This window comes from Rhodococcus sp. GQ147 (assembly GCF_059759155.1).
Genome location: NZ_JCAXDU010000016.1, coordinates 1 through 115343, shown reverse-complemented (window position 1 = coordinate 115343; position 115343 = coordinate 1). Strand labels below are relative to the sequence as shown.

Annotated in this window: 95 protein-coding genes, 8 tRNA genes and 4 pseudogenes (1 of these 107 running past the window's edge); 55 read left to right on the top strand and 52 right to left on the bottom strand. The window is 68.2% G+C overall.

Annotated features, from left to right (window positions below; translation table 11 throughout):
• From AC6CID_RS18420 to AC6CID_RS18405, 4 genes are all read right to left on the bottom strand, one after another.
• Positions 1 to 85: the beginning of a transcriptional regulator gene (locus AC6CID_RS18420; RefSeq protein ID WP_220665838.1), read on the bottom strand. Its footprint begins 332 nt before the window's first position; the window shows 85 of its 417 coding nt (coding positions 1-85); the start codon lies at positions 83 to 85; the stop codon falls past the left edge of the window.
• A gap of 69 nt (positions 86 to 154) precedes the next feature.
• A tRNA-Leu gene (locus AC6CID_RS18415) sits at positions 155 to 239 on the bottom strand.
• A gap of 28 nt (positions 240 to 267) precedes the next feature.
• Positions 268 to 759: an HNH endonuclease signature motif containing protein gene (locus tag AC6CID_RS18410; protein WP_064257052.1), complete on the bottom strand. Its 492-nt coding sequence runs from the start codon at positions 757 to 759 to the stop codon at positions 268 to 270.
• Positions 756 to 1127, bottom strand: coding sequence for an HNH endonuclease signature motif containing protein (locus AC6CID_RS18405; RefSeq protein ID WP_498354288.1), 372 nt, complete (start codon positions 1125 to 1127; stop codon positions 756 to 758). Before AC6CID_RS18405 ends, AC6CID_RS18410 begins: the two co-directional genes overlap by 4 nt.
• 573 nt (positions 1128 to 1700) lie before the next feature.
• On the opposite strand from AC6CID_RS18405, the gene AC6CID_RS18400 reads away from it, so the two are divergent.
• Complete coding sequence (locus AC6CID_RS18400; RefSeq protein WP_498354287.1) at positions 1701 to 11012, top strand: fatty acid synthase subunit beta domain-containing protein; 9312 nt, start codon at positions 1701 to 1703, stop codon at positions 11010 to 11012.
• Positions 11013 to 11026: 14 nt separating this feature from the next.
• Complete coding sequence (gene acpS / locus AC6CID_RS18395; RefSeq protein ID WP_006554757.1) at positions 11027 to 11434, top strand: holo-ACP synthase AcpS; 408 nt, start codon at positions 11027 to 11029, stop codon at positions 11432 to 11434.
• Between the two features lie 10 nt (positions 11435 to 11444).
• Here acpS and AC6CID_RS18390 read toward each other — a convergent pair whose 3' ends face one another.
• The 3 genes from AC6CID_RS18390 to AC6CID_RS18380 all read right to left on the bottom strand — a co-directional run bounded on the left by AC6CID_RS18390 (position 11445) and on the right by AC6CID_RS18380 (position 14054).
• Positions 11445 to 12245 (bottom strand): TetR family transcriptional regulator, encoded by an 801-nt coding sequence (locus tag AC6CID_RS18390; protein WP_006554758.1) that lies wholly within the window; start codon positions 12243 to 12245, stop codon positions 11445 to 11447.
• 79 nt (positions 12246 to 12324) lie between these two features.
• A complete protein-coding gene (locus tag AC6CID_RS18385) occupies positions 12325 to 13110 on the bottom strand; it encodes an ABC transporter permease (RefSeq protein ID WP_019288998.1) in 786 nt (261 codons plus the stop codon).
• Positions 13107 to 14054, bottom strand: a complete 948-nt coding sequence (locus AC6CID_RS18380; RefSeq protein ID WP_217579925.1) for an ATP-binding cassette domain-containing protein — start codon at positions 14052 to 14054, stop codon at positions 13107 to 13109. Before AC6CID_RS18380 ends, AC6CID_RS18385 begins: the two co-directional genes overlap by 4 nt.
• An 88-nt stretch (positions 14055 to 14142) precedes the next feature.
• Here AC6CID_RS18380 and AC6CID_RS18375 point away from each other — a divergent pair, with 88 nt between their 5' ends.
• Both AC6CID_RS18375 and AC6CID_RS18370 read left to right on the top strand, forming a co-directional pair.
• Positions 14143 to 14904 carry a TetR/AcrR family transcriptional regulator gene (locus AC6CID_RS18375; protein ID WP_217579924.1) on the top strand — a complete coding sequence of 254 codons (762 nt, stop codon included), beginning with the start codon at positions 14143 to 14145 and terminating at the stop codon, positions 14902 to 14904.
• The gene (locus AC6CID_RS18370; protein ID WP_024100529.1) at positions 14901 to 16271 is read left to right on the top strand and encodes a dipeptidase; all 1371 of its coding nucleotides are present in this window, start codon (positions 14901 to 14903) and stop codon (positions 16269 to 16271) included. Before AC6CID_RS18375 ends, AC6CID_RS18370 begins: the two co-directional genes overlap by 4 nt.
• 24 nt (positions 16272 to 16295) lie before the next feature.
• On the opposite strand, the gene bcp is transcribed toward AC6CID_RS18370, so the two are convergent.
• Positions 16296 to 16769, bottom strand: a complete 474-nt coding sequence (gene bcp, locus AC6CID_RS18365) for a thioredoxin-dependent thiol peroxidase (protein ID WP_006554761.1) — start codon at positions 16767 to 16769, stop codon at positions 16296 to 16298.
• Positions 16770 to 16858: 89 nt separating this feature from the next.
• On the opposite strand from bcp, the gene AC6CID_RS18360 reads away from it, so the two are divergent.
• Entirely contained in the window at positions 16859 to 17083 is a 225-nt protein-coding gene (locus AC6CID_RS18360; protein ID WP_006554762.1) for a DUF3618 domain-containing protein, read from the top strand.
• A gap of 119 nt (positions 17084 to 17202) precedes the next feature.
• On the opposite strand, the gene AC6CID_RS18355 is transcribed toward AC6CID_RS18360, so the two are convergent.
• Together AC6CID_RS18355 and AC6CID_RS18350 are read right to left on the bottom strand one after the other, a co-directional pair.
• Positions 17203 to 17275 (bottom strand) — tRNA-Lys (locus AC6CID_RS18355).
• Positions 17276 to 17370: 95 nt separating this feature from the next.
• Positions 17371 to 17443 (bottom strand) — tRNA-Lys (locus tag AC6CID_RS18350).
• A gap of 257 nt (positions 17444 to 17700) precedes the next feature.
• Between AC6CID_RS18350 and AC6CID_RS18345 the strand changes: the two genes are divergently transcribed.
• The 3 genes from AC6CID_RS18345 to AC6CID_RS18335 all read left to right on the top strand — a co-directional run bounded on the left by AC6CID_RS18345 (position 17701) and on the right by AC6CID_RS18335 (position 20627).
• Positions 17701 to 18921 (top strand): L,D-transpeptidase, encoded by a 1221-nt coding sequence (locus tag AC6CID_RS18345; protein ID WP_211269804.1) that lies wholly within the window; start codon positions 17701 to 17703, stop codon positions 18919 to 18921.
• Between the two features lie 17 nt (positions 18922 to 18938).
• Entirely contained in the window at positions 18939 to 20081 is a 1143-nt protein-coding gene (locus AC6CID_RS18340; protein ID WP_217579922.1) for a lipase family protein, read from the top strand.
• 93 nt (positions 20082 to 20174) lie between these two features.
• Entirely contained in the window at positions 20175 to 20627 is a 453-nt protein-coding gene (locus tag AC6CID_RS18335) for an HIT family protein (protein WP_374107744.1), read from the top strand.
• A gap of 963 nt (positions 20628 to 21590) precedes the next feature.
• Here AC6CID_RS18335 and AC6CID_RS18330 read toward each other — a convergent pair.
• Positions 21591 to 24257, bottom strand: coding sequence for an excinuclease ABC subunit UvrA (locus tag AC6CID_RS18330; protein WP_498354286.1), 2667 nt, complete (start codon positions 24255 to 24257; stop codon positions 21591 to 21593).
• A 47-nt stretch (positions 24258 to 24304) separates the two neighbouring features.
• On the opposite strand from AC6CID_RS18330, the gene AC6CID_RS18325 reads away from it, so the two are divergent.
• Entirely contained in the window at positions 24305 to 24562 is a 258-nt protein-coding gene (locus AC6CID_RS18325) for a DUF488 family protein (RefSeq protein ID WP_231780829.1), read from the top strand.
• 40 nt (positions 24563 to 24602) lie between these two features.
• Here AC6CID_RS18325 and AC6CID_RS18320 read toward each other — a convergent pair.
• The 6 genes and pseudogenes from AC6CID_RS18320 to AC6CID_RS18295 all read right to left on the bottom strand — a co-directional run.
• Positions 24603 to 25379: pseudogene (locus AC6CID_RS18320) on the bottom strand (MFS transporter); the annotation flags it as partial.
• Positions 25380 to 25390: 11 nt separating this feature from the next.
• Complete coding sequence (locus tag AC6CID_RS18315; protein WP_498354296.1) at positions 25391 to 25822, bottom strand: MFS transporter; 432 nt, start codon at positions 25820 to 25822, stop codon at positions 25391 to 25393.
• A gap of 32 nt (positions 25823 to 25854) precedes the next feature.
• Positions 25855 to 27684, bottom strand: a complete 1830-nt coding sequence (nhaA, locus tag AC6CID_RS18310) for a Na+/H+ antiporter NhaA (protein WP_051121684.1) — start codon at positions 27682 to 27684, stop codon at positions 25855 to 25857.
• Between the two features lie 155 nt (positions 27685 to 27839).
• Positions 27840 to 27915, bottom strand: a tRNA-His gene (locus AC6CID_RS18305).
• Positions 27916 to 28001: 86 nt separating this feature from the next.
• Positions 28002 to 28601 carry an oligoribonuclease gene (orn, locus tag AC6CID_RS18300; protein ID WP_024100533.1) on the bottom strand — a complete coding sequence of 200 codons (600 nt, stop codon included), beginning with the start codon at positions 28599 to 28601 and terminating at the stop codon, positions 28002 to 28004.
• Positions 28602 to 28673: 72 nt separating this feature from the next.
• Positions 28674 to 30131 (bottom strand): trimethylamine monooxygenase, encoded by a 1458-nt coding sequence (locus AC6CID_RS18295; protein ID WP_498354285.1) that lies wholly within the window; start codon positions 30129 to 30131, stop codon positions 28674 to 28676.
• Between the two features lie 273 nt (positions 30132 to 30404).
• Between AC6CID_RS18295 and AC6CID_RS18290 the strand changes: the two genes are divergently transcribed.
• Positions 30405 to 31946, top strand: coding sequence for a helicase HerA-like domain-containing protein (locus tag AC6CID_RS18290; RefSeq protein WP_498354284.1), 1542 nt, complete (start codon positions 30405 to 30407; stop codon positions 31944 to 31946).
• Between the two features lie 27 nt (positions 31947 to 31973).
• On the opposite strand, the gene cmrA is transcribed toward AC6CID_RS18290, so the two are convergent.
• A complete protein-coding gene (gene cmrA, locus AC6CID_RS18285; RefSeq protein ID WP_006554373.1) occupies positions 31974 to 32780 on the bottom strand; it encodes a mycolate reductase in 807 nt (268 codons plus the stop codon).
• Between the two features lie 130 nt (positions 32781 to 32910).
• On the opposite strand from cmrA, the gene AC6CID_RS18280 reads away from it, so the two are divergent.
• On the top strand, positions 32911 to 34242 hold the full coding sequence (locus AC6CID_RS18280) for an MFS transporter (protein ID WP_498354283.1): 1332 nt from the start codon (positions 32911 to 32913) through the stop codon (positions 34240 to 34242).
• A 6-nt stretch (positions 34243 to 34248) separates the two neighbouring features.
• Here the strand turns inward: AC6CID_RS18280 and AC6CID_RS18275 are convergent, their stop codons facing one another.
• Positions 34249 to 35139 carry an SGNH/GDSL hydrolase family protein gene (locus tag AC6CID_RS18275; protein ID WP_006554375.1) on the bottom strand — a complete coding sequence of 297 codons (891 nt, stop codon included), beginning with the start codon at positions 35137 to 35139 and terminating at the stop codon, positions 34249 to 34251.
• A 112-nt stretch (positions 35140 to 35251) separates the two neighbouring features.
• A complete protein-coding gene (locus AC6CID_RS18270) occupies positions 35252 to 36073 on the bottom strand; it encodes an acyl-CoA thioesterase (protein WP_498354282.1) in 822 nt (273 codons plus the stop codon).
• Positions 36074 to 36208: 135 nt separating this feature from the next.
• Between AC6CID_RS18270 and AC6CID_RS18265 the strand changes: the two are divergent.
• Positions 36209 to 36289 (top strand): annotated as a pseudogene (locus AC6CID_RS18265) (hypothetical protein); the annotation flags it as partial.
• 134 nt (positions 36290 to 36423) lie between these two features.
• Complete coding sequence (locus AC6CID_RS18260) at positions 36424 to 36549, top strand: LmrA/YxaF family transcription factor (RefSeq protein ID WP_498354281.1); 126 nt, start codon at positions 36424 to 36426, stop codon at positions 36547 to 36549.
• Positions 36550 to 36588: 39 nt separating this feature from the next.
• On the opposite strand, the gene AC6CID_RS18255 is transcribed toward AC6CID_RS18260, so the two are convergent.
• A complete protein-coding gene (locus AC6CID_RS18255; protein ID WP_024100537.1) occupies positions 36589 to 37422 on the bottom strand; it encodes an alpha/beta fold hydrolase in 834 nt (277 codons plus the stop codon).
• Positions 37423 to 37500: 78 nt separating this feature from the next.
• Positions 37501 to 38154: a TetR family transcriptional regulator gene (locus tag AC6CID_RS18250; RefSeq protein ID WP_006554379.1), complete on the bottom strand. Its 654-nt coding sequence runs from the start codon at positions 38152 to 38154 to the stop codon at positions 37501 to 37503.
• Between the two features lie 154 nt (positions 38155 to 38308).
• On the opposite strand from AC6CID_RS18250, the gene AC6CID_RS18245 reads away from it, so the two are divergent.
• The 5 genes from AC6CID_RS18245 to AC6CID_RS18225 are packed head-to-tail and all read left to right on the top strand — an operon-like array spanning position 38309 to position 41425.
• Positions 38309 to 39427, top strand: coding sequence for a ferredoxin reductase (locus tag AC6CID_RS18245; protein ID WP_498354280.1), 1119 nt, complete (start codon positions 38309 to 38311; stop codon positions 39425 to 39427).
• A gap of 42 nt (positions 39428 to 39469) precedes the next feature.
• The gene (locus AC6CID_RS18240) at positions 39470 to 40726 is read left to right on the top strand and encodes a fatty acid desaturase family protein (RefSeq protein ID WP_482127727.1); all 1257 of its coding nucleotides are present in this window, start codon (positions 39470 to 39472) and stop codon (positions 40724 to 40726) included.
• A complete protein-coding gene (locus AC6CID_RS18235) occupies positions 40704 to 40946 on the top strand; it encodes a hypothetical protein (RefSeq protein WP_006554382.1) in 243 nt (80 codons plus the stop codon). The genes AC6CID_RS18240 and AC6CID_RS18235 overlap by 23 nt, the downstream gene beginning before the upstream one ends.
• A gap of 50 nt (positions 40947 to 40996) precedes the next feature.
• Complete coding sequence (locus AC6CID_RS18230; protein ID WP_482127728.1) at positions 40997 to 41209, top strand: hypothetical protein; 213 nt, start codon at positions 40997 to 40999, stop codon at positions 41207 to 41209.
• Between the two features lie 15 nt (positions 41210 to 41224).
• Entirely contained in the window at positions 41225 to 41425 is a 201-nt protein-coding gene (locus AC6CID_RS18225) for a hypothetical protein (protein ID WP_482127729.1), read from the top strand.
• Between the two features lie 22 nt (positions 41426 to 41447).
• On the opposite strand, the gene AC6CID_RS18220 is transcribed toward AC6CID_RS18225, so the two are convergent.
• From AC6CID_RS18220 to selD, 5 genes are all read right to left on the bottom strand, one after another.
• On the bottom strand, positions 41448 to 42752 hold the full coding sequence (locus tag AC6CID_RS18220) for an L-lactate MFS transporter (protein WP_006554384.1): 1305 nt from the start codon (positions 42750 to 42752) through the stop codon (positions 41448 to 41450).
• 33 nt (positions 42753 to 42785) lie between these two features.
• Positions 42786 to 43805 (bottom strand): NrfD/PsrC family molybdoenzyme membrane anchor subunit, encoded by a 1020-nt coding sequence (gene nrfD, locus AC6CID_RS18215; protein ID WP_498354279.1) that lies wholly within the window; start codon positions 43803 to 43805, stop codon positions 42786 to 42788.
• On the bottom strand, positions 43805 to 44716 hold the full coding sequence (locus AC6CID_RS18210; protein ID WP_024100544.1) for a 4Fe-4S dicluster domain-containing protein: 912 nt from the start codon (positions 44714 to 44716) through the stop codon (positions 43805 to 43807). Before AC6CID_RS18210 ends, nrfD begins: the two co-directional genes overlap by 1 nt.
• Positions 44713 to 48084: a formate dehydrogenase gene (gene fdh, locus AC6CID_RS18205; protein WP_498354278.1), complete on the bottom strand. Its 3372-nt coding sequence runs from the start codon at positions 48082 to 48084 to the stop codon at positions 44713 to 44715. Before fdh ends, AC6CID_RS18210 begins: the two co-directional genes overlap by 4 nt.
• 109 nt (positions 48085 to 48193) lie before the next feature.
• Positions 48194 to 49216 (bottom strand): selenide, water dikinase SelD, encoded by a 1023-nt coding sequence (gene selD, locus AC6CID_RS18200; protein WP_024100547.1) that lies wholly within the window; start codon positions 49214 to 49216, stop codon positions 48194 to 48196.
• Positions 49217 to 49274: 58 nt separating this feature from the next.
• Here selD and AC6CID_RS18195 point away from each other — a divergent pair.
• From AC6CID_RS18195 to selB, 3 genes are all read left to right on the top strand, one after another.
• Positions 49275 to 49369, top strand: a tRNA-Sec gene (locus AC6CID_RS18195).
• 32 nt (positions 49370 to 49401) lie between these two features.
• Positions 49402 to 50706: an L-seryl-tRNA(Sec) selenium transferase gene (gene selA, locus AC6CID_RS18190; RefSeq protein WP_064060701.1), complete on the top strand. Its 1305-nt coding sequence runs from the start codon at positions 49402 to 49404 to the stop codon at positions 50704 to 50706.
• Positions 50706 to 52448 carry a selenocysteine-specific translation elongation factor gene (selB, locus tag AC6CID_RS18185; RefSeq protein ID WP_498354277.1) on the top strand — a complete coding sequence of 581 codons (1743 nt, stop codon included), beginning with the start codon at positions 50706 to 50708 and terminating at the stop codon, positions 52446 to 52448. Before selA ends, selB begins: the two co-directional genes overlap by 1 nt.
• A gap of 131 nt (positions 52449 to 52579) precedes the next feature.
• On the opposite strand, the gene gdhA is transcribed toward selB, so the two are convergent.
• The 3 genes from gdhA to AC6CID_RS18170 form a co-directional block, all read right to left on the bottom strand.
• Positions 52580 to 53923: an NADP-specific glutamate dehydrogenase gene (gene gdhA, locus AC6CID_RS18180; RefSeq protein ID WP_019289021.1), complete on the bottom strand. Its 1344-nt coding sequence runs from the start codon at positions 53921 to 53923 to the stop codon at positions 52580 to 52582.
• Positions 53924 to 54124: 201 nt separating this feature from the next.
• Positions 54125 to 54198 (bottom strand) — tRNA-Arg (locus AC6CID_RS18175).
• 62 nt (positions 54199 to 54260) lie between these two features.
• Positions 54261 to 54917 (bottom strand): DedA family protein, encoded by a 657-nt coding sequence (locus AC6CID_RS18170; RefSeq protein ID WP_006551111.1) that lies wholly within the window; start codon positions 54915 to 54917, stop codon positions 54261 to 54263.
• A gap of 249 nt (positions 54918 to 55166) precedes the next feature.
• Here AC6CID_RS18170 and AC6CID_RS18165 point away from each other — a divergent pair, with 249 nt between their 5' ends.
• The 13 genes from AC6CID_RS18165 to AC6CID_RS18105 all read left to right on the top strand — a co-directional run bounded on the left by AC6CID_RS18165 (position 55167) and on the right by AC6CID_RS18105 (position 73571).
• Entirely contained in the window at positions 55167 to 56051 is an 885-nt protein-coding gene (locus AC6CID_RS18165; RefSeq protein WP_024100552.1) for an FAD binding domain-containing protein, read from the top strand.
• Positions 56052 to 56055: 4 nt separating this feature from the next.
• Positions 56056 to 56541, top strand: coding sequence for a (2Fe-2S)-binding protein (locus tag AC6CID_RS18160; protein WP_019289024.1), 486 nt, complete (start codon positions 56056 to 56058; stop codon positions 56539 to 56541).
• Positions 56541 to 58934 carry an aerobic carbon-monoxide dehydrogenase large subunit gene (locus AC6CID_RS18155; protein WP_064060703.1) on the top strand — a complete coding sequence of 798 codons (2394 nt, stop codon included), beginning with the start codon at positions 56541 to 56543 and terminating at the stop codon, positions 58932 to 58934. The genes AC6CID_RS18160 and AC6CID_RS18155 overlap by 1 nt, the downstream gene beginning before the upstream one ends.
• A 46-nt stretch (positions 58935 to 58980) precedes the next feature.
• On the top strand, positions 58981 to 59892 hold the full coding sequence (locus AC6CID_RS18150) for an XdhC family protein (RefSeq protein ID WP_037216509.1): 912 nt from the start codon (positions 58981 to 58983) through the stop codon (positions 59890 to 59892).
• A gap of 44 nt (positions 59893 to 59936) precedes the next feature.
• Positions 59937 to 60785, top strand: a complete 849-nt coding sequence (locus AC6CID_RS18145) for an AAA family ATPase (RefSeq protein ID WP_498354295.1) — start codon at positions 59937 to 59939, stop codon at positions 60783 to 60785.
• A complete protein-coding gene (locus tag AC6CID_RS18140; RefSeq protein WP_019289028.1) occupies positions 60785 to 62035 on the top strand; it encodes a vWA domain-containing protein in 1251 nt (416 codons plus the stop codon). Before AC6CID_RS18145 ends, AC6CID_RS18140 begins: the two co-directional genes overlap by 1 nt.
• Before the next feature lie 2 nt (positions 62036 to 62037).
• The gene (locus AC6CID_RS18135; RefSeq protein WP_498354276.1) at positions 62038 to 64071 is read left to right on the top strand and encodes a bifunctional copper resistance protein CopD/cytochrome c oxidase assembly protein; all 2034 of its coding nucleotides are present in this window, start codon (positions 62038 to 62040) and stop codon (positions 64069 to 64071) included.
• 90 nt (positions 64072 to 64161) lie between these two features.
• On the top strand, positions 64162 to 65292 hold the full coding sequence (locus tag AC6CID_RS18130) for a lipase family protein (RefSeq protein ID WP_498354275.1): 1131 nt from the start codon (positions 64162 to 64164) through the stop codon (positions 65290 to 65292).
• A 72-nt stretch (positions 65293 to 65364) separates the two neighbouring features.
• A complete protein-coding gene (ettA, locus tag AC6CID_RS18125) occupies positions 65365 to 67038 on the top strand; it encodes an energy-dependent translational throttle protein EttA (RefSeq protein WP_006551119.1) in 1674 nt (557 codons plus the stop codon).
• On the top strand, positions 67031 to 67453 hold the full coding sequence (locus AC6CID_RS18120) for an acyl-CoA thioesterase (RefSeq protein WP_019289031.1): 423 nt from the start codon (positions 67031 to 67033) through the stop codon (positions 67451 to 67453). The genes ettA and AC6CID_RS18120 overlap by 8 nt, the downstream gene beginning before the upstream one ends.
• Before the next feature lie 140 nt (positions 67454 to 67593).
• Complete coding sequence (locus AC6CID_RS18115; RefSeq protein WP_498354274.1) at positions 67594 to 72402, top strand: NAD-glutamate dehydrogenase; 4809 nt, start codon at positions 67594 to 67596, stop codon at positions 72400 to 72402.
• 3 nt (positions 72403 to 72405) lie between these two features.
• Entirely contained in the window at positions 72406 to 72840 is a 435-nt protein-coding gene (locus AC6CID_RS18110; protein ID WP_016691845.1) for an acyl-CoA thioesterase, read from the top strand.
• Between the two features lie 35 nt (positions 72841 to 72875).
• On the top strand, positions 72876 to 73571 hold the full coding sequence (locus AC6CID_RS18105) for a DUF8010 domain-containing protein (protein WP_498354294.1): 696 nt from the start codon (positions 72876 to 72878) through the stop codon (positions 73569 to 73571).
• Between the two features lie 7 nt (positions 73572 to 73578).
• On the opposite strand, the gene AC6CID_RS18100 is transcribed toward AC6CID_RS18105, so the two are convergent.
• Positions 73579 to 75264: a glycoside hydrolase family 13 protein gene (locus AC6CID_RS18100; RefSeq protein WP_498354273.1), complete on the bottom strand. Its 1686-nt coding sequence runs from the start codon at positions 75262 to 75264 to the stop codon at positions 73579 to 73581.
• Positions 75265 to 75348: 84 nt separating this feature from the next.
• On the opposite strand from AC6CID_RS18100, the gene AC6CID_RS18095 reads away from it, so the two are divergent.
• Positions 75349 to 75768, top strand: a complete 420-nt coding sequence (locus AC6CID_RS18095; protein ID WP_064060711.1) for a cupin domain-containing protein — start codon at positions 75349 to 75351, stop codon at positions 75766 to 75768.
• 16 nt (positions 75769 to 75784) lie between these two features.
• Here AC6CID_RS18095 and AC6CID_RS18090 read toward each other — a convergent pair whose 3' ends face one another.
• Positions 75785 to 76177 carry a globin gene (locus tag AC6CID_RS18090; protein ID WP_006551125.1) on the bottom strand — a complete coding sequence of 131 codons (393 nt, stop codon included), beginning with the start codon at positions 76175 to 76177 and terminating at the stop codon, positions 75785 to 75787.
• Positions 76178 to 76363: 186 nt separating this feature from the next.
• On the opposite strand from AC6CID_RS18090, the gene AC6CID_RS18085 reads away from it, so the two are divergent.
• The 3 genes from AC6CID_RS18085 to AC6CID_RS18075 are packed head-to-tail and all read left to right on the top strand — an operon-like array spanning position 76364 to position 77785.
• The gene (locus AC6CID_RS18085) at positions 76364 to 76993 is read left to right on the top strand and encodes an HNH endonuclease (RefSeq protein ID WP_024100561.1); all 630 of its coding nucleotides are present in this window, start codon (positions 76364 to 76366) and stop codon (positions 76991 to 76993) included.
• Positions 76994 to 77052: 59 nt separating this feature from the next.
• Positions 77053 to 77325: an aa3-type cytochrome oxidase subunit CtaJ gene (gene ctaJ, locus AC6CID_RS18080; protein WP_006551127.1), complete on the top strand. Its 273-nt coding sequence runs from the start codon at positions 77053 to 77055 to the stop codon at positions 77323 to 77325.
• A complete protein-coding gene (locus tag AC6CID_RS18075) occupies positions 77312 to 77785 on the top strand; it encodes a DUF5130 domain-containing protein (protein ID WP_006551128.1) in 474 nt (157 codons plus the stop codon). Before ctaJ ends, AC6CID_RS18075 begins: the two co-directional genes overlap by 14 nt.
• A gap of 123 nt (positions 77786 to 77908) precedes the next feature.
• Here the strand turns inward: AC6CID_RS18075 and pepN are convergent, their stop codons facing one another.
• Together pepN and AC6CID_RS18065 are read right to left on the bottom strand one after the other, a co-directional pair.
• Positions 77909 to 80491, bottom strand: a complete 2583-nt coding sequence (gene pepN / locus AC6CID_RS18070; RefSeq protein WP_498354272.1) for an aminopeptidase N — start codon at positions 80489 to 80491, stop codon at positions 77909 to 77911.
• A 63-nt stretch (positions 80492 to 80554) separates the two neighbouring features.
• Positions 80555 to 81796, bottom strand: coding sequence for an NAD(P)/FAD-dependent oxidoreductase (locus AC6CID_RS18065; RefSeq protein WP_024100563.1), 1242 nt, complete (start codon positions 81794 to 81796; stop codon positions 80555 to 80557).
• Positions 81797 to 81955: 159 nt separating this feature from the next.
• Here AC6CID_RS18065 and AC6CID_RS18060 point away from each other — a divergent pair, with 159 nt between their 5' ends.
• The 4 genes from AC6CID_RS18060 to AC6CID_RS18045 all read left to right on the top strand — a co-directional run bounded on the left by AC6CID_RS18060 (position 81956) and on the right by AC6CID_RS18045 (position 84816).
• Positions 81956 to 82588: a mycothiol-dependent nitroreductase Rv2466c family protein gene (locus AC6CID_RS18060; RefSeq protein ID WP_006551131.1), complete on the top strand. Its 633-nt coding sequence runs from the start codon at positions 81956 to 81958 to the stop codon at positions 82586 to 82588.
• 37 nt (positions 82589 to 82625) lie between these two features.
• A complete protein-coding gene (locus tag AC6CID_RS18055; RefSeq protein ID WP_024100565.1) occupies positions 82626 to 83213 on the top strand; it encodes a GNAT family N-acetyltransferase in 588 nt (195 codons plus the stop codon).
• Between the two features lie 322 nt (positions 83214 to 83535).
• Positions 83536 to 84015, top strand: a complete 480-nt coding sequence (locus AC6CID_RS18050) for a ribose-5-phosphate isomerase (protein WP_006551133.1) — start codon at positions 83536 to 83538, stop codon at positions 84013 to 84015.
• A gap of 3 nt (positions 84016 to 84018) precedes the next feature.
• Positions 84019 to 84816 (top strand): Fpg/Nei family DNA glycosylase, encoded by a 798-nt coding sequence (locus tag AC6CID_RS18045; RefSeq protein ID WP_465861674.1) that lies wholly within the window; start codon positions 84019 to 84021, stop codon positions 84814 to 84816.
• A 48-nt stretch (positions 84817 to 84864) separates the two neighbouring features.
• Here AC6CID_RS18045 and AC6CID_RS18040 read toward each other — a convergent pair whose 3' ends face one another.
• From AC6CID_RS18040 to AC6CID_RS18015, 6 genes and pseudogenes are all read right to left on the bottom strand, one after another.
• Positions 84865 to 85644 (bottom strand): DUF1542 domain-containing protein, encoded by a 780-nt coding sequence (locus AC6CID_RS18040; RefSeq protein ID WP_482127327.1) that lies wholly within the window; start codon positions 85642 to 85644, stop codon positions 84865 to 84867.
• A 56-nt stretch (positions 85645 to 85700) separates the two neighbouring features.
• Positions 85701 to 86807, bottom strand: a complete 1107-nt coding sequence (locus AC6CID_RS18035; protein WP_482127328.1) for a wax ester/triacylglycerol synthase domain-containing protein — start codon at positions 86805 to 86807, stop codon at positions 85701 to 85703.
• Between the two features lie 119 nt (positions 86808 to 86926).
• On the bottom strand, positions 86927 to 87502 hold the full coding sequence (locus tag AC6CID_RS18030; protein ID WP_064061832.1) for a hypothetical protein: 576 nt from the start codon (positions 87500 to 87502) through the stop codon (positions 86927 to 86929).
• A gap of 12 nt (positions 87503 to 87514) precedes the next feature.
• A pseudogene (locus AC6CID_RS18025) lies at positions 87515 to 88534 on the bottom strand (zinc-dependent alcohol dehydrogenase); the annotation flags it as partial.
• Positions 88519 to 89619, bottom strand: a complete 1101-nt coding sequence (locus tag AC6CID_RS18020) for a carboxylate-amine ligase (protein ID WP_064061833.1) — start codon at positions 89617 to 89619, stop codon at positions 88519 to 88521. The gene AC6CID_RS18020 and the pseudogene AC6CID_RS18025, both read right to left, overlap by 16 nt.
• Before the next feature lie 396 nt (positions 89620 to 90015).
• Positions 90016 to 90089, bottom strand: a tRNA-Gly gene (locus tag AC6CID_RS18015).
• 139 nt (positions 90090 to 90228) lie between these two features.
• On the opposite strand from AC6CID_RS18015, the gene AC6CID_RS18010 reads away from it, so the two are divergent.
• The 5 genes from AC6CID_RS18010 (at position 90229) to clpX (ending at position 94751) form a co-directional block, all read left to right on the top strand.
• Positions 90229 to 90305: transfer RNA gene (locus tag AC6CID_RS18010), tRNA-Pro, on the top strand.
• Between the two features lie 73 nt (positions 90306 to 90378).
• Positions 90379 to 91764, top strand: coding sequence for a trigger factor (gene tig / locus AC6CID_RS18005; protein WP_346772272.1), 1386 nt, complete (start codon positions 90379 to 90381; stop codon positions 91762 to 91764).
• Positions 91765 to 91907: 143 nt separating this feature from the next.
• Positions 91908 to 92534 carry an ATP-dependent Clp protease proteolytic subunit gene (locus AC6CID_RS18000; RefSeq protein ID WP_016691866.1) on the top strand — a complete coding sequence of 209 codons (627 nt, stop codon included), beginning with the start codon at positions 91908 to 91910 and terminating at the stop codon, positions 92532 to 92534.
• A gap of 46 nt (positions 92535 to 92580) precedes the next feature.
• A complete protein-coding gene (locus tag AC6CID_RS17995) occupies positions 92581 to 93243 on the top strand; it encodes an ATP-dependent Clp protease proteolytic subunit (RefSeq protein ID WP_016691867.1) in 663 nt (220 codons plus the stop codon).
• 230 nt (positions 93244 to 93473) lie between these two features.
• The gene (gene clpX, locus AC6CID_RS17990; RefSeq protein ID WP_006551142.1) at positions 93474 to 94751 is read left to right on the top strand and encodes an ATP-dependent Clp protease ATP-binding subunit ClpX; all 1278 of its coding nucleotides are present in this window, start codon (positions 93474 to 93476) and stop codon (positions 94749 to 94751) included.
• Between the two features lie 93 nt (positions 94752 to 94844).
• Here the strand turns inward: clpX and AC6CID_RS17985 are convergent, their stop codons facing one another.
• Together AC6CID_RS17985 and AC6CID_RS17980 are read right to left on the bottom strand one after the other, a co-directional pair.
• Positions 94845 to 95588 (bottom strand): SDR family NAD(P)-dependent oxidoreductase, encoded by a 744-nt coding sequence (locus AC6CID_RS17985; RefSeq protein ID WP_006551143.1) that lies wholly within the window; start codon positions 95586 to 95588, stop codon positions 94845 to 94847.
• A 33-nt stretch (positions 95589 to 95621) separates the two neighbouring features.
• Positions 95622 to 96542, bottom strand: coding sequence for a 3-oxoacyl-ACP reductase (locus AC6CID_RS17980; protein WP_498354271.1), 921 nt, complete (start codon positions 96540 to 96542; stop codon positions 95622 to 95624).
• Between the two features lie 202 nt (positions 96543 to 96744).
• On the opposite strand from AC6CID_RS17980, the gene AC6CID_RS17975 reads away from it, so the two are divergent.
• From AC6CID_RS17975 to AC6CID_RS17945, 7 genes and pseudogenes are all read left to right on the top strand, one after another.
• Positions 96745 to 97362, top strand: coding sequence for a TetR/AcrR family transcriptional regulator (locus AC6CID_RS17975; protein ID WP_498354270.1), 618 nt, complete (start codon positions 96745 to 96747; stop codon positions 97360 to 97362).
• Positions 97363 to 97480: 118 nt separating this feature from the next.
• Complete coding sequence (locus tag AC6CID_RS17970; protein ID WP_482127330.1) at positions 97481 to 98644, top strand: steroid 3-ketoacyl-CoA thiolase; 1164 nt, start codon at positions 97481 to 97483, stop codon at positions 98642 to 98644.
• A 34-nt stretch (positions 98645 to 98678) separates the two neighbouring features.
• Complete coding sequence (locus tag AC6CID_RS17965) at positions 98679 to 100868, top strand: acyl-CoA dehydrogenase family protein (protein WP_482127331.1); 2190 nt, start codon at positions 98679 to 98681, stop codon at positions 100866 to 100868.
• Between the two features lie 5 nt (positions 100869 to 100873).
• Positions 100874 to 101743: an enoyl-CoA hydratase ChsH3 gene (gene chsH3, locus AC6CID_RS17960; protein ID WP_498354269.1), complete on the top strand. Its 870-nt coding sequence runs from the start codon at positions 100874 to 100876 to the stop codon at positions 101741 to 101743.
• Positions 101740 to 102396, top strand: a complete 657-nt coding sequence (locus tag AC6CID_RS17955) for a PaaI family thioesterase (RefSeq protein ID WP_064061840.1) — start codon at positions 101740 to 101742, stop codon at positions 102394 to 102396. Before chsH3 ends, AC6CID_RS17955 begins: the two co-directional genes overlap by 4 nt.
• A gap of 41 nt (positions 102397 to 102437) precedes the next feature.
• Positions 102438 to 102855 (top strand): annotated as a pseudogene (locus AC6CID_RS17950) (SDR family oxidoreductase).
• 36 nt (positions 102856 to 102891) lie between these two features.
• Positions 102892 to 104073 (top strand): alpha/beta hydrolase family protein, encoded by a 1182-nt coding sequence (locus AC6CID_RS17945; protein WP_064061841.1) that lies wholly within the window; start codon positions 102892 to 102894, stop codon positions 104071 to 104073.
• A gap of 9 nt (positions 104074 to 104082) precedes the next feature.
• Here the strand turns inward: AC6CID_RS17945 and fdhD are convergent, their stop codons facing one another.
• Positions 104083 to 104913, bottom strand: coding sequence for a formate dehydrogenase accessory sulfurtransferase FdhD (gene fdhD / locus AC6CID_RS17940; protein WP_019289053.1), 831 nt, complete (start codon positions 104911 to 104913; stop codon positions 104083 to 104085).
• A gap of 300 nt (positions 104914 to 105213) precedes the next feature.
• On the opposite strand from fdhD, the gene AC6CID_RS17935 reads away from it, so the two are divergent.
• A complete protein-coding gene (locus tag AC6CID_RS17935; protein WP_064061842.1) occupies positions 105214 to 106551 on the top strand; it encodes an ammonium transporter in 1338 nt (445 codons plus the stop codon).
• A gap of 84 nt (positions 106552 to 106635) precedes the next feature.
• On the opposite strand, the gene AC6CID_RS17930 is transcribed toward AC6CID_RS17935, so the two are convergent.
• From AC6CID_RS17930 to AC6CID_RS17890, 9 genes are all read right to left on the bottom strand, one after another.
• Complete coding sequence (locus AC6CID_RS17930; protein WP_024100581.1) at positions 106636 to 107283, bottom strand: helix-turn-helix domain-containing protein; 648 nt, start codon at positions 107281 to 107283, stop codon at positions 106636 to 106638.
• 128 nt (positions 107284 to 107411) lie between these two features.
• Complete coding sequence (locus AC6CID_RS17925; RefSeq protein WP_006551155.1) at positions 107412 to 108602, bottom strand: NAD(P)/FAD-dependent oxidoreductase; 1191 nt, start codon at positions 108600 to 108602, stop codon at positions 107412 to 107414.
• 57 nt (positions 108603 to 108659) lie between these two features.
• On the bottom strand, positions 108660 to 109220 hold the full coding sequence (locus tag AC6CID_RS17920; protein ID WP_064061843.1) for a HutD family protein: 561 nt from the start codon (positions 109218 to 109220) through the stop codon (positions 108660 to 108662).
• On the bottom strand, positions 109221 to 110450 hold the full coding sequence (locus AC6CID_RS17915) for an allantoate amidohydrolase (protein WP_498354268.1): 1230 nt from the start codon (positions 110448 to 110450) through the stop codon (positions 109221 to 109223).
• A 46-nt stretch (positions 110451 to 110496) separates the two neighbouring features.
• Entirely contained in the window at positions 110497 to 111825 is a 1329-nt protein-coding gene (locus tag AC6CID_RS17910; RefSeq protein ID WP_006551158.1) for an FMN-binding glutamate synthase family protein, read from the bottom strand.
• 46 nt (positions 111826 to 111871) lie between these two features.
• Positions 111872 to 112570: a GltB/FmdC/FwdC-like GXGXG domain-containing protein gene (locus AC6CID_RS17905; protein ID WP_050993466.1), complete on the bottom strand. Its 699-nt coding sequence runs from the start codon at positions 112568 to 112570 to the stop codon at positions 111872 to 111874.
• 53 nt (positions 112571 to 112623) lie between these two features.
• Entirely contained in the window at positions 112624 to 113511 is an 888-nt protein-coding gene (locus AC6CID_RS17900) for a class II glutamine amidotransferase domain-containing protein (protein ID WP_064060924.1), read from the bottom strand.
• Between the two features lie 42 nt (positions 113512 to 113553).
• On the bottom strand, positions 113554 to 114930 hold the full coding sequence (gene glnT, locus AC6CID_RS17895) for a type III glutamate--ammonia ligase (RefSeq protein ID WP_498354267.1): 1377 nt from the start codon (positions 114928 to 114930) through the stop codon (positions 113554 to 113556).
• A gap of 202 nt (positions 114931 to 115132) precedes the next feature.
• Positions 115133 to 115343: acyl-CoA dehydrogenase family protein (locus AC6CID_RS17890; RefSeq protein WP_498354266.1), on the bottom strand; the 211-nt coding region annotated here is incomplete at its 5' end.

The window sequence follows — 115343 nt, the reverse complement described above, 5'->3', positions numbered from 1 at the left end:
AGTAACCGAGGCCGAGGCATCCGGTCGCGGCCACCAGGACCAGGATGATCAGGGCCAACCGGCGGGGAGGGCGATGCTCGGACACGCCCTCGACGGTACCCGAACGGTGCACCGACCTGCCAAGACCGGTCGGTGCACCGTGGGTGAGGTCACGTGGTGCGCGAGGGGGGACTCGAACCCCCACGTCCTAAGACACGGGTACCTAAAACCCGGGCGTCTGCCAATTCCGCCACTCGCGCCAGACCTCAGCAGGATACGGCATGGCCGTCACTCCGGCGCCATACGGAGTTGTACGTTTCGTCCGGCCCAGGTGGGCGTCTGACTGTGGCAGTTGGGGCACAGGAAGCGGAGGTTCTCCGGGCGGGAGTCGTTAGGGTTTCCGTCGATGTGGTCGACGTGCAAGGTGAGCGGTCTCCCGTTCCACTCGGGCTCGGTGCCGCATCGGCTGCACCGGTAGGGGCGTCCGTACTCGACGAGCGCCCGTCGGAGCTGATCCGGTTTCGTGCGTCTGGATCCGCGCGGTTTCTCGATGAGGAGGTCCTGCCACTCGTGACGGACGTACGGTCTGCGCTCGGTCGTCCTGGGCCGTCCGGTGAAGTGGGACGTGTCGATGCCGAGGGCGCGGATCCGGCGGCTCAGATGCGTGTGGTGCCCGCCATTGGGTTTGAGGCCGAAGTACCGCATGACCTCGGCGAAGTTGACGCAGTTCCGAACCGCTTCCTGCAGCATCTCTTCGGTGTACTTGACCGGTCGCGTCATAATGCCGCCTCTTCGGGTTCCGCTCCGATCCGGCCGGGAGTCCGCTCGGGGGGCTCGCCGAGAACGCGACGTGCGTTCCTGCCCGCCCAGGTCGGCGTCTGACTGTGGCAATTCGGGCACAGGAAGCGAAGGTTGTGCGGGCGGGAGTCGTTCGGATTGCCGTCGACGTGATCGATGTGGAGCGCGAGCGGAGATTCGAGCCACTCCGGTCCGATGCCGCACATCTCGCACTCGTGTGCACGACCGTGTTCGAGGAGTGCGCGCCTGAGCGCTCTGGTCTCCTTCCGGTTCGAGCCGGCCGGTGCGACCGTGAGCACGTCCGACCAGTGCAGCCGGTTCCGGGCCGGTCGTCCCTTCTGGTGGGCCATGCCCCGGAAATGTGATGTGTCGATTCCGTAGGCCTCGATCCGTCGTTTCACGACGACGTAACTACCTCCGCCTGCTCGAAGCCCCAAGTAGCGGAGAACACCTGCAGTACTGATCGACGCGGTCACTGCTTCCTCCAGCAGTTCCCTCGTGTACTCGATCCGCTTCCCCATCTCGCCCCCATCTCGAATGTCTGTTCGATCCGGCCGAAGGCTAACCGCGGGCGCCGACACGTTTTCGATCTTGCGATGCACGATCCGCGACGCCCGTCAATAGGTAACGATTTGATAACGAAAAACGTGAGGGATTCCTCGGGTTCGTGGACGTCCACGCATCGGCGCAGCCAGGAGTGATTCGGGTTACCGACCAGTTACTTTCGAGCGGTCTTGTGAGGGGGATCACTGGCAGGGGTGGTGCTGGACAAACTCCGCGAAACAAAACATGAGGAACCCCTCATGATTTTGTGCGAACCTGGGCGTGCCCGAACAGCAGACCACTAGTCCAGCAGCACACCGGCGCGCAGCGCTGACACACGAAGCCTCGACGCCGGGGTGTTCAGGAGAGGAACCACACGCGTGACGATCGACGAGACCACACCAGGCGACAACGGACGGAACTCGAAGGCATCACGACGCACCACCGATCGGTCCACGGCAGCCGCTCCGGCCCGTGCCCTGGTCGACAAGCTCCTCGCGGGTGAGCCCTACGCGCTCGCCTTCGGCGGCCAGGGTGCCCCCTGGCTCACCTCGCTCGAGGAGCTCAGCCGCGACAACGGACTCGAACCGGTCCTCACCGACCTGGTCAACCGCGCCACCGCGCACCTCGCCCCGGTCGCGGGCGACCTCGTCGTGGTCCGCCCGACGGGCTTCGACCCCGTCGCGTGGATCCTCGAGGCCGAACTCGCCGACGAGGACGACGCGCCCGCCGGCCCCTCCGAAGCAGCTCTCACCTCTGCCGCCGTGTCGCTGCCCGGCGTCTTCCTCACCCAGGTCGCCGCGCTGCGCGCGCTCGCGAACCAGGGCCTCGACGTCGACTCCGTCGCACCGAGCGCGGTTATCGGCCACTCGCAGGGCGTCCTCGCCGTCGAGTCCGTCGCCGCCGCCGGCCGCAAGGACGCCGAAATCCTCGCGATCGCCCAGCTCATCGGTGCCGCCGCGACCCTCGTCGGTCGCCGCCGCGGCCTGATCTCCGGCGCCGGCAAGTACCCGATGCTCGCCGTCGCCAACGTCGACCCCGAGCGCCTGCGCGCGATCGTCGCCGAGGTCTTCGAGGGCCAGGACCCCGAGCGCAGCGCCGTCGTCGCGATCCGCAACGCCCGTCGTCGCGTCGTGCTGTCGGGCCCGCCCGCCGCTCTCGAGCGCGTGCAGCAACGCTGCGAGCAGATCTCCGCCGCGGAGACCCGTGAGCGCGAGGCCAAGAAGCGCGGTGGCGCCGTGTTCTCCCCGACCTTCGAGCCCGTCGCGGCCGAGGTCGGCTTCCATCACCCCGCCTTCGCCGATGCCGTGGAGCAGGTCGCCGACTGGGCCGCCCGCTGCGAGCTCGACTCCGAGCTCGCGCGCAGCCTGGCGCAGGCCATCCTCGTCGCCCCGATCGACTGGGTCGAGCAGGTCGACTCCGCCGTCGCGTCCGGTGCCTCGTGGATCCTCGACCTCGGTCCGGGCGAGCTCCTCACCCGCATGACCAGCTCGGGCCTGCGCGGTCAGAGCGTCGGCATCATCGCCGCCGCGACCCGCGGCGGTCAGCGCAACCTCCTCACCCCGGGCGCCGAGCCCGAGGTTCCGCGTGCCTGGTCGGAGTTCGCTCCGAAGCCGGTCGCGTTGCCCGACGGCCGCATCGCCGTCGAGACGGCCTTCACCCGCCTGACGGGCCGCTCGCCCATCCTGCTCGCGGGCATGACCCCCACGACCGTCGATCCGAAGATCGTCGCCGCGGCCGCGAACGCCGGTCACTGGGCCGAGCTCGCCGGCGGCGGTCAGGTCACCGAGCAGATCTTCGCCGACCACGTCGCCGAGCTCACCGAGCTGCTCGAGCCGGGCCGCGCCGTCCAGTTCAACTCGATGTTCCTGGACCCCTACCTGTGGAAGCTGCACGTGGGCGGCAAGCGCCTCGTACCCAAGGCCCGCGCGGCCGGTGCGCCCTTCGACGGTGTCGTCGTCACCGCCGGTATCCCGGAGCTCGACGAGGCCGTGCAGATCATCTCCGACCTGCGTGAGGCCGGCATCGAGCACGTCGCCTTCAAGCCGGGCACGGTGGCGCAGATCCGTTCGGTGATCCGTATCGCCAACGAGGTCCCGGACTATCCGGTCATCGCCCACATCGAGGGCGGCCGCGCCGGTGGTCACCATTCGTGGGAGGACCTCGACGATCTGCTCCTCGACACCTACGCCGAGCTGCGCACGCGCCCGAACTTGGTGCTGTGCGTCGGCGGTGGCATCGGTACGCCGGAGAAGGCCGCCGAGTACCTGACCGGTCGCTGGTCGACCGTCTACGGTTTCCCGGCGATGCCGCTCGACGGCATCCTCGTCGGTACCGCCGCGATGGCGACCCTCGAGGCCACCACGGCTCCCGAGGTCAAGCAGCTGCTCGTCGACACCCCCGGCACTCCCGACTGGGTTGCCGCCGGCACCGCGACCGGCGGTATGGCCTCCGGTCGCAGCCAGCTCGGCGCCGACATCCACGAGATCGACAACGCCGCTTCGCGCACGGGCCGCCTCCTCGACGAGGTCGCCGGTGATGCCGACGCCGTGGCCGCGCGCCGAGCCGAGATCGTCGATGCGCTGAACGGAACGGCGAAGCCGTACTTCGGCGACCTCGACACCATGACCTACCTGCAGTGGCTCGAGCGCTACCTCGAGCTGGCGGTCGGCGCGGACAACGGTGCCGAGTTCGACTGCGGCACCGATCTGGCGGACGTCCTCGCCGAGGCGCACACCAGCCCGTGGCTGGACGTGTCGTGGCGTGAGCGTTTCCGCGACATGCTGCAGCGCGCCGAGGCCCGCCTGCATCCCGTCTGCCGGGGCCCGATCCCGACGTTGTTCGACGACGACGCGGTGCTCGAGCGCCCGTACGCCGCGATCAAGTCGCTGCTCGCGCAGTATCCCGACGCGGGTGACGTCGTGCTGCATCCCGCCGACGTGCCGTTCTTCGTGTCGCTGTGCCGCACCCCCGGCAAGCCCGTCAACTTCGTTCCGGTCGTCGACCAGGACGTGCGTCGCTGGTGGCGTTCGGATTCGCTGTGGCAGGCCCACGATCCGCGTTACTCCGCCGACCAGGTGTGCGTGATCCCCGGCACCGTCGCCGTTGCCGGCATCACCCGTGTCGACGAGCCGGTCGGTGAACTCCTCGACCGTTTCGAGAAGGCCACGGCCGACGAGCTCGTCGCCGAGGGCGCGGAGCCGGTGGAGCTCGCCGCGCGTCGTCACCGCGACATCGCGCCGGGTCTGCTCGACGCCGTGCTGTCCTCGCCGGACGTCTCGTGGGCGGGTCGCCAGACCCGCAACCCGATCCACCGTCTCGGTGATCTGGACGAGTGGACCGTCGAGTCGGAGACCGCTGCCTCGCACGCCCCGACGGGTGCGACCCTGACGATCCTCGACGACGAGCACGTCGGCCTGCGGGTTCCGCTGGTGCGCGACAAGGCCGTCGAGATCCGCCTGACCGTGCCCGCCTCGGTCGTCTCCGGTGGCGCGCCTGTCGTCACCGAGGCCGACGCCGATGCGTCGATGTCCGCTCTGCTCGGTGTCGCCGCCGGTCAGGAACTGCCCGAGGTCAGGAAGGGCGCTGCCCGTATCACTCTCGGCTGGCTGCCGGAGAAGATCGCCGACCACGCCGGTGTCACCGGTTCGGGTCTGCCCGCCACCCTGACGCCGAGCGGCAATGGTGTGCCCGATGTGCTCGTGGGTGCCTGCTGGCCGGCCGTCTTCGCCGCGCTGGGCGCCGCCCGCACCGAGACCGACCTGTCGGTCATCGAGGGCATGCTCGACCTGGTCCACCTGGACCACGCGATCGACGTCAAGAACGGTCTGCCGACCGATCCCGCCTTCCTGGGCGTCAAGGCCGAGGTCACCGGTGTCTCCGACACCGACCTGGGTCGCGTCGTCGAGGTCGACGTGGTCATCACCGCCGACAGCGGTGACGGCTCGGGCGACCGGGTGGTCGCCACCCTGGCCGAGCGGTTCGCGATCCGCGGCCGCACCGGCACCGCCGATCTCGCCGATCCGGTTCGCGCCGGTGGCGCTCTCACCGAGGCCGTCACCGACACGCCGCGTCGTCGCCGCCGCGACGCCGTGATCGTCGCGCCGACCGACATGAGCGCCTTCGCGAAGGTCTCCGGCGACCACAACCCGATCCACACCTCCGACAACGCCGCGCTGCTCGCCGGTCTCGGAAGCCCGATCGTCCACGGCATGTGGCTGTCGGCTGCGGCCCAGCAGGTCGTCACCGCGATCGAGCAGGACGCGAAGCTGCCGGTCCGTCGCCTGACGGCATGGACCACTCGCTTCCTGGGCATGGTCCGTCCGGGCGCGAAGATCGACGTGCGCGTCGACCGCATCGCCACCGACGGTGGTGCCGAGGTCGTCGAGGTCGGCTGCCGCGTCGACGGTGATCTGGTGATGGTCGCGACCGGCCGTATCGCCGCGCCGAAGACCGTCTACGCGTTCCCGGGCCAGGGCATCCAGCGTCCCGGCATGGGCCTCGACGCCCGTGCCCGCTCGAAGGCCGCCCGCGAGATCTGGGAGCGCGCCGACAAGCACACCCGCGAGGCGCTCGGCTTCTCGATCCTGGCCGTGGTCCGCGACAACCCGACGGTCCTCAAGGCCCGCGGTGTCACCCACAAGCACCCCGACGGCGTGCTGCACCTGACCCAGTTCACGCAGGTCGCGATGGCGACCCTCGGTGTCGCGCAGATCGCCGAGCTCGAGGAGGCCGGTGCGTTCGTCGACGACGCCTTCCTGGCCGGTCACTCGGTGGGCGAGTACAACGCGCTCGCCGCGGTCGCCGGTGTGCTGCCGCTCGAGGCCGTCCTCGAGGTGGTCTTCCAGCGTGGCTCCGCGATGCACGCACTCGTGCCGCGCGACGAGCACGGCCGCTCGAACTACCGCATGGCCGCGATCCGGCCGTCGCAGTTCGGTGTGGACGATGCGGACCTGCAGGCCTTCGTCGCCGGTGTCGCCGAGGAGACCGGGGAATTCCTGGAGATCGTCAACCTCAACCTGCGCGGATCGCAGTACGCGATCGCCGGTACGGTCGCCGGCCTCGAAGCCCTCGAGTCCGTGATCGAGCGCAAGGTCGCCGAGTTCGGTGGCAAGCGCGCGTTCATCCTCGTCCCGGGCATCGATGTGCCTTTCCACTCGACCGTGCTGCGCGGCGGTGTCGACGACTTCCGTGAACGTCTGCTCGCCCTGCTGCCGCAGGAGATCGACCCGAACATCCTCATCGGCCGGTACATCCCGAACCTCGTGCCCAAGCCGTTCAACCTGGGTCGCGAGTTCATCCAGGAGATCGCCGACCTGGTGCCGTCGCAGCCGCTCGCCGACGTCCTCGCGGATTTCGACAGCTGGTCGGCCAAGCCGGTCGAGCTCACCCGCGTGGTGCTCGCCGAGTTGCTGGCCTGGCAGTTCGCGTCGCCGGTGCGCTGGATCGAGACGCAGGACCTGCTGTTCGCCGACGAGACCGACGGTGGTCTCGGTGTCGAGCGGTTCGTCGAGGTAGGCCTCGGTGGCGCGCCCACCGTCGCGAACCTCGCGTCGCAGACGCTGAAGCTGCCCGGTCGTTTCGGTCAGCCCGTCGAGGTGCTCAACATCGAGCGCGAGGCGTCGATCGTGTACTCGACCGACACCGATCCCGCTCCGGTCGAGGACGACGAGCCGGTCGCACCGGCTGCCGAGTCCGCTCCCGCCGCTGCTGCGGCCCCGACACCCGCCGCGGCTCCCGCTGCGCCGGCCGGTGGCCCGACCCCGGACGACATCGCGTTCAAGGCCGCCGACGCCACCAAGGTGCTCATCGCCCTGTGGACGAAGCTGCGCCCGGATCAGATCGGCTCCGCCGACACGATCGAGGCGCTGTGCGACGGCGTGTCCTCGCGTCGCAACCAGCTGCTCGTCGACCTCGGTTCCGAGCTCTCGCTCGGCGCGATCGACGGTGCCGCCGACGCCGACATGGGTGCCCTCGCCGGCACGGTCGACCGTCTCGCCCGCACCTACCGCCCCTTCGGCCCGGTGCTGTCGGACTCGATCAACGATCACCTGCGCAAGGTGTTCGGTCCGTCGGGCAAGCGTCCCGCCTACGTCGCCGACCGCGTCGCCAAGGTGTGGGGTCTGGGCGAGGGCTGGGCGTCGCACGTCACCGCCGAAGCTGCTCTCGGCAGCCGCGACGGTTCGTCCGTCCGCGGCGGCGACCTGGGGGGCCTGACCGATGGTGCCCTCGCGGATGCCGCTTCGGTCGACAAGCTGATCGACGCCGCCGTGCAGTCGGTGGCCTCGCGTCGCGGAATCGCCGTGTCGATGCCGTCCGCCGGTGGCGGCGGGGGAGCGACGGTCGACGCCGCTGCCCTCGGCGAGTTCGCCGAGCAGATCACCGGCCGCGACGGGGTTCTCGCCAGTGCCGCACGTCTCGTGCTCGAGCAGCTCGGCCACACCGGGCAGGTCTCGGGCCTGGCCGACAAGGCCGACGACGAACTCGTCGACCTGGTCTCCGCGGAGCTCGGCTCCGACTGGCCGCGTCTGGTCGCTCCGGCCTTCGACGAGCGCAAGGCCGTCCTGATCGACGACCGCTGGGCCACCGCCCGTGAGGACCTGGCCCGCGTCTGGCTCGGGGAAGGGGCGAGCGGAGCGACGGGGGATTCGAACAGCTTCGACGTCGAACGCTTCATCGGTGCGGGTCGGACCGTGGCTGCGCACGCCGAGTTCTGGGGCCGCAAGGCCACCGAGGCCGGCCGTACGGAGCTCGCGCAGACCTACGCCGCGATCGCCGAGACCGCCGTCGTCACCGAGGGTGCCGAGTACGCGGACGAGGTCGCCGTGGTCACCGGCGCCAGCAAGGGCGGTATCGGCGCAGCCGTCGCCGCGAAGCTGCTCGCCGGCGGTGCGACGGTCGTCGTCACCACGTCCTCGCTGAACGACAGCCGCCTGGGCTTCTACAAGGAACTGTACGCACGCAACGCTCGTGCCGGCGCCGCGCTGTGGGTGGTTCCCGCGAACATGGCGTCCTACAGCGACGTCGACGCCCTGATCGAGTGGATCGGCACCGAGACCGTCGAGGTCGCCGGTGGTGCGAAGAAGCTCATCAAGGACGCGCTCACCCCGACGCTGCTCTTCCCGTTCGCCGCGCCGCGCGTGGCGGGCTCGCTCGCCGACGCCGGTGCGCGGGCCGAGATGGAGATGCGGGTGCTGCTGTGGTCGGTCGAGCGACTGATCGCCGGACTGTCGAAGATCGGGTACGACCGCGACGTCGACACCCACCTGCACGTCGTGCTGCCCGGTTCGCCGAACCGCGGCAAGTTCGGTGGCGACGGTGCCTACGGTGAGGCCAAGGCCGCACTCGACGCGGTCATCAACCGCTGGAGCGCCGAGCGCACCTGGGCCGAGCGCGTCACCCTCGCCCACGCCCTCATCGGCTGGGTGCGCGGCACGGGCCTGATGGGCGGCAACGACCCGCTGGTCGAGGCTGTCGAGGCTGCCGGTGTCCGCACCTGGTCGACGGACGAGATGGCCGACGAGCTGCTGAAGCTGGTCGGACCGGAGGCCACGCGTCTCGCTGCCGAGGCTCCGCTCGTCGCGGACCTGACCGGTGGACTGTCCGAGGTGGACGTCGACCTGCCGGCGCTCGCGAAGCAGGCGCAGGAGGCGGCCGACGCCGTCGAGGCCGACGAGGACGGCACCGCGACCATCGCGGCGCTGCCCGAGCCTCCGCGCGCCGAGGAGCTGCCGACCCCCGAGTGGGGCACGGTCACCGCCGACCTCGCCGACACGGTCGTCATCGTCGGTGCCGGCGAGCTCGGCCCCTACGGCTCCGCTCGCACCCGCTTCGAGATGGAGGTCGACGAGGAACTGTCGGCCGCCGGTGTGCTCGAGCTGGCGTGGGTCACGGGCCTGATCGGCTGGGAGAACGATCCCAAGCCGGGCTTCTACGACACCGAGACCGGTGAGCTGGTGCCCGAGGCGGAGATTGCCGACCGCTACCACGACGCGGTGGTCGAGCGTTGCGGCATCCGCCGCTACGGCGACGACGGTGCGATGATCGACAACACGGCTCCGCTGCTGACCTCGGTCTTCCTCGACAAGGACCTGTCCTTCGTCGTCGGTTCCGAGGCCGAGGCCCGCGCGTTTGTCGACTCCGATCCGGAGAACACGGTCGCGTCGGTCGACGCCGAGTCGGGCGACTGGACGGTCACCCGCAAGGCAGGCACCGAGATCCGCGTGCCGCGCAAGGCGAAGCTGACCCGCACGGTCGGTGGCCAGATCCCGACCGGCTTCGACGTCACCAAGTGGGGCATCCCCGCCGACATGGCGGACTCGGTGGACCGGGTGGGTCTGTGGAACATCGTCACCACGGTCGATGCCTTCCTCACCGGTGGCTTCACCCCGTCCGAGCTGCTGCGCTGGGTACACCCGTCGATGGTCGCCAACACGCAGGGCACCGGCATGGGTGGCATGTCCTCGATGCGGTCGCTGTACATCGACACGCTGCTCGGCGAGTCGCGGGCGAACGACATCCTGCAGGAGGCTCTGCCGAACGTCATCGCCGCGCACGTCGTCCAGTCGTACGTCGGTGGCTACGGCGCGATGGTGCACCCGGTCGCGGCGTGCGCCACGGCTGCGGTCTCCGTCGAGGAGGGCGTGGACAAGATCAAGCTCGGCAAGGCCGATCTGGTCGTCGCCGGTGGTTTCGACGATCTCGGTATCGAGGGCATCGTCGGCTTCGGTGACATGTCCGCGACCGCCAAGTCGGAGGACATGCAGGCCAAGGGCATCAGCGATCGTCGCTTCTCCCGCGCCAACGACCGTCGTCGCGGTGGATTCGTCGAGTCGGCCGGTGGCGGCACGATCCTGCTCGCCCGCGGCGATGTCGCGCTCGAGATGGGCCTGCCGGTGCTCGGTGTGGTCGCCTGGGCCGGATCGTTCGCCGACGGTGTGCACACCTCGATCCCGGCGCCCGGCATCGGTGCGCTCGGTGCGGGTCGCGGTGGACGCGAGTCGGGTCTCGCGAAGGAACTGCGCAAGCTCGGTCTCACGGCCGACGACATCGCGGTGATCTCCAAGCACGACACCTCGACCGCCGCGAACGACCCGAACGAGGCCGAGCTGCACGAGCGTCTGGCCGGTGCGCTGGGCCGCAGCGAGGGCAACCCGATGTTCGTGGTCTCGCAGAAGTCGCTGACCGGTCACGCCAAGGGTGGCGCCGCCGCCTTCCAGCTGATCGGCCTGTGCCAGGTCCTCGCGCAGGGTGTGGTTCCGCCGAACCGCAGCCTCGACTGTGTCGACGAGAAGATGGCGGAGTTCGAGCACCTGGTGTGGCCGCGCACGCCGATCCGGTTCGGCGAGCAGCTCCCGCTCAAGGCGGGTCTGCTCACGAGCCTCGGCTTCGGGCACGTGTCGGGTCTGATCGCGGTGGTCCATCCGCAGGCGTTCGTCGAGGCGATCCCGGCGGAGCGCCGGGAGGTCTACCTGGCGAAGGCGGCCGAGCGCACCGTCGCCGGCAAGCGTCGCCTGGTGGACGCGATGACCGGTGGAGCGTCGCTCTACCAGCGGCCCGCGGATCGTCGTCTCGGTGACGATCACGTGCTGGCTTCGGCCACGCGTCAGCTCGAGGCGGACATGCTGCTCTCGCCGGAGGCTCGCCTCGGTGAGGACGACGTGTACCGCTCCGGTCTGCCCGGCTGCAAGTAGGCACGGGTCTCGGGATGGGAGTTGCGGGTGTCGGGTTCGACCTCGTGTCGGTGCCGGAGTTCGCGGAACAGCTGGGTCGGACGGGAACGACGATGCTGGCGAACTTCACACCGGGTGAGCGTCGCGACGCGAACACCCGCAGCTCCGATCCCGCCCGGCACTTCGCCGCCCGGTGGGCGGCGAAGGAGGCGGTGATCAAGGCGTGGTCGGCGTCGCTGTTCGGCAGCCCACCGGTGCTACCGGAGACGATCCATCAGCAGATCGAAGTGGTCTCGGACGCGTGGGGTCGCCCGAGCATCCGGCTGCACCGGCAGGTCGCCGAGAAGCTGACCGGCGTCCGGATCCATGTGTCGTTGACCCACGACGGTGACATGGCCGGCGCGTTCGTCGTCCTCGACGAGGTCGACGGCCGGCGTACGTAGATGTGGGGACTCAGGCCGAGGGAGCGCTGGCTTCCTCGGCCTGATCCGTTTCGGTGTCCTGCCGGCCGGCCTGTCCGCGTGCGGATTCCTCGCGTTCCTCGCGGCGTTGGCGTCGCTTGGCCTGAGCGCGTGAGTCCTGTTCGGCGATCTGCAGGTAGGCGACCATGATGCGCTTGAGTTCGACGACGGCGTCGGCGTGGGTCTGGTCGTCCTGCACCGAGAAGTTGAGCATCGAGTACACGATGTGGACGAGCACCTCGGCCATGAGCTTCCGGCGCGGTCGCGGGGTGTCCGGGGTGAGCGGTGCCAGCATCCGCGCGACCTGCTCGGCGAACTCGCGTTCGTGGATGGCGCCGGTGGCCCGGGTGGACGGGGTGGACTGCATCGCGAGCCACACCTCGCGGCGGGACGGATCGGTGGTCCACAGTCCGGCGAGGTGGTCGACGAAGCTGTTGAGGAAGCGCAACCAGTCGACGGACGGGATCTTGCCGTTGAACTGGGCGAGTTCGCTCTGGACGCCGACGAGGTCCTGCCGGTTGAGCTCGCACACGATCACGTACTTGTTGGCGAAGAACTGGTAGAGCGTGCCGATGGGGACGTCGGCGCGGGACGCGACCTCCTCACAGGTGAACGACTCGAAGCCGACCTCGGTGAGCAGTTCACGCGAGGCGGCCAACAGGGCGTCGAACTTGCGGCGGCTCCGTTCCTGGGTGGGCCGCCGACGCGGCACGAGCTCCTGGGGCTCGGCCTGAACCTCGAGCGCCGGATCGATCCGGCGCGGGGCGCGGCGGCCGTTCGTTGCTGACTCCACGCGCCCAGGCTAGCCGGACGTCCGTGCTTTCCCGAATACTTGTTGTGAGTCAGAGTGTCACAAACCGGGCAGCCACAGGTCAGCGTGCGGTCCGCTGTCGGAACAGTGCTGTGGCGGCGACCAGGCCGATTGCGGTGAACGCCGCGCACCACCCGATCGCGACGATCGCGGACGACCCGATCCCGGTGCCGGTGAGCAGTCCCCGGACGGTCTCGATCACCGGGGTGACCGGCTGGTGTTCGGCGAAACCGCGCAGCCATCCGGGCATCGTCTCGGGCGGGACGAACGCGCTGCTCACGTAGGGGAGGAAGAGCAGGAGGAAGGTGAACCCGCTCGCGGCCTCGTCATTGCCCGCGAGCATCCCGAGCGCGGCCGAGACGGCGGAGATCGCCAGGACGAACAACGCGATGACACCGGTGGCGGCCACCCATTCGACGAGGTGGGCGTCGGGCCGGAATCCCATGAGTGCGGCCACCACGAACACCACGACGGTGCTGGCGAGATTGCGGACCAGACTCGCGACGACGTGCGCGGTGAGCACGGCGGAGCGGGCGATGGGCATGGACCTGAACCGGTCGACGATGCCGCGGTGCATGTCGGAGGCGACCGCGACGGCCGTCTGTGCCGCCCCGAAGGACGCCGACAACAGCACGATGCCGGGCACGACGTAGTTGAGATAGTCGGTGCCGGTGTCGATCGCGCCACCGAAGACGTAGACGAACAACACGAGCAGCAGGACCGGCAGTGCGAGACCCATCAGCAGCGCGTCGGGGCTGCGGAGCATCCGCCGCAGGTTCCTGCCGGTCACGGCGGCGTGGTCGCGCGCGGCGAAGCGGAGCGGGGTGGGGTGCGCGAGGAGTGTCATCGGACGACCTTTGTTTCGTCGGTGGAGCCGGTGAGGGTGAGGAAGACGTCGTCGAGGGTGGGGGAGTGCAGCCCGAACTTCTCGACGGGGACCGCCTCGGCGGCGAGGCGGTCGAGCAGGGCGGCGACGTGGGGCAGATCGCCCTTGGTGTGGACCTGCAGTGTCAGTGCTGCCCGGTCGATCTCGCCGTCGAGCACCGACGCGGCATGGGTGAGGTCGGCGTCGGTGGAGAAGCGCAGTTCGAGATAGCCGCCGCGCACAAGCGACTTGAGTTCGTCGGGTGTGCCCTCGGCGACGATCCGCCCGTCGTCGAGGACGGCGATGCGGTCGGCGAGTCGGTCGGCCTCCTCGAGGTATTGGGTGGTCAGGAAGATGGTGACGCCGTCGTCGGCGAGTTCGCGGATCGCCTCCCACATCACGAGGCGGCTGCGCGGGTCGAGCCCGGTCGTGGGTTCGTCGAGGAACAACACCTGCGGGGACGCGACGAGACTCATGGCGATGTCGAGGCGTCGCATCGTGCCGCCGGAGTACGTGCCGGCGCGCCGGTCGGCGACGTGCGCGAAGTCGAAACGTTCGATCAGGTCACGGACGCGACCGGGAATCGCGGCCGACGGCAGGTGCGCGAGGCGCGCTGCGAGACGGAGGTTCTCCGTGCCGGTGAGGACGTCGTCGATCGCGGCGTACTGGCCGGTGAGTGCGATGTTCTCGCGCACGGCGTGGGCGCGGCCGGGGAGGGGCAGGCCGGCCACGGTGACGGTGCCCGCGTCGGGGCGCAACAGGGTGGTCAGGATGCGGACGGTGGTGGACTTGCCGGCGCCGTTCGCGCCGAGCAGTGCGAAGACGGATCCGGTGTCGACCCGGAGGTCGACGCCGTCGAGAACGGTGGTCGGGCCGAACGACTTGCGTAGGTCCCGGACGTCGATGGCGGGAACGGAACGAGTCATGACATCTCACTAACTGTGTATGCAATATACCGATGTGTATAGCGTACGCAGTTTTAGGATGGCGGAAAGACCCGAAATCTGGAGGAGCATGAGCAGTCCCGAGCCCGACGATCCGCTGCCGCAGAGTGTGCAGCTGGCATGGGGATTGAGCGATACCGGCACCCGGGGCCCGCGACGGGGACTCACGCTCGAACAAGTCCTCGATGCGGCGATCGAGGTGGCGGGCGCCGAAGGGCTCGAAGCGCTCTCGATGAGCCGGGTGGCCAAGCAACTGGGTTTCACCACCATGTCGCTGTACCGCTACGTGAGCAACAAGGACCAGCTCGTCGAACTCGCGTGGGACCGCGCCATCGGGTCGCCCCCCGAGCTACCGGTCGGATGCGACTGGCGGGAACGGCTCGAGGCATGGGCGATGGCCGAGTACCGGAGTCTGCGCGCGCACAAGTGGCTGACGCAGTACCCGATCCGCACGGCGCCGTACTATCCCAACAACCTGCTCTGGCTCGACGCGGGACTCGGCGCGCTGTCCGCCACCCCACTCGACGAACCTGCGAAGGTGCAGGTGGTGATGATGATCTCGCTCTACGCCATCGGTCGCGCACGCTTCTCGTGGGAACTCGGAACCGATGTCGCGGACGACCCGTCCGACACCCCGGCGATGCTGCGGCGCATCCTCGATCCCGAGAAGTACCCCTCGGTGCTGGCGGCGGTCGAGGGCGGCGCGTTCGACCCCGACGGGAGCGACGCCGACGACGAGGCAGTATGGCACGAGCAGGACTTCCGTTTCGGTCTCGAACGATTGCTGGACGGAATCGACGTACTCATCCGACGTGCGGAGGACGGATCATGACAGCGACAGACACCGACGCGACGCAGCGCATCCGCGAGCGGATCCGGGAGGCGATGCCGGCTGCGCGCGACGATCTCGCGCGGCTCGTCGCGTTCCGTTCCGTCGCGGATCCGCGCCAGTTCCCGGTGGAGGAATGCGTCGGTGCAGCGAACTGGGTGCGGGATGCCTTCACCGAGGCGGGAATCGAGAGCGTCGAGACGATCGAAACCGCCGACGGCTCACTCGCCGTACTCGGACATACGCCCGCCCCCGACGGCGCCCCGACGGTTCTGCTCTACAGCCACTACGACGTTCAGCCGCCCGGCGACGAATCACTCTGGCGCAGCGAGCCCTTCACGCTCACCGAACGGGACGGCCGCTGGTACGGCCGCGGCGCCGCCGACTGCAAGGGCAACGTCGTTATGCACCTGCTCGCACTGCGGGCGCTGTGTGCGGACGGCCCACTGCCCGTCGGTGTCCGCATCGTCGTCGAGGGCTCGGAGGAGATGGGCGGCGCCGGCCTCGACCACCTCGTCGCCGAACGACCCGAGATGTTCGACGCCGATCTCATCGTCATCGGCGACAGCGGCAACGCCGAGGTGGGCCGGCCCACCCTCACCACGACGCTGCGGGGCATCGCGAACGTCGACGTCCACATCGAGACGCTGAAGGGCGAGATCCACTCCGGGATGTACGGGGGAGCGGCCCCCGACGCGCTGGCCGCGCTGATCCATCTGCTCGGCACCCTGCGCGACGAGCACGGCAACACCGTCGTCGACGGACTGGACTGCACCGCGACCTGGGACGGTGTGCCCTATCCCGAAGACCGTTTCCGCGCCGACGCGGGCGTGCTCGACGGTGTCTCGCTCCCCACCTCCGGAACCGTCGCCGACGCGGTGTGGGCGCGACCGGCACTGACCGTCCTCGGGATCGACGCTCCGCCGATGGTCGGATCGGCCGCCGCGGTCGTGCCACGCGCGTCCGCACGCCTGAACCTGCGCGTGCCGCCCGGCATCGACGCCCGCACCGCCCAGGACGCGCTCGTTGCCCATCTCGAGGCCCACGTGCCGTGGGGAGCGCATCTGCGCATCGACCGCGACGTCCTCGGCGAACCCTTCCGGGCGGCGACGGACGGTCCGGGTTACGCCGCACTGCGCGCGGCGCTCGAGGCCGCCTACGGCCGGGAGGTCGGGACCGCCGGGCAGGGCGGATCGATCCCGCTGTGCACCGCGCTGCACCGCGCCGTGCCGCGGGCCGAGATCGCCCTGATCGGCGTCGAGGAACCGCGCTGCGTCATCCACGCGCCGAACGAGAGCGTCGACCCCACCGAGATCGAGAATCTCGCCGTAGCCGAGGCGCTGCTGCTGACCTCGCTGGCGCCGCGGTAACGCTGCCGGCCGGGCACCCGGGCGTCAGACGGACAGGTCGCGGCGCAGCTTCGCCACGTGCCCGGTCGCGCGGACGTTGTACTGCGCGACCTCGATCTTCCCGTCCTCGTCGACGAGGAAGGTCGAGCGGATGACGCCGGTGACGGTCTTGCCGTACATCTTCTTCTCGCCGAAGGCACCCCATGCCTGGAGGGTGATCTTCTCGGGATCCGACAGCAGCGGGAAGGTCAGCTGTTCGGCGTCGCGGAACTTCGCGAGCTTGGCAGGCTTGTCGGGCGAGATGCCGATCACCTCGAGGCCCGCCTCGTTCAGCTCGGCGAGACTGTCGCGGAAGTCGCACGCCTGCTTCGTGCATCCCGGGGTGCTCGCGGCGGGGTAGAAGTACACGATGACCTTGCGTCCGCGATAATCCGACAGCGACACCTCGTTGCCGTCGGCATCGGGAAGGGTGAAATCGGGTGCGGGATCACCGGGGGCGAGTCTGCTGTTCTCGGTCATGGAGGCGACAGTAGTGGACCGTGCAGCCATTCCCGGCGCGCGTCCATTACCGTGGTCGCAGCACACTGCAGCGACCTTCTGGAGGACACGTGGCTAGGGACACCGAGGACATCGAGCGGGAGATCGAGAAGGCCCGCAATCAGCTCGCGAGCACACTCGACGAACTGAGCGTCCGCGCCAACCCGAAGAATCTGGTGGCAAGCACGAAGCAGACCATCCTCGCGAAGGTGAACCAGCCGCAGGTGAAGAAGTACGCGGCGATCGCGGCCGGCACGGTCGTCGGATTGCTGGTACTGCGCAGAATCCTGCGCTGATCCCCGGCTGCACACAGGAACACCCACGCCGACCCGGCGTGGGTGTTCCTCGTTCCGGGGCCGAACCGCCGCGAACGACGAAGGCCGGACACCGTTTCCGGTGTCCGGCCTTCGTGTTGTGCGCCATCAGGGACTCGAACCCCGAACCCGCTGATTAAGAGTCAGCTGCTCTGCCAATTGAGCTAATGGCGCTTGACGATGTGTCTCCCGGTCGTCGCCGGGCGACGCGGAGGACGGTGTCACCGCCAGAACGAAGGCCGGACACTGGGTGTCCGGCCTTCGTGTTGTGCGCCATCAGGGACTCGAACCCCGAACCCGCTGATTAAGAGTCAGCTGCTCTGCCAATTGAGCTAATGGCGCTTGACGATGTATTCCCGGGATGCCGTCCCAGCAACGAGAAGAACATTACACACCGTCGCGCGACGCGCCAAATCGGCTGGTCAGAATGTTTCTGTAAGGTTGTGGAGGTAACGGATCGGACGGTCGGAGCGATTGTCATTCGAACGTTACCGACGTACGGGGGAGTCGCGTCGGGTCGGCCGCAAGAGAAGCTGGCATCATCGTGTTCGGTGTTGTGACGTGCGTTTTCGGTGCCTTGGGGGAGGCGGGATCGGAGTATGGAAGTGACGGAGTCGAGTGCGGGGAACCCCCGGGGGCGTCGGGTACGGGGAATCCTCGGAGTGGTCGTCGTCGGCGTTGTTGCGTTCGTCACGGGATGCGCCGGCGGTTCGGGAACGGGCGCCGAAGAAGTGCCCATCGATTCCAATCCCGTGGCGGCGCTGATCAAGCCGACGGTGTCGTCGAGTGTCGCCGACGGATCGGTCGGCTTCTCGCCGATCGACCCGGTGACGGTCTCGGTGGTCAACGGCAAGCTCGACTCGGTGACCCTGCTCAACCCTGCAGGGGAGCCGGTGCAGGGCGAACTCGCCGACGACGGACTCACCTGGGTGAACACCGCACCGCTCGGCTACAACCGCTCCTACACGCTCGAGGCCGTCGCGTACGGACTCGGCGGCGCGACCACGTCGACGGCGGCCTTCACCACCTCGTCGCCGGCCAATCTCACCCAGCCCTACGTGTTGCCCGGTGAGGGTTCGATCGTGGGTATCGGCCAGCCGATCGCCGTGCAGTTCGACGAGAACATCCCGGATCGGCTCGCGGCCGAGGCGGCCATCACCGTCACCACGAACCCGCCCGTCGAGGGCGCCTTCTACTGGGTCAACAACCGCGAGGTGCGGTGGCGGCCGGAGAACTACTGGGTGCCCGGCACCGCCATCACCGTCGATGTGAACGTCTACGGCAAGGATCTCGGCGACGGCCTCTTCGGTCAGTCCGACGTCCACTCGTCCTTCACCATCGGCGATGCGGTGGTCATCACGGCGGACGACGCGACCAAGCAGGTCACTGTCACGCGCAACGGCGTCGACGTCATCGCGATGCCGACCTCCTTCGGCAAGGACTCCACGCCCACGCCCAACGGCGTCTACATCATCGGCGACCGGTTCGAGTCCATGATCATGGACTCGTCCACCTACGGCGTCCCCTCCGACTCGGCGCAGGGTTACCGCACGCCGGTCGAGTGGGCGACGCGGATGTCCTACAGCGGCATCTTCTTCCACTCCGCCCCGTGGTCGCTCGGCGACCAGGGTGTGCGCAACGTCAGTCACGGCTGCCTGAACCTCAGCCCCGCCAACGCCAAGTGGATCTTCGACAACACCAAGCGCGGCGACATCGTCGTGGTCCGCAACACCGTGGGCGGCACTCTCCCCGGAACGGACGGACTCGGTGACTGGAACATCCCGTGGTCGACATGGAAAGCCGGCAACGCTGCGGCGTGACGGGTGAAGGGGGATCGATGGCCGTTCGGGGGAGATGGTGGAGCGCTGCCTTCTGCTGTGCCGTGCTGCTCGCGGCGCTGACACCGGCAGGGGCGGCGGCCTCGCCGGTCGCGTCGTCCGCTCCGGCACCGGGTTCGGTGGTCTCGCAACAGCCGCTGCCCGACGAACTGTCGGTGCCCGGTGCCGCGACGGCCATCAAGCTCGAGTACGCCACCGAGTGGCGGTCGGGGGAGCCGACCGTCGCCACGGGCGCGTTGTTCCTGCCCGGGGGGGATGCCCCCGAGGGTGGCTGGCCCGTCATCGCGTGGGCACACGGCACGACCGGTGTGGGCGACGACTGCGCGCTCACGACCCGCACGCCGCGTTCCGATCTCGAGCGGACCTATCTGCAACACTGGCTCGATTCCGGGTACGCGGTCGTCTCGGCCGACTTCCCGGGTCTGGGCTCCGAGGGTCTCCACCGTTATCTCGACGGCCCCAGCGCCGCGAACAGCATCGTCGACATCGTCCGGGCCGCCCGCGACGGTGGGGCGCCGCTGTCGGAGCGCTGGATCGTGATGGGGCAGTCGCAGGGAGGACACGCGGCGCTGCACACCGCTGCGATCGCGACCTCCCGCGCTCCCGAACTCGACTTCCGCGGAACGGTCGCGACGGGTGCTCCGGCGAACCTCGAACGGGCCTTCACGATCGGCGTCCCGGGCTTCCCTGATCCTGGACTGTGGGGCCTCGTCAGCTTCAGCGGGTACATCTTCGCTGGGCTGCGCGACGCCTACCCCGAGGCCGACGTCGAGGGCTACCTGACCCCGATCGGCCGTGAGGTCGTCGATCGCGCCGAAGAGCTCTGCTACGACGATCTCGAGGAGTCGGTGCGCGACATCCCGGTCGGGGATCTGCTCGCGCGCCCGCTGGCCGAGGGTCCGATGCCGTCGCTGCTGGCCGATTATCTCGCCGCCCCGGTGGACGGCTACGACCGGTCGGTCTTCCTCGCGCACGGCATCCACGACGTGATGGTCCCGTTGCCGCTGTCCGCGGCGCTCGCCGCCGATATGAAGGTCGCAGGGGCGGACGTCGACTACCGCGTCTATATGGCCGGGCACTACACGACGGTGGAGCGCTCCCGGGCCGACGTCGACGCTTTCGTGACGCGCTCGTTCGAATAGACCGGCCTGCGCGTGAGGAACCGCTGTGCGTGAGGATTCTTCCGGGAACGAGAAAACCCCCGATCGGAAATCCGATCGGGGGTTCTCTTCGGGGTGCCTCGCATCCACGTTCCCGACATCTGGACGCTTGACCGAAGCACTGCGGAACAGCTCGCTGACGCAACAACCCGGCTCGCCGCAGCGGTCAAACGTGCAGTCAATCCGGACGGGCTCAATGTCATCCAGTCCAACGGCAGTGCGGCGAGCCAGACCGTCTTCCACCTGCACATTCATCTTGTGCCTCGCTGGGAAGGCGACCCCATCGGACACATCTGGCCGCCCGAAAGCAACTACAGCGAGAAGGAGAAGGACGACGCGTGGGAAGCGCTGAGAGTCGAGTGTCGGAAGGCGAGCAACAGTAGAGCACGTCGAGCGCACCCTCTGAAGAAGATCGGCGGAAGCACCTCGACTTCATCCAGGCAGTCGTCACTCGCATGTCCGCTGCGTCATCAAGCGCGAAGGGGTGGCTGCTGCCAGTTGCGACGGCCACCTATGGGTTCGCGCTGATCCAGCACTCCCGGGCGGTAGCTCTGCTCGTACTCGCCGCGGTCGTGCTCTTCATGTTCCTCGACGCCAACTACTTGCGACAAGAACGCGCCTATCGGCGCCTGTACGACACAGTTGCACGGGGCACGCGGGCCGTCCCGCAGTTCTCACTCGACCCATCATAAGCTGACGATCCGATACCGGCGTCGGCCGGATGGCGTGAGCGAGTCAACACTGTTGTTGGCCGATGGGTACCGACCTGGAGCGTTTGGTCTTCGTGGTCGATTCTGCCCTTCTACGGCGCGCTCTTGCTGATGGGAGTTGGCATCTTTATCCGCGCAGTCCTCTCCTAGCTGCGGCCCAACCGGGGCCGACCGTGTACCTCGTCGGTAAGTGAAACGCCGAGAGGAACCGACGATGGCCAGCTTGAGTGATGTCGCGAGCGACGAGCGCACCGCGAGGATGGTGCTGTCCATGCTGGTCGAGCCCAATGACCCGGTGACAGGTCGCATCCTGTCCAGGCTGGGAGCAGTCGAGACGCTTTGGCTCGCTGAGCGTGACGGGGCGGTGGTGGGGCTGAGCCCCGTGGACGCGCAGGTCTGGCGCGACCACCTCAGCGTGCCAGACGCGAAGGAGCTCGCCGCACGTATCGACCAGGTGCAGCAATCGGGGGTTCGAGCACTGATCCCAGGCGATAGCGATTATGGCCCGTCTGCCGATGCAGCTGTCCGAACTCAACGGACGCGGTGCGGGACGATAGGCCCCCGACCGGGTCGGCGAGGTGGCGTCGATCGGAGTGCCCTTCTGGGTTGGGCGCGCTGCCGACGACTAAGCGTGGCCGTTCGACGTGCCGGTAGAGATGGCCAGTCGGCTCGGCACCGAAGTCGTCGTCGCGCCATCTGCCGCGCATGTCCCCACCGTCGAGGCGCCTCGGGAGTTCGTCGACAGCTTGCGCCTGCTGAGCATCATGCTCGAGGGAGAAGGTTATGCCCCTGACGTCAGCGTCGCGGCCTCGGCGAGGGCGGCGGCGAGATACGGTGCTGAAGCGCTGTTTCTCGACGCGGCGACCTCTGCTGGCGTTCCGGACGCGACCACTGTGCCGCCGTTGTCACCGGCTCCCGGCCCGAGATCGATGACGTAGTCGGCTGCGCCGACCACTCGCATGTCGAGTTCCACCATCACGACCGTGTTGCCCGCATCGACGAGAGTCTGAAGGTGGGTAACTAGACGGTCTGTGTCGGCACAGTGCAATCCGGAGGTCGGCTCATCGAGCACGTACAGAGTGTCGCCGCGCTGCGCTCGTTGCAGTTCGGTGGCCAGCTTCACACGCTGCGCCTCCCCACCGGAGAGCTCTGTGGCCGGCTGTCCCAAGCGCAGATAACCGAGCCCGACATCGACCAGCGAGGTGAGGGAGCGCATCACGTCGTACTCGCCGGCGAAGAACTCGTGAGCCTCTTCGACGCTCATCGCGAGGATTTCCGCGATGTTGCGCCCTCGCCAGGTGATCTCCAGGGTGCTCGATTGATAGCGGGTGCCATGGCAGTCGGGACACACGGTGTAGACCGAGGGCAGGAAGAGCAGCTCGACCATCACGGAGCCTTCACCCTCACAGGTCGGGCAACGGCCGCCTGCGACATTGAAGGAGAACCGACCGGGCTTGTATCCGCGTGTCCGAGCTTCCAGCGTCTCGGCGAACCGGCGCCGCACATGATCGAAGAGTCCTGTGTAGGTCGCGACGTTGGAGCGGGGCGTGCGGCCGATGGGTTTCTGGTCGATGCTCACCACACGCCGGACGGTCGTGAGATCGCCCTCGACCGACCCTCCGAGTTCATCGGACTCGTCAGTGAGGAGCAGGGCGTCGGCCTCAGCGCTTTCCTCCTCGACGCGAGGGGCGTCTCCTTGCCTGGCGCCGATGAGGGCAGGCAGGACTTGACTGACAAGGCTGGACTTCCCCGACCCTGACACGCCAGTGACAGCCGTGAGCGTTCCGAGCGGTAGCGCCACAGATACGTCCCGCAGGTTGTTGCGGGTGACGTGCTCCAGCTGCAACCAGTCGTGGGCGGCACGGGGCTGGTGCGGTGGAAGGCCGCTGCCCCCGAAGATGTATCCGCGCGTCACCGACTCGTCGACCTCCGCGAGCCCGTCCGTGGGTCCGCTGTAGATCACGCGCCCGCCGCGTTCCCCGGCTCCGGGGCCGATGTCGACCAGCCAGTCCGCGTGCCGCATGACGTCGACGGAATGCTCCACGACGAAGAGGCTGTTGCCGCGCTGCTTCAGCCCGTCGAGGATACCCAGCAGCGCGGTGACGTCGTGCGGATGGAGACCGGCTGACGGTTCGTCGAGGACGTAGACAACACCGAACAGTTCCGACGTGAGCTGCGTGGCGAGTCGAAGTCGTTGTAGCTCCCCTCCGGACAGTGTCGGCGTAGTGCGACCTAGCGAGAGGTAACCGAGTCCGAGATCGATGATGGGGCGCAGGCGGTCCAGCAATTCTGCGCCCAGGCGGGCTGCCGCGGCGCGCTTCTCGACAGACTGATTCGGTGTGCGACGGACATCCGGCGCAGCGGAGTGCGCGGAGCCGCCAGCAGCAACGCGCTGCTCGACGGCTTCACGTCTAGTCGCGACGTCTACCACGGCGCCGGAGGTCTCGCCCTCGCGGTCAGACTCGGCGACGACGGACTCGAAGAGCTCAGCCAATTCACGCAGTGGCAAGGCTGAGAAGTCCGCGATATCGAGTCCTTCGAACGTCACCGTCAGTGCTTCGGGTTTGAGCCGCTTCCCATGGCACACCGGGCAGACCGCCGCGCTCATGAACTGGGCTACGCGGCGCTTCATCGACGCGCTCTTCGTGTTCGCGAAAGTGTCGAGCACGTACCGCCGCGCGCCGACGAAGGTGCCCGAGTAGCTCGGTTCGATTCCTGCTCGGATTGCCCGGCGCGCCTCGGCGAGTGTGAGTCGAGAGTGGACGGGAACGAAGGGGGTCTCGTCGGTATAGAGGATCCAGTCCCGATCCTTCTTCGGCAGATCCTTCCACGGTACGTCGACGTCGTAGCCGAGCGCGACGAGCACGTCCCGCAACTGGTGGCCGTGCCAGGCGGTCGGCCACGATGCGATGGCGTGCTCCCGGATGGTGAGTGAGGGATCGGGCACCATCCGCTCCTCGGTCACCGCGTACACTCTGCCGATGCCGTGGCACTCGGGGCACGCGCCCTGCACGGTGTTCGCGGAGAAGTCCTCGGCGTAGAGCATCGGCTGACCGTCTGGGTATTCACCGGCTCGCGAATAGAGCATCCGAACCACACTCGACAGCGTGGTGATGCTGCCTACAGAGGAGCGCGCGCTGCGCCCTCCGCGCTGCTGCTGCAAGGCGACTGCGGGCGGCATCCCGGTGATGGAGTCGACGTCGGGGACACCCGCCTGGTCGATCAGTCGCCGCGCGTACGGGGCAACTGACTCCAAGTAGCGCCGCTGCGACTCCGCGTACAACGTGCCGAAAGCCAAGGAGGACTTCCCGGATCCGGACACGCCCGTGAACACAACCATCGCGTCACGCGGAACCGTGAGATCGACGTCCTTGAGGTTGTGTTCGCGGGCACCACGCACCCGGACATCGGGCTGGACGTGGGTGGACACTGAGGAAAGGTGATCCATTTCGGAACTGTACCAAGCGGGTCTCGTGGTAAGCAGGTTCATCGACCGTGGGAGGCAAGACGATGCGGCTGTTTACCATCGGGTTCACGAAGAAGAAGGCGCGCGAGTTCTTCGGTCTGCTCTCCGACAGCGGCGCGACGGCTCTTGTTGACATACGGCTGCGGAACCGTTCGCAGCTCGCAGGATTCGCGAAGCGAGACGACCTCGAGTTCTTCCTCAGTGAGATTTGCGACATGCATTATCGGCAGGAGTTGCTCCTCACCCCGACAGAGCAAGCGCTACGTGACTACCAGCATCTCTTGTAACAGGTGGTGGCGTCGTCCTCACCCGTCGGATGCGGACGGGTTAGGCTCCGGCTTCAGTCTCGTCGGGAGCGAGAGCGAGCACACGGGACGGCAGCGCGCGACGTAGCCACGGAAGCAGTACGAGCGCCCCCGCAGGCCCCAATGCGAGTAGCGCCCACGGCAACCAACCCGACAACGCGAAAGCCGACATCAGAAGAGGCGCGGTGAGGCTGGCGACGCTGAATGAGTACTGGAACGCAGCGAGGTAGCGTCCAGCCTGTTCCGGTGGGGCGGCCTCACTCGCGGCCGCGTTCATCCTCGTGCCGAGCACGACCGTGCCGACTCCGAAGATCAGCGCCGATCCGAACAGGGCCACCGCAAGCCACGCTGAAGGAACCGCGTAGACGGCCGCCATTGAGGCGATCCACGCCAAGAGCAGCACTGCTCCGAGCCGCACAGCGAATGCCCGAGAACGTGAGCTCGTCAGCGCCACCGCGACTCCTGTGAGGGTGCTCGACAGCATGGCCAGGCCGGCGTTTGCGAGGCTCGGCAACCATGCCGGCGCGCCGAGTTGTTCGACAGCGATCACCGGAAAGGCAACCGGGAAGAACTCCATCACCAGGGTGATGAGAAAGCCCAGAAGGATGAGCCCGAGAAACGGGCGGTTCCGTAGCACTCCTGGTGCGGCGGACGTAGCCTTCACCGAGCGAGATGGCGTGTGCGGCGGCATCCGCATCGTGAACACAAGTATGGCTGCCATCGTCGACGTGACGAGTTTGACCGCCAGCAGCCAAGGCAACATGGCGGGGTCCCAGGCCAGCAGCACGGCACCGAGGAGCGCGCCAGCACCTAGCCAGCCGAACGCACCATCTCAACGCGAGCGAACTGCGCATCGTGAGACCCGTCGCTGGGACGCAATGCTGTCAGGAAGGCGTATAGCGATCCGTAGTGCAGCTGCATCCTGGCGGCGCAGATCGCGCTCCCGGCAATCGCCCCGGGCCAACCGGGTACGAGTAGGTAGACGAGCATCGCGATGGCTCGGAGCAACTGTCCGGTGCCGATCACCCTGCGAGGGCCAACTCGGTCGACCAGCGTCCCGGCGAGCACGGGGAACAGCAGTCCGACGCCTGCCCCGATGCCCAATGCGAGGCCCGCGTCCGTAACCGAGAATCCGCGAACTTGGATGAGGAAGAGTGCCGCAACGGGGAGGTACATTCCCGCGCCAGCGCTGTCGAGGGCGACGAGCGCCCTGCCATCGGGTGTTCTTGTTCGCTCGGGCAGGTGTATCGACGCGCCCCGCGACGCCTGACGACTCAGGAGCGCACTTCCTGGGTTCGTGTGCCTCGGCGGCTGGCTTCGAGGGCTGAGGTGAGCGTTCGAGCGTCGTAGCTACCCAGCAACCGTCGGCCGTCTACGAAGAACGTCGGGGTGGCGTGCGCCCCGCTTGCATCGGCGCTTTCGAGATCCCGCTCCACACGGGCACGTACGGCGGCACTATCGAGGTCAGCCGTGAACTGGGCGACATCCAGGCCCAGCTCTTCGGCGTAGCGGATCAGATCTTCGCGCTCGAGCGCATCTTGCCGCGTGAAGACGAAGTCCAGCCACGGCCAGAACATCCCCTGATTCGATGCCGCCTCCGACGCTCGTGCGGCTATGGGGCCGTGAGGGTGATGTGGCAGATGGCGAACGACATACCGGAGATCGTCCCCGAACCGGCTGCGAAGGTCCTCCCAGGAACCCGTTGCGTGCGCGCAATAGGGGCATTCGAAGTCGATGTACTCGACGAGCGTGAGCTGGGCGTCCTCTGGTCCGCGGATGTGGTCGACTTCAGGATCAACGGGTGGTGTGAGCACCATCGGCAGATCTGCCGTCTCCTCTCCCCAGCGTTTCGCAGCAACCCGGAAAATCAGCCAACCAAGCGCGGTAGCGAGCATCATCGCGACCAACACGCCGACGGTCGCTTGCCGACCCAGGTCGGGCGTCGAGCCGAACGCGAGGCCGATCACCAGGAGCGACACGGTGAACCCGATCCCCGAAAGCGCCGCGCCGCCAAACACGCTGCCCATCCCGACACCCTCGGGAAGCCGACCGGCTCCAAGCTTCACAGCGACGAAGGTGGCGAGACCGATGCCGAGAAGTTTGCCGAGCACGAGACCCACGATGACTCCCCACGTCACGGAGGACTGGAAGGAATCGACGAGCACGCCGCCGCGCAGGTCGACGCCAGCGTTCGCGAGCGCGAAGATCGGGACGATGACGAGCGCGGTCGGCATGCGCAAGACCTCGTGCATGCGTTCATTTACCGAGATACCTCGCGCCAAGCCTCGATCGACTGCGCGGGCCGATGCCGCGCTCGGCGACTGCCAGAAGTCGCGGAACAGCTGACGAGCCGCGACCACCTTGTGCCGACGCGTCGGGTAGGCGGGGATAAGGAGTCCTGCGACCATGCCCGCGAGGGAGGCGTGGACTCCGGAATCAACGGTCGCGAACCAGAGCACAATGACAATCAGCACGTACGGTGTGGCGCTCCATTGCCGCGAACGACCCAGAAGCCACAACCCGGCGAGGCAGGCAACTGCGATCAGCAGCGGAACGAGCCGGATCTCGTCGCTGTAGAAAATGCCGATGATGGAGACGGCGAGGAAGTCATCGACGACGGTGAGGGTGAGTAGGAACACCCGCAACTGGCCGGAGAGTTTCGGGCCGACGAGCGCGAGGGCACCCAACAGGAACGCGGTGTCGGTACCGACCACCGCGCCCCATCCACCGAGCCCGTCGCCGCCCGCGGCGGCCACGATCAGGATGTAGAAAACTGCGGGCAGTGCCACGCCAGCGACGCCAGCGATCAACGCGAGACGCGCGCGGCTGGCGTCTCGGAGCGACCCATGCGCGAATTCCTGTCGCACCTCGAGGCCAACGACGAAGAAGAAGACCACCATGAGGCCGTCGTTGATCCAGTGGTGCAGGTTCATGTGCAGTCCGAACCCGCCGACATCGAACCCGATCTCGACATCCCACAGCCCGAAATAGGCCTCGGAGAGTGGCGAGTTCGCCCAGAGCAAGGCGACCGCTGCGACGACGACCAAGAGCACAGCCGAACCCGACTCCGTGCGAATCGTTCGCCAACTAGTGTGCCGTTCCATCTGCCCACTCGTCATGCGGGAAGTATATCGGGACCCAAGGGCAGCGCCCGGCGGCGAGACTTGTCGACCGTGGGCCGCCGAGGCAAAGAAGATGGGCCAGGGGCGAACCGCGACCAAGGGCGGACCCTTGGTCGCAAGTTCACACCTGACCCGTTTGGGGTGAGTGACGGGACTCGAACCCGCGACAGCCAGGATCACAACCTGGTGCTCTACCAACTGAACTACACTCACCATTGCATTCGCCGGCAACCTTTCGGTGGCTTGCGCCTGCGGTACAGATACTAGCCTGACGAAGACGAAAAAGACGAATCGGCTGGTCAGGCCGGTCCCAGGTCCTTCACGACGGCTGCAAGATCGGCCGGAGTGGGGCCGGGAGGCGCCACGAAGGCCGTGCGCCGGTAGTAGCGCAGTTCGCGGATCGACTCCTTGATGTCCGCTAGTGCCCGGTGCGACAGGCCCTTCTCCGGCTGACCGAAGTAGATGCGCGGATACCAGCGCCGGCACAGCTCCTTGATCGAGCTGACGTCCACCATGCGGTAGTGCAGGTAGTTGTCGAGCTCGGGCATGTCGCGGGTGATGAACGCGCGGTCGGTCGCGATGGAGTTGCCGGCCAGCGGCGCCGTGCCCGCCTCGGTAACGTGCTCCCGGATGTACGCGAGGACCTGCTTCTCCGCTTCGGCGAGGCTGACCGTCGAGCGGCGCACCTCTTCGGTGAGGCCGGACCGCTCGTGCATCTGCTGCACGACTTCCGGCATGTCGGCGAGGGCGTCGTCATCGGCGTGGATCACGATGTCCACGCCCTCGCCGAGCACGTTGAGATCACTGTCGGTGACCAGAGCCGCGATCTCGATCAGTTTGTCGCTGCCGAGACGCAGCCCCGTCATCTCACAGTCGATCCATACCAGTTTGTCCTGCACGACAGACAGACTATCCACCGACGCCGCACCCATGAGGCGCGGCGTCGACGGTCCGGTAGGAAACGGGCACCCTCACGCCTTCACGGAGGCCGTGCGCGGCGCCGCCGGACGGGTGGAACGACGTGCCGTCGGGGTGTACTGCCGGTCGAGGGTCCGGCCCACTGTGCTCACTTCCGGGGCGGTGAAGTCGTGCCGAAGGAAGGACTCGGGGGAGTCGTCGAGGATCTCCATCCACGGTGCCGGCAGCGGCGGAGCGACGGTGCCGGTGAGCGTCGAGGGGTAGCTGTTGTTGCGGTAGCCCATGATGTCGCGCTTCTTGTCCTGTTTCCACTGCTTGAACACCTCCCCCTGGCGTTCGACGTGGAACTCGGGGTAGTCGGTGCGGTCGACGAGATCGCGGATGTACGCGGCCTGGAAGTCGATTTCCTCCACCGGCGACGACAGCTTCTCCTCGCGTGCCCGCCAGTGGTCGATGTCCTGCTCGCGGGTGTCGAAGTCGGGCAGGTCGACGCGGCCGAGCATGAAGTCGCGTGCGTACCAGGCTTGGGCGTCGAACATGTTGAACGTGAAGTACTGGTCCTGTGCGCCGAGGTACATCAGCTTCGGGTTGCGCTGGAAGAAGATGCCCTTGTAGATGTCGCGCGGGTAGAGCCGGTTGTCGGTGCGCAGTGCGAGTTCGTCGGGCAGGAACGGGTAGTGGTGTTTGTACCCCGTGCACAGCACGATGGCGTCGACCACGCGGGTGCTGCCGTCACGGAAGTGGGCGACCTTGCCGTCGACATGGGTGAGCAACGGCACCTCGGAGAACTGCTCGGGCCAGTGGTGACCCATCGGTGCGCTGCGGTAGCTGAAGGTGACCTGTTCGGCGCCGTACTTGATGCATTGCGTTCCGATGTCCTCGGCCGAGTAGCTGCTGCCGACGAGCAGCAGTCGCTTGCCGGTGAACTCGCGGGCGTCGCGGAAGTCGTGGGCGTGCAGCACACGTCCCGGGAACCGGTCGAGACCGTCGAAGTGGGGGACCTGCGGGGTGGAGAAGTGTCCGGTGGCGACGACGACGTGGTCGAACTCGTCGGACTCCAGCGCGCCCCGGTCGTGGTTCATCACCGTCACGGTGAACTTCTGCGTCTCGTCGGACCACTCGACCCACCGCACCGCAGTGTTGAACCGGATGTACTTGCGCACGTCGCTCTTCTCGACGCGACCCATGATGTAGTCGAGCAGGACGGCGCGCGGCGGGTACGACGGGATGGGGCGTCCGAAGTGCTCCTCGAAGGAGTAGTCGGCGAACTCGAGGCATTCCTTCGGGCCGTTGGACCACAGGTAGCGGTACATGCTCCCGTGGACGGGCTCACCGTGCTCGTCGAGTCCCGTGCGCCAGGTGTAGTTCCACATTCCTCCCCAGTCGGGCTGCTTCTCGTAGCAGACGATGTCGGGGATCTGCTCCAGACCGGCCTTTCGGGCTGCTTCGAAAGCGCGCAGCTGTGCGAGTCCACTGGGACCTGCTCCGAGAATGGCGATCTTGGGCGTCAATGTGTTTCTCCTGTGTTCGTGGAATATGTCGCGTAGTTCGTTGCTAGCACACGTCGTTGTTTTTGCGAACGATCCTCACGTCGTCGACGGAACGGATTCTCGTAGAGAAAGTGCAGGTCAACGCGGTGTACTAGCTGGGAAACCGTGCCGCTGCGGTTGTGATCGGAATCACTGTAATGCGACAATTCCGGCATCCGATAAGAATGGTTCTTCCGTGGGTTCGACGGCCCGGTACCGTCGCAGTGGGCGAGGTCGAGGCCGGAGGGGGCGAGCATGACCGACAAGCCGGAGATCACCGCCGCGACCATCGCGGCCGGGTACGAGGTGATCGGCGAGGCGCTGGAACTGGGCACCGTCGTGCTCGACGGCGTCGCCGATCCCGACGCGCCGGTGCGCATCCCGCTCGCCACTCTGAATCGTCACGCGCTGGTCGCCGGTGCGACCGGCACGGGCAAGACCAAGACGGTGCAGGTCATGGCCGAACAACTGTCGGCGGCGGGGGTGCCGGTGGTGATGGCCGACGTGAAGTCCGATCTGTCGGGCCTGTCGGCCGCCGGCGAGCCCGACGATGCGGTGCTCAACCGCGCGGGCGACACCGGCGACGAGGACTGGACGCCCACGGGGCACCCTGTGGCCTTCTACTCGCTCGGTACCGACGGGGTCGGTATCCCCGTCCGCGCCACCGTCACCTCGTTCGGGCCGATCCTGCTCTCGAAGGTGCTGGGGCTCAACGCCATTCAGGAGTCCACTCTCGGGTTGATCTTCCACTGGGCCGACCGCAACGGCCTGCCACTGCTCGATCTCGCCGACCTGCGGCAGGTGATCCGCCACCTGACGAGCGACGAAGGGCGCGGTGCACTCGACGATCTCGGTGCCGTGTCGCCCGCGACCGCCGGCGCCATCCTCCGCGCGGTCGTCAACCTCGAGAACGCGGGTGGGGACGGATTCTTCGGCGAACCCGAACTGGAGGTCGAGGACCTGCTGCGGGTGATCGACGGTCAGGGCACGATCAACCTGTTCGAGTTCGGCGACGAGGCCACTCGACCCGCGCTGTTCTCGACATTCCTGATGTGGTTGCTCGCCGACCTGTTCCAGTCGCTACCGGAGGTCGGCGACGTCGACACACCGCGGCTCGTGTTCTTCTTCGACGAGGCGCATCTGCTCTTCACCGATGCGTCGAAGGCGTTCCTGCAGCAGATCGAACAGACCGTGAAGCTCATCCGGTCCAAGGGCGTCGGTGTGGTCTTCTGTACGCAGTCGCCCACCGATATCTCCCGGAGCGTGCTCTCACAACTGGGAGCGCGGATCCAGCACGCGTTGCGCGCCTTCACCCCCGAGGACGAGGCCGCGCTCGCGAAGGTGGTGCGTACCTTCCCGAAGACCGACGCCTACGATCTCGCCGACGCTCTGACCGGTCTGGCGACCGGGGAGGCGATCGTGACGGTCCTGTCCGAACTGGGCACGCCCACGCCCGTCGCCTGGACGCGTCTGCGACCGCCGCGCTCGCTGATGGGCACAGTGGGGGAGAGCGCGATGCGTGCGTCGGCGCAAGCGAACCCGCTCTACGGGAAGTACGGCCGCACCATCGACCGGGAATCGGCCTACGAGAAGCTCACCGCATCGGTGGTCGGGGCCACCGACATCGAACCGATCCCGGACATGCCGTCGCAGGCGCCGGACGATGCCGGGGCGTCGGTCGTGGAGCAGGTGCTCGGCAGCGCAGCCGTGCGCAGCTTCATCCGCTCGGCGGCGTCCGCAGCCGGCCGGGAGATCGGCCGGAGCCTATTCGGCACAGGACGCCGCCGAAGGCGGTGAAGGAACGATTCGTTGGGCGGTGGCCCGTCAGCTGCCGCCGAGCTTCTTGTAGAACGCGCCGGCGATCGGGGCCGAGATGGACCGCGGCGAGAACTGACCGGCAGCCGACATGGCCTTGCTGATCACACCGGGCACGATGCGCATCCGGTTCGCGGCGAGCGCGTCGAGCGACACCTTCGCGGTGTGTTCGCTCGAGATCCACAGGAAGTCCGGGACCAGCTTGTCGACGATCGACGCCTCGGCCGGGTCGGGTTCCTCGGTGCGCACCGGGCCGGGGGCGAGCAGCGTGACATGCACGCCGGTGCCCTTGAGCTCACCGCGCAGGGACTCGGAGAAGGTGTTGACGAACGCCTTCGTCGCGGCGTAGGTGGCGTTGTTCGGGATCGGCATGTTGCCTGCGGCCGAACCCACCATGAGGATCGCGCCGGAGTTCCGCTCGACCATCTGCGGCAGCACCGCGAGGGTGAGGTCGTGGACGGCGACGGCGTTGAGCTCGACCTGTGCCCGCTCGTAGGCCGCGTCGAGCTCGGCGACCGCGCCGAAGGTGGCGATACCGGCGTTGTTGCACAGGATGCTGATGCGCCTACGTCCGAGTTCGTCGGCGAGTGGTGTCCGTGCGTCGCGGTCCGACAGATCGCAGGCGCGCACCTCGACGGTCACGCCGTGCTTCGCGCGCAGGGTCTCGGCGAGGACCTCCATCACCTCTCCGCGACGGGCGACCAGGATCAGCGAATGGCCGCGGGTGGCGAGTTCGGTTGCGAGGGCCTCGCCGATGCCGGAGGACGCTCCGGTGACGACGGCACGGGCATCGGGATGGGGATTCGGCAGAGTCACAGTGGGTCAGCGTAGCGGCAGGCTCGGGAGCGGCGACCGGGCCCGCCCCGGCCATGGGGCCGAGTCGTTCGGTGCCGCGCGACGGAGTCGTTCCATGCCACCGCAGCTCCGGAAGCCTAGGCTCCGGGGCATGAATGCGTTCACGGACACGGCGAGCGGGGCCGGGGAGGCCACGACACGTCGTCAGGTCGTCTCGTGGGGTCTGTGGGACTGGGGTTCCGCGGCGTTCAACGCCGTGATCCTGACGTTCGTATTCTCCGTCTATCTCACCGACGCGGTCGGCGACGACCTGCCGGGTGGGATCTCGGCGAGCACCTGGCTCGGATGGTCGCTCGGCATCGCCGGGTTCGTCATCGCCGTGACCGCGCCGGTGTCGGGCCAGCGGTACGACGCAGTCGGGCGACGGAAATGGTCGCTGGGCATCCTCACCGGGGTCACCGTCGCGGCGATGGCGGCGATGTACTTCGTGCGCGACGACTACCACTATCTGTGGCTCGGGCTGGTCCTGCTCGGCGTGGCATCCGTGATGGTCGAGCTCGCGCAGGTCCCGTACAACTCGATGCTGCGCCAGGTGTCGACGCCGGACGACATCGGACGGGTGTCGGGCTTCGGTTGGGCGATGGGCTATTTCGGTGGCATCGTGCTCCTGCTGTTGTGCTACACCGGGTTCATCGCCGGCGACGGCGACACCCGCGGTTTCCTCGGTGTGCCCACCGAGGGCGGCACCAACATCCGGCTCGTCGCGCTGTTCGCGGCCGTGTGGTTCGCGGTGTTCGCTGTGCCCGTGCTGCTCGCCGTCCCGGAGAAGCCGGTCGCGCGTGGCGACGTCGCCCGCCGCGCCGGTTTCGTCGAGTCCTACCGCGTGCTGTGGCGCGACCTGACGGAGTTGTGGCGGGCGGATCGTCGCACCATCTGGTACCTCGGGGCGTCGGCGTTGTTCCGGGACGGTCTCGCCGGCGTCTTCACCTTCGGGGCGGTCCTCGCCGTCACGGTCTACGGGATCGGAGCGGGCGACGTGCTGATCTTCGGTGTCGCCGCGAACGTCGTCTCCGCGGTGGGCGCACTGGTGGCCGGACGCGTCGACGACCGGGTCGGGCCCAAGGCGGTCATCGTGGGCTCGCTGGTCGCGATGATCGCGACCAGCATCGTCCTGCTCGTGGTGTCGGGTCCGACGATGTTCTGGATCTTCGGTCTGGTGCTGTGTCTGTTCGTCGGTCCGGCCCAGTCGTCGGCGCGGACCTTCCTGGCGCGCCTGACCCCGCCGGGACGGGAGGGGCAGATGTTCGGTCTCTACGCGACGACGGGACGTGCGGTGTCGTTTCTGGCACCGACGCTGTTCGGGTTCTTCGTGTGGTGGTTCGGCACCGACCGAGCGGGGATCGTGGGGTTGCTGATCGTGCTCGGCGCGGGCCTGGTGTCGTTGCTCGCCGTGCGGGCTCCCGCGACGCCGGAGCAGGCGTGAACCGGCTCAGTCGGTGATCGTGGCGAGCACCTGGTCGGCGGCGTTGCGGTGCCCGGCCGCGTTCGGATGCAGCGGGATCGATCCGGCGGCCGGCTGCAGGCCGGCCATCCACCGGGTCTCCGGATCGGCGCACACGTCGTGGTCGCGGCTCGAATCGCGCAGATCGACGTAGTCCACGTCCGCGGCCTCGGCCTGCTCGCGCATGACGGTGTTCAACCGGTCGATCTTCTCCTGCAGGTAGGTCGCGTCGTCGGGCCAGATCCGCTGCTCGGGGAAGCACCCGCCGTCGCGGATTCCGGTGGGATAGCCGACGAGCACGATGCGTGCCTCCGGGGAACGCCGGCGGATCTCGTCGATCACCGTGGTGTAGACGGGCGCGAAGGCGTCGATGGCGGCGTCGACACGGTCGGTGCCGTCCGGGGTGTTCGTGATCGCGCACGACGCGCCATCGGGTGGCGCCGAGAGATTGACGCATCCCAGCGCCAGCTGGACGAGACCGATGTCGTTGCCGCCGATACCCACAGTGACGAGTTCGGTGTCGGGGCGCAGCGCGTCGTACTGCGGTGGCACCGTCGCGCCGCGGAAGGTGGTCTGCGGCATCGCGAAGTCGAGTGAGGTGGCGGCGCCGCACGACGCGTCGACGAAGTCCTCGATACCGAGATCGGTCGCGACGAGGGTGGGGTAGTTGCTCGCCGACCGCCCGCACGGATCGCCGTCGGTCTGCGGCGGGATGCCGGGCCCGGAGGTGAACGAGTCTCCCAGGGCGACGTACGACGCGTAGTCCGCAGCCGGGGGCATGTCCTGCGTGTCGGCGCAGGCGACCGTGCCCACGGTCGTGAACGCGATTGCGGCGCAGGCGATGACCCCCGACCGTCGGAGAAGTCTCGGCATCGTCACAGTGGACCTCGCAATCCGGTGGGTGGATGTTTCCGAGGCTACAGGTGTGCCGGTGACCGGAACGGGCGCCGAACGCCGACCGGTCGGGTCGATCGAATACCGACCGTCCCGCTCATGCCTTGAAGTAGACGATCTGGTGCGAGGTCGCGAGCAGAACGCCGTCGCGACCCCACAGTTGTGCGCTCTGGTCGAAGAAGCCCTGTTCGAACCGATTCGCACGTGCGGTCGCGAGCACGGGGCTGTCGGATTGCGCGGCAACGGTCTCCGGGTCCGCGTGGAAGTAGACGGTCATCGAGACCGTGCCGGCCGGCAGCACCCGACCCAGACGCAGGAATGCCCGGGGGTAGAAGATGTCGCACATCGCGGTGAGCGAGGCGAAGTCGAGCGGGCGCGACGGGACGTCGCGGACCCACAGCGTCGACGTGGAGTCGGCGACCTCCGCGCTGCCCTCCTCGGGAACGACTCCTGCGGTGTACCGCATCTCGTAGTTGCGTGCCCACGCGATGAAGTCGGGCAGCGGTGTCGGCTCGAGCGAGTCCGGTGCCGGGGCGGCCGGCGCCTGCAGTTCGGTCGACGACCAGGTGGGGCGACGGAGACCGAAGACGGCCGTTGCGGTGGTGGCGACCTCGCCGCCCTGCGACAGTTCGATCGACCAGTGCTGGGTGGTCCGGTTCGTGCGCGCCGGGCGCACCGCGATGTCGAACGGTCCGTCGGCGATGGGGCCGGCGTAGTTGATCGTCAGGGACAGCGGCATGCCGAGGACGTCCGGGTGTCGTTCGACCGCGCGGAGGAGAGTCGCGGCCGTGATACCGCCGAACGGGCCGACCATGTTCGCGTAGGCGGGGTGCGTGTGCCCTTCGGTGCGATCGTCCCGGACCTCGAACAGGTCGACGGCAGCGTCGAAGACGTGAGTGGTCACCGAGACGTCGGTCATGGCAGGGTCTCCTCGGAAGATGGTGTCGCGCAGGATCGGATCCGTACGACAACATACACAGAGTATGGGGGACAACCACCACTGCCGGAGGAACGGGTGATCGCTGCAGAACGGCGGGACGGACCGCGCGCGGCGATGATCGCCGGCGCGATCGCGCTGATGAGCGAACGAAGTGTCGCGGCCACGTCGTTCCGGGACGTGCTCGAGAACAGCGGGGCGCCGCGCGGCTCGATCTACCACCACTTTCCCGGCGGTAAGGCGCAACTCGTCGAAGAGACGACGGACCGGGCAACCACCCGGATCGAGCGGTCGCTGACGGCCGCCGGCGTCGGTGCAGAGCGTGCCGGTCGTTGGCGAGCCTGGTCATCGCCGCCCTGGAGGGCGCGCTGGTCGCGGCCCCGGCGCAACGCAGTCCGGCTCCGCTCGATGCGGTCGCCGCCGAACTCGAGGTGCTGCTCGCCCCGGTGGTGGGCTGACCGAAGCTGCAGCGGCCGGAAGCCACGGTCGGTGGACTCTCAGCCGTTCCGTCGCCGCGAGATTGCGTTCGCGATCTCGGCCGGCGCTTCCTCCGGAATCCAGTGCGAGACGTCGGGCAGGACCACGAAGTCGTACTCGGCGTCGACGAATTCGCCGCAGCGTTCGGCGCCGGCGCGGCCGATCGCGATGTCGGCGGTGCTCCAGATGTAGGTCGTCGGGACGCGGACCGGGGGAGTCGAATCGAGATCCCGCGTCATGGCGCGATACCAGTTCAGGGCGGCGGTGAGAGCGCCCGGCGCGGACAGGGCGGAGACGTAGTGGTCGACCGAGTCGTGGTCGACTGCGGAGGTGAACATCGCCCGCAGGCGCCGCGCGTCATCGGCGAGGAGCAGGGTCTCCGCCTTGCCTTCCTCGCGGAAGAGACCGATGTAGGAGGAGCGTTCGCGCTGGTCGGCGTCCTCCCGCAACGCCCAGCCGTAGGCGGCGAGGTGGGGGACCGAGACCGCGGTCAACGCCGAGACGCGGTCGGGATTGTGGGCGGCGAAGTACCACGCCACAGCGGCGCCCCAGTCGTGTCCGACGAGGTGGACGCGATCGAGCCCGAACTCGTCGAGCAGGCCGAGGACATCACCGGCGAGCGCCGGCACCGCGTAGTGCTCGACGCCGTTCGGCCGGGCACCGGGGGAGTACCCGCGCTGGTCGGGGGCGATCACGCGGAAACCGCGCTCGACGAGCAGGCGCGCCACCGGCGTCCAGCTGCGTGATGTCTCGGGGAAGCCGTGCAGGAGCACAACGGGTGGGCCGTCCCTCGGACCCGCCACGCGCACGTCGAAGGTCAGGTCGTCGTAGGTGGCGGGTTCGGTCGATGCCATGGGAACCACGTTACGGAAGAGGAGTGTCTGCGACAGGATTTCCTGGCCACCTCGACGAACCGGCGTCGAGCCGACCCGTCACCGGTCGTTCGACGTCCGTCGCGGCCGCCACGCCGCCGCGCCCAGCAGGATCAGACGCATCTGTTTCTCCGCGCGCGTGACCACCTCCGATTCCTGCGCACTGCCGGGACGTTCGACGGCGAGCAGGTCGAGGACGAAATCGAGCATCGCGGTGACCAGCAGATCGGCGGCCATCTCGAGATCGTCGAACTCCCAGTCCTCGAGGCCCGGGGAGCGGCCCAGGTCGGCGGCGAGCTCGCTGGTCAGCAGGCGCAGTTCGACGGAGATCGCGGCGGCGACCTCGGGAACGCCGCCGTGGCGTTCGCGTGCCAAGAACCGGAAAGCCGCCTTGTGTGCCCGTACCTGTTGGACTAGCACGTCGAGCGATTGCCGCGCACCTGCCGGACCGGGCGTGCGACGCGCGTCGCGCAGCAGGCGCCGAAGTACCCGCATCGTGTCCGCCGCAAGGGTGACGCCGAGCTCGTCCATGGACGAGAAGTGCCGGTAGAACGCGGTGGGCACGATGCCCGCGTGACGGGCCACCTCCCTCAGACTCAGCCCGCCGAGTCCCCGGTCGGCGGACAGGTCGAGGGCGGCGTCGAGAAGCGCCTGACGTGTGCGTTCCTTGCGTTCGGCGCGTGTGGTCGGCGGAGGTGCGGAAGCGGTGGACACCCCCTGAGTCTAGGCATGACGTTCCCAGCGGTGTCCGTACATCTGTGTCAGCAGTCACATCGGGGTTGACAGGCGGGTGTGTCCGGCTGTCACACTGATTTCAGTGCACATTCGTTCACTGAGCACGCAGAGGTCTACCGAAAGGCGGACAGACATGATCGTGCGCGCCCGTCCGACGCCCGTCCGGCGCTCGGGTTCGTTGCGAAAATTGCTGGTAGAGGCACTCGGAGTGCTGTCCTACCCGCATCACCCGGACCGCTACCTGGAACTCGCCGACCCGCTTCTCGTCACGTCGGCGAACTATGCCCGGATTACAGATGTGGACCGAAGCGCCACCGACTCGCTCACGATCACGGTGCGCCCCGCGCAGCCGTGCCGACCCCTACCCGGGCAGTACGTGACCGTGTCGGTGCGTGTCGACGGTGTGCGGCATACGCGCTGCTACTCGCCGACGCTCGTCGAAGCGGAGTCGAAGCGCTGGCCCGACCTGCGGTTCACCATCGGCAGGCATCCCGAGGGTACCGTCTCACGCCACCTCCGCGACCGAGCGCAGGTCGGAGACGTCATCGAACTCGGTTCTCCCGCAGGCGAGTTCGTGCTGCCGAGCCCACGCCCCCGACGTCTGCTGTTCGTCGCCGCGGGCTCCGGGCTGACTCCCGTGCTGTCGATGCTGTCCGGTCTCGTCGCCGAGGGGTACGACGGGTGCGCGGTGCTGCTCTACTACACCCGCACCCCCGGGCATGTTCCGCGCCGCGCCGAACTCGACGCTCTTGCCGACCGACCCAACATCGAGATCGTCCACGCGCACACCCGCTCCGACGACGGGCTGCTGCAGGGTCGGTTCGACCGCAGCCACCTCGCGGCCGTCGCACCCTGGTACGCCGACACGCCCACCTTCGTGTGTGGTCCGGCAGAGATGGTCGCGGGCATCCGTGCGGTCTACGCCGAACAGGGCGCCGAGACGATGGTGAACACCGAGGAATTCGTCCTCGCACCACCGGTTGTGTCGACGGACGATGCCGGCGGCGAGATCTCCTTCGCCGAATCCGGCGTGGTTGCCCAGAACACCGGGTCGACGCTGCTCGAACAGGCCGAAGCGGCCGGTCTCACGCCCGAACACGGATGCCGCATGGGCATCTGCCACAGCTGCACCGCCGTCCGGCTGTCGGGGTGCACGCGCGACGTGCGTACCGGCGACGTCGATTCGGAACCGGGCCGCCGCATCCAGATCTGTGTCAACGCCCCGGTCGGCGACGTCGCCGTCGAACTCTGAACCGGCCGTCCGGCGACACCACCGAAATCATTGGAGGACATCATGTTCGGATTGTCCCTACCCACCGTTCCCTTCCTGCCCTTCCTGTCCGGCCGCAGCTCTTCGGTCGGGAACGAACCGCTCGTCCTCGACCACGACAGTGTCGAGGAGATCGGCCGCGAACTCGACGCACTGCGGGAGCAGACGCTCGCATTTCTCGGTGACGAGGACCGTGAGTATCTCTACCGGATCATCAGGGCGCAGCGCGGATTCGAGATCGCCGGTCGCGGTCTGCTCTTCGTCGGATTCCTCCCGCCCGCATGGGTCGCCGGTGTCGCGGCGCTGAGCGTGTCGAAGATCCTCGACAACATGGAGATCGGGCACAACGTCATGCACGGTCAATACGACTGGATGCGCGAGCCGTCGCTGAATTCCCGTGTCTTCGAATGGGACACGGTGTGCCCGTCGGACCAGTGGCGGCACTCGCACAACTACGTGCACCACACCTACACCAACATCCTCGGCCAGGACCGCGACATAGGATACGGGATCCTGCGCATGGACCCGGCCCAGAAGTGGCATCCCTACTATCTCGGCAACCCGGTCTACGCGACCGCCCTCATGCTGCTGTTCGAGTGGGGCGTGATGATGCACGACGCGGAGGTCGACCGGATCGTCGCCGGGAAACGCTCGTGGCGCGACGTGATCCCGATCGCGAAAGGCTGGTGGCGCAAGGCGCGCCGTCAGGTGATCAAGGACTACATCGCCTTCCCGCTGCTGAGCGGACCGATGTTCTTCCCGACGCTGCTCGGCAACGCGACCGCCAATCTGGTGCGCAACGTGTGGGCGTACTCGATCATCTTCTGCGGCCACTTCCCGTCCGGCGTGCAGTCCTTCACGGAGGAGGAGACCGCCGAGGAGACCCGTGGTGAGTGGTACGTCCGGCAGATGCTGGGCAGCGCGAACATCACCGGGTCGCCGTTGTTCCACATCATGTCGGGCAACCTGTCGCACCAGATCGAGCACCACCTGTTCCCCGACCTGCCGGCGCACCGCTATCCGGAGCTCGCGCCGAAGGTCAGGGAACTGTGCGAGAAGCACGGACTTCCGTACAACACCGGTGGCTTCACCGCCCAGGTGACGTCGGTGTGGAAGAAGATCTTCACGCTTGCTCTCCCTCCCGGCTGGTTCGCGCCCGAACCCGAGTCGCGGGTGATCATCGAACGTCACCGCTCCACCGATCGCCCGCTCGACGATGCGGGTACCCTCGCGGACGACACGATCGAGGGGGTCGAACATGGTGGGAAGATTCGAGCGTAACAAGGACACGATCCAGGAGGTCACCGAGTCGGCGGCCACCCACGTCGGCGCGATCGCGGGGATCATCACCGGAGCGGTCCGCGACGTCACCCGCGAGATCGGTGAGTTGATCACCGACGCGATCGAGATGCGCGAGGCCGCCCGCGCCGCGCGCGACGACGAGGAACGCGGAGAAGGGCCGGCGACGTCGGATCGTCGCTCGGCCCCTCCCGCGGAGTAGCGGATCGGAAGGGCGGATCGAGTTCCTACCGCGCGGGGACGCTCGAGGTGGTGCGGGGTGACGGACCCGGCCACCTCGTCGCGCACTGGAGCGCTCTGCACGCACTGTTCTGCGGGGCGACGGCCGAGGCGATCGGCCTCTACCTCCGTGCGGCCCGGGTGCATCGTGCGCACGGCCACCACGCCGCCCACCTGACCTGCCTGTTCCAGCTGGCGATGGCGCAGACCTACGACGGACGACGCGACGACGCCCTGAAGGCGTGAGCTCGTGTCGTCGAGATGGCGGGCCAGCACGGCGAGCGGTGGAACAAGGCCTCTGCGCTGTGGGTCTCGGGGCTCGCCCATTTCCATCTCGGGCGCCTCGGCTCTGCAGTCGACGCGGCGAACGGTGCCCTGGAACGGATCCTCGACACACTCGGCGTGCACTCCCGCACACAGGTCGTCTCGTGGTTGCACACCCACGAAGCGCCCCGAGTGTGAGCGAGCAGGGCGGCGCTCCGGATCAGGACCGGGCCGAGGCCGACTCCCGGCGTGCCGCGGGTACCTTCGTGATCATCGTGAGCACGACCGATACGAGCGCGATGATGCCGATGGTGGTGTAGGCGAGGGTATAGGCCTTGTCGTCGCCGAGGAGCGTAGACGCGATGATCGGGCCGATGATGCCGCCGATGCTCCACCCGATGAGCATCAGGCCGTAGATGGCGCCGGCGTTGCGGACCCCGAAGAAGTCGCCGGCGGTGGCGGGCATGGTGCCGAATGCGCCGCCGTAGCAGAGATAGATGATCGCGGCCAGGACCGAGAACAGCACCACGCCGGTGGCATGCGGCAGCACGATCAGGCACACGCCCTGCAGCACGAGCAGTGCGGTGAAGGTCTTCATCCGGCCGATATGGTCGGAGATCGCCGCCCACACGATCCGGCCGGCGCCGTTGAAGATCGCGAGCACGCCCACGAGTGCCGCCGCGCCGGAGGTGCTGAAACCGGCGATGTCGGACGCACTCGGCTTCGCCTGCGAGATCAGGGAGATGCCGGCGGTCACGCACAGGGTGAGGATGGCGGTCAGGAGGTACCACTGGGGCGTGCGGAGGGCCTCGTTCTGGGTGTACTCCTTGCCGCGGTCCGCTCCGCTGCCGTCGCGGCCGACGGGGTCGAAGCCCGGCACGGTGTACCCCTCGGGCGGGTTGCGGAAGAGTGCCGCACCGGCCAGCGACATCACGAGGTAGGCGATACCCAAAGGCAGGAAGGCGCTCGTGGGGTCGTCCGGATTCCGGTCGATGAGCCACTGCGCGACCGGCGAGGTGAGCACGGCGCCGAACCCGAAACCGCCCACAGCGAGTCCGGTGATGAGACCGGTCTTGTCGGGGAACCACTTCTGCAGCATGGCGATCGGGACAATGTACGCGAAGCCCAGCCCGAAACCGCTGATGATGCCGTACCCGAGGATGAGCAGCCAGTAGTCCTCGGCTCCGTCGGTGAAGGAGGCGAGGAGGATGCCGAGCGCATAGATGATGCCGCCGATCAACGCGACGACTCGGGGACCTTTCAGATCCTGCAGTCGGCCACCGAGATAGGTGCCGATGAAGATCATGCCGATGGTCACGGTGAACGGCAGTGAGGCCCGGACCGTGCTCAGTTGCCAGGAGTCGGCGCTCTCGAGGGCTCCGCCGAAGACCGACCACGCGTAGACCGCGCCGATCGAGAACTGCAGCAACAGACCCCCGGCCACGAGGAGCCAGCGGAAGCTGCCCGGAGGCTGAGCCGTCGCGGCGTCGCCGTGTGGTTCGCGCGTAGGCTTGCCGGAGTCCATGCGTTCTCCCTCGTCCTGCCCGCGAGCCGGATCTCAGCTGCGGTAACGAACGGGTTCCCCGCGATCGACTCGTTCACGCTGGGGAACGACGGTGTACTTGGGATCCTTCGCCGACGCGATGCCGGCCTCGTAGACGCCGAGTCGCGTGCACAGCGAACCGGCCATGAGAGCGGCACCGGACACTGCCGATACCACGCGATTGCGGCGGCCGGCGAGTGCGCCGAGCGCGCCGGCCACCGTCAATGCCTTGCTGGCCCTCATCAGTCGCCCGGGGCGGCCCTGGTGGAGCGTCTCGGCCGACAGGCCCATCGACTTCTCCATCTGCTGCTCGGTCGCGAGTTCGACGAGCGCACCGCCGACGGCGAAGGCGCGTGCCGGCCCGGCCTCGGCGACCGGCGCACCCAGCAGTCCGAGACCACCCGATGCGGCCGCTGCCGACCCACAGAACACGAAGGGGATTTCCTTGAAGGCGGAGTGCCAGGCTGGGGTTGCGGTGTCGGACAACAGGACTCCGGTATAGGCGGCGACCGGCGGTGCCGTCAGTGCACCCACGATCCCGGCGGGCCGGCCCAGGGCGACCAGCAGGCGCACCGGCCCGCGCTTCCACCGAGCGGGGAGCATCGCGGCGATCTCCGCGGCCGCCGCGACGCCCGCGAACGGACCGTGCAGCGACAGGATCCACGTACCGACCGACATCGGGGAGGTCGGTTTGGCGACTCGCAGCATGTTGAGGAAGCGGCTCGGTTTGCCGAGATCGTGAACCAGCGCACCGACACTGACGAGCAGCGATGTGAGCGAACCGAATCGGGCGACGCGACGCAGGGCGGGCCGCCCCGTGAGATCGGCACCCGCGGCGAGCAGCGAGCTGCCCGCGGCCACGCCGCCGGTGAACAGATAGATCGCGATGTCGTGTTCCCACGGGGCCGGCTTCACGATCTGGCGTCCGTAATAGGACTCGAAGTCGGCCTCCGGCACCATCACCCGGTCGCCGCCGCGACCACCTCCGGACCGGCGGGGGTTGCCCGGGCTGCCGCCGTGCTGCACCTGGGTCATCAGCGCCTCCTCAGGAACGACGCGGCGGCGCCCGCCAGCATCGCGACCGCTGCCACTGCGGCGCGGGTCCACATCTCCGGCAGATCCTTGGTCGTCACCACCGGATCCGGCGGCAGGCCGTAGACCTCCGGTTCGTCGAGGAGCAGGAAGAAGGCGCCGGTCCCGCCGACCCCGTCCTCGGGATCGTTGCCGTAGAGTCGTGCCTCGCTCACGCCGCGCTCGTGCAGGGCGGCCAGTCGTTCCTCGGCGCGAGCGCGCAGTTCCTCGACGTCGCCGTACTGGATCGACTCCGTGGGGCACGCCTGCGCGCAGGACGGGGTCTGGCCGTCGGTGAGACGGTCGTAACAGAGCGTGCACTTCTGGGCGATACCGACCTTCGGGTCGCCCTCTGGACCCTTGCGACGGTCGATGACGCCGTACGGGCACGCAGCGACGCAGTATCCGCAGCCGTTGCAGATGTCGTCCTGCACGACCACCGTGCCGAACTCGCTGCGGAACAGCGACCCGGTCGGGCACACGTCGAGGCACGCCGCGTGGGTGCAGTGCTTGCACACGTCCGAGGACATCAACCAGCGGAAGTCCGGCTTCTCCTCCTCCGGAAGCTCCGTCGGGGTCGCGCCGACGGTCGGCATCCCCAGCGAGACCGGCGGTTTCGACTCCGCAGGGCGCTCGATGAAGGCGACGTGCCGCCACTGATTGGCGTTGAGCGAATGACTGTTGTCGTACGAGGTGCCGAGCATCGCGAAGGCGTTCTCGGGGACGTCGTTCCACTCCTTGCAGGCCACCTCGCAGGCCTTGCACCCGATGCACACACTGGTGTCGGTGAAGAAGCCCTTGCGAGCCGGCGGATCCTCGTACCCGGCATCGGGTGCCGGGTCGATCGGTCCGAAGAAGCTGTTGGGACCCGTCACTCGTCCTCCTCCGGGGCACGTGGGTCGTCCGAGGTCTCCGGGGCACGTGGGTCGTCCGAGGTCTCCGGGGCACGTGGGTCGTCCGACGCCGTATCGCCGTCCGGGACCGTCACGATGGGTGGGTACACGTGATCGGTTACCCCGGCCCGCCGCGCATATCCCTCGACGTACTCCCGCAGTGCCGCTCCGGACGGTCGGCGTCCTGCCCGGACGTCGCACGTACCGACCTTGGTCTCCTGGATGAGCACGTTGGGGTCCAACGTGATTCCGAACAGATCGTTCGTCGAGTCGCCGGTCACCATGCCGCCGCTGCCCCAGTGATAGGGCATCCACACCTGGTGGACGGTCCGTCCCTCCACCTTCAGCGGACGCAACCGCTCGGTCACCAGGACCCGGCCCTCGATCGCAGAGCGGGCGGTGACGACGTGGCACCAGCCCATGTGCTCGAGTCCGCGTTCGGCCGCCAGGGCGGGGGAGACCTCCACGAACATCTCCGGTTGCAATTCGGCGAGATGTTCGAGATAGCGGCTCATGCCGCCGGCGGTGTGGTGCTCGGTGAGACGACTCGTCGTGAATACGAAGGGGAACACGTCGCTGTGTTCTTCCGGCGGTGAGGGGTTCATCGGATTGTCGTCACGCCGGTACTCCATGCGCGTCGGGTTGGCCTGCTGCGCGTAGAGCGGATTGCGGAACGGCGACTCCACCGGTTCGTAGTGCGTCGGCATCGGACCGTCGACGAGCCCCTGGGGGGCGTAGAGGGCACCCTTGCCGTCGCCCTGCATGATGAACGGATCGATCCCTTCGAGCGCCTCGACACCGTCGGCGCCGTCGGGGGAGCGGTAGCTCGGCGGCTTCGTCTTCTCGAAGTCCGGCACGTCCGCACCTGTCCACTGCTGTGCGTCCTCGTCCCACCACACGTAGGCCTTGCGTTCGCTCCACGGCCTGCCCTCGGGGTCGGCGGATGCCCGGTTGTACAGGATGCGGCGGTTCATCGGCCACGCCCAGCCCCACTCGGGAGCCACGAACGACTGCTCGTGCCGGGACTTACGCCGGTTGGCCTGGTTGACGCCGTCGGCGTAGACCCCGGTGTAGATCCAGCAGCCACCGAGGGTGGAGCCGTCGTTCTTCATCTCGGTGAACGACGACAGTGGCCGACGGGTCGCGACGTCGTAGCCGTTGATCTCCATGAGCACTGCGTCGGCACTCGGCTCGTCGTACTCGCCGTGCACGGGGTAGTCCCATACCAGGTCGAGCAGCGGACGGTCGCGCTCGTCGGTCGACTCGGCCAGACGCTCCCGCATCATGCGGCCGAGGTGGTAGAAGAACCACAGTTCCGAGCGGCAGTCCTCGGGCGGCTCGACGGCCTTCTCCCGCCACTGCAGCATCCGCTGGGTCTGCGTGAAGGTGCCTTCCTTCTCGGCGTAGGAGGCCGCCGGGAAGAGGAACACCTCGGTGGCGCACTCCTCGGTCACGATCTCACCGGTCTCGATCTCCGGGGAGTCCTTCCAGAAGTTGGCGCTCTCGATCTCGAACAGGTCGCGCACCACGAGCCAGTCGAGGTTTGCCATCCCGAGCCTCTGCGCGCGCCCGTGGGCGGAGCCGACGGCCGGGTTCTGCCCGAGGAGGAAGTAGCCCTTGACCTTTCCATCGATCATGTCGAGCACCGAACGGTAGGTGCCGTGGTCGCCGGTGATCTTCGGCATGTAGTCGAAGCAGTAGTCGTTGTCGGCGGTCGCCGCGTCGCCCCAGTATGCCTTGAGCAGGTTCACCGCGTAGGCGTCGGCCTTCGACCAGAAACCCTTGCTGCCCGGGTTGCGCACGCTGTCGACCCAGTCCGTGAACGAGTGGTGCTTGTTCGCGTCGGGCATCGGCAGGTAGCCGGGCAACAGGTTGAACAACGTCGGGATGTCGGTCGAGCCCTGGATGCTGGCATGACCGCGCAGCGCCATGATGCCTCCGCCGGGGCGGCCCATGTTGCCGAGCAGCAGCTGCAGGATCGCGCCGGTGCGGATGTACTGCACACCGACACTGTGCTGGGTCCAGCCCACGCTGTAGACGAGCGCCGTCGTCCGCTCCCGACCGGAGTTCTCGGTCCACGCGCGGCAGACGTCGAGGAAGTCCTCCTGCGAGACGCCGCACACCTGCTCGACCACCTCGGGGGTGTAGCGGGCGAAGTGCCGCTTGAGCACCTGGTAGACGCACCGCGGGTGCTGTAGGGTCTCGTCGCGCCTCGGGTGGCTCGCCGTCTGCATGCCGTGCGACTCGTTCTGCAGGCCCGCGGCCGTGTCCCGATGCTCGGCGTGCTCGTCGGAGCCGTTGGCCTGCGACTTGTGCAGGTCGCCGGATTCGTCCTCCACGTCGTACTGCCAGCTCGTCGGATCGTAGGTCCGCTTCTCGGGGTCGAAGCCCGAGAAGAGCCCGTCGAGATCGTCGGTGTCCTCGAACTTGTCGCTGACGAGCACCGCGGCGTTCGTGTAGTTGACGACGTACTCGCGGAAGTCCAGCCCGTTGCTCAGGATGTAGTTGACGATGCCGCCGAGGAAGGCGATGTCGCTGCCGACCCGGATCGGGACGTGCTTGTCCGCCACCGCGCTTGTACGGGTGAAGCGCGGGTCGATGTGGATGACGCGGGCACCGCGTTTCTGGGCCTCCACGACCCACTGGAAGCCCACCGGGTGGGCCTCGGCCATGTTGGAACCCTGGATGATGATGCAGTCAGCGTTGGCCAGGTCGGCTGTGTAGCCGGTGGCGCCGCCGCGCCCGAAGCTGGTCCCCAGACCGGGGACGGTGGCGGAGTGTCATATGCGGGCCTGGTTCTCGATCTGGACCGCCCCCATCGCTGTGAACAGCTTCTTGATGAGGTAGTTCTCCTCGTTGTCCAGCGTGGCACCGCCGAGGCTGGCGATGCCCATCGTGCGCCGGACACGGTGGCCCTTGTCGTCGAATTCCTGCCAGGTCTCGCGGCGGGTCTTCAGCACGCGGTCGACGACCATCTCCATGGCCGTGTCGAGATCGAGGTCTTCCCATTCGGTGCCGTAGGGCCGGCGGTAGCGGACCCGGGTCTCGCGCAGCTCGCTGGTGACGAGGTTCTTGCTCGCCGAGCCCTTGGGGCACAGGCGCCCGCGGTTCACGGGGCTGTCGGAATCGCCTTCGATCTGGACGACCTTTTCGTCCTTGACGAAGATCTTCTGTCCGCATCCGACAGCGCAGTAGGGGCACACGCTGCGGGCGACACGATCGGCGGTGGAGGTGCGCGGTTCGATCTCCTCGGTACGACGGGACCGTGCGGCCTTGCCGCGTCCGAGCAGGTCCTTACCGAGGAACTGGCGCAGGACGGGCCAGGGGAGGGACGTGTCTTTCTCCGCCATCGGTGCTCCTTTCCTGCGCTCTCGTTCCGAAGTTACCGTCTACCCGCGCTTCGTGCCGGTTAATCCGGATCCCGTGCAGGTGTGTCGGCATGTCCGTCGGTCGTCGGGGTCAGCGCACCCGGATCGCGTGTTCGCCCGCGGGGACCACCTCCCCGATGACCGGATGGCCGGGGAGCTCCCCGACGACCAGGAGACCGCCGGACGTCTGAGCGTCGGCGAGCAGGAGTAGTTCGTCGTCGTCCACCTCGGAGTCGACCTGCTCGCGGACCCAATCGAGATTGCGACGGCTCCCGCCGGGCACGAATCCCTCCGCGAGCGACTCGCGCGCTCCCGCGACGTACGGCACGGCCGCGGAGTCGATCACGGCGGTCGTGCCGCTGGCCCGCATCATCTTCATCAGATGGCCGAGCAGACCGAAACCGGTGACGTCGGTGGCGGCGCGGACACCGGCCTCGTGCGCAAGTTGTGCCGCCTCGCGGTTGAGTGTCGTCATCACCGCGACCGCTTCCTCGAAACGCTCGCCGGTGGCCTTGTGACGGTTGTTCAGGATGCCGAGACCGAGCGGCTTGGTGAGAGTCAGCGGCAGGCCGGGCGTGGCAGCGTCGTTGCGCAGCAGGCGATCCGGATCGCCCAGACCGGTGACCGCCAGTCCGTACTTCGGCTCCCGGTCGTCGATGCTGTGCCCGCCGGCGAGATGGGCACCCGCCTCGGCGCACGCGTCGGCGCCGCCGCGCATGACTTCGGCGGCGAGTTCGAACGGGATGAGCTCGCGCGGCCAGCCCAGGAGGTTGACCGCGATGATCGGCGTGCCACCCATCGCGTAGACGTCGGACATGGCGTTGGTGGCGGCGATCCGTCCCCAGTCGTAGGCGTCGTCGACGACCGGGGTGAAGAAGTCGGCCGTCACGATGACGGCCCGGCCGCTCCCGTCGGGCGCCGGATCGATCCGGACCGCGGCTCCGTCGTCGCCGTTCTCCACACCCACCAACAGTTCGCCGGAGGCCCGTCCACCCTGCAGACCGCCGAGCACCCGCTCGAGTTCACCCGGCGGAACCTTGCATGCGCACCCGCCGCCGGCGGCGTACTGGGTGAGTCGGATGGCGCCCTCGGGAAAGTCGACGTGTGCGGTCATGAACCCAAACATACGGGCGAGTCGTAACCGAGGGCCCGACTTCGGTTAGGGTGAGCGCGGAGGTGGTTCTCGTCTGGTGACGGTCGCGGTCTTCAAAACCGTTGTGGCCCAGTATCTGGGCTGGGCGGGTTCGATTCCCGTCCGCCTCCGCCAAAAGTTTTCGTCGACCGTGGGATGAGGAGCGCGTGCCGGATCCGAGGCGGGACGTTCCCCGCACCGACCAGGTCCTGGCCGATCCGCGCCTGCGCGAGGCCGTCGACCGGCTCGGCGCCCGACTGGTCAAGCAGACCGTCGTCGCGGCCCAGCAACGGTGCCGCGACGGCGAGATCGGGCCCGATGCCGTCGCCGACGTCGCGGTCGCGTCGCTGCCGCAGCAGGCGACCACCCTGCGCCGCGTCGTCAACGCGACCGGCGTGGTGGTGCACACCAATCTCGGTCGCGCTCCGCTGTCCCGAGCGGCGGTCGAGGCGGTGTCCACCGCGGCGGGCGCCACCGACGTCGAACTCGACCTGGCCACCGGTCGGCGCGGACGGCGAGGACGCGGCGCCCTCGAAGCACTCGCCGAACAGGTACCCGACGCCGGCGGCATCCACGTCGTCAACAACGGTGCCGCGGCTCTCGCCCTGGTCACCCGGGTGCTCACACGCGGTGGTCGCTCGATCGTGATCGCACGGGGCGAACTGGTCGAGATCGGTGACGGCTTCCGGATCCCGGAACTGCTGGAATCCGTGGGCGCGACGCTGCGTGAGGTCGGCACCACCAACCGCGTGCGCCTGAGCGACTACGCCGCGGCCGTCGACGACGACACCGCCTTCGTCCTCAAGGTGCATCCCTCGAACTTCACCGTCAGCGGCTTCACGTCGTCGGTGTCGGTCCGGGAACTCTCCGGACTCGGACCGCCCGTCGTGGTCGACATCGGATCGGGTCTGCTCGCGCCGCATCCGCGGCTGTCGAACGAACCCGACGCCACCACCGCGCTGCGTGCCGGCGCCGACCTGGTGACCGCCTCGGGCGACAAGCTCCTCGGCGGTCCGCAGGCCGGCCTGCTGCTCGGACGGGCCGAACTCGTGGAACGCCTGCGGCGCGACCCGTTCGCGCGGGCGCTGCGCGTCGACAAGCTCACCCTGGCCGCTCTCGAAGCGACCCTGACGGGACCGATGCCACCCGTGGCGTCGGCGCTGGCCTCCCGCCCGGAAGATCTCCGCGCCCGCGCACAGGCGATCTGCGTGGCGCTGCCCTCGGAGTGCCAACCCGAGGTGGTCGACTCCGACGGCGTCGTCGGGGGCGGTGGCGCCCCGGACGTCGTCCTGCCGAGCGTCGCGATCGCCCTGCCCGAACATCTCGCACTCCCGTTGCGGCTCGGTGAGCACCCCGTCGTCGGCCGCGTCGAACGCGGCCGGTTGCTGCTCGACCTGCTCGCGGTCGACCCCGCCGAGGACGGCGAGCTGATCGACGCCGTGACGCGCGTGGCCGCTCGCGAAGGATCCTGATGCAGGTCGTCGCGACCGCCGGTCACGTCGATCACGGCAAGTCGACGCTGGTCGAGGCGCTCACCGGTGCGAACCCGGATCGGCTCGCCGAGGAACGGCGACGAGGACTGACCATCGAACTCGGCTACTGCTGGACGTCCTGGCCAGAGGTGGGGGAGGTCGCCTTCGTCGACGTCCCCGGGCACGAGCGATTCCTGACGACGATGCTCTCCGGAGTGGGATCGGTCCCGGCCGCGCTGTTCGTGGTGGCCGCCGACGATCCGTGGATGCCGCAGGCGTCCGAACACCTCGCAGCACTCGACGCGCTCCGCGTGCGCCACGCGGTCGTCGCCGTTACCCGGGCCGATCTCGCCGATCCGGGACCCGCGGCCGCGCGGGCCGCGGCGAAGGTCGCCCGCACGAGTCTGGCGGGGGCGCCCGTCGTCGCCGTGAGCGGGCGCACCGGGATGGGCCTCGACGACCTCCGGAGCGCACTGACGACGATGGTCGCCTCGCTTCCGGACCCCGATCCGCAGGCCGACGTCCGGCTCTGGGTGGACCGCCGGTTCACCGTGCGTGGATCCGGAACCGTCGTCACCGGAACCCTTCCCGCGGGCACGGTGCGCGTGGGGGACACCCTCGTGCTGGGGGACACGCCGCTGCGGGTCCGCAGCGTGCAGGCACTCGGTCGCGACCGGAGCGCGGTGAGCGGCGTGGCCAGGGTCGCCCTCAATCTCACCGGCCGGGTCGACGATCTGGGACGGGGCAGTGTGCTCGTCACGCCCGGCGCGTGGCACCACACCACCGTCGTCGACGTTCGGATCAGCGGCGACGACCGGCCGCCCGTCGCTCCGGTGCTGCACATCGGAGCCGCGGACGTCGGTGTCCGGTGCCGTCCGCTGGCAGACGATCTCGTCCGGCTCACCCTCGACCGCCCGCTGCCCCTGCGGATCGGCGACCGCGCGTTGCTGCGCGACCCGGGCCGCCGGATGATCTGGCGAGCCGACGTTCTCGACCCCGATCCACCCCGATTCCGGCGTCGCGGCGCGGCGGCACGCCGCGCGCTGCAACTGGCAGGGGCCGACGGGACGCCGCACCTGGCCGACGAACTCGCCCGCCGCGGACTCCTGCACCGGCAACGGTTGCGACAGTTGGGCATCCCACTCGCACGGGGAGAGCACCTGACGGTCGGGCCGTGGCTCGTCGCACCTGGTCTCGCGAAGACCGTCGCCGACCGGCTGCCCACACTCGTGCAGGCCCATGCCCGCACCCATCCACTGGATCCGGCGGCGCCGTTGACGGTGCTGGCGTCGCAGCTGCGTCTTCCCACACCGGACCTCGTCCGGGCGCTGGTGCGACCTCCGCTCGAAGTGGTCGGGGGGCGGGTGATCGCTCCCGGCGCCGACGGTCTACCGCCGAAGATCCGCAAAGCCGTCGAGCAGGTGCGCCGCGACCTGTCGGCCGCCCCGTTCGCGGCCCCGACCGCCGATCGCCTACGCGAGCTCGGCCTCGACGACCGGGCCCTCGGCGCGGCCGAACGCAGCGGACGGTTGTGGCGGGCGGGCCCGGGCATCGTCCTGCTCCCCGACGCCGCCGACACGGCCGTGGAGCTGCTGGGCGAATTGGACCAGCCCTTCACGACCAGTGCCGCGCGCGAACGCCTGGGAACGACACGGCGGGTGGTCCTGCCGTTGCTCGACCGGCTCGACAAGGCGGGTCGCACACGCCGGCTCCCCGACGACCGCCGCCAGATCGTCCGCTAGAGTCGCCGTCCCCGCACTCTCCGGCGGGACGACTCTTCACCCGAAACGCGAAGTGCGGGTACCGAACTCGTCGGTACCCGCACTTCGCATGAAGAATCAGTCGTCAGATGACGCCCAGTGCGAACACAGCGTCAGATGACGCCCAGTGCGAACATGGCGTCGGCGACCTTCACGAAGCCGGCGATGTTGGCGCCGTGGATGTAGTCGCCCGGCTTGCCGTACTCGGCGGCGGTCTCGACGCAGCGGCCGTGGATGTCGGCCATGATCCCGGCGAGACGCTCGTCGGTGTAGTCGAAGTGCCACGAGTCGCGCGAGGCGTTCTGCTGCATCTCCAACGCCGAGGTCGCCACACCACCGGCGTTGGCGGCCTTGCCGGGCGCGAAGGCGACTCCGGCGTCGCGGAAGACACTGATGCCGCCCGGGGTGGTGGGCATGTTGGCGCCCTCGGCGACGATCTTCACGCCGTTGTTGACAAGGGTCTTCGCCGAGTCCTCGTCGAGTTCGTTCTGCGTGGCGCACGGCAGTGCGACGTCGCACGGCACGTTCCAGATGTTGCCGCCGGGGAAGAACTCGGCGTCGCCGCGCTCGTCGACGTACTCGGAGATGCGTCCGCGGCGGACCTCCTTGATCTCCTTGAGGAGAGCGACGTCGAGGCCCTTGCGGTCGACGATGTAGCCGGAGGAGTCGGAGCACGCGATCGCGGTGCCGCCGAGCTGGTGGATCTTCTCGATGGCGTAGATCGCGACGTTGCCCGAACCCGAGACGACGGCGGTGCGGCCGTCGAGCGAGGTGCCGGCGGTCTTGGCCATCTCGTTGACGAAGTAGGCCGCGCCGTAACCGGTGGCCTCCTTGCGCACCTGCGAACCACCCCAGGTCAGGCCCTTGCCGGTAAGGACGCCGGACTCGTAGGAGTTGGTGAGGCGCTTGTACTGGCCGAACAGGTACCCGATCTCGCGGCCGCCGACGCCGATGTCACCGGCCGGGACGTCGGTGTACTCACCGATGTGGCGGTGCAGCTCGGTCATGAACGACTGGCAGAAGCGCATGATCTCCTGCTCGGAGCGACCCTTGGGGTCGAAGTCCGAGCCGCCCTTGCCGCCGCCGATGGGCAGGCCGGTGAGGGCGTTCTTGAAGATCTGCTCGAAGCCGAGGAACTTGACGATGCCGAGGTTGACGCTCGGGTGGAAGCGCAGCCCGCCCTTATAGGGGCCGAGAACGCTGTTGTACTGCACGCGGAAGCCACGGTTGACGTGGACGTTACCCTGATCATCGATCCACGGCACGCGGAAGATGATCTGCCGCTCCGGCTCGCACAGGCGCTCGATCAGACCGGATTCGAAGTATCCGGGGTGCCGCTCGAGCACGACATGCAGAGACTCGAACACTTCGGCCGCAGCCTGGTGGAATTCGGGTTCACCTGCGTTGCGGGCCTTGACCTGCTCGTAGATCTCTTCGATGCGGTCCGATGTCGACACGCCCACCTACCTGACTCTGTGAGGATTCTGTAACACGGGATTTACGACGAGAACTATAGGACGTGGCCCTTAGCATGTGTTAACCCTGCGGCAAGGTGGGATGAGAAACACACGATCCGAACGGCCTGTCTGCCGGGCGAAATGCCCAGTTCACCGGTATGATGTGCGGCCTCGCGACGGGTGGTCCGCCGGCGGTCGAGGTGCCCCCGGCAGGACTCGAACCTGCGACCTAGAGATTAGAAGGCTCTTGCTCTATCCAGCTGAGCTACGGAGGCGCGGCCAGAATCTTAGCGGGTGCTCCCCGAAGTCGCCGCACACACCCTCGTACCCGCCGGGGTCAGCGCTCGAGCGTGCTGCCCCGTTCGTCGTCGGGGCTCGATTCGCCCCGCGGAACGTCCACTCGACCGGTCTTGAACCGTTGGATGAGATGGTCGATTCCGACACCCAGGACCACCGCGACGCAGATGGCGACCGCGGCGCCGAACAGCGGCTGCGATTCGAACCAACCGCCGACGAGGCGCCCCACGAACGCCGAATACAGCGCCCAGGTCGTGCCACCGAGGATCGTGAGCGGCACGAACTTCTGCCGCGGGTAGCGGGTCGCTCCGGCCGTCATGTTCACAGCGATCCGGCCGATCGGGATGTATCGCGCCGTGAGGATCACTGCGGCGCCGCGCTTGTCGAGTCCGCGCCGCGCCCACGCGAAAGCGGCTCGTGCCCTCGGGCGGCGCATCCACCGGAACCGTTCGGTACCGACCTTCCGTCCGATCGCGTACGCGATGTTGTCACCGATGATCGCGCCGAGCGCCGCGAGCACGATGACGATCCACAGGTAAGGACGCCCGGTCGAGCCGGAGAGGGACGACAGGGTCACCAGGACGGTCTCGCTGGGCACCGGTGGGAAGAAGCCGTCGAGGATGCACACGGCGAAGAGCAACGGGTAGACCCACAGGGCTGCGGCCTGGCCGATGATGAATTCGTTGATCACGTCCATGGATCTGTGTGGTGCTCCCGTCGGGTCCGCCGGTCGGCTCCTTCCACGCTATCCGCTCGCACCGCCGAGGACTCCGGACGACGGCGGCGTTACGGCACACACCGTCGACCGCAAGGGAACGATTCGATTCCGATTCGCCCGTTTCGTCGCATCGATCTCGAGTCGGGTCTACTATGATCGCACCAAGGGGGAATCGTGGGCGGCTGGTGGGGGAAACCGGTCCGCGCCACCTGATGGCGGGAGTTCTTCATGCAGGTTCCTGGCCCATTCGAGTACGAGCGTGCCACCGGAGTGGATCACGCCGTCGAGTTGCTCGACCGGCACGGAGAGGGGGCCCGGGTCGTCGCCGGCGGGCACAGTCTGCTGCCGATGATGAAACTTCGGCTCGCGAATCCGGAGTACTTGATCGACATCAACGATCTCGCGGACGAACTCGATCACATCGTGTTCGAACCCGGGTCCGTGCGCCTCGGTGCCCTGGTCCGGCACCGCCGGCTTCTCGAATCCGACGAACTCGCCGAGATCTTCCCGATCTTCCGCGATGCCGAGCGCGTGATCGCCGATCCTGTCGTCCGCAATCGTGGAACGCTCGGTGGGTCGTTGTGTCAGGCAGATCCTGCCGAGGATCTGTCCACCGTGTGTGCAGTGCTCGGCGCGACCTGTGTCGTACGCGGACCGGGCGGGGTGCGCGAGCTCGATTTCCACGACTTCCATCTCGGCCCCTACGAGACGGCGGTCGCCCCGAACGAACTGCTCGTCGAGGTGCGGCTGCCGAGGAAGGGCACCGGGGCCAGTGCGTACGAGAAGGTCGAGCGTCGCACCGGCGACTGGGCGGTGGCCGCCGCGGGCGCCGCGCTGTGGATGTCGGACGACGGACGCATCACCGACGCGCGTGTCGGGCTGACGGCGGTGCGCGCCGACGAGGCGGCGCTGTCCAGGGTGTCCGAGCTGTTGCGCGGCTCGCCGGCCTCGGAGGAACTCTTCCGCGAGGCGGGAGCGGCGGCCGCGTCGGCATGCGATCCCGAGACCGATCAGCGCGGCACCGCCGCCTACAAGCGTCACCTCGCATCGGAGTTGACGGTGCGGGCCCTGCGCCAATCCGCCGAACGTCTCGGCGTCACCGAAAGGGTGTGAACCGATGCAGATCTCGATGACGGTCAACGGCGAGAGTGTCACCGCCGACGTCGAACCCCGGACGCTGCTCGTGCACTTCCTGCGCGACCACCTCGGTCTGACCGGAACCCACTGGGGTTGCGACACGAGCAACTGCGGTACGTGTGTCGTCGCCGTGGACGGCGAGCCGGTGAAGTCGTGCACCACGCTGGCGGTCATGGCCGCCGGCCACGAGGTGCTCACCGTCGAGGGACTCGAACGCGACGGTGTCCTCGACCCCGTGCAGGAAGGCTTCGTGCGCTGCCACGGACTGCAGTGCGGCTTCTGCACCCCGGGAATGATGATCACCGCGCGGTCCCTGCTCGACCGCGATCCCGACCCCGACGAGGCGACGATCCGCGAGGCGATCTCCGGGCAGATCTGCCGCTGCACCGGCTACACCACCATCGTCCGGTCGGTCCGGTGGGCCGCCGAACACTCCTCGAAGGCGCAACCCACGGAGGTGTCGTGATGACCGCGGTCGAACCGGACACACGCCCGGAGGAACAGGACAACGATGGCAAGCCGTGCGGACACGGCCGGATGCTGCGCAAGGAGGACCCGCGGTTCGTGCGGGGCCGCGGCAACTACGTCGACGACGTCCGGCTGCCCGGCATGCTGCATCTCGCGGTGCTCCGATCGCCGGTTGCGCATGCGCGCATCAACGGCATCGATACGTCCGCCGCCCTCGCGCACCCGAAGGTGCGGGCGGTGATCACGGGCGCCGATCTGGCAGAGAAGGGACTCGCCTGGATGCCGACGCTGTCGAACGACGTACAGGCCGTGCTGGCCACCGACAAGGTGCGCTTCCACGGTCAGGAGGTCGCCTTCGTCGTCGCCGACGACCACTACTCGGCGCGCGACGCCCTCGAACTGATCGACGTCGACTACGAGATGCTCGACCCGGTCGTCGACGTGCGCACGGCGCTGTCGCCCGAGGCACCGGTGATCCGGACCGATCTCGACGGCAAGACCGACAACCACTGCTTCGACTGGGAAACCGGCGATGCCGCGGCCACCGACGCGGTCTTCGCGAAGGCCGACGTCGTCACCCGGCAGGAGATCGTCTATCCACGCGTGCATCCCGCGCCGATGGAGACCTGCGGTGCGGTCGCCGATTACGACCGGATCTCCGGGAAGCTGACGCTCTGGTCCACCACACAGGCCCCGCACGCCCATCGCACGCTGTACGCGCTGGTGGCGGGTCTGCCCGAGCACAAGATCCGCGTCATCTCACCCGACATCGGCGGGGGATTCGGCAATAAGGTCCCCATCTACCCCGGCTACGTCGGAGCGATCGTCGCGTCGCTGGTCACCGGTCATCCGGTGAAGTGGATGGAGGACCGCAGCGAGAACCTCATGAGCACCGGCTTCGCACGCGACTACATCATGGTCGGGGAGATCGCGGCGACGAAGGAAGGTCGCATCCTCGCGATCAGGTCCCGTGTCCTCGCCGACCACGGCGCCTTCAACGCCACCGCGGCCCCGGTGAAATATCCGGCCGGCTTCTTCGGTGTGTTCACCGGCAGTTACGACATCGAGGCCGCCTACTCCCACATGACCGCGGTCTACACCAACAAGGCACCCGGCGGCGTCGCCTACGCCTGCTCGTTCCGCATCACCGAGGCCGTGTACTTCGTCGAACGGCTCGTCGACTGCCTCGCCTACGACCTCGACATGGACCCTGCGGAACTGCGCCTGAAAAACCTCCTGCGCCCTGATCAGTTCCCCTACACGAGCAAGACCGGCTGGAAGTACGACTCGGGCGACTACGAGACCACCATGCGCAAGGCCATGGACATCGTCGGCTACGACGAGCTGCGCCGCGAGCAGGCCGAACGCCGCGCACGGGGTGAGCTGATGGGTATCGGCATGTCGTTCTTCACCGAGGCCGTCGGCGCCGGTCCGCGCAAGGACATGGACATCCTCGGTCTCGGCATGGCCGACGGCTGCGAACTGCGTGTCCATCCCACCGGCAAGGCCGTGGTGAGATTGTCGGTGCAGTCCCAGGGGCAAGGACACGAGACGACTTTCGCGCAGATCGTCGCGGAGGAGATCGGCATCCCGCCCGACGACATCGACGTCGTCCACGGAGACACCGACAACACCCCCTTCGGGCTCGGCACCTACGGAAGCCGCTCGACACCGGTGTCCGGCGCGGCCGCCGCGCTGGTAGCCCGCAAGGTGCGCGACAAGGCGAAGATAATCGCATCGGGCATGCTCGAGGTCTCCGTCGCCGATCTCGAATGGGAGAAGGGCACCTTCCGAGTCAAGGGCGACCCGTCGGCGGCGGTCACGATCCAGGACATCGCGATGCGGGCCCACGGCGCCGGCGATCTGCCCGAAGGTCTCGAAGGCGGTCTCGAGGCGCAGATCTGCTACAACCCCGAGAACCTCACCTATCCCTATGGCGCCTACTTCTGTGTCGTCGACGTCGATCCCGGCACCGCGGAGGTGAAGATCCGCCGGTTCCTGGCCGTGGACGACTGCGGCACCCGCATCAACCCGATGATCATCGAAGGGCAGGTGCACGGTGGCATCGTCGACGGGATCGGCATGGCCCTGATGGAGATGATCGCGTTCGACGAGAACGGCACCTGCCTGGGCGGGTCGTTCATGGACTACCTGATCCCCACCGCCCTCGAGGTACCCACGCTCGAGACGGCGTTCACCGTCACTCCGTCACCGCATCACCCGATCGGCGCGAAGGGCATCGGCGAATCCGCCACGGTCGGTTCCCCGCCCGCGATCGTCAACGCCGTGGTCGATGCGTTGAAACCCCTCGGCGTCCGGCACGCCGACATGCCGTTGACACCGTCGCGGGTGTGGGAAGCCATGCAGGGTCGCGCGACCCCGCCGATCTGAGCGACGCGACAGAAGGATTCGAGTGGAACGAGCGGAGTACGAGGACATGGACCTTGCGGTGCGGGCAGCACAGTTGCGCAGCGAACGCCGCCCGTTCGTGGAAGCGACCGTCGTACGGGCACAGCCGCCGACGTCCGCGCACTCGGGCGACCGGGCGCTCGTCCACGCCGACGGCACGATCGAGGGGTTCGTCGGCGGACAGTGCACCGAGAACTCGGTGCGCGAAATGTCCCGCACGGTGCTCGAGCGAGGGGAGAGCATGCTCCTACGGGTGCTGCCGGCCGGAGCCGCCGAGTTCCCCGACACCCCGGGGGCGACGATCGCGGTCAACCCGTGCATGTCCGGTGGGGCCACCGAGATCTTTCTCGAGCCGCGGATGCCTGCGCTCGTGGTGGCCGTCTTCGGGGACTCGCCCGTGGCCGACGCCGTGAGCGACTTCGCGCGGCGCGTCGACTACTCGGTGGAACGGATTCGCGGGACGCGAGTGCCTGCCGAGGCGTCGGTGGTGATCGTCGCGAGTCACGGAGGCGACGAGGGGAGTGTGATCCGCGCGGCGCTCGACGCCGGAAGCCGCTATATCGGTCTGGTCGCCAGTCACACCCGTGGCGCCGCGGTGCTCGACGAGGTGGATCCGACCGACGACGAGCGTGCCCACGTGCACACCCCGGTCGGGCTCGATATCGGTGCCCGCACCCCCGCGGAGATCGGTCTGTCGATCGTGGCCGACATCGTGCGAGTCGCGCGCAGCGGCAGCCTCATCCGCCCCTCCGAGGAGAGTTGTCGACGCGTCGAGGTGCCGAGGGAGACGGAGTCGAAGCCGCAGACGGCCGTCGACCCGGTGTGCGGGATGACCGTCACGATCACCGAGTCCACCCCGCACCTCGTCGTTGCGGGCCGGACGATGTGGTTCTGCTGCCCGGGTTGCCGCAGCCGCTTCGAGAAGGACGACGTCGCGTGACCGACCCGTCCTCTCCGGGCATCTTCACCGGCGTCGACGACGTGATGGCCAGATTCGACAGCCACGATCACCTACTCGATCAGGGCACCGCCGCCGCGATCCACCTCGCCGTCGCATTGGGGCGACCGCTGTTGCTCGAGGGCGAACCTGGGGTCGGCAAGACCACTGCCGCCAAGGTGCTCGCGCAGATTCTCGGCAGCCCGCTGATCCGGTTGCAGTGCTACGAGGGACTGTCGGTCGCCGAGGCCCTCTACGACTGGAACTACCAACGCCAGTTGCTCGCGATCCGGCTCGCCGAGGCGCGCGGCGACGTTCCCGCCGAAGCCGACCTGTACTCCGAGGAATACCTCCTCGAACGCCCCATCCTGCGCTGCGTCCGCCACCGCGGCGACACACCCGCCGTTCTGCTCGTCGACGAGATCGACCGTGCCGAAGACGAATTCGAGGCGTTGCTGCTCGAGTTCCTGGGGGAGTTCGCCGTCACCATTCCCGAACTCGGCACCCTCACCGCGACCCGCCCGCCCGTTGTCGTGCTGACCTCGAATCGGAGCCGCGACCTACACGACGCACTGCGGCGACGTTGCCTGTACCACTGGATCGACTACCCCGACCGCGCCCGGGCGGTGGCGATCCTGCGTCGCACGGTGCCATCGGCGAACCTCGCGCTCGTCGAACGTGCCACAGATTTCGTCGCGGTGGCCCGCGGACTCGATCTCGACAAGGCACCCGGAATCGCGGAGACCATCGACTGGGTATCGGCCCTCGCCGCGCTCGGTGTCACCGACCTCGTCCGGCCCGAAGCGGCGATGTCGCTCGCGGCACTGGCGAAGACTCCCGACGACGGCGATGCGCTGGGGGAGGCGCTGACCCGCTTCGTCTCCACCGAAGTGTAATGAGCGCCGGGCTGCTCCCCGGGGTCGATCACGCCGCCTTCACAGTCGCGTTGGTCGACCGGCTCAGGTCCGCCGGGATCGTGGTCCCGGCGGACGGAGCGGCGACCTTCACGCGCGGCTTGCGTGCGTGTCCGCCAACCACGCGGACTCGGTTGTACTGGACCGCGCGGCTCACCCTCGTCGACCGGTACGAGAGCCTGTCCACCTTCGATACGGTGTTCGACCGGGTGTTCGGCGAGGCACCAGTTCCGCTCGACCCGCACGCCCGTCGCACGGGACCCGAGGACGAAGGCGCGCCGGGGGCGTCGACACCGGACGGACCCAGCCGGCCCATCGGGGTTCCCACTTCCGGGCACGACGTTCCATGGGTCACCAGGACGATCGTCGAATCCGCAGAGGGGGAGCGGGCACCCGGCCGCCCGGGGCGCGAGGTGGCGAGCGCACTGGCCGAGATCGCCGATCAGCGGTTCGACGACCTCGACCCGGCGCAACTCGCACTCCTCGAGACATGGATCGAGGCGGCCGGAGCGCGCTGGGCGATCCGCCGCACCCGCCGCCGGGTGCAACGCCACACCGGACGCGTCGACATCCGCGCGAGCATCGCAGCCTCCCGCGGCACGGGGTTCGAGCCGCTCCGGCTGATCCGCACGCGACCGGGTCGACGCCGGCGGCAGGTCGTCGTGTTCTGCGATGTCAGCCGTTCCATGCGTCCCTACATCGGGGTGTATCTGCATCTCGTGCGTGCGCTCGCCCACACCGGAACGGCTGAGGTCTTCGTGTTCTCCACCACAGCTGCGCGTCTGACGCCGGTCCTCCGGCACCGGTCGGTCGATCAGGCGATCGGCGTCGCCAACGAGCGGGTACGGACGCGGTTCGGAGGCACCCGCATCGCCGGTTCGCTCGCCGAGGTGGTCGCCTCCCATCACGGACACCTGATGCGCGGAGCGATCGTCGTCGTCGCGTCCGACGGTTGGGACAGCGACGATCCCACCGAACTCGCCCACGTCCTGGCCAGGATCCGGCGTCGCGCGCACCGGCTGGTGTGGCTCAACCCCCGGGCCGGGCAGTCCGGTTTCACGCCCTCGACCGGGTCGATGTCCGCCGCGCTTCCACACTGCGACGCGATGGTGGCGGCCGACACACTCGTGGCCCTGCAGCACGCGGTCGACGTTGTTACGTCCACGGATACGGGGGACGGGGGACTCCGACGGCGTGTCGTAGGTCATGGCGTGAACGTCCTACCCTGGTAGGCATGGCAACATCCGAGCTCGCGTCTCCCGCGCAGCCTCCGGCGCCCGCCCCCATGAGGGGAAACCCGCCGGCACTGCTGATTCTCTTCGGCCTCCTCGCCGCCCTCGTCGCGGCGTTCGCGGTCGGACTGTCCGCTGCGCAGGCTCTGGTGTTGCTCGGCATCCCCGATCCCGGTCCGCTCACCACCTACGGTCTCCCGGCGGTCCGCGCAATCTCCGAGATCGCGACGGTCATCACGATCGGCTCGCTGTTCTTCGCCGCCTTCCTCGTGCCCCCGCAGCGGAGTGGGGTACTCGACGTCGGCGGTTATCGCGCCGTGCGGACGGCGGGCGTCGCGGCGACGGTGTGGGCCGTGACAGCGGCGCTGATGGTGCCGCTGACCTTGTCCGACACTTCCGGCAGTCCGCTGAGTGAGGCCATCCGTCCGGAGAACCTGTTCTCGGCGCTCGGTCAGGTGGAGGTCGCGCTGGCCTGGGCCTGGACGACCGTGCTCGCGCTGATCACCGCGCTGCTGACCCGACTCGCAGTGCGCTGGTCGTGGACGCCGTATCTGTTGCTGCTGTCGTTCGTCGCCCTCATGCCGATCGCCCTGACCGGGCACTCCTCGTCGGGTGGTTCGCACGATATGGCGACCAACAGCCTCGTGCTGCACCTCGGCGCGGCGTCCGTCTGGGCCGGCGGGTTGTTCGCGCTGCTCGCCCATTCGATGCGGGGAGGGGAGCACACCGATGTCGCCGCCCGGCGGTTCTCCTTCGTCGCCGGACTCGCGTTCGTCGTGATGGCTGTCAGCGGCGTGATCAACGCCGCGGTCCGCATGTCGTTCGACGACCTGACGACCACCACCTACGGCAGGTTGCTGCTCGCGAAGACCGTCGCGCTGGTCCTGCTCGGCATCTTCGGCTGGGCTCAGCGACGCCGGGCGCTTCCGGCCCTCGAGGCCGACCCCACCAGCCGGTCCGCTCTCGTCCGGTTCACCCTCGCCGAGGCGTTCGTCCTCGCCGCGACCATCGGCCTGGCCGTGGGACTCGGCCGCACGCCCCCGCCGCCGCCGGCCTCGGTACCGACGATCCAGGAGGTCGAGCTCGGCTACCAGCTCGACGTACCGCCGTCGTTCGTGAGCCTGTTCTTCGGCCAGTGGCGCTTCGACCTGATCTTCGGCACGGCTGCTCTCGTGTTCGCCGCCGCCTACGCCATCGGTCTGTGGACGCTGCGCAAGCGCGGCGACTCGTGGCCGGTCGGCCGGTCGATCGCCTGGTTCTCGGGTTGCTTCGTGCTGTTCGTCGCCACCAGTTCGGGCGTCGGGATGTACTCGCCGGCGATGTTCAGCGTGCATATGGGCGCGCACATGGCCCTGTCGATGCTCGCTCCCGTACTTCTGGCGCTCGGCGGGGCGATGACCCTCGCCCTGCGTGCGTTCAAGCCGGCCGGACGCAACGCCCCTCCCGGCCCGCGCGAATGGATCCTCGAGTTCCTCCACAGCCCGCTGTCGCGCTTCTTCACGCACCCGATCGTGGCATCGGTGATGTTCGTCGGCGGTTTCTACGCGTTGTATCTCGGAGGGATCTTCACCGCGTTCATCGACAGTCACACCGCCCACGTCCTGATGAACCTGCACTTCCTGCTGAGCGGCTACCTGTTCTACTGGGTGGTGATCGGCGTCGACCCGTCGCCACGCGACCTGCAGCCCGTGACGAAGCTGGCGATGGTCTTCGGCTCGCTCCCGTTCCACGCCTTCTTCGGTGTGACGCTCATGAGCATGGGCACGGTGATGGCCGAGAGCTACTACCGTGGCCTGGCCCTGCCGTGGAACTACGACCTGTTCTCCGATCAGAAGGTCGGCGGCAGCATCGCGTGGTCGGCCGGCGAGATTCCGCTCGTACTCGTGATGCTCGCGCTGCTCGTCCAGTGGTCGCGCACCGACCGGCGCACGGCCCGTCGCGTCGACCGGGCTGCGGAGCGCGACGACGACGCCGACCTCGCGGCACACAACGCGATGTTCGCCGAGCTGGCGCGCCGCGACCGCGAAGGCCGCTAGCCGCGCCGATCCGACACGCACATCCTGTCGCGCCGCGGCGAATCGGACGAATACGGACGCCGCGGCCGGACGGTCCGTATCGTCCTCGGCGTGACCCGTACCACGCACGTCCCCGCCCTGCTGCTCGCCGGTGCTCTGGCACTGCTGACGACCGTCGTGTCACCTCCCGCGGTGGGCGCGAACCCGGCGCCGGGAAAGGTTGTCGAGGTCGCCCCGCTCGACCCGGAATCGTCCCTGCCCGGGGCGTCCTCGGCTCGCGTCCTCGCCTATACCACGCAGTGGCGCGACGGCGCCCCGACCACGGCGACCGGGGCACTGTTCGTCCCTCCCGGCACGCCGCCCGAGGGCGGGTGGCCCATCGTCGCATGGGCCCACGGCACGGTCGGTCTCGACGATTCGTGCGCGCCCTCGCGGTTGCCGCGTACCCCGCGCGACACCACCTATCTCGACCACTGGCTCGGGCAGGGCTATGCCGTCGTGGCAGCCGACTATCCGGGCCTGGGCTCGGACGGACTGCACCGCTATCTGGACGGGCAGAGTGCCGCGAACAGCGTGATCGACATCGTGCGGGCGGGACGCGCCGTCGAGCCGGCGTTGTCCGACCGTTGGGTCGTGATCGGGCAGTCGCAGGGTGGGCACGCGGGTCTGCACACCGCGCACGCGGCGACCACCCGCGCGCCCGAACTGGACTTCCGCGGGACGCTCACGACGGGCGCGCCGTCCAACCTCGAGTACGTGTTCCCGCTCGGATTCCCGGGCTTCCCCGATCTCGGTCTCGACGGGCTCACGGCGTTCGCCGCCTACATCTTCGCGGGTCTGCGCGACGCCGATCCTTCCCTGGACGTCGACGGATACCTCACTCCCCTCGGTCGCGAGGTGGTCGACGCCGCCGAGCGACTCTGTTACGACGAGCTGATGGACCGCTACGGCGAGATCGGCATCGGCGAGGTCCTTGCCCGTCCGCTGAGCGACGACCGGTTCCGCGCCGCCTTCACCGACTATGTCGCGGTGCCGACCCGTGGTTACGACCGGCCACTGTTCCTCGCGCAGGGTCTGCGCGATACGACGGTGCCCGCGCCGCTCGCGTTCGAACTGATCGGGGACCTGTGGGCCGGGGGCGCGAACGCGCAGTTCCGGACGTATCCGACAGGGCACTCGGAGACGATGTTCGCGTCGCTGCCCGACACGACAGGCTTCGTCGCGGAGCTGCTGCGGCGCTGACGCGGGCGCGGCCCGGGCATCCCGTGGTCGCACGATGTGGGTTATCGACCGTCGACCGATACGCTGGTGGTCATGGCGGAGTTCATTTACACGATGAAGAAGGTGCGCAAGGCGCACGGTGACAAGGTCATCCTCGATGACGTCACCATGAGCTTCTACCACGGCGCGAAGATCGGCGTCGTCGGACCCAACGGCGCGGGCAAGTCGTCGATTCTCAAGATCATGGCCGGGCTCGACCAGCCCAGCAACGGCGAGGCCTTCCTCGATCCGGAGGCCACCGTCGGCATCCTCCAGCAGGAGCCGCCCCTCAACGAGGAGAAGACGGTCCGGGAGAACGTCGAGGAGGGCCTCGGCGAGATCAAGGTCAAGCTCGACCGGTTCAACGAGATCGCCGAGCTCATGGCCACCGACTACTCCGACGAGCTGATGGAGGAGATGGGCAAGCTCCAGGAGGAGCTCGACCACGCCAACGCGTGGGATCTCGACTCGCAGCTCGAGCAGGCCATGGACGCACTGCGCTGCCCTCCGCCGGACGAACCCGTCACCCACCTCTCCGGTGGTGAGCGCCGCCGTGTCGCGCTGTGCAAGCTGCTGCTGAGCAAGCCCGACCTGCTGCTCCTCGACGAGCCCACCAACCACCTCGACGCCGAGTCGGTGCTGTGGCTCGAGCAGTTCCTCGCGTCCTATCCGGGCGCCGTGCTGGCCGTCACCCACGACCGGTACTTCCTCGATCACGTCGCGCAGTGGATCTGCGAGGTCGACCGCGGCAAGCTGCATCCCTACGAGGGCAACTACTCCACCTACCTGGAGAAGAAGGCCGAGCGTCTCGAGGTCCAGGGCAAGAAGGACCAGAAGCTGCAGAAGCGGCTCCGCGAGGAACTCGAGTGGGTCCGCTCCGGTGCCAAGGCACGGCAGACGAAGAACAAGGCGCGTCTGGCCCGCTACGAGGAGATGGCAGCCGAGGCCGAGAAGTACCGCAAGCTCGACTTCGAGGAGATCCAGATCCCGACGCCGCCGCGTCTGGGCAACGTCGTTGTCGAGGTCGAGCACCTCGACAAGGGCTTCGACGGCCGTGTCCTGATCAAGGACCTGTCGTTCACGCTGCCGCGCAACGGCATCGTCGGTGTCATCGGTCCCAACGGCGTCGGCAAGACCACGCTGTTCAAGACCATCGTCGGTCTCGAGGAGCCCGACAGCGGCACCGTCAAGGTGGGCGACACGGTCAAGCTGAGTTACGTCGACCAGAACCGCGCGAACATCGACCCGAAGAAGACGGTCTTCGAGGTGGTCTCCGACGGTCTCGACTTCATCGAGGTCGGGCAGAACGAGATGCCGTCGCGCGCGTATGTGAGCGCGTTCGGGTTCAAGGGTCCCGACCAGCAGAAGCCGGCCGGTGTGCTCTCCGGTGGTGAGCGCAACCGCCTGAACCTGGCGCTCACGCTCAAGGAGGGCGGCAACCTGATCCTCCTCGACGAGCCGACCAACGACCTCGATGTCGAGACCCTGTCGTCGCTCGAGAACGCGCTGCAGCAGTTCCCGGGTTGCGCCGTCGTGATCTCCCACGACCGCTGGTTCCTCGACCGCACCTGTACCCACATCCTGGCGTGGGAGGGCAACGTCGAAGAGGGCAAGTGGTTCTGGTTCGAGGGCAACTTCGAGGCCTACGAGGCGAACAAGATCGAGCGTCTCGGAGCCGATGCGGCACGTCCGCACCGCGTCACGCACCGGAAGCTCACGCGTGACTGAGCGCAACGGCCACCGGCCCTACCGGTGCCCGGTCGAGGTGCGCTGGGGCGACTCCGATCGGCTCGGGCACGTCAACAACGCCAAGGTCGTGGAATACCTGCAGGAAGGGCGCATCAAGTTCTTCCGGAGCGAGCTGCCGGCCCGCGATGCCGTCGTGCTCCGGAAGATGGACGTCGAGTTCCTGCGTCCGATCAAGGATTCCTCGGCGCCGATCGAGGTCGAGACGACGGTGCTGCGTCTCGGCACGAGCTCGTTCACGGTGCGTCAGACGATCCTCGACCGGGACGGCGTGGTGTGCGCGGTCGCCGACACCGTGCTCGTCGGCTTCGATCCCGAGACCGACACGTCGCAGCCGTTGACAGACGAGGTACGGGCGGTGCTCGACCGGCACCGCGCCGTCACGCCCACCGGCTGAGCGGGTACATCCTGTCGACCGGCCCGGCTGTTACCCGACCCGCCGGTTTCGACCCCCCGACTGCGCGCCGCGGATAGGCTCGATCACGAGTCCGTCCGCGGCGCGCGGTGTATCCGCCCGACAGAGCAGGAAGGGTGTCGATGGCCGATCCGGCTGTGGTGCAGACAAATGCAACGGACAGCGATGCCTCTCCCGAGGCGGTCCTCGAGCGGATCTATCAGGGCTCCGGAGAGTTCACCACGGACCACGGCGCGGCCGCGCTCGAGCACGTCCGTCTCGGTCGTCGCCGCGCACCGGGCACCGCTGTCGTCGGTGTGCGCCGCACCGAGGGCATGGGTGTCGCCGTACAGATCGTCACCGACGACATGCCGCTGCTCGTCGAATCGGTGCTGGCACTGCTGTCCCGGCTGGGTGTCTCGGTGGCGACGGTCATCCACCCCGTCCTGTCTGCGCGCCGCACCGCCGAGGGCGACCTCGAGCGCCTGGCCGACGAAGGCGGACGGGCCTCGGGTGGAGTCGCCGAATCGTGGATGCACATCGAGTTGCGCGGGCCCGTCGACGACGAATCGGTCGAGGAGATCGATCACGGCCTGCGGCGCGTACTGTCCGATGTGCGGCAGGTGGCGTCGGACTCCGGGAAGATGCACGCCCTGCAGCGCGACCTCGCGGACGCGCTCGACGGCCTGGCCGCCGATCCGCCGGCGCACTACACGGCCGACGAGCTCACCGAGACCGCCGAACTGCTGCGCTGGTTGAGCGGCGGGAACTTCACCCTCCTCGGCTACCGGCGCTACGACTTCGTTCCCGACGGCGGCGACGACAACGTGCGCGCGACGCCCGTGCCCGGCAGCGGCAGGGGAGTGCTGCGCACCGATGCCTCGGTCGCGGACCCGCTCGACCTGCCCGGTGAGGTCGGCACGTGCCGCCGCCCGCTGCTCGTGCTCACTCAGGGCGCGCTTCCCGCCACCGTGCACCGTTCCGTCTATCCGTACTTCGTCGGCGTCGCCCGGCTCGACGCCGACGGCGCGCTCGTCGGGGAGGATCGTTTCCTCGGTGTCCTCACCGTGACCGCTCTGCACGAGAACATCCTCGACATCCCCGTGGTCTCGCGCCGGGTGCGGGAGGTCGTCGCGCGGGCGCGGGTCGAGCTGTCGTCCTACAGCGGCCAGGCGATGCTCGAGATCATGCAGACGGTGCCCCGCGCGGAACTGTTCTCCATGGACACCGACACCCTCTACGAGACCGTCACGGCGGTGGTCGACATCCGCAGGCAGGTGCGGTTGTTCGTCCGCGTCGACACCTACGGGCGGTACATCTCGTGCCTCGTCTACCTGCCGCGCGACCGCTACACGACGAAGGTGCGCGTGGCGATCCAGGACATCCTGTTGCGCGAGTTCGGTGGCGGCGTACTCGACTACACCGCGCGGGTCTCCGAACGTGACCTCGCGTTGCTGCACGTGACGATCCGTTTCTCCGGCCGCGCACGTCGCGAGGTGGACACCTCCGAGGAGAACCGCCTGCGGATCCAGGCGATGCTCGCGGAAGTGACCCGCAACTGGGCCGATCGGCTCGGTGAGGCGGCGGCCGCGACCGGCGATCTCGATCCGTTGCTGGTGCAGCGGTACGCCGAGGTCGTGCCCGAGGCGTACAAGGAGGACTTCGGCTCCGAACGTGCCCTGGACGACCTGCGGCGTCTGGAAGCGCTCGACTCCGGCGATCTCGACACGCACCTGTACCGTCCGGGTTCCGACGATCCGTTGTCGTTGCGTTTCACCCTGTACATCGCCGACGAGGCGGTCACCCTCGGCCGGATCCTCCCGGTGTTGCAGAGCCTCGGCGTCGAGGTCGTCGACGAGCGGCCCTACCGGCTGCCGCGATCGGACGGAATCGAGTGCGGGATATACGATTTCGGACTTTGTCTGCCCGAGGACATCGAGCACGGCATCGTGGAGGCCGATCCGACTCTGGCGGATCGTCTCACCGACACCTTCACCGTGGCCTGGCGGGGGGCGGTCGAGACCGACCGGTTCAACCAGCTCGTGCTGCGCGCCGGGCTCACCTGGAAGCAGGTCGTGCTTCTCCGCGCCTACGCGAAGTACTTGCGCCAGACCGAATTTCCGTACAGCCAGTACAACATCGAAGGTGTGCTGCTCGGCGCCCCCCACACCGCGGCGCTGCTCGTCGGGCTGTTCGAGTCCCGATTCGATCCGGAGAACGCCTCCGCCGAACGCGAACAGCAGATCGCCGAGGAACTCACGACGACGATCGCAGAGGTGACCGCCCTGGCCACCGACCGCATCCTCCGGGGACTGTTCTCGTTGATCCGTGCGACCCTGCGCACCAACTTCTACGTGGCCGGCGGTATCGGGTACGAGCGCCCGGACGGCCGGGCGTTGTCGCTCAAGTTCGATCCGCGACGGATCGCCGAACTACCCCAGCCGCGACCGGCTTTCGAGGTGTTCGTCTACGCCCCGGGCGTCGAGGGCGTCCACATGCGGTTCGGTCCCGTCGCCCGCGGTGGTCTGCGCTGGTCCGACCGCCGGGAGGACTTCCGCACGGAGGTGCTCGGCCTGGCCAAGGCGCAGGCCGTGAAGAACGCGGTGATCGTGCCCGTGGGTGCGAAGGGCGGCTTCGTCGTCAAGCACGCCCCGCGTCCGACCGGTGACGCCGAGGCGGACCGGCGCGCCGTCCGCGAGCGTGGCGAGCGGTGCTACCGGTGCTTCATCGCCGGTCTGCTCGACATCACCGACAACCTCGACGCCGCCCGCAACGACACGGTCCCGCCGCAGCGGGTCGTGCGTCACGACAACGACGACCCGTATCTCGTGGTGGCCGCGGACAAGGGCACCGCGTCGTTCTCCGACCTCGCGAATTCCGTTGCGGCGGAATACGGCTACTGGCTCGGCGACGCGTTCGCGTCAGGTGGCTCCGCCGGTTACGACCACAAGGAGATGGGCATCACCGCGCGCGGTGCATGGGAGAGCGTCCGGCGTCACTTCCGCGAACTCGGATCCGACCCGCAGACGGACGATTTCACCGTCGTCGGCATCGGTGACATGAGCGGTGACGTCTTCGGCAACGGCATGCTGCTCAGCCGGCACATCCGGCTCGTCGCGGCCTTCGACCATCGGCACATCTTCCTCGATCCCGATCCCGATCCGGAGCGGTCGTTCGAGGAGCGGCGCCGGTTGTTCGAACTGCCGCGGTCGTCGTGGAAGGACTACTCGACCGAACTCGTCTCGGCCGGGGGCGGGGTGTGGGACCGGACGGCCAAGTCGGTGCCCGTCGGTCCCGAGGTGCGTGCGGTGCTCGACCTGCCCGACGACGTCACCGCACTCCCACCGCCCGAACTGATCCGCGCGATCCTGCGCGCACCCGTCGACCTGTTGTGGAACGGCGGTGTCGGCACCTACGTGAAGGCGTCGACGGAAACCCATGCGGACGTGGGGGACAAGAGCAACGACGGCGTGCGCGTCGACGGGCGGGAACTGCGTGCCCGGGTCGTGGGCGAGGGCGGCAATCTCGGTGTCACGCAACGCGGCCGCATCGAGTTCGCGCGCGCCGGCGGGAAGATCAACACCGACGCGATCGACAACTCGGCCGGCGTCGACAGCTCCGACCACGAGGTCAATATCAAGATTCTCCTCGACGCTATGGTGACCGCCGGCGAACTCGCGGCGGAGGACCGCAATCCGCTGCTCGCGTCGATGACCGACGACGTCGCCGAACTCGTTCTCGCCGACAACATCTCGCAGAACGCCGTGCTCGGACTCGAGCGGGCCGTCGCGCCGTCCCTGCTGGGGGTGCACCGTCGGATGCTCGCAGCCCTGGAACTCGATCGTGGACTCGACCGCGGCCTCGAGGCCCTGCCCGACGAGGCCGAGTTCGATCGTCGTGAAGCGGCGGGGGAGGGGTTGACGTCGCCGGAGCTGGCGCAGCTCCTCGCCCACGTCAAGCTCGCCCTCGTCGACGACCTGCTGGCCACGGACCTGCCCGACAATGAGACCTTCGCGTCGATCCTGCCCGCTTACTTCCCGCCCGCTCTGCGCGAGCGGTTCCGGGCCGGGATCCGGGCGCATCCGCTGCGTCGGCAGATCGTTGCGACCATGCTGGCCAACACCACGGTCGACAACGGCGGCCCCACCTACGTCTACCGGCTCGCCGAGGAGGCCGGGGCGTCGGCGACCGACGCCATCCGCGCCTACACCGCCGTCACCACCATCTTCGGGCTACCGGCCCTGTGGGACGAGATCCGGGCCGCTGGGCTGCCTGTCGACATCGAGGACGACCTGCTGCTCGAATCCCGCCGCGTGCTCGACCGGGCGTCGCGCCGGCTCCTCGCCACGCGACCGCAGCCCCTCGCGGTCGGTGCCGAGATCAGCCGTTACCGCGATGCCTTCGCGCGTCTCGCACCGCGGGTCGCGGACTGGATGCGCGGGCACCACGCCGAGGACTTCCTTCGTCGTACCCGCCCGCTCCTCGAACGAGGAGCGCCGGAGGAGCTCACGGGCGTCGTCTTCCGGCTCCTCGACCAGTTCCCGCTGCTCGACGTCATCGACATCGCCGACATAGAGCAGCGCGACGAGGCGGAGGTCGCCGATCTCTACTACGCCCTCGACGCGCGTCTCGGCGTCGACCGCCTGCTCACGGCGGTCTCCGGTCTCGAGCGGGGCGACCGCTGGCATTCGCTGGCACGACTCGCGCTGCGCGACGACCTGTACGGCTCGTTGCGGTCGCTCGTCCTCGACGTGCTCGCCGGCGCCGAACCCGGGGAGTCGACCGAGGAGATGATCGAGGACTGGGAGTCGTCCAACGGCTCCAAACTCGTCCGTGCGAGGGCGGCGCTCGACGAGATATTCGCGTCTGGAAGTCTGGACCTCGCCACCCTCTCGGTGGCGGCACGACAGATCAGGGGCATGGTGCGCACGCGCGCATCCGATCGGAGGTAACGAGTGAGCGGTGCGGGCGAACAGTTCGGTTTCCACACCGAGGTGATGGTGCGGTGGTCCGACATGGACGTCTTCCAGCACATCAATCACGCGCGGATGGTCACGCTCCTCGAGGAAGCACGGATCCCGTGGCTGTTCGCCGACGGCCGCCCCACCCGGGACCTGCGCGAGGGGGCCGTCATCGCCGATCTCCACGTCCGCTATCGCGGGCAGTTGCGTCACGACGACGGTCCGCTCGACGTGCTGATGTGGACGGAGAAGGTACGCGCGGTCGACTTCACGATCGGGTACGAGGTGCGGCCGGGCGGTGCCCCGGTCGACTCGGCGCCGGCGGTGGTCGCGTCCACCCAGATCGCGGCGTTCGACATCGAGACCCAGCGCCTGCGCCGGCTCAGCGACGACGAACGCGAGTTCCTGCGTCAGTGGCAACGAAACTGACGGTGGCACCGCAATTGACGAGGGACGAGGCCGACGTGACCGACGACCGGATCCGACGCGCAGAGCGCCTCCTGACGCTCGCCGACCCCGACGACAGCGTCGACCTCGCCGCATTCCTGGCCCGGGCCGCGCGTCTCGACGAGGCTGCCGTGGTGCGGTTGCGCCGCCGCGGCGACGGATTGCTCGGTGTGTGGACACGCACCGGTTTCGAGGTGCTCGCCGGACGCGTCGTCCGCGGAACCGTGGCTCCGGCCGACACCTGCGTGGCCGCCGAGTCGCTGCGGGCCGCGCTTCTCGCCGGGTCCGAACCGCGCACCGAGGTCGACCCGGGTTGGGCGATGGATTCCGCCTGGCGCGGCGCACTTCCACCCGACGACGGCTACGTCCACGTCGACGACGTGCCGGCACGGATCCTCGTCGCACTCGCGCAACGCGGCGTCGCGCTCACCCGCGAGCACGGCGCGCAGGGACCGCCGGCGTCGTTGCTCGCCCAAGAGGTTCTCGAGGTGAGCGGCGCCGGGACGACCGTGGGCGTGCCGATGCGCATGGTGTTCGCGCTCGGTGCGATGGGCTTCGTGCCCGGTGCCGGTCGTGACAGCGTCGACTCGACGGACATCGATCCCACCGAGGTGGTCCGGGTGCGGGCGCACGCCACCTGGATGCGCCTCGACGCCCGCTTCGGGTCGGTCTACCTGCGACGCGGCGGCGGGCTCGGTCTGAGCGTCCTCTGACGAGGTCTCACGCCAGCCAGGCGGCGGCGTCCGGCGGCAGTGCGTGTCCGGTGAGCGGCGCACTCGCGAGCAGCACCTCACCGGGAGGCAGATCGACCGCGACGTCGCCGGCGTTGAGCACACAGGTCAGGCCGTCGGAACGGCGGAAGGCCAGGCACCCCGCCGGGCTTCCGTACCAGCCGATCTCGCCGCCTTCGGCCCGCCTTCGCTCCGTGCTGATGGGTCGCGTTCGCTCCGTGCTGATGGGTCGCGTTCGCTCCGTGCTGATCGGTCGCCTTCGCTCCGTGCGGATCTCGATCGCCCGGCGATACAGCGAGAGCGTCGAACTCGCATCCTCGAGTTGCTTCTCGACGGTCAGGGCCGACCACTCCGGGGGCTGGGGCAGCCACGCCGACCCGGCGGAAGTGAATCCGAAGGGGGGTGCCTCGCCTTCCCACGGCAGCGGCACGCGGCATCCGTCGCGTCCGCGCTCGGTGTGGCCGGATCGCTCCCAGACCGGATCCTGCAGCACCTCGTCGGGCAGGTCGACGTTCGGTAACCCCAGTTCGGCACCGTTGTAGACGAACACTGCTCCCGGGAGCGCGAGGGCGACGAGGATCATCGCGCGTGCCCGCGCGAGCCCGACCTCACCGCCTCCGTAGCGAGTGACCTCGCGGTCGACGTCGTGGTTCGACAGCGTCCACGTCGGTGAGGCATGCACCGACGTCACCGCCGCCAGGCCCTTCTCGATCGCGTCGCGGACGGCGTCGGCGTCCCAGTCCGACAGCGTCAGGTGGAAGTCGAAGGCGAGATGCAGTTCGTCCGGGCGCAGGTACTCGGCGAACCGTTCGTGGTCGTCGACCCAGATCTCACCGATCGCCACCGAGTCCGGATACTCGTCGAAGACCCGCCGGATGCGGCGGTGGATGTCGTGCACCTCGGGATTGTTGAACCGAGGGTCGGCGGGGGAGTGCCCGAGCAGTTCGTTGGTCTCCCACCCCTCGTGGTCGGGAAGATCTGCGGGCTTGGCCATCCCGTGGGCCACGTCGATCCGGAAACCGTCCACGCCCCGGTCCAGCCAGAACCGCAGGGTCTTGTCGAGGTCCTCGACGACCTCCTCGTCGTCCCAGTTCAGATCGGGCTGCCCGGGAGCGAAGACGTGCAGATACCACTGACCGGGCGTGCCGTCGGGTTCGGTGATGCGGGTCCAGGCCGGCCCGCCGAAGACGCTCGGCCAGTTGTTCGGTGGTGCGCTGCCGTCCGGTTCGCGCCCGTCGCGGAAGTGGAAGCGCCGGCGTTCACGGCTGCCCGGCCCGGCTTCGAGCGCGGCCCGGAACCAGCGGTGCTCGACGCTGACGTGGTTCGGCACGAGGTCCATCACCACCCGGATGCGGCGCGCGTGGGCGTCGGCGACCAGCGCTTCGAGATCGGCGATGTCCCCGAACAGCGGGTCGATGTCGCGAGGATCGGAGACGTCGTAGCCGTGATCGGCCATCGGTGAACGCATCACCGGGTTGAGCCAGATCGCGTCGACACCGAGCAGTTCGAGATAGCCGAGGCGGCTGCGCACCCCCGCGAGGTCGCCGATGCCGTCACCGTTCGCATCGACGAACGAGCGGGGATAGACCTGGTAGAAGACAGCGTTGCGCCACCACGGCGCCGTCGGGTCGCCTCGTCCGGAGGTCGGTGCTGCGGGGTGGGCCACGGGACTCATCGTGTCAGACGACAGGGCGAAAGGCAGGGCGAACGTGGCCGCGGCCGTTCCGTCCGGGCCTGCCCGCATGATAGGACGAACGGCATGAATACGACATCGATCGTCGCGGTCCGGTTGGACGACGTGGAGCTGCGCGACGACCCGATCGACCCTGCGTGGATCCGCGAGGGCGCGCCCGTGGCGCGCAGCGGTCAGTGGGCGACCAGCGCCGACCGCACCACCACCACACACGTGTGGGACTGCACGGCCGGTCGCTTCGACTGGCATTTCGGCGTCGACGAGATTGTTCACATCGTGGAGGGCTCGGTCATCGTCTCGTCCGCAGACTCCGAGCCGCGCACCTTGCGTGCCGGGGACGCGGCGATCTTCCGAGCCGGGACCACCGCTCTGTGGGAGGTCCCCGAATACGTGCGCAAGCACGCCGTCCTGCGTCGTCACCTGTCGCCGGCGGCGCGGTTCACCCAGAAGGTGGAGGACCGCCTGCGCCGGATTCTGGGCCGCTGAGCTGCGCCGACCTCGGTCAGATGGGGGAATTCATCATCGAGTCGGCCGCCATGTTCATGTAGTCGACGAGCTGCCGGCGGTGCTCGTCGTCGAGCGTCTTCTCGTCGATCGATGCGATCGCGGTGTGCATGCAGCGCAACCAGGCGTCGCGCTCGAGCGGCCCGATCCGGAAGGGATGATGACGCATGCGCAGCCGCGGGTGGCCCCGCTCCTCGGAGTAGGTGCGCGGGCCGCCCCAGTACTGCTCGAGGAACATCCGCATGCGTCGTTCGGCCGGACCGAGATCCTCCTCGGGATACAGGGGCCGGACGATCTCGTCCCGTGCGATCTCCTCGTAGAACCGTGCAGTGAGCCGGCGGAACGTCTCGGCGCCACCGACCGCCTCGTAGAAGGTCTGCTCGTCACTCATCTGTATTCGTTCACCGTCCCTCTCGACCGTCCATTGTGCCCGCTCCCGACCGCACACCGCCCGACGAGCCGTGCCGGGCGGGACCGTCACCGGATGTTCACCGGCCCGACCTGGACCGGTCCGCTGATTTGGGGTGCGATTCGGGAGCATCCGTGGTCCACTGTTCCCAGTCTTTTCGGAGGTCGTATGAAGCACAGCAGCAGCTCGCATCGACAACTCCCGCCCGCGGACGCCCCTGCAGGGGTGCCGGGGGCTACCACACTGCGCGTGGTGCACGACAGCACCGCGACGGTACCCGACTGGTTGAAACGTCGAGTGTTGCTGCTCAACGCCACCTACGAGCCACTCACGGCCCTGCCCGCTCGCAGGGCCGTGGTCCTGATGGCCGGGGGCAAGGCCGATACCGTGCACGACGATCCGCTCGCCCCGCTGGTGCGGTCGGCAGAATGGTCCGTGCAGCTGCCATCGGTGATCCGTCTGCGCAACTATGTACGCGTTCCGTATCACGCGCGGGTGCCGCTCACCCGGGCCGCGCTCATGCACCGCGACCTGAACCGGTGCGCCTACTGCGGGGGCAAGGCCGAGACGATCGACCACGTCGTGCCGCGCAGCCGAGGCGGCGAGCACACCTGGGAGAACTGCGTCGCATGCTGCGCGCCGTGCAACCACCGCAAGGCCGACAAGCTGCTCACCGAACTCGGATGGACCCTGCGTGTGGTGCCGAATCCGCCCAAGGGCCGGCACTGGCGCCTGCTCGCCACCCTGCCCGAGTTGCACCCCACCTGGCTGCCCTATCTGGGGGAGGGCGCGGCCTGATCGGGCCGTTCTCCGGGGCATATGAGGCCTTTCGGGCCCGGCTGGGCTAACGTTTGGCTGTGAGCATTCTCGAGACAACCCTGATCTTCGTCGGCATCCCGCTGCTGATCGTCTTGGTCTTCGGTGGGCTGTCCTTCGTCCTGAGCAAGTACCCGGGCTCCACGCCGTCGGACGACCCGTACACGCTCGACCGGAAATGGGAGCACGGACCGCTCCTGTGGACCGCGACCGACGAATCGACCCATCCCTGGAAATACCCGCATCATGGTCACGGTCATGCCGCTCTGACCTCGGCGGAGCTGATCGGAGGTACCGCAAGTGGCAAGTGGTGACGTGATCCAGCGTCCGGTCGTCGCGCCGGAGAACCTGCCGCACGGTGCGGCACTCACCGCGAGCGGACGCATCTCCGCCGTGCGCGGTCTCGGTCAGGCCTTCACGGGTGCGCCCTTCAAGGACCGCGACCTCATCACCCTCGACGACACGCTCACGCACGCGACGCGGATCACCAATGTGCGGTTCACCGTCTACATCGGTGACGACGAGAATCCGGCCGCGGCGACCGACGCCCTGCTGCCGACGACGCCGGACGCCGACAACTCGGTCCTCGTCGCCGTCTTCCCGAACCAGCGGAGCATCGAGATCCGCTCGGGTCGCACCGCCGCCGACCGCGCCACCGACCGGGTGCTGCAGCTCGGCGTGACCGCGGCCGTGTCGTCCTTCGGCCAGGGGAATCTGCTCGACGGCATCACCAGTGCCGTCCGCGTCATCGCGAACGCCATGGTCGCTCCCTAGTCCGGAGCCCACGACCATCTGTGGCCCGCTGCCACTCCGCGAAGGAGAGGCGGCGGGCCACAGTCGTCTCATGTGGGCGTCTCATGTGGGCACCGCCCACGGTCGTTCGGTGAGGTCGTCGCGTCAGGACGCGTCGAACGCGCGTGCCTTCAACGAGCGCACGACCCCGGCACGACCCTCGACGACGAGCCGGCGCAGCGCCGGCGGATGGTCGCCGGCGAGGAACTCGTCTGCCGCAGCCACCGACTGCTCACTGATCGACCACGACGGGTAGAGCCCGATCACGACGGTCTGCGCGACCTCGCTCGAACGGCGCTCCCACACTCCCGGCACCTCCGCGAAGTACCGCGCGACGTACGGCTCGAGCAATTCGCCCTGACCGGCCGGGGCGAAACCGCCGATCACGGCGCGCGCCGTGATGTTCGGGACGCTGTCGTCGTGCACGACGGTCTGCCACACCTGCTCCTTGACGGCCTCCTGCGGACGGGCCGCGCGGGCGGCCGCCGCCTGGCGGGCACCCGCGGCCGTCGGGTCGCGTTCGGCCTCCGCGTCGATGAACGGCGACTCCACGCCCTCGCCGTCGACCTCACCCGCCGCGGCGAGCGCCTGGACGATCCGCCAGCGCAGATCGGTGTCGACCGTCAGCCCGGGCAGGCCGACCGTCGCCGGATCGGCGTCCAGCAGCTCCTCGAGCACCTCGGTGTGCCAGGGAGACAGGTACGCGGTGGTCAGCGCGTTGACGAACGCGAGCTGATGGTCGGAGCCGGCGACGGACTCGCGGGCGAGCTCGAGCAGACGGTTGGCGAAGTCCGCCCGGCCCTGCTCCGCGGCCCAGGACGGGTCGGCGTAGCTCTCCAGCGCGGTGTGCGCCTGCATGAGCAGACGCTGGACGACACCGACCTCGGTCTCGGCGGCGATACCGCGCTGCACGAGGGCGACGAAATCGCGCGCCTTCATCTCGGCCTGACGGGTCATCTCCCACGCCGCCGACCACACCAGGGTGCGCGGCAGCGACTCGGCGATGTCGCCGACCCGGTCTATGACGGTCGCGAGCGACTCCTCGTCGAGCCGCACCGAGCAGTACGTCAGGTCGTCGTCGTTGACGAGGACGAACGCGCCGCGCGGCACGCCCACCAGATCGGGGACCTCGGTGCGCTCGGCGGCGTCGACGTCGATCTCCACGCGGTGCGTGCGGACGAGCTTGCCGGAGCCGTCGTCGTCGTACACACCGATCGCGAGGCGGTGCACGCGGAACTCACCGGCGCCGGGCTGGGCACCTTCCTGCACCACCGCGAAACGCGTGAAGTGTCCCTGGTCGTCGACCTCGAAGTCCGGTCGCAGGATGTTCAGGCCGGTGGTCTTGAGCCACTGGGCACCCCAGTCCGACAGGTCGCGGCCGGAGGCCTTCTCCAGCGCGGCGAGCAGGTCGTCGAAGGTGGCGTTGCCGTAGGCGTGGTCGCGGAAGTACTCGCGCAGACCGGCGAGGAAGGGCTCCTGCCCCACATAGGCGACGAGCTGCTTGAGCACCGACGCGCCCTTGGCGTAGGTGATGCCGTCGAAGTTGACCTCGACCGCGGCGAGGTCGGGGATGTCGGCGGCGATCGGGTGCGTCGACGGCAGCTGGTCCTGCCGGTAGGCCCACGACTTCTCGACGTTCGCGAAGGTCGTCCACGCGTTGGTGTACTCGGTGGCCGAGGCCTGGCACAGCACCGACGCGAACGTCGCGAACGACTCGTTGAGCCACAGGTCGTCCCACCAGCGCATGGTGACGAGGTCGCCGAACCACATGTGCGCCATCTCGTGCAGGACGGTCTCGGCGCGGCGCTCGTAGGAGTAGCGGGTGACCTTGGACCGGAAGACGTAGTCCTCCAGGAAGGTCACCGCTCCGGCGTTCTCCATCGCCCCGGCGTTGAACTCGGGCACGAACAGCTGGTCGTACTTGCCGAAGGCGTAGGGGATCCCGAAGTTGGCGTGGTAGAAGCCGAAGCCCTGTTTGGTCTCGGTGAACAGCCGGTCGGCGTCCATGTACTCCGCGAGCGACGCTCGGCAGAAGATGCGCAGCGGGATGGTGCCGTGCTCGTCGGTGTACTCGTCGGACCACACGGCATACGGACCGGCGATGAGCGCGACGAGATAGGTGCTCATCCGCGGGGTGGTGCGGAAGATGTGCAGACCCGGCTGCGCGGCCGCCGTCTGTACGGTGTCGGCGTTGGAGATCACGGCCCAGTCCTGCGGCGCGGTGACCTGCAGGTCGAAGGTGGCCTTGAGATCGGGCTGGTCGAAGCACGCGAACATTCGCTTGGCGTCGGCCGTTTCGAACTGCGAGTACAGGTACACCGCGTCGTCGGTGGGGTCGACGAACCGGTGCAGGCCCTCGCCGGTGTTCGTGTACAGGCAGTCGGCGTCGACGACGAGTTCGTTGTGAGCGGCGAGCCCGGTAAGGGCGATGCCGGTCTCCTCGGAGTATCCGGACACGTCGACGGGGTCGCCGTTGAGGGTCGCCGAATGCACGGTCTTCGCGATGAGGTCGATGAACGTCGAGGCTCCCTCGGTCGCGTCGAATCGCACGGTGGTCACCGATCGGAAGGTCGTGGTGCCCGGCGCGCCGGCACCGTCGGTGAGATCCAGTTCGATGCTGTAGTTGTCGACGGACAGGATCGCGGCCCGTTCGGCGGCCTGCTCGCGGGTCAGATTCGGTGGTGCCACGGGAGAACTCCTTCTCACGACGGAATGTCGGTCGGCGTCCATCCCATCATGATCGGCGAACCCTCACGGAGCGACGTCGGACAACGGCACCGTGGTGTCCGTCAGCCGGCCGACGTCGACGGGCCGCCCGGAGGCGATGAGTGCGCGGAGGTCGTCCCCGGCATCCCAGATGTTGACGTTCATCCCCGCCCGGACCCGCTGCTCGTCGTCGAGCCAGAACGCGAGGAACTGCCGTCCCGGCACGTCGCCGCGGGTGACCACCCGCGCGTCGCGGGGCGCGAGCCCGACATACTCCATGCCAAGGTCGTACTGGTCGGTGAAGAAATAAGGGAGCCGGTCGTAGGTCGCCTCACGTCCGAGCATCGTCGCGGCCGCGACGGCCGGCTGGTTCAGGGCGTTCGCCCAGTGTTCGACGCGCACACGGGTGCCGAGCAGCGGATGCTCCGCCGACGCGATGTCGCCGACAGCGACGATGTCCGGGTCGCTCGTCCGCAGCGATGCGTCGACGAGCACGCCGTCGTCCACCGCGAGTCCGGCGTCGCGGGCCAGCTCGATGTTCGGGCGCGCCCCGACCGCGACGAGCACGGCGTCGGCGGGCACCACACTGTCGTCGCCGAACCGGATGCCGCTCGCGCGACCGTCGTAGGCGACGATCTCGCGCACCGAGGTGTTCGTCCGCAGATCGACACCGTGCGCGCGGTGCAGGTCGGCGAACACCGCACCCATCTCCTCGCCGAGGGCACCGGACAGGGGTTGCTTCGCGGTCTCCGCGACCACCACGCCCGCGCCCCGGTCGCGGGCGTTCGCGGCGATCTCCATGCCGATCCATCCCGCGCCGATGACGGCCAGCCATCCCGCGTGGTCGGTCTCGCCCTGGATCGCGGTGAGCAGCGCATCGGAGTCCTCGATGGTGCGCATGACGTACACGCGTTCGGCGTCGGCTCCGGGAATCGGGACCGTGCGGGGCGTCGAGCCCGTGGCGAGCGCGAGCTTGTCGTAGTGGAGCGTCGACCCGTCGGGCAGCGTCACCGTGTGGGCGGCCGGATCGATCGCGGTGACCTTCGTGCCGAGCAGCAGTTCGACGCGGTGGTCGCGGTACCAGTCGCCGTCGTGCACCGTGAAGTCGGCGAGTTGCTTGCGTCCGGCGAAGTAGTCCTTCGACAACGGCGGTCGCTCATAGGGCAGGTGCTCCTCCGCGCCGATGAGCAGGATGCGCCCGGGAAAGTCGCGGGCGCGCAGTTCCTCTGCCAGCTTGGCGCCGGCCAGACCCGCGCCGACGATCAGAAACGTTTCCTCACCCGACATCGTGGTGCCTCCGCTGTGATGCGTGCCGGACCTGCTTCCCGGCTCCGACGTTACGGCTACCGCCCGCACTACGGCCCGGTTCAGGAAGAATCGTCGACGGGGCCGTGTTGAACATGCTTGTAGTTGTCCGGCCCGTACGAACTCTTGTGAGGAGATCTCTTGAGCGACCTGACTGCCGCGTCCTCGACCGGCAAGGACATCGCCGACTTCTGGTTCGATCCGTTGTGCCCGTGGTGCTGGATCACCTCGCGCTGGATCCTCGAGGTCACGAAGGTGCGCGACATCGAGGCGCGTTTCCACGTCATGAGCCTGGCCGTGCTGAACGAGGGGCGCGACCTGCCGGAGGAGTACGCCGAGCTGATGACGAAAGCCTGGGGCCCGGTGCGCGTCGCGATCGCTGCGGCGCAGAAGTACGGCGACGACATCCTCTCCCCGCTGTACACGGCGATGGGCACCCGCATCCACAACGAGGGCAACAAGGACTTCGCGGACGTGATCGCCGCGTCGCTCGCCGAACTCGACCTCGACGCCTCGCTGGCCGAGGCCGCCGACAGCGACGCCTACGACGAGGCTCTGCGCACGAGCCATCACGCCGGCATGGACAAGGTGGGCCAGGACGTCGGTACCCCGACGATCCATGTCAACGGCATCGCCTTCTTCGGGCCCGTCCTGTCGAAGATCCCGCGCGGGGAAGAGGCCGGCAAGGTATGGGACGGTGTGGTTGCCCTCGCGTCCTACCCGCACTTCTTCGAGCTCAAGCGCAGCCGCGACGAGGAGCCCGACTTCTCCTGACCGGGCACCGCCGTGGCGCTCGGTAGAGTGCAACGGCGTGTCGAACGATCATGTGGTCCGGCCGGCGACGGTGCACGATGTCGAGAAGGCGACGGCAACGCTCGGACGAGCGTTCCGCGACTATCCGTTCACCCGCTACACCGTCGACGGCCGGGACCACGAGACCCGGGTCCGCGACCTCCAAGGGCTCTTCCTCGCCGAGATCGGCATGCGCTGCGGCGAGGTATGGGTCTCCGACGACGTCGACGCCGTGGCCGTCTGGACGACGCCCGGCTCCACCGGACTCGAGGAGGCGTTCACGTCCGTCTCCGATCGGGTGACGGAGCTGCGGGGTGATCGTGCCCGCGCCGCCGAACTGGCCGAGCAGGCCACCGCGGAACTGCAACCGAGCGAGCCAGGGTGGTTCCTGGCCACGGTGGGCGTCGATCCCGCCTCGCAGGGGCGCGGCCTGGGACGGGCCGTCCTCGAACCAGGACTTCGCGCGGCCGAGCGGCAGGGGGTCGCGGCCTGTCTGGAGACCTCCTCGGAGGCGAACGTCGCGCTCTACGAACGTCTCGGATTCGTCGTTACCGGTGTCGTGGAGCTGCCGGACGGTGGCCCGAAGGTCTGGGCGATGCGCCGCTGACCTGCCGGGGCGGGGTTCGCCACGCTCGGGACCGAAGGTCGCAACGCTCCGCCGTACAGACTTGTGCTCACTCCGAATTCGATTCTCGGCTTCGGGTCGGGCGCGGACTACCGTGATGCATCACGGCTCGCGGCCTCCGGACTGCCAGCGGCACCCACCCGCCGCGCTACGGTGCCCTCTGACCCGCCCCCGGCGTGGTGCCCTCTGACCCGCCCCCGGCGTGGTGCCCTCTGACCCGCCCCGGCGGGGTGTGCTCCGACCCGCCCCTCGCACGGCGAACGGCGCCTGCGGGCGAGCGGACGAGTCTCGTTAGACTCGGCCCATGCGCGTTTACCTGGGAGCCGACCACGCGGGCTTCGAACGGAAGAATGAGATCATCGAGCACCTGAAGAAGAACGGCCATGAGCCGATCGACTGCGGTGCGTTCGAGTACGACGCCCTCGACGACTACCCGGCCTTCTGCATCGAGGCTGCTCGGCGCACCGTCGCCGACGAGGGCAGCCTCGGTATCGTGCTCGGTGGCAGCGGTAACGGCGAGCAGATCGCCGCCAACAAGGTGCGAGGTGCGCGCTGCGCCCTCGCCTGGAGCGTCGACACCGCCAAGCTTGCGCGCGAGCACAACAACGCGCAGCTCATCGGCATCGGTGGCCGCATGCACAGCCTTGAGGAGACCCTTGCGATCGTCGACGCCTTCCTGTCGACCGAGTGGTCGAACGAGGAGCGTCACCAGCGCCGTATCGACATCCTCGCCGAGTACGAGAAGACCGGCGAGGCTCCGGCAGTTCCCGGCGCACCTGCCTGATCCGTGCCCGAAGGACACATCCTGCACCGGCTTGCCCGGCTGCACCACGAGTGGTACTCGGGTGCGCCGGTGCGGGTGTCCAGTCCGCAGGGGCGGTTCGCCGACGGTGCCGCCGCCGTGGACGGGCGCTTCCTGACCCACGCGGACGCGTGGGGCAAGCATCTCTTCCACCACTACGAGGGCGGTCTCGCCGTCCACGTGCACCTCGGTATCTACGGTGAGTTCACCGACCGCGAGTTGCCGCTCGGCGAACCGGTCGGACAGGTGCGGATGCGGATGATCGGCGCGCGCCACGGCAGCGACCTGCGTGGTCCGGCGGCGTGCGAGGTGCTCACCCCCGGCGAGGTCGAGGCGATCGAGGCCCGGCTCGGTCCAGACCCGCTGCGACCCGACGCCGATCCCGAGCGGGCATGGCGCCGTATCGGCAGATCACGCACCGCGATCGGCGCGTTGCTCATGAACCAGGCCGTCATCGCCGGCGTCGGCAACGTCTACCGCGCAGAAGTGCTCTTCCGTCACGGCATCCATCCGGAACGTCCGGGAAACAAGCTGTCCCGCAGAGAGTTCGACGCGATCTGGGCCGACCTCGTCGAACTGATGAACGTCGGTGTGGAGCACGGGCGCATGCACGTCGTGCGACCCGAACACGACCACGGCGCACCGGCCTACGCCAAGAACAGGCCCCGGACGTACGTCTACCGCCGTGCCGGCGAACCCTGCCGGATCTGCGGGACTCCCGTTCTGCACTCGGTCATGCAGGCGCGGAACCTGTTCTGGTGCCCGGTCTGTCAGCCGAGCTGACCCGACTCAGCTGACCCGACTCAGCAGATCCGACTCGGCAGATCCGACTCAGAAATCGAAGCCCCCGAAATCGAATCCGCCGCCGTCTCCGCCACCGAAGTCGTCACCGCCTCCGTACTCGTCGCCCCCGCCGTACTCGTCACCACCGCCGAAGTCGTCGCCGGCACCTGTCTCCGCCGACGGATCACCGACACCGGATTCGAATGCCTGCGCGTCGTAGGGGACACCGGCCATCCCGGCGAACATCGTCGAGAAGAGCAGCATCGAGCCGACGCCCCACGCGCCCGCGACCAGGGCGGGCTTCCACCACGGCTCCGAATACCAGCCCGCAGGGACAGGCCGGCCCGCGACGCGGCCGCCGGGGTAGTAGTTCGGCGTCGCGGAGGACGGTGACGGCGACGCGGCGATGGTGCGGCCCTCGAAGTCGACGGTGCGCTTCTCGGTGACCTCGCCGGCGGACTTCTGTCCGTCGAGCGTTGGGATCTCCGGCCCCGGGTCCATGCCCATCGCCAGGCGCGCAGCTCGGATGTAGTACAGACCTTCGAGCGCGGTCTGTTTCGCGAGACGCGCCTGCATCGGCGAGTTCGCCTGTTCGATCTGGGAGCCGGCGGCGGTGAAGCGCTCGGAGGCGTCCGCCAGCGCCTGACGCGAGGCGTCGTCGGTGCCGGTCAGGTTGTAGATCTGGCCGCCGAGACGCTCGATCGCCTGCCGTGCGTCGGCCTTGGTGTCGTCGAGGGTGACGGTGCGGTGACGGGTGGTGCTCTTCTGGGAGCGGGAGACGAAGTACACCACGGCACCGACGGCGGCGAGGATGAGCAGAAGTTCCACGGCCCGATCCTTCCGGTGGGGGAGGGTCCTGTCCTCCAGCGTACCGACGCGGGGAGTCACTCCCCGAGGACCGCGCGCATCCCTTCCTGCAGGCACGAATCGAACGAATCGCGGTTGGGGACGACCGTGGGGTCCACCGCCAGGCCCATGCAGCAGGTGTCGCGATAGGACATCGCCGACGCGGTCATCATCGCGCCGTCGGCCGCACCGAAGCCGTAGTACCGCTCGATCTTCGCGCCGCCGACGTAGAGCGGCGCGTGGGAACCGGGGAGCGTGGACACCACCACGTCCCGCGGACCGACGGCGATGTCGGAGTGTGCTCCGGCGGAGGACGGGAACGAGATGTCGATGCGTCGCATGAGATCGACCGTGTCCATCGCGTGGATGTCCGCCTCGTCCTCGGGTGCCATAGGCACCGCCCCGCCGTCCGGCCCGGGGACGACGACACGCAGATCGTCGATCGAGCGGCCGTGCCGCCGCCGGTACTCGCTGCACGCGAGGAGCATCGCAGTGGAGAACCCGCTCGACACGCGGCAGCCCGCGCGTTCGCAGGCGTGACGCAGGGCGGCGAGATCCGCGTCGAGTACGTGCAGTCGCGGCGCGCGGGGTGCGGGCTCCTCGTGGTCGCCGGTGCGTCCGAGCAGGGCGTTGATCAATCCGGTGCCCAGCGAGGTGAACATGTGCGCCGCGGTGCGGAACGACTCGACGCCCTGTTCGGACACCGATCTCGCCCACGACAACATGGACTCGGACTGACCGGGTGAGGGTGCCGAGCCGAGATGCCGGAGCCGGATCACCAGCGCCGACTGGCCACCGCCGAGGCCGTCGAGCAAGGTCAGTTCCCAGCGCGGGTGCCGGAGACCCGAGGGGTCGGGGGCCGTGCGGGCGTAGGCGAGTACCTCCTCGAAAGTCGCGGGGGCGGGCAGGGCGACCCGCTCGAGATGCCACGGCGGATCCGAGTCGGGATGCCCGGCGCGGCGCGGCGGATCGAGCCCGAACGGCAGTTCCACCACCCGGTGCCGGAAACTGGGCGACTCGTGGTTGCCGGGCGCGAGCACGGCGGCGACCCGATCCCAGTCGGGGGTGGCATCGAGAAGGACCGCGGCGACGACGGAGGCGCCGGGAGAGAGGGCCCGGGGGAGGTCGTCGGAGGTGTCCTTCACAAGAGGGACGGTCTCATATCGTGAACGACGCACACCCCTGCTTGACTCTCGCTTTGCACTATCGAGTCGAAAAGGTGACACGTCGTTGCTGGATTCGGGATCTCCCCACGTGCCGGTTCTCACCTCCGTGAGTGCCCTTTCCGGCGTACCACCACCGCTGCGCCCAGACCCGCTGCGGCGATCCACGGTGCGCCGGAGACGAACGGATCGAGCCACTGGTGGTTGACGTCGGCACGCGAACTCCGCCGCCTCGACGCCCCGCCGTGCGCGGTGATCTCCGACCGGATCCCGCTCTCGGTCACGGGATTGTCGGGACGGCCCTGCATCAGGGCCCGGACCCGGCTCTCGGCGACGTCGATGCGGTCGGCGCCGATCAGGAGCAACCAGTGCGCGGCGCGGCCTTCGCTGTAGCGGCGGTAGGCGTGCCTGCGCACGACGCCGGACAGTCCCTTCAGCGGCGCCGTGGTGCCGAAGACCGGGGTGACGAAGGCATGCTCGATCGAGCGTTCGCGGGTCTCGTACCCGGGCTGGCGTTCGGGGAAGTCCCAGTGCGCGCCGGTCGTCTCAGGTGCGAAGCGTTCCTTCGGCACCGAGGGCCGATCGCGAGGATCCAGGTCGACTCCCCATCCGGGGATGCGGGCGCGCAGTTGGTCGGGGGTCTCCGGGGGTTCGGGCTTGTCTGCGGTGTAGGCCATGGCGGATCCTCCTCAACTCCCGTCGGCGACGATGATCGGCTTGATGCACCTGTCGAGCTTCGACGAGAACATGTGGTAGGCCTCGGGGATGTGTTCGAGCGGGACACGGTGCGTGACGATGTCGTTCGGCTTCAGATAGCCGTTGCGGACGTGCTCGAACAGACGGGGCCACTGACGTTTGACGGGGCACTGGTTCATCCGCAAGGTCAGCCCCTTGTTGAGTGCGTCGCCGAACTTCACGGCACTGAAGATCGGGCCGTAGGCGCCCACCACCGAGACGGTGCCGCCCTTGCGGACACCGTCGATGGCCCAGTTCAGCGCGACCGGCGAGCCACCTTGCATCTTCAATTTCGCGGCCGTGACGTGCTGCAGGAAGTTGCCGTCGGCCTCCGCCCCGACCGCATCGATGGCGACGTCCGCTCCGAGATGACCGGTGATCTTCTTCAGGTGGACGATGATGTCGTCGTACTCCGCGAAGTTGTAGGTCTCGGCGTGAGCGAAGGTCCGGGCCTTCTCCAGCCGGTACTCGAGGTGGTCGATCACGATGACCCGGCCGGCACCCATGAACCAGGCGGACTTCGCCGCGTACAGGCCCACCGGTCCGGCGCCGAAGACCACGACCGTGTCGCCCTCGACGATGTCACCCAGCTGTGCACCGAAGTAGCCGGTCGCGAGGGCGTCGGTGAGCATCAGGGCGTCCTCGCCGTCCATCCAGTCGGGCACGATCGTTGGGCCGACGTCGGCGAACGGCACCCGCACGAACTCGGCCTGGCCGCCGTCGTAGCCGCCGCAGGTGTGCGAGTAGCCGTAGATGCCGCCGACCGCGGTGGCGTTGGGGTTGACGTTGTGGCAGTTGGAGTACAGGCCGCGCGCGCAGAAGAAGCACGACCCGCAGAAGACGTTGAACGGGACCATGACCCGGTCGCCGGGTTTCAGGTTCTGCACCGACGGCCCGACCTCGTGGACCACCCCGACGAACTCGTGACCGAAGGTCGTACCGACGCGGGTGTCGGGCATCATCCCGTGATAGACGCCCGGTGGAGCGCGTCGACGACGTCGGCGACGGCGTGACGGCGGGCGAACGCGCGTCGCTGCAGCATCGCCCCGGTGCCGCGGGCGAGGATCGCCTCCCACATCGCCACCGCGCACCGGCGGTCGCCGGCCTCCTCGAGTCGGGGGCCGATGTACCGGAGGAAGGCGCGGAAGGACTGCTGCGCGGTGGTGGGCCGCCCGGTGAACACGTCGACGGCACGTCCGGTCGGCCCCTCGCGAGCAGCGCACAGGTACGCGGCGTGGACGACCTCGTCGGCGACCGGGGGAGCAGTGATGCCCGCCCGGACCTCTCGTTCGGCGGTGGCGACGAGCGCGCGGACGAGCATCGCCAGGAGAACAGTCTCGTCGACGGTCGCCGGCACGTCGCTCACCCGGATCTCGACGGTGGGCAGATGCGCCGAGGGACGCACGTCCCAATAGACCATGCCCGGATCGAGGATGTTGCCGCTCTCGATCATCATGGCGACGATCGCGTCGTAGTGCTCCGCCGACGTGAACCGCGGGGGAGGACCCGCGCACGGCCACCGGGAGGCCATGATCGCCCGCCAACTGGCGTACCCGGTGTCGCGGCCCCGATGGATGGGCGAGTTGGCCGTCGCGGCCAGCAGGGTGGGCAACCACACCCGGACGTGATTGCACACCAGGACGGCGGTTTCGCGGTCGGCGACACCGACGTGGACGTGGCAGCCGCAGACCTCCTGCTCCTCGGCGAGACGTCCGTACCGCTCGGCCATCGTCCGGTAGCGCGGCACATCCGTCACGGACGCGAGCTTCTGGAGCGTGGGCGACACACCCGACGCGAGCAGACCCGCGTGCGCCTCCCGCGCGGCCGCGGCTGCGACGGTCCGGCCCTCGACGATACGCGCGCGCAACTCGGCCGAGCTGCGGCAGACCGGTGTGTTCACCTCGACCTGGATGCGTTTGAGCTCGTAGTCCATGTCGAGTCCGAGCCGGGCGGCTGCGGCCACGACGAGGTCGTTGCTCGCGGTCAGCCGTTCGGAGGTCGGGTCGACGAGGAAGAACTCCTCCTCGACGCCGACGGTCGGAGCGGGGGTCGGGGGCATGTCCGGAGTCGGTCTGGGGCGCCGAGGCATCGTTGCCTCCCTGCATAGCGAGGCGCCGTCGGTACAGCCGGCGCCGTCGTTGACGCCGGCGCCTTCTCGACCGACCGCTGACCTACGGGGGTGAGACGACGATACTCGGATTTCACACCGGAGAACGGCATTCGATGGTGGAGAGGGACCGACCGGAGGTGGGGCGGGGTCGGTCCCTCCACACCCCCTACGGTGTCATCCGACGACGCCCCACCCGTTCGCGGTCGCGTCCGCTGGAGGGACGCGACGAGGAATCACGACGCGGTGGTTCGTGCGGTCGTCGGAATGCGGATGGGCTGGGCCGGACGGGACGGTCCGGAACGACGAAGCCCGCCGGTGCTGTGTGCACCCGGCGGGCTTCCTCCGTGGAGGGGATGACGGGAATCGAACCCGCGTAGCCAGTTTGGAAGACTGGGGCTCTACCATTGAGCTACATCCCCGTTGCGCCTGCAGCGCCGGTGTCGACCGGTGCTGCGGCTTGCGAGATGAGACTGTACCGGACCTCGCTTTGGATTTCATAATCGGGGGGCCGTAGGATTCTGCGATGGGTCCCGCGGTCGGATGCGGTGCCTTCACGACCGGGATGTGGCGCAGCTTGGTAGCGCATCCGCTTTGGGAGCGGAGGGTCGCAGGTTCGAATCCTGTCATCCCGACCAGATCGAACAGCGTCAGCGCGCTCAGTAGTGACACGAACGACCGACAAGAGAGCACGACAGAAGGAGCATGTCCGTGAAGAGCACCGTCGAGCAGCTGAGCCCGACGCGAGTCCGTATCAATGTTGAGGTGCCCTTCGAGGAGCTCCAGCCTGATTTCGACCGCGCTTTCAAGGCCCTCGCCGGCCAGGTCCGCATCCCGGGCTTCCGCCCCGGTAAGGCACCTCGCAAGATCCTCGAGGCCCGCGTCGGCCGCGGAGCCGTCCTGGACCAGGTCATCAACGAGGCCATCCAGAGCCGCTACAGCGAAGCCGTGACCGCGAACGACGTCAAGGTCATCAGCCAGCCCGAGATCGACGTCACCAAGCTCGAGGACAACGTCGAGCTGGCGTTCACCGCCGAGGTCGACGTGCGTCCCGAGATCACCCTCCCCGATTTCTCCGAGATCGCCGTCACCGTCGATCCCGTCGAGATCACCGACGAGGACATCGCCGAGCAGCTTCTGTCGCTGCGTCAGCGCTTCGGCACCCTGACGGGTGTCGAGCGTCCGGTGCAGGACGGCGACTTCGTCTCCATCGACCTGTCCGCGACGGTCGACGGCAACGAGGTTCCAGAGGCCGCCACCGAGGGCCTGTCGCACGAGGTCGGCTCCGGCCAGCTCATCGACGGACTCGACGAGGCGATCATCGGCCTGTCCGCCGGCGAGTCGAAGGAGTTCACCTCCACGCTGGTCGCCGGCGAGTACGCCGGTAAGGAAGCCGTCGTCACCGTCAAGGTCAACACCGTCAAGCAGCGCGAGCTGCCCGAGGCCGACGACGAGTTCGCGCAGCTCGCGAGCGAGTTCGACACCATCGGCGAGCTCGAGGCCGACCTCCGCGAGCGCGTCCAGCGCGTCAAGCAGGTCGAGCAGGCCGGCCAGATCCGCGACAAGGTCCTCGAGGTTCTCCTCGAGACCGTCGACATTCCGGTTCCCGAGGCTGCCGTCCAGGCCGAGGTCGACAGCGCGCTGCACGACGCGATCCACGAGCTCGATCACGACGAGACCAAGCTGAACGAGCTGCTCGAGGCCCAGGGTTCGAGCCGCGAGGAGTTCGACAAGGAAGCACGCGAGTCCGCCGAGCGTTCGGTGAAGACCCAGCTGCTCCTCGACGCGATCGCCGAGGCGGAGAACACCACGGTCGAGCAGCAGGAGCTGACCGAGCGCATCTTCTTCCAGGCGCAGCGCTACGGCATCCCGCCGGAGCAGTTCATCCAGCAGATCAGCCAGGCCAACCAGCTAGGTGCCGTCTTCGCCGACGTCCGCCGCGGCAAGGCGCTCGGCACCGTCGTCGATCGCGCCAACGTGACCGACACCACGGGTGCGACCGTCGACACCGCCGAGCTGTTCGGCACCAAGAAGGACGATGACGCCGAGGGCGAGAACGCCGAGGCGGAGACCACCGAGGACTCGGCCTCCGAGTAGTCGGACGACCCGCGGAGATTCGAAACCCCAGGGGTCACGAATTTCCGCTTTCAGCGAAGAGGGGCGGCACCGGGCATCCGGTGCCGCCCCGTTTCGTTAGTGTCAGTGTCAGCAACCCACGATCGACGAGAAGGCAGGTACCCGTGACTCCTCAGAATCCGGCGACATCCATCGGTCCCGCGATGACCTCGGCCACTGCTGGGCTGAACCTCAGCGACTCGGTGTACGAACGCCTGCTCCGCGAGCGCATCATCTTCCTGGGCACCCAGGTCGACGACGACATCGCGAACAAACTGTGCGCGCAGATCCTTCTGCTGTCGGCCGAGGACCCCACCCGCGACATCTCCCTGTACATCAACTCACCGGGCGGTTCGGTCACCGCCGGTATGGCGATCTACGACACGATGAAGTTCGTCGAGTGCGATGTCGCGACCTTCGCGATGGGTCTCGCCGCCTCGATGGGTCAGTTCCTGCTCTCCGCCGGTACCAAGGGCAAGCGTTACGCACTCCCGCACGCGCGGATCATGATGCACCAGCCGTCCGCAGGCATCGGTGGTACGGCGAGCGACATCGCGATCATGGCGGAGCAGTTCGCACACACCAAGCGCGAGATGGCCGAGCTCATCGCGGAGCACACGGGCCAGTCGGTGGAGCAGATCACCAAGGACTCCGACCGCGACCGCTGGTTCACGGCGCAGCAGGCGCTCGAATACGGCTTCGTCGACCACGTCGTCTCCCGGGCGCAGCAGGCCGGCGGCACCGCCAACTAGGTCCCGGCCCGATCTGCCCTCACACCACCGAATTCTTGGAGAAGCGATGACCAACATGTTCGATCCGCGCCAGCTCGGCGGCGCCGCTCCTGCCTCGCCCGCGAGCCGCTACATCCTCCCGTCGTTCATCGAGCACTCGAGCTACGGCGTCAAGGAATCCAACCCGTACAACAAGCTGTTCGAAGAGCGCATCATCTTCCTCGGCGTCCAGGTCGACGACGCGTCCGCCAACGACGTGATGGCCCAGCTGCTGGTGCTCGAGTCGCTCGATCCCGACCGCGACATCACCATGTACATCAACTCGCCGGGTGGTTCGTTCACCTCGCTCATGGCGATCTACGACACCATGCAGTACGTCCGCGCCGACATCACCACGGTGTGCCTCGGGCAGGCGGCATCCGCCGCGGCCGTCCTGCTCGCCGCCGGCACTCCCGGCAAGCGTCTGGCGCTGCCCAACGCTCGCGTGCTCATCCACCAGCCCGCGACGGGTGGCATCCAGGGACAGGTCTCCGACCTCGAGATCCAGGCCGCCGAGATCGAGCGCATGCGTACCCTCATGGAGAACACGCTCTCGAAGCACACCGGTAAGGATCCCGAGCAGATCCGCAAGGACACCGATCGGGACAAGATCCTCACGGCGGAGCAGGCAGTCGAATACGGTCTGATCGACCGGGTCCTCGAGTACCGCAAGCTCTCGGCCCAGAAGTAGAACGTCGCAGGCGGTTCCGGAAGGCACGGTGCCTTCCGGAACCACCGAGGCCGGGACTGTGATCGCCGACACATGTTGTGGTGTACAAATATGACCGGAAACGCGCAGAACCGGTCGACCTGCGCGCCGACATCCGGGTACGGTCGATCAAAGGGCCCGCTCCCCGGGACCGCCCCGTGTGGTGGTTGCGGGACCGGTTGCACGCACACGAGGAAGTAGGGACCTGACTGATGGCACGTATCGGTGACGGCGGAGATCTGCTCAAGTGCTCCTTCTGCGGAAAGAGCCAGAAGCAGGTCAAGAAGCTCATTGCGGGCCCCGGTGTCTACATCTGCGACGAGTGCATCGATCTCTGCAACGAGATCATCGAGGAGGAGCTGGCCGAGACCAGCGAGGTCAAGCTCGACGAGCTGCCCAAGCCGGCCGAGATCCGCGACTTCCTCGACAACTACGTGATCGGCCAGGACGACGCCAAGCGCACGCTGGCCGTGGCGGTCTACAACCACTACAAGCGCATCCAGGCCGGCGACAAGGGCCGCGACTCCCGCGGTGAGACGGTCGAACTCGCGAAGTCCAACATCCTGCTTCTCGGCCCCACCGGTTGTGGCAAGACCTACCTCGCGCAGACGCTCGCGAAGATGCTCAACGTGCCCTTCGCCATCGCCGACGCCACCGCACTGACGGAGGCCGGCTACGTCGGTGAGGACGTCGAGAACATCCTCCTCAAGCTCATCCAGGCCGCCGACTACGACGTCAAGCGCGCCGAGACCGGCATCATCTACATCGACGAGGTCGACAAGATCGCCCGCAAGAGCGAGAACCCGTCGATCACTCGCGACGTGTCGGGCGAGGGCGTGCAGCAGGCGCTGCTGAAGATCCTCGAAGGCACCCAGGCATCCGTCCCGCCGCAGGGTGGTCGCAAGCATCCGCACCAGGAGTTCATCCAGATCGACACCACGAACGTGCTGTTCATCGTGGCGGGTGCATTCGCGGGTCTCGAGAAGATCGTCTCCGACCGCGTCGGCAAGCGCGGCATCGGCTTCGGCGCCGAGGTTCGGTCGAAGGCCGAAATCGACACCACCGACCACTTCGCCGACGTCATGCCCGAGGACCTCATCAAGTTCGGCCTGATCCCGGAGTTCATCGGTCGTCTGCCGATCCTCGCGTCGGTGACCAATCTCGACAAGGAATCACTCGTCCAGATCCTGTCGGAGCCGAAGAACGCTCTGGTCAAGCAGTACGTGCGCCTGTTCGAGATGGACGGCGTCGAACTCGAGTTCTCCCAGGACGGACTCGAAGCGATCGCCGACCAGGCGATCCTCCGTGGCACCGGCGCCCGCGGGCTCCGCGCCATCATGGAGGAGGTGCTCCTGCCCGTGATGTACGACATCCCCAGCCGCGACGACGTCGCCAAGGTCGTGGTCACCGCCGAGACCGTCAACGACAACGTCCTTCCGACGATCGTGCCGCGCAAGACCGATCGGGAACGGCGCGACAAGACCGCCTGATTCCGAAGACCCTTCGGAACTGCACGAGCGCCTCGGCACGAAAGTGCCGAGGCGCTCGTCGTCTTTGGCGGTCGAATCCGGTCCGTCGGTGGATCAGCGCAGTGTGATGGTCCCGCCGTCGACCATGAGTGTCTGGCCCGTCATGTAGGACGCATCCTCACTGGCCAGAAAGACCGCGACACGGCCGATATCGGCCTGCGGGTCACCGAAGCGGTGCATCGGGGTCTTCGCCAGTAGCGCCTCCTCGACGCCGGGGTTGGCCGCGATGTACGCCTCGACGCCCTCGGTCAGTGCCAGAGGCGAGATGACGTTGACATTGATGTCCTCCGCGGCCCATTCGTTCGCCGCGACCCGGCTGATCGCCCGGATCGCTTCCTTCGCAGCGGCGTACGAACTCTGCGTGGCGCTCCCTTCGATCCCGGCTCCCGACGCGAAGTTGATCACCGACCCCTTGTTCGCGGCGAGCTGGGCGTGCGCTGCCTTCATCAATCGGAAGGTCGGATAGAAGCCCGTGCCGAACGACAGGTCGAGCATCTCCTGTGTGGTCTCGAGCAGTGGCGCCTGTCGGGATGCGTGCGCATTGTTGACGAGCACGTCGAGCTTTCCGAACCGTTCGACGGCCGCCGCGACGATCGTCTCGGCGCTCGACTCGTCGGAGATGTCCGCGTACAGGAATTTCCCGGCTTCGCCGACCTCGGCTTCGAGGGCTTCACCCGCGGGCCGGTCGATGTCGACGAACAGGACGCGGGCACCCTCGCCCATGAATGCTCTGACGATGCCGCGTCCGATCCCTCCGGCACCACCGGTGACGATCGCGACCTTGTCTGCAAGTCTCATGTTTGCTCCCTTCGTGGGTGCGGTGTCAAGCGATCAGTCGACGGCCAGTGCGACCTTCTCGAGTTCCGCGATGCTGTAGGCGGCGTAGGTCTCGTACGGGCCGCGGCCGATGAAGTACGACGAGAGCTGCTCGTCGAGTTCCTCGACCGTGAATGCCGAACCGGCTGCGTCGAAGCGGTTCTCGACGGTCGGCGCTGCCATGAGCGCGACCATTTTTCCGTACACCACGAACACCTGTCCGGTGATCTCCGAGGAGGCCGGCGAGGCGAGGTAACGCACGAGGGTGGCCACGCGCTCCGGCGCCAGGGGATCGAGTCCGGTCGTGGCGCCGGCCTCGCCGAAGGCCTCCGCGGTCATCGCGGTGCGTGCGCGGGGGCAGATCGCATTCGCGGTGACGCCGTAGCGCGCCAGCCCCTGCGCCGTGGACAGTGTCAGTGCCGTGATGCCTGCCTTCGCAGCGGAATAGTTCGGCTGTCCGGCGGAACCGAAGAGGAAGGCCTCCGACGAGGTGTTGACGACGCGGCCGTAGACCGGTCCACCCGCAGCCTTGCTCGCCTGACGCCAGTACACCGCCGCCGCATGTGAGGTGGCGGCATGGCCCTTGAGGTGCACTCGGATCACGTCGTCCCAGTCGGACTCGGTGAGGTTGAAGATCATCTTGTCGCGGATGATGCCCGCGTTGTTGACGAGGATGTCGAAGGACCCGAATGCCTTGACCGATTCCTCGACGAGGCGACCGCCGAGAGCCCAGTCGGACACGTCGCCGGTGACGGCGATGGCCTGGCCTCCCGACGCGACGATTTCCTCTGCCACCTCGTGCGCTGCGTCGCCCATGTCGTTGACGACGACTGCGACGCCTGCCTCGGCGAGGGCGAGGGCTTCGGCGCGGCCCAGGCCGGCCCCGGCGCCGGTCACGACCGCCGCGCGCCCGGCCAGACTTACGGATTCACCCATGAAACGTCTCCTGTTCGATGGCGGCGGTTCGTCAGTGCACCGCGCCGGAATTAGTATTCATTCTAGTCTCGGGTGGTGGTTGGTCCACCCACGGGACGGGTCCCACTGGCCGGGATCAGGCGGGATACGAGACGTGCCCACCTGGAACGTTCGTCGCCGCAGTGGTCGATGCGCCACCGGTCGTGAAGGGGAGGAACCGAGCATGCCCAGACTTGCGGAGGCCCGGGACGCCGCAGAACCGAGTTCGGCGGAACAGCATGCGCGATACGGCCGGATCATCGACGCTGCCGCACAGTTGGGGGCGGTGAAGGAACTCGAACGCGTTCGGATGCAGGAGGTCGCCGAACTCGCCGGCGTCGCCATCGGGACCCTCTACCGCTACTTTCCGTCCAAGACCCATCTGTTCGTCGCGGTCATGGTGGATCAGATCGATCGGATGGGAATCCACCTCTCCAGGCGCTCGCAGTCGTCCTCGTCGCCTGTCGACGTCGTATACGACGCGTTGCTGCAGGCCACCCGGGCGCTCGTGCGCACTCCGTTACTGGCGAACGCGATGATCCGATCCGCCGGGTCGTCGAACGCCGCCACCATTCCCGACGTGGCGAAGATCGACCAGCACATCGACGGACTGCTCCTGGCCGCCGCGGGTATCGCGGAACCCACGGTGCGGGACGCGACCGTCGTGCGGTTGGTCGTGGCGCTGTGGTTCGGTCTCGTCCAGTCCGCGCTCAACGGGCGGATATCGATCCCCGAGGTGGAGTCCGATCTGCGCGTCGCGTGCGACCTTTTGCTGGTCGATCTGCCCGCCGGTACGCGTTGACGGGCAATTCTCGAAGACCGCATTCCGCAAGGTCCGTCCCGCTCGTTGGGACTGCGCAGGAAACTGCGGTTACCGTCACTAGAATAAATTTCAATATCTTCGAGAGCTGGGAGTAGGCATGAGCAAGGTCGTCATCGTGGAGGCCGCGCGGACACCGATCGGTCGTCGCCGCGGACAGCTGGCCGGGGTCCACCCCGCGGTGTTGCTCGGTGCCGCCCAGAAGGCCGTTCTCGACCGCACCGGCCTCCCCGCCGACGAGATCGGTCAGCTCGTCGGAGGCGCCGTCACCCAGGCGGGGGAACAGTCGAACAACGTGACCCGGCAGGCCTGGCTCCACGCAGGTCTCCCGTACACGACCGCGGCGACGACCATCGACTGCGCGTGCAGTTCGTCGCAGCAGGCGGTCCACATGGTGGCGGGCCTGATCGCGTCCGGGCAGATCGACGCCGGAATCGGATGCGGCGTCGAAGTCATGAGTCGCGTGTTCCTCGGCCAGGCAAACGCCCCGGGCACCGGCAACCCCTATCCGGACGACTGGTCGATCGACATGGGCGACCAGTTCACCTCTGCCGAACGTATCGCCCACAAGCGCGGCATCAAACGTGACGATGTCGATGCTCTCGGATTCGAGTCGCAGCGTCGCGCCGCAGCCGCGTGGGCCGAGGGGCGCTTCGACCGCGAGATCGTCCCGGTGCAGGCGCCGGTCGTGACCAAGGAGGGCGAGCCCACCGGTGAGATCGCGACCGTGACGCGTGACGGAGGTCTTCGCGAAACCACCGCGGAAGGACTCGCCGGTCTCCGGCCGGTCATCGAGAACGGAATCCACACCGCCGGAAACTCCTCCCAGGTCAGCGACGGCGCGGCCGCCGTACTGCTGATGAGTGAGGACAAGGCGCGCGAGTCGGGTCTGCGGCCACGTGCCCGTATCCTCGCGTCGACGCTCGTCGGTTCGGACCCGTACTACCACCTCGACGGCCCCATCGACGCGACTCGCGCGGTACTCGAGCGCACCGGAATGTCCTTGTCCGACATCGACATCGTCGAGATCAACGAAGCCTTCGCTTCGGTCGTGTTGTCCTGGGTGCAGGTCCACGGGGCCGACATGAGCAAGGTCAACGTCAACGGCGGCGCCATCGCGCTCGGCCACCCCGTCGGTTCCACCGGCTCGCGACTGATCACCAGTGCCCTGCACGAACTCGAGCGCTCGGGCCGTTCGACTGCGCTGGTCACGATGTGTGCGGGTGGCGCGATGGCCTCCGCCACCATCATCGAGCGCATCTGACGCCGGACATTCTGCTATCCGAAGGGACCCGATCATGACTCTGGGATTGAGCGACGAGGACCGCGAGCTCCGTGATTCCGTACGCGGCTGGGCGGCACGACACGCCACACCCGACGTGATCCGCACGGCCGTCGAAGCGAAGACGGAAGCCCGCCCGACGTACTGGAGCTCGTTCGCCGAACTCGGCATGCTGGGATTGCACCTGCCCGAAGAGGTCGGAGGCGCCGGTTTCGGACTACTCGAAACGGCGATCGTCGCAGAAGAACTCGGACGAGCCATGGTGCCCGGCCCGTTCCTTCCGACCGCGATCGTGTCCGCGGTCCTCGACGAGGCCGGCCGTCGCAGCGAACTCGACGGGCTCGCGGACGGTTCGCTGTTCGGTGCGGTCGCCCTGCAGCCGGGGGACCTGCGAGTGGAGCGCGACGGCGATTCCGTCACGCTCTCGGGAACCTCCGGTGTCGCCCTCGGCGGCCAGGTCGCGGATGTGTTCCTGCTCGCGGCCGACGACGGTGGTGAGCGGGTCTTCGTCGTCGTGACCCGTGACCGGGTCGAGGTCACGAACCTGCCCAGCTACGACGTGATCCGCCGCAACGCCGAGATCACCGTGAGCGCCCTGAGGTTGTCCGACGGGGACGTGCTGAGATCGGACCCGCATCGGATCGTCGATATCGCCGCGACCTTGTTCGCCGCCGAGGCCGCCGGTCTCGCGGACTGGGCGACCACCACCGCCGCGGACTATGCGCGGGTCCGCAAGCAGTTCGGCCGTGTCATCGGACAGTTCCAGGGTGTCAAGCACACCGTCGCCCGAATGCTCTGCCTCACCGAACAGGCTCGGGTCGTGGCCTGGGACGCAGCGCGAGCGCGGCGCGAGGACGTGCCGGACGACGAGGCGTCGCTGGCCGTGGCGGTCGCCGCGTCCATCGCCCCGGAGGCCGCCTTCCAGGTCACCAAGAACTGCATCCAGGTGCTCGGCGGCATCGGCTACACCTGGGAGCACGACGCGCACCTGTACATGCGGCGCGCCCAGTCCCTCCGGATCCTGCTCGGCTCCACGGCGTCGTGGCGGCGCCGGGTCGCCCACCTCACGCTCGACGGTGCCCGCCGCGTGCTGAGCGTCGATCTTCCGCCCGAGGCGGAACGGATCCGCGCCGACGTCCGTGCCGAACTCGAGCCGGCGAAGTCGCTGGAGAACGCAGCGCGGAAGGCGTATCTGGCGGAGAAGGGCTACACCGCCCCCCACCTGCCCGAACCATGGGGCAAGGCCGCCGACGCCGTCACGCAACTCGTCGTCGCCGAGGAACTGCGCGCCGCCGAACTCGAACCGCACGACATGATCATCGGCAACTGGGTGGTGCCGACCCTGATCGCGCACGGCAGTACCGAGCAGATCGAGCGATTCGTCCCGCAGTCGCTGCGCGGGGATCTCGTGTGGTGTCAGCTCTTCTCCGAACCCGGCGCCGGGTCCGACCTTGCGGGCCTGTCCACCAAGGCCGTCAAGGTGGACGGCGGATGGAGGCTCGACGGCCAGAAGGTGTGGACGTCGATGGCGCGGGTCGCGGACTGGGGCATCTGCCTCGCCCGCACCGACGCGGAAGCGCCCAAACACAAAGGCCTGTCCTACTTCCTGATCGACATCAGGAACACCGAGGGGCTCGACATCCGGCCGCTGCGGGAGATCACCGGCGAAGCCCTGTTCAACGAGGTGTTCCTCGACGGCGTGTTCGTGCCCGACGAGTGCCTCGTCGGCGAGCCCGGGGACGGATGGAAGCTCGCCCGTACCACCCTCGCGAACGAACGCGTCTCCCTCTCGCACGATTCGACTTTCGGTGCCGGCTGCGAGATCCTTATGGCGCTCGCGAACGGTATGCCCGGTGGGCCGGACGACGAACAACTCACCGTCCTCGGCAAGGTTCTCGGCGATGCCGCGTCCGGTGGCCTCATGGGTCTGCGTACCGCTCTGCGGTCCCTGGCCGGTGCACAGCCGGGTGCCGAGTCCTCCGTCGCCAAGCTCCTCGGCGTCGAGCACCTCCAGCAGGTCTGGGAGACCGCGATGGACTGGGCCGGTACTGCGTCGTTGCTCGACGACCAGGACCGAACCTCGGCCACCCACATGTTCCTCAACGTGCAGTGCATGTCCATCGCCGGTGGGACGACCAACGTCCAGCTGAACATCATCGGTGAGAGGCTTCTCGGCCTGCCCCGCGATCCCGAACCCGGAAAGTGACGCCCATGCCCATCGATACCGATGTCGCGCTCTCCGCTGCGCCCACCACTCGTCAGGCCACCTGGACCGAACGTGATGTGATCCTCTACCACCTCGGTCTGGGTGCAGGAGCCGACTCGCTCGATCCCGCCGAACTGCGGTGGGTGTACGAGAAGGACCTGCGGGTCCTGCCGACCTTCGCGATGGTCGCCGGTCAGGGTGTCTCCGCCGGTGCGGTGACACCGGCCGGACTGAGCCTGCCGGGAATCGACATCGACCTGCGCAGGATCCTGCACGGTGGCCAGTCCGTCACCGTGCACGCCCCGATCCCGATCTCGGGTTCGGCGACCGTCTCGTCTCGCATCTCCGATGTGTGGGACAAGGGCAAAGCCGCCGTGATCGTGCTCGAACAGTCCGCAGTGGACGCCGACGGAAACCCGTTGTGGACCAGTGCGATGCAGATCTGGGCGCGCGGTGAGGGCGGCTTCGGCGGAGACGCCGGGCCCCATGTGTCGAACGCAGTGCCGGAACGGGACGCCGACAAGACCCTGGTGTCACCTACGAGCACGCAACAGGCACTGGTGTACCGGCTCAGTGCCGACATGAACCCGCTACACGCCGATCCCGAATTCGCGAAGACAGCCGGTTTCGATCGGCCGATCCTGCACGGACTCGCCTCGTACGGTGTCGTGTGCAAGGCAGTCGTCGACGGTGTGCTCGACGGAGACCCGACCCGGGTCCGGTCGTTCTCGGTCCGCTTCGCCGGCACGCTGTACCCCGGGGAGACGATCGAGACGGCGGTCTGGCGAGACGACGACACCCTCACCCTGCTCGCCACATGTCCCGAGCGCGACGGGCAACCGGTGCTCACCCACGCCACGATGGAGATTCGATGAGAGTCGACCCGGACACCCACCCCGTCGTCGGACACGCGCCCGACGGTACGGTTCTGACCTCGGCACCGCAGGACACCGCCGTCGACCGCGCCACCGCCGCCGCGCGGCGCGTGGTGGACGCGTTGCTGCGCACCGACCGTGGCAACGCGAATCTCGAGCGGGTCGCCGAAGAGCTCGACAATATCGCCGAGCACCTCGAGGAACACGCTCCCGAAGTGCGGGAGCGACTGATCGACATGTGGCACGGGGAGGGCGTCACCCGGCACGATCCGGTCACCGGTCCGGAGAACGCGCTCGCTCCGCCGCTGGTGTTGGCCGGTCGCGAAGACGGATCGGTGGATGGCGTCGTCGAACTGACCTTCCCGTACCAGGGCCCGCCCGGGCACGTGCACGGCGGAGTCTCCGCCCTCCTGCTCGATCACACGCTGGGTGTGGCGAACGCCTGGGCCGGGCGCAGCGGCGCCACCGCACAGCTCAACGTGCGGTACCACCGGCCGACCCCACTGTTCGAGCCGCTGACGATCACCGGTCGTCTGGTCGAGCAGGACGGCCGCAAGATCAACACGGTCGGCGAGATCAGGACCGCGGACGGCACGGTGTGCGTGTCCGTGGAGGCGCTGTTCATCGACAGGACAGTTCCCCGTCCTCGCTGACGGCCTGCGCCGCACACGCCGTCGTATCGGAAAGGAACGGCATGGGGAAGTTGGACGGGCGGGTGGCGATCGTCACCGGCGCCGGGATGGGGATCGGCCGCGGATTTCGTCCCGACCGACGTCACCGACCGCGAACAGGTGCACGCCATGGTGGATGCCGCGGTGCGCGAATTCGGCACTGCGCAGCACGACCGTACTGCGGCTCGGGAATGGGCGCCGAAACAGGTGTGCTGCAACGTGATCTGCCCCGGCGTGCAGAGCGCGGCATACCGACGGGTGGCGGCGGCCGACCCGCAGATGGCCGCCACGCAGGCCGCGGCGAACCCGATGGGCCGCATCGGCGACCCTCTCGACGACATCGGCACGGTCGCAGCCTTTCTCGCGAGCGACGACTCCCGCTATCCCACAGGCAACACGCTGTTCGTCGACGGCGGTAGCCACGTCAACGGCGTGCAGTGAGCGCCGAACGTGGACTGACATCCCAACGGAGGATTCATGCTCTCTCGTACTTCCCGGCGTGTGATGGCAGTACTCGCCGCAGCGTCGATGCTCGGCATCACGTCCTGCTCCGACTTCGGCGACGACGCCGAGGAGACTGCCGGGGGACCCGGCTCCCTCGTCACCGAACGCACCCTCACCGGTACGGCGGCGCTTCCCAGCGCGTCGCGAACGCATCTGATCACCTACCTGTCCGATGGTGCCGATCGGCGCCCCACCCTCGTTTCGGGCACGGTCGCGATCCCCGAGGGAGAAGCACCCGCCGGAGGCTGGCCCGTGATCAGCTGGGCGCACGGCACCACCGGGGTCGGTGACGCCTGTGCGCCGTCCGCCGACACCTCCGGTGGTCCCGCCCACTCCTACATCAGCAGGACGACTGCCATGCTCGACCGGTGGGTCGCAGACGGCTACGCCGTGGTCCAGACCGACTACGAAGGCCTCGGCACACCGGGCGGACATCCCTACATGAACGGAGACAGCGCAGCCGACAGTGTCGTCGACATCGTGCGTGCCGCTCGTCAACTCGATCCGGCTATCGGCACCCGATGGATCGCGATGGGACACAGTCAGGGCGGGCACGCCGCGCTGTATGCGGCGGCTCGTGGCACGGAACGCGCCCCTGAACTCGAACTGCAGGGCGCGGTCGCCTTCGCCCCGGGCAGTCGCACGAGTGAGACGGCCGAGTACTACGCGACCGCCGGACCGGCGATCGGTCCGGCGCTCGGGTTCCTGCCGGTGCTGCTGCTCGGAGCGCAGGCGGCGGACCCGAGCATCGACGCCGACGCGATGCTCACCGACGCCTCGCGCCCCTTGCTCGACGCCGCGCGCACCGGGTGCATGGACGACATCCGCGAGGTGGCGAGCACGGTACCGGTGGATCAGGTGTTCGCTCCGGATGCGGACCTCGAACCGCTCGTTGAGTACTACGCCGGTCAGGAGGTCGAACCGCTCACCCTGAGGGTGCCGACGCTCGTCGTGCAGGGAAGCGACGACGCGCTGGTACTGCGTCCGGTCACCGATCAGGTGACCGCGGCGCTGTGCGGCAACGGAGCCGACCTGAGCTATCGGGTATACGACGGAGCCGATCACCGAGCGGTACTCGAGGAGTCCGTCGACGACGTGCGGGCGTTCGTCGACGGAGTACGCGCGGGCGAGGCGCAGGACGGCACGTGCGGTTGATGCCGCCGATCAGTCGGTCTTGATGCGTTCGGGGACGGTGTAGACGTTCATCGTGTCGCCGCGGAGGAAGCCCACGAGGGTGAGGTCGGACTCCGCGGCGAGATCGACGGCCAGCGACGACGGCGCCGAGACCGCCGCGAGCACGGGGATCCCGGCCATGACCGCCTTCTGCACGAGTTCGAACGAGGCGCGTCCGCTCACCATGAGCACGCTGTGCGAGAGCGGCACCCGGTTGTCGGTCAGGGCCCAGCCGATCACCTTGTCGACGGCGTTGTGCCGGCCGACGTCCTCGCGCAGGGCCAGCAGCGCCCCGTCGGGGGTGAACAGTGCGGCCGCGTGCAGACCGCCGGTCGACTCGAAGACCTGCTGGTGCCGACGCAGCGTGTCGGGCAGTTCGGTGAGGGTGTGCGTTCCGATAGAGGTGGTGCCGGCATCCTTCAGTGGATATCGCGTGCGCGTGCGCACCTCGTCGAGCGAGTTCTTCCCGCACACCCCGCACGCGGAGGTCGTCGTGAATGCGCGTCGCCCCGTCCCTTCGGGGACGGTGACGCCGGGCGCGAGGGCGACGTCGAGAACGTTGTAAGTGTTGGCGCCGCTCTCGTCCACCCCGTCGCAGTAGCGAACGGCGGCGATGTCCTCGCGACTGCCGATCATCCCTTCGGCCAGCAGGAATCCGTGGACGAGATCGACGTCGTGACCGGGGGTGCGCATCGTGATGGTGAGCGACTCACCGCCGACCCTGATCTCGAGCGGTTCCTCGACGGCGAGGGTGTCGGGACGTCGCGTCGCCCTGTCCGCAGTGATGCGCAGTACCGGTCGACGTGTCGTGACCCGTCCCATCGTCTACCTCCCAGATGCGTGCAGCGGTTCGAGCCGTCGTTCCCGCGGAACCCGGGCAGGGCAGGGATACCCGGGTGGCACAGGTTGTGCACACCGCGGGATGCGGCGTCTCGTCCTCCATACTGCCTGCCCGGACGCAACGGCATCCCCGTCCGGTGAACTGCGGTGGCGTTACACGAAGTTCACCCGCGCCTCGCAGGGACATTACAGAGTGGGTCCACTCTCAGGGGACGGTGATGAATGTGGGTCACCGACTGACGTAGGGGTCGTGAACCCCGGGATCGAACAGGGTGGACTTATATGGAACAGGCACTCGCGGCCGCCGATACCGCCTGGGTTTTGGCGGCGTTCACAGCAGTCGTACTGATGGTTCCGGGCCTGGCGCTGTTCTACAGCGGCATGCTCGGAGTCAAGAGCGCGCTCAACATGATCATGATGGTGTTCGGTGGATTCGCCGTCACAGCCGTCCTGTGGGTGCTGTTCGGTCCGGCCGCCGTGCTCGGTGACAGCGTCGGGGGCCTCGGCCTCATCGGCGATCCCTTCACCGACATCGGTCTGGGCTCGCTGCTCGAGGAGGACCCGGACGGAGGGATGCCCGCCGCACTGACCGCGGCCTTCCACCTCCTCTTCGCAGGCATCACGGTGGCGATCATCGCCGGTGGTGTCGCGGACCGGATGAAGTTCTCGGCGTGGCTGGTGTTCTCGGGCATCTGGGTCGTCCTCGTCTACTTCCCGGTCGCGCACTGGGTCTTCGCCTTCGACGACGAGGAAGCGGGCACGAAGGGCGGATGGATCGCCAACACGCTCGCCGCCCACGACTTCGCCGGCGGCACCGCCGTGCACATGAACTCGGGTGTCGCGGCGCTGGCACTCGCCATCGCACTCGGTCGCCGCCGTGGATTCCCGCACGTGGCACGTCCCCACAACCTGCCCCTCGTCGTGCTCGGTGGCGGAATCCTGCTGTTCGGCTGGTTCGGCTTCAACGGCGGTTCGGCGGGCGGCGCCAACCACACGGCCGGTGTCGTCGTCCTCAACACGCTCGTCGCCGCGATGGCCGGCCTGCTCGGCTGGCTGATCGTCGAACGCATCAAGGAGAAGCACGCGACGACGCTCGGTGCCATCTCGGGCGTGATCGCCGCACTCGTGGGCATCACGCCCGCAGCGAGCCTCGTGTCCCCGCTCGGTGCCCTGCTGATCGGCGTGGTCTCCGGTGCCGTCGGCTGCTTCGCCGTGAGCTGGAAGTTCCGCATGGGCTACGACGACTCACTCGACGTCGTTGCCATCCACCTCATGGGCGGCGTCGTAGGCACCACCCTCATCGCCTTCGTCGCGACGGCCGCCGCGCCGGCCGGTGTCGACGGTCTGTTCTTCGGCGGCGGGATCGACTTCTTCGGACGCCAGATCGTCGCGATGGCCGCGGTGTTCGCCTACTCGTTCGCGGTGACCTTCCTGATCGCGAAGGCGCTCGACAAGATCATGGGCATCCGGGTCGACACCGAGACGGAGATGCGGGGCATCGACGTCCCGGTCCATGGGGAGACGGCCTACGTGATGGACTCGTTCTCACCCACCGGTCCGTCGACGCTGCGTCCCGAGGTGTTCGCCGAGGATCGCGACGTGATCGTGCCCAAGTCCTGACCGGCGAGCTTCACCGATCGAACGGCAGGAGCCCTCACCGCACCGGGCGGTGAGGGCTCCGTCGTGTTCACGGTTGCCGGTCGTTCACGGCTGGTGATTGTCGGGATACGCCGTGACGGCGAGGAACCGGATGGGCAGCTTCAGCAGCTCGTTCGGTCCGTGCAACCCTTCGCCGTCGAGGAGCAGGGCGTCGCCCGGTTGCAGGTGGTACTCGGAATCGCCGTGGCCGTAGAGCATCTCGCCCTCGAGCATGTACAGCAATTCCGTGCCGGGATGCTGGAAGAGCGGGAAGACGTCGCTCGCATCGGTGAGGGTCACCAGCACCGGTTCGAGTCTCTTGTGCTGTCCCCGCAGCGCGCCGAGCAGTTCGTAGTGATGGCCCACCCGCGTACCGCGACCGACGATCTCGGCGCCGTGCCCGTTCTTGGTGAACACCGCGTCGCGGTGCGCGTCCGCGCCCCGGAAGAGCGAGGTGACGGGGACGTCGAGGCCGACGGCGAGCCGGGCGAGCGTCGACAGACTGCACGAGGTCTGGGCGTTCTCGATCTTCGAGAGCATCGCCTTGGAGATCCCCACCTTCGCGGCCATGTCGCCGACGGACAGGCCGCTGGCCAGCCGCAACGACCGCACCTGGTGGGCGATCGCGCGCTCGAGATCCACACCCGTCGGGGTGCCGCGCGGAACTTCGCGTCCGGAATCGTCGTACAAGACGGGACGATCTGGGCTGGCCATCTCGTCAGCGTAGCGTGTGTCCACCGGTGGTGAACGCCGCAATGCAGACATGGCGGTGCCCTCCACAGATCCGGACGACAGGGATCCGGCCGGGTCCGTGGAGGGCACGAGTGCTGAGTAGGTGGGGATCAGCGCATCTCGCCGGCGCCTTCGTAGGGGTTGAGACTCAGGAGCAGATCACCCTCCTCGAAGCGGGAGAAACGGAAGTCGTCCGGGTTCACGTTCGGAAGGTCGGTCTTCCCGTCGATCAGCAGGTCGGCGACCAGCTTGCCCACCGCGGGGGAGATCTTGAATCCGTGCCCGGAGAATCCCGTCGCCAGGAACAGACCCTCGACCGGTGCCGGACCGATGACGGGGTTGTAGTCCTCGGTGACGTCGTAGGCACCGACGTACGAACTGGTGATCCGCGGGTCCGGCATGTCGGGAAGGCGGTTGCCGAGCTTCATGATGTTCTTCTCGATCGTCGAGTCGTCGGCGCGGTTCACGTACTTGTCGGGATCGATGTACTGCGGCGTTTGATGATCGGAATTGCCCACCAGGAGTTCACCGTTCGGCTCACGGCAGATGTACTGTAGACCCGCCAGATCGGACAGCACGGGCACCTCCGGGGTCGGGACACCCTGGTCGACGAGAACCAACTGCGCGCGTTGCGCCCGGACGTCGATGTCGACGCCGACACCGGCGACGAGTGCCGGCGTCCACGGTCCCGCCGCGACGACGACCTGCTCGGCGTGCACCTCGGACCCGTCGGCGAGAGTGACGCCGTAGACCCGGCCCGCGGCGTTCTGCAGCAACGACACCACCGGGGTGCTCTGTCGGATCTTCACGCCCATCCGACGTGCCGTTGCACCGAACGCCATTCCCGCCATGTAGGCCTCGCCGCGACCGCCGAGCGGTTCGTAGGCGAACAGGGCGAAATCGTCGAGGTTCAGGCCCGGCCACAGTTCGGCCATCTTGTCGTGGGAGATGAGTTCGGTGGCGATGCCCAGGCCCTGCATCATCTCGATGTTCGCCTCGAGCGGCTTGACGTTGTTCTCCGCGACACCGACGACGTAACCGCACCGGCGGAATGCCATGTCGTCGCCGAAGATTTCGGTCGCCCTGGTGAAAATATCGACGCCGTACCAGGACATCGCGGCCAGCGAAGGGGTGCCGTAGTGGCACCGCACGACGCCGCTCGATTTACCGGTCATGCCCGAGCAGAGGGTGTCGCGCTCGAGGACGAGGACGTCGGTTTCGCCGCGGTCGGCGAGGGAGTAGGCGATGGCCAGGCCTTCGAGGCCGCCGCCGACGATCAGAAACTTGGTCGTGTCCGTCACCTGAGGATCCTTTGTTCGGTCGGCCTCCGAATCAGGAGGTCGGTGGGGGAGTCGATGTCAGAGGGAGGAAGTGGGTTCGATGCGGACCAGGAGTCCGGTGGCCGACGAGCCTCGTAGGGTGACGGCCTCGCCGCGGATCAGGACGCAGTCCCCGGGCGCAGCTCGTTCGGTACCGGCCTGCACCGAGCCCGATCGCACGTAGAGGGCCGTGACACCATCTGCGGCGGTGTCGCACACCGTGTCGAGCGCGAAGTACCCGACGGCCGCAGTGGCGCCCCCGCGCTCGGTCATGACATTGAATGCACGGGTGGCGCCTCGGGGGACGCAGTGGGGCGCGTCCTCACCGGCGAACGAGTGTGGACGCCACGGATCCAGCGAACGGGGTCTGTGGCCCGAGTCGAGGTCGGCGCCGTGCTCACCGATGACGGTGAAGATCCGTTCCGTGCCGGGAAAGGCCGAGAACTCGCTGGGCTCGGAGCCCAGCTCGGCCACGCTGATCCGCCACAGCGGACGGCCGGAGGGGCCGTCGGGTCCGGTCGCGATCTCCTCCGTGATCCCGGCGCCGTTGCGCCAGGGCACCCGCCGCCGCTCGCCGGGCCGGATCACCTGCGCGGCCACCTAACTGCCCGTCGTCCAGTCCGCCATGATGTCGGCCAGCGCCTGCGCTCCGATGTTGCAATCGTCGGCCTCGGCGAACTCGTGCGGTGAATGCGAGACACCGGTGGGGTTGCGCACGAACAACATTGCGGTGGGAACCTTCTCCGAGAGGATGCCCGCGTCGTGTCCCGCCTGGGTGGGCAGTACCGGGATGTCCCCGAGATGCGACAGCGCGCGGCGCAACCGTTCGCGCGGTCCGGCCGGGAACTCGACGATCGGGGTGATCGATTCGGCGAAGACATCGAGTCCGATCTCGTCCGGCAGGCAGTGTTTGCGGGCCTCGGCCTCGATCTCGGCGACCAGCGTCGTCAGGGTCTCCTCGTCCGCGGCGCGAGCGTCGAGCCAGGCCTTGATCTCGGAGGGGATCGCGTTGGCCCCGTTGGGCAGCACCTCGAGTTTGCCGAAGGTGGCGACCGCACCGGCCGCCGCGGCACACGAGCGGGCGCTGTGCACCGACGAGGCGTAGGCGAGCATCGGGTCGCGGCGGTCCACCAGGCGCGTGGCTCCGGCGTGGTTGGCCTCACCGGTGAAGGTGAACTGCCATCGGCCGTGCGGCCAGATCGACGACGCGACCGCGACCGGTGCATCGACGAGGTCGAGGGCCCGGCCCTGTTCGACGTGAAGTTCGACGTACACCCCGACCCGGTCGACGAGGGTGGGGTCGGTGCCGATGCGTTCGGGCACGCGACCGGCGCGGGTCATGGCCTCGGCCAACGTTATTCCGTCACGATCACGCAGGCCGAGCGCACGCTGCGGAGCGAGCGCCCCGGTGGTGAGCTGACTGCCCACGCAAGCCACACCGAAGCGGGCACCCTCCTCGTCGGAGAACGCGGTGATCGCGATCGGCACGGTCGGGACGATGCCGCGCTCCCGGACCAGATCGACCGCGGCGAACGCCGAGACCACGCCGAGTGGTCCGTCGAACGCGCCGCCGTCGGGCACCGAGTCCAGGTGCGAACCGGTGACGAAGGCGTCGGTGGGATCGCCTTCCCAGCCGACGGGGAGCCACCACGCCCACAGGTTCCCGTTCCGGTCCTCTTCGACGTCCATGCCGCGCTCGGCGGCGCAGCCGCGGAACCACTCGCGGAGAGTGAGATCGGCGTCGCTCCAAGCGAATCGGCGATAGCCCCCGGTCGTCGGATGCTTACCGACATCCAGGATCGATGCCCAGAGCGTGTCGAAGGCGGTCATATCTTGTGTCCTCTCGGGAAGTGCGGTGGCAGGCCTGTCGCCACGGTCAGAAGGCGCTGCGGCCGGGGATCCAGTCGGTGCCGGCCAGGGGCACCCGAGCCATCGCGGCGGCCTCCATCGTGACCGCGACGAGGTCCTGCGGTTCGAGATTGCGCAGGTGCGACTTGCCGCACGCCCGGGCGATGGTCTGGGCCTCCATGGTGAGCACCCGCAGGTAGTTCGCGAGGCGGCGGCCACCCTCTACCGGATCGAAGCGGGCCTGCAGGTCGGGATCCTGCGTGGTGATGCCGGCGGGGTCCTTGCCGTCCTGGAAGTCGTCGTAGAAACCGGCTGCGGAGCCCAGCTTCTCGTATTCGGCCTGGTACTTCGGATCGTTGTCGCCGAGGGCGATCAGCGCGGCCGTGCCGATGGCGACGGCGTCCGCGCCGAGGGCCATCGCCTTGGCGACGTCGGCGCCCGAGCGGATACCGCCCGAGACGATCAGCTGCACGCCGCCCGGGGTGCGGTGCACACCCATCTCCTGCAAGGCCTGCACCGCCTGGGGGAGCGCGGCCAGGGTCGGGATGCCGACGTGCTCGATGAAGACGTCCTGGGTGGCAGCGGTGCCACCCTGCATCCCGTCGACCACCACGACGTCGGCGCCGGACTTCACGGCGAGCTTGACGTCGTAGTAGGTGCGGGTCGCGCCGACCTTGACGTAGATCGGCTTCTCCCAGCCGGTGATCTCGCGCAGTTCGAGGATTTTGATGGCGAGGTCGTCGGGGCCGGTCCAGTCGGGGTGCCGGCACGCGCTGCGCTGGTCGATGCCCACCGGCAGGGTACGCATCCCCGCGACCCGCTCGGTGATCTTCTGCCCGAGGAGCATGCCGCCGCCACCGGGCTTGGCTCCCTGGCCGAGCACGACCTCGATGGCGTCGGCCTTGCGGAGGTCGTCGGGGTTCATGCCGTATCGCGACGGAAGGTACTGGTAGACGAGGTGCTTGGACTGCCCACGTTCTTCCGGGGTCATGCCGCCGTCGCCGGTGGTGGTGGACGTGCCGACCTCGCTGGCGCCACGCCCGAGGGCCTCCTTCGCGCGACCGGACAGCGCACCGAAGCTCATTCCGGCGATCGTGACCGGGATGTCGAGGTGCAACGGGTACTTCGCGTTGCGGTCGCCGAGGACGACGTCGGTCTCACACTTCTCGCGGTAGCCCTCGAGTGGGTAACGCGACATGGACGCGCCGAGGAAGAGCAGGTCGTCGAAGTGGGGAACCTTGCGCTTGGCACCCCAGCCGCGGATGTCGTAGATGCCGGTCGCGGCGGCGCGCTGGATCTCGTGGATGACGTTGCGGTCGAAGGTGGCCGACTCACGCAGTCCGGGCTGGAAGGTCATGGAAGTCTCCTCGGGGGTCGAGCGGGCGGAAGAACGTCGGGGGCTCTCAGTAGGCCGAAGCGTTGTCGACGTGGAAGTGGTAGAGCTGCCGGGCCGAGCCGTAGCGGGTGAACTCGGCCGGGTCGGCGTCGAAACCGGCCGTGTCGAGCAGTTCCTGCAGCTCGGCGATGTGCTCGGGGAGCATCTCCTTCTTGACGCAGTCCGCACCGAGCGAGGCGACGCTGCCCCGCACGTAGATCCGCACCTCGTACAGTGAATCGCCCAGGGCCTCACCGGCATCGCCGAGGACGACGAGTCGGCCGGCCTGTCCCATGAAGGCGCTCATGTGACCGATATCACCGCCGACGACGATGTCGACGCCCTTCATCGAGATGCCGCAGCGTGCGGCGGCGTTGCCTTCGATGACCAGCAGCCCGCCGTGGGCGGTCGCACCGGCGGACTGCGAGGCGTCGCCGGTGACGCGCACACTGCCCGACATCATGTTCTCCGCGACCCCGACGCCGGCGTTGCCATCGATGGTCACGTGGGCGTGCTGGTTCATCCCGGCTGCGTAGTAGCCGACGTGGCCGTCGATGCGGACGTCGATCGGCCGGTTCAGGCCGCAGGCGAGTGCGTGGGCGCCTTGCGGGTTCACCACCTCGATCGAGGCCGGGGCCTCCATCGCGTGCAGTGCCGCATTGAGTTCGCGGGTAGTGGTCGTCGCCAGGTCGTAGGTGGCGGTCGGGAGCAGGGTATCGGTGGTCATGATTGCCTCCGGGGATGAGATCGGGACGGCGGAGTCGGGATTCGCGCGGCCGGTCAGCGTCGCCACACGTAGACCCGGTCCGGCTCGGGTTCGAAGATGCGGGCGTCGGCGATGCCGGGAAGTCCTGCCAGGGCGCGGAATTCCGAGGCCATCGCGACGTAGGCGTCGCACTCGGCGACGATCGCGGGCTTGCAAGCGATCGGATCGCGGACCACGGCGAACGAATCGGAGGTGGACACCAGCAGGGTGTAGAACCCGTCGAAGCGTTCACCGAGCAGACGCAGTGCCTTCTCCAGGTCGGCGCCCTCGGCGAGATGTTTGGCGACGAAGCGTGCGCCGACCTCGGTGTCGTTCTCGCTGTCGAACACCACGCCCTCGTCCTCGAGTTCGCGCTTGATCGACAGGTGGTTGGAGAACGAGCCGTTGTGCACGAGGCACTGGTCGGGGCCGACGGCGAAGGGGTGCGATCCTGCTGCGGTGACGGCGGATTCGGTGGCCATGCGGGTGTGGCCGACACCCCGCCGGCCGGAGGCGGCGGGCAGGCCGAAGGTCTCGGCGAGATCGCGGGGATCGCCGGTGCCCTTGAGGACGGTCACGTCGTCGCCGAAACCGATGACGGTCGCGGTGGGAGCCAGCGTGCGGACGGTGTCGGCGAGCAGGGTCGCGGGGACGGGGGCGTGCAGCACGGTGGTGGGGGCGAGATCGAGCGCCCCGACGGTCACACCCAGTGCATCGCCGACGGCGGTGACGAGGTCCGAGGGTGCGTCGAGCACCGAGACCGACGACTCCCCGGCGGGGGAGAAGACCGGGTTGCCGTAGACGGCGACGCCCGCCGAATCCGGTCCGCGGTCCACCATCTGCCCGAGCATCCCGGTCAGCAGGCTGCCCAACCGGGGCTCGAGCGAGGCGTCTCGCAGATGAAGTCCGACGATTCCGCACATGGTCGTCTCTCCTGTTCGATGGGTCTGGAAGAAGTCGGGTGATCAGAAAGCGGTCAGATAGCTGTCGATCTCCCACGGGGTCACGGTGTTGTGCCAGTGGAAGAACTCCTCGCGCTTGAGGGAGGCGAAGTAGTCGGCAACGCCCGCACCGGCTGCGTCGAGTGCGCCGGAGACCACCGGATCGGCCTCGAGGGCGTCCATGGCGTGCAGCAGCGTCATCGGCAGCGTCGCGGTGCCGCCGGTGCCCGGCTCGCCGGGATCGAGGTCGCGTTCGATGCCGTCGAGGCCGGCGGCGACGGTCGCGGCGGTGGCGAGATAGGGGTTGGCCGAGCCGTCGCCGCCGCGCAGTTCGACGCGGTTGGCGTCGGGGACGCGCAGGTAGTGGGTGCGGTCGTTGCCGCCGTAGGTCGCGTAGCGCGGCGACCAGGTGGCGCCGGAGGCGGTGCTGGTGGCGCCGGTGCGCTTGTAGGAGTTGACCGTCGGTGCGATGACACCCTGCAGGGCGCAGGCGTGCTCGAGGATGCCGGCGACGAACGAGTAGGCGGTCTTGGACAGTCCGAGTCCGCAGGAATCGTTCGCGTCGGGGAAGACGGGGGTGTCGCCCTGCCACAGCGACAGGTGCATGTGCAACCCGGAGCCGGTGCGATCGGCGAACGGCTTGGGCATGAAGGTCGCGGTCATGCCGCGCTGCTCGGCGAGCACGGAGATGAGGTAACGCAGGGTGATGACGCGGTCGGCGGTGGTCAGGGCGTCGGCGTACTGGAAGTTCTGCTCGAACTGCCCGTTGCCGTCCTCGTGGTCGTTGGCGTAGTTGCCCCATCCGAGGGTGTTCATCGCCGAGGAGATCGACGTCAGGTGCTCGTACATGCGGGTGACGTCGCGGGCGTCGTAGCAGGGCTGGCGGGAGGTGTCGAGGGCGTCGGCGGTGCGCAGGGTTCCGTTCTCGTCGCGCTGGACGAGGAAGTACTCGATCTCGGTGCCCACCTTGACGCTCAGGCCCTTGGCGGCGGCCTGCGCGAGCGCGGTCTTGAGGATCACCCGCGGGGCGTACGGCCAGGGTTTGCCCTCGACGTAGGGGTCGCAGTGGACCAGGGCCAGGCCCTCGCGGACGAAGGGGATGGGGGTGAAGGTGGAGACGTCGGGGATGGCGACCAGGTCGGGGTCCTTGGGGACCTGGCCCATCGAGCCCGCGGCGTAGCCGGCGAAACCGACACCGTCGGTGGCGAGCTCGTCGACGGATTCGACGGGAACCAGTTTGGCGCAGGGCTTTCCGGACAGGGTGGTGAAGACGGCGAGGATGAAGCGGGTGCCGGTCGCGTGTGCGAGCTCGGCCAGACCGGCGGTGCCGGAGGTCTCGGGGGACCGGCCGTTCGTGGACGGGAGGCGCAGCACGGATGTGTCGGTGGCTTCCAGCGTCATGGGGGCTCCTCGGTTCGACGAAGTTTCACTGTAGGAATCGCTGTCGAATAGAAGGAAACACGGTATCCATGACGGGCGTGTTACGCAACCGTGAGATCGCGGTGACGCTTGGCGTGGAAACCGCCCTGTATGCGAACGACAAACAGCGGCGGGACGGTCGAAGGACCGTCCCGCCGCTGCGATGTTCGTGTGAGCGAGGGTTCTATCGGAGACCGAACGAGTTCCCGATGATGTCGCGCTGGATCTCGTTGGTTCCGCCGTAGATCGTCGCGCCGAGGGCCGCGCGCACGTGCTGCACCATGTCGAACTCGGTGGAGTAGCCGTAGCCGCCCATCATCTGCATGCACTCGAGGGCCGTGTTCTTGGCGACCTCCGTCGCCTCGAGTTTGGCCATCGACGACGCCCGCGCCAGA

Bases quoted from the DNA above. Each gene is read 5' to 3' on its own strand.
- AC6CID_RS18410 (WP_064257052.1), bottom strand. From the start codon at position 759: ATGACGCGACCGGTCAAGTACACCGAAGAGATGCTGCAGGAAGCGGTT.
- AC6CID_RS18405 (WP_498354288.1), bottom strand. From the start codon at position 1,127: ATGGCCCACCAGAAGGGACGACCGGCCCGGAACCGGCTGCACTGGTCG.
- acpS (WP_006554757.1), top strand. From the start codon at position 11,027: ATGGGAGTTGCGGGTGTCGGGTTCGACCTCGTGTCGGTGCCGGAGTTC.
- AC6CID_RS18385 (WP_019288998.1), bottom strand. From the start codon at position 13,110: ATGACACTCCTCGCGCACCCCACCCCGCTCCGCTTCGCCGCGCGCGAC.
- AC6CID_RS18380 (WP_217579925.1), bottom strand. From the start codon at position 14,054: ATGACTCGTTCCGTTCCCGCCATCGACGTCCGGGACCTACGCAAGTCG.
- AC6CID_RS18375 (WP_217579924.1), top strand. From the start codon at position 14,143: ATGAGCAGTCCCGAGCCCGACGATCCGCTGCCGCAGAGTGTGCAGCTG.
- AC6CID_RS18370 (WP_024100529.1), top strand. From the start codon at position 14,901: ATGACAGCGACAGACACCGACGCGACGCAGCGCATCCGCGAGCGGATC.
- bcp (WP_006554761.1), bottom strand. From the start codon at position 16,769: ATGACCGAGAACAGCAGACTCGCCCCCGGTGATCCCGCACCCGATTTC.
- AC6CID_RS18345 (WP_211269804.1), top strand. From the start codon at position 17,701: ATGGAAGTGACGGAGTCGAGTGCGGGGAACCCCCGGGGGCGTCGGGTA.
- AC6CID_RS18340 (WP_217579922.1), top strand. From the start codon at position 18,939: ATGGCCGTTCGGGGGAGATGGTGGAGCGCTGCCTTCTGCTGTGCCGTG.
- AC6CID_RS18330 (WP_498354286.1), bottom strand. From the start codon at position 24,257: ATGGATCACCTTTCCTCAGTGTCCACCCACGTCCAGCCCGATGTCCGG.
- nhaA (WP_051121684.1), bottom strand. From the start codon at position 27,684: ATGGAACGGCACACTAGTTGGCGAACGATTCGCACGGAGTCGGGTTCG.
- AC6CID_RS18290 (WP_498354284.1), top strand. From the start codon at position 30,405: ATGACCGACAAGCCGGAGATCACCGCCGCGACCATCGCGGCCGGGTAC.
- AC6CID_RS18280 (WP_498354283.1), top strand. From the start codon at position 32,911: ATGAATGCGTTCACGGACACGGCGAGCGGGGCCGGGGAGGCCACGACA.
- AC6CID_RS18270 (WP_498354282.1), bottom strand. From the start codon at position 36,073: ATGACCGACGTCTCGGTGACCACTCACGTCTTCGACGCTGCCGTCGAC.
- AC6CID_RS18255 (WP_024100537.1), bottom strand. From the start codon at position 37,422: ATGGCATCGACCGAACCCGCCACCTACGACGACCTGACCTTCGACGTG.
- AC6CID_RS18245 (WP_498354280.1), top strand. From the start codon at position 38,309: ATGATCGTGCGCGCCCGTCCGACGCCCGTCCGGCGCTCGGGTTCGTTG.
- AC6CID_RS18240 (WP_482127727.1), top strand. From the start codon at position 39,470: ATGTTCGGATTGTCCCTACCCACCGTTCCCTTCCTGCCCTTCCTGTCC.
- AC6CID_RS18235 (WP_006554382.1), top strand. From the start codon at position 40,704: ATGGTGGGAAGATTCGAGCGTAACAAGGACACGATCCAGGAGGTCACC.
- AC6CID_RS18225 (WP_482127729.1), top strand. From the start codon at position 41,225: ATGGCGGGCCAGCACGGCGAGCGGTGGAACAAGGCCTCTGCGCTGTGG.
- AC6CID_RS18220 (WP_006554384.1), bottom strand. From the start codon at position 42,752: ATGGACTCCGGCAAGCCTACGCGCGAACCACACGGCGACGCCGCGACG.
- nrfD (WP_498354279.1), bottom strand. From the start codon at position 43,805: ATGACCCAGGTGCAGCACGGCGGCAGCCCGGGCAACCCCCGCCGGTCC.
- selD (WP_024100547.1), bottom strand. From the start codon at position 49,216: ATGACCGCACACGTCGACTTTCCCGAGGGCGCCATCCGACTCACCCAG.
- selB (WP_498354277.1), top strand. From the start codon at position 50,706: ATGCAGGTCGTCGCGACCGCCGGTCACGTCGATCACGGCAAGTCGACG.
- AC6CID_RS18170 (WP_006551111.1), bottom strand. From the start codon at position 54,917: ATGGACGTGATCAACGAATTCATCATCGGCCAGGCCGCAGCCCTGTGG.
- AC6CID_RS18165 (WP_024100552.1), top strand. From the start codon at position 55,167: ATGCAGGTTCCTGGCCCATTCGAGTACGAGCGTGCCACCGGAGTGGAT.
- AC6CID_RS18160 (WP_019289024.1), top strand. From the start codon at position 56,056: ATGCAGATCTCGATGACGGTCAACGGCGAGAGTGTCACCGCCGACGTC.
- AC6CID_RS18155 (WP_064060703.1), top strand. From the start codon at position 56,541: ATGACCGCGGTCGAACCGGACACACGCCCGGAGGAACAGGACAACGAT.
- AC6CID_RS18150 (WP_037216509.1), top strand. From the start codon at position 58,981: ATGGACCTTGCGGTGCGGGCAGCACAGTTGCGCAGCGAACGCCGCCCG.
- AC6CID_RS18145 (WP_498354295.1), top strand. From the start codon at position 59,937: ATGGCCAGATTCGACAGCCACGATCACCTACTCGATCAGGGCACCGCC.
- AC6CID_RS18140 (WP_019289028.1), top strand. From the start codon at position 60,785: ATGAGCGCCGGGCTGCTCCCCGGGGTCGATCACGCCGCCTTCACAGTC.
- AC6CID_RS18135 (WP_498354276.1), top strand. From the start codon at position 62,038: ATGGCAACATCCGAGCTCGCGTCTCCCGCGCAGCCTCCGGCGCCCGCC.
- ettA (WP_006551119.1), top strand. From the start codon at position 65,365: ATGGCGGAGTTCATTTACACGATGAAGAAGGTGCGCAAGGCGCACGGT.
- AC6CID_RS18115 (WP_498354274.1), top strand. From the start codon at position 67,594: ATGGCCGATCCGGCTGTGGTGCAGACAAATGCAACGGACAGCGATGCC.
- AC6CID_RS18100 (WP_498354273.1), bottom strand. From the start codon at position 75,264: ATGAGTCCCGTGGCCCACCCCGCAGCACCGACCTCCGGACGAGGCGAC.
- AC6CID_RS18095 (WP_064060711.1), top strand. From the start codon at position 75,349: ATGAATACGACATCGATCGTCGCGGTCCGGTTGGACGACGTGGAGCTG.
- AC6CID_RS18090 (WP_006551125.1), bottom strand. From the start codon at position 76,177: ATGAGTGACGAGCAGACCTTCTACGAGGCGGTCGGTGGCGCCGAGACG.
- AC6CID_RS18085 (WP_024100561.1), top strand. From the start codon at position 76,364: ATGAAGCACAGCAGCAGCTCGCATCGACAACTCCCGCCCGCGGACGCC.
- AC6CID_RS18065 (WP_024100563.1), bottom strand. From the start codon at position 81,796: ATGTCGGGTGAGGAAACGTTTCTGATCGTCGGCGCGGGTCTGGCCGGC.
- AC6CID_RS18050 (WP_006551133.1), top strand. From the start codon at position 83,536: ATGCGCGTTTACCTGGGAGCCGACCACGCGGGCTTCGAACGGAAGAAT.
- AC6CID_RS18030 (WP_064061832.1), bottom strand. From the start codon at position 87,502: ATGGCCTACACCGCAGACAAGCCCGAACCCCCGGAGACCCCCGACCAA.
- AC6CID_RS18020 (WP_064061833.1), bottom strand. From the start codon at position 89,619: ATGCCCCCGACCCCCGCTCCGACCGTCGGCGTCGAGGAGGAGTTCTTC.
- AC6CID_RS17995 (WP_016691867.1), top strand. From the start codon at position 92,581: ATGACCAACATGTTCGATCCGCGCCAGCTCGGCGGCGCCGCTCCTGCC.
- clpX (WP_006551142.1), top strand. From the start codon at position 93,474: ATGGCACGTATCGGTGACGGCGGAGATCTGCTCAAGTGCTCCTTCTGC.
- AC6CID_RS17985 (WP_006551143.1), bottom strand. From the start codon at position 95,588: ATGAGACTTGCAGACAAGGTCGCGATCGTCACCGGTGGTGCCGGAGGG.
- AC6CID_RS17980 (WP_498354271.1), bottom strand. From the start codon at position 96,542: ATGGGTGAATCCGTAAGTCTGGCCGGGCGCGCGGCGGTCGTGACCGGC.
- AC6CID_RS17975 (WP_498354270.1), top strand. From the start codon at position 96,745: ATGCCCAGACTTGCGGAGGCCCGGGACGCCGCAGAACCGAGTTCGGCG.
- AC6CID_RS17970 (WP_482127330.1), top strand. From the start codon at position 97,481: ATGAGCAAGGTCGTCATCGTGGAGGCCGCGCGGACACCGATCGGTCGT.
- AC6CID_RS17965 (WP_482127331.1), top strand. From the start codon at position 98,679: ATGACTCTGGGATTGAGCGACGAGGACCGCGAGCTCCGTGATTCCGTA.
- chsH3 (WP_498354269.1), top strand. From the start codon at position 100,874: ATGCCCATCGATACCGATGTCGCGCTCTCCGCTGCGCCCACCACTCGT.
- AC6CID_RS17955 (WP_064061840.1), top strand. From the start codon at position 101,740: ATGAGAGTCGACCCGGACACCCACCCCGTCGTCGGACACGCGCCCGAC.
- AC6CID_RS17945 (WP_064061841.1), top strand. From the start codon at position 102,892: ATGCTCTCTCGTACTTCCCGGCGTGTGATGGCAGTACTCGCCGCAGCG.
- fdhD (WP_019289053.1), bottom strand. From the start codon at position 104,913: ATGGGACGGGTCACGACACGTCGACCGGTACTGCGCATCACTGCGGAC.
- AC6CID_RS17935 (WP_064061842.1), top strand. From the start codon at position 105,214: ATGGAACAGGCACTCGCGGCCGCCGATACCGCCTGGGTTTTGGCGGCG.
- AC6CID_RS17930 (WP_024100581.1), bottom strand. From the start codon at position 107,283: ATGGCCAGCCCAGATCGTCCCGTCTTGTACGACGATTCCGGACGCGAA.
- AC6CID_RS17915 (WP_498354268.1), bottom strand. From the start codon at position 110,450: ATGACCGCCTTCGACACGCTCTGGGCATCGATCCTGGATGTCGGTAAG.
- AC6CID_RS17910 (WP_006551158.1), bottom strand. From the start codon at position 111,825: ATGACCTTCCAGCCCGGACTGCGTGAGTCGGCCACCTTCGACCGCAAC.
- AC6CID_RS17905 (WP_050993466.1), bottom strand. From the start codon at position 112,570: ATGACCACCGATACCCTGCTCCCGACCGCCACCTACGACCTGGCGACG.
- AC6CID_RS17900 (WP_064060924.1), bottom strand. From the start codon at position 113,511: ATGTGCGGAATCGTCGGACTTCATCTGCGAGACGCCTCGCTCGAGCCC.
- glnT (WP_498354267.1), bottom strand. From the start codon at position 114,930: ATGACGCTGGAAGCCACCGACACATCCGTGCTGCGCCTCCCGTCCACG.